The following is a 113502-nucleotide window of genomic DNA, read 5'->3' as shown; positions in this document are numbered from 1 at the left end:
CAATGGCGGGATGCTTTCCATGAACGCCGGATTGGCCAGCCAGGCTTCCGCTTCGGCCGTCGGCAATCCCATGCGCGACATACCGGTATCGACCTGGAAGATGGCCGGCAGCGGTCGTTGCAGGGTTTGCGCCAGCGCGTGCCAGGCGGCGATCTGCTGCAGGCTGTTGAGCACCGGCGTCAAGCCGTGTGCGATAAGCTCGCGCTCTGTACCCGGCGGCGGACCGTGCAAGACAAAGATGTCGGCGGTGGCCGGCAGATGCGGCCGCAGCGCGATGCCTTCATCCAGGTGGGCGACAAAAAAATGGCGGCAGCCTTCCGCCGCCAGCGCCGGTCCGATCTGGTCGGCGCCGAGGCCGTAGGCGTTGGCCTTGACGGCGGCGGCGCAAGTGGCGCTACCGGCCTGCTGCCGCAACAAGCGATAGTTGCTGCGGACGGCGTTGAGGTCGACGCTCAGAATGGCGCCGGCGTGTGCTGCTTGTGGATTCATCGTGTGCGGCTCAAAAAAACAGTGTGGTTCACAGGTGATGCGCGCCGGTCTGGATCACATCAGTGGGACTTGCGCAAAACTGCCCCAGCGGCGTTACCCTTGCAGGGCGCGCCCAGGCTTGCAAACCTGGGTCGTTTCGCAGGCAGACGACATGTCGTCTGAAACCCCTGCTGCACCCTCCTAGCCGTACGCCGGACTGTCTTGGTCGTCGTGCCTTGCTGGGACAATTTTGCGTAAGTCCTGATCAGGCGTATGCAGGCTCCTCGGTTTGCGAGAAATTCTTGCTGTAGCGCGCTACCGACAAATCGTCCGAAGCAATCGCCGGCCGCTTGCCGGAAATCAGATCCGACAACAGTTGCGCCGAGCCGCAAGACATGGTCCAGCCAAGCGTGCCGTGGCCGGTGTTGAGGAACAGGTTGCGGATATGGGTGGCGCCGACGATCGGCGTGCCGTCCGGCGTCATCGGCCGCAGGCCGGTCCAGAAGCTGGCGTCGGCAGTGTGGCCGGCGCCCGGGAACAGGTCGTTGACCACCATCTCCAGCGTGGCGCGGCGTTTCGGCTTGAGTGTCTTGTTGAAGCCGACAATCTCGGCCATGCCGCCGACCCGGATACGGTCGTCGAAGCGGGTGATGGCGATCTTGTAGGTTTCGTCGAGGATGGTGGAGACCGGCGCCGCTTCGGCATCAATGATCGGCACCGTGATCGAGTAACCCTTGAGCGGGTAGACCGGGATGTCCACCAGCGAACCGAGGAAGCCGGTCGAATAGGTGCCCAGCGCTACGACATAGCTATCGGCTTGCAGATGCTCGGGGCCGCACTGGACGCCGGCGATCTCGCCGTTGGCCAGGGTCAGCGCATCGATCTGCAGGTTGTAGCGAAAACGCACGCCGAGCTCTTCCGCCATCTTGGCGAGCCTGGTGGTGAACATCTGGCAATCGCCGGTTTCATCGTTAGGCAGGCGCAGGGCGCCGCTCAGCTTGTGCTTGACCGCTTCCAGCGCCGGTTCCGCCTGCGCCAGCTGGTCCGGCGTCAGCAGTTCGAACGGCACGCCGCTGTCCTTCAGCACCTGGATATCCTTGGCCGCATCGTCCAGCTGCTGCTGGCTGCGGAAGACTTGCATGGTGCCGAGCTGGCGGCCTTCGTAGGCGATGCCGGTGTCGGCGCGCAGCACCTTGAAACAGTCGCGGCTGTATTCCGCCAGGCGCACCATGCGTTCCTTGTTGACGGCGTAACGGGCCGAGCTGCAGTTGCGCAGCATCTGCCACATCCAGCGCAGCTGGAACAGGGTGCCGTCAGGCGTGATGGAGAGCGGCGCATGTTCTTGCAGCATCCATTTCAAAGCCTTTAGCGGGATGCCGGGTGCGGCCCATGGCGAGGCATAGCCGGGAGAAATCTGACCGGCGTTGGCGAAGCTGGTTTCCTGCGCGGGGCCGGGCAGGCGGTCGATTACCGTCACTTCATGGCCGGCGCGCGCCAGGTAGTAAGCACTGGTGACGCCGACGACGCCGCTGCCAAGGATAAGTACACGCATCTTGAATCTCCGTAACGTTTGTTGCTACGCCTGTTTGTATATTACCGCGCCATGAAAATCCGGCGAGTTGACGATACGGAATGCGTAGTAATGAATTGTTTTTGATTTGTAGTAATAAGCGCTATGCTATTAGCAATATCCCAGCATTTGTTACTGTATAAATCGATATATTTAGTAATTAACACTAAAAATCTGCCAAAAAACGCATCATGAGAATCTACAAGGAATCCAACCGCGCGCTGGACAAGCTGGACCGTCACATTTTGCGCCTGTTGCAACAGGATGGCCGCATGTCGATGAAGGATCTCGGCGAGCAGGTCGGGTTGTCGATCACGCCCTGCATCGAACGGGTCAAGCGGATGGAGCGCGACGGCGTCATCGACGGCTATTACGCGCGCATCAATCCGGCGGCGGTCGGCGCCAAACTGCTGGTATTCGTGGAGATTACGCTGAATCAGAAATCGGCGAACGCCTTCGAACAGTTCCGCCGCGAAGTGCTGCGGATTCCGGAAGTGCTGGAATGCCATCTGGTGTCGGGCGATTTCGACTATCTGATCAAGGCCCGTATCCGCGAAATGGCCGAATACCGCAAGCTGCTGGGCGACATGCTGCTGCAACTGCCCGGTGCGGCGCAGTCAAAGAGCTACGTGGTGATGGAGGAAATCAAGGAGACGCTGGCGTTGTCGATGGAAAGCAAATAGCCGGCTTTATTCGGCCAGGGAGATTTCGATGCGCTCCTTGCCCTTGCCGGTGTTCTTGCGTTTCAGCTTGAGTGCGCCGATTTCCGCAGTGGTGCGGGGATGCGTGCCGCCGCAAGCCATTTTGGCGAATCCCGCCACCTCCCAGTAGCGCCGTTGCGCAGCTTCATCGGTGAAGGCGGTGACGATCGGCAGGTCTGCGCTCGATAGAGCGGCCGCTTCCTTTTCGATCTCGGGAAACAGCACGGCAATACTGCCTTCATGGGCAAAGTCGACGCGCGCCTTGTCGACGGAGATATGGGCGCCGATGCGTTCGATGCCCGGCCGCAGCCGGTACACCAGTTGCAAGACCATTTCGGCGGCGAAGTGCAGCCGCATCAGGCGATAGCGGCGTTCCCAGTCGATGACGATTTCCACTTCGCTGCCGGCTTGCAAATCGTGTCCGGCGGGAAGTGTATAGACGATATCCAGGCCTTCTTTTTCCGCAGACAAGACGTTGTGGCCCGCAATGGCGCCGGCGTCGCTTTCCTGGCCGCCGGAGAAGGCGAAGAAAATGGTTTCCTGAAGGCGGATGCGATCATTGTCCACCGTCGCGACCGTGGTCTTAAGCGTGGTGCGATAGGGATCTTGCCAAAAAATCTTGTCTACCATGGCCGGTTGGAGTGATGGGAAGTACGATCAGGATAAATCTGTTCGCAAAATCAAGCATGGATATTTTTATCAAATCGGCCCTGGAGATATAAACAAAGGGCGAGCTCAACGCCCGCCCTTTGTTGCTATTCCGGTCTAGATCCGGCCATCCCGGAAATCCTGGATCGCCTGCTCCACCTGCTCGCGGGTGTTCATCACGAACGGTCCCCACTGCGCAATGGGCTCATTCAGCGGTTTGCCTGCGATCAGCAGGAAGCGGCTGTTGCCCTGCGCCTGCACGCTGACGCCATCGGCTTGCCCGTCATTGCTCAGGATCGCCATGCGGCCGGCCGGCGCGTTGCGGTGATCGGCACCGATATCCAGCGCGCCCTCGAAGACATACAGGAAGGCGTTATGCGTCGCCGGGATCGGCAAGTCCAGCTGCTGACCGGCTTCCAGCTGGACGTCGAGATAGAGCGGCTCGGTTTGCGGCCTTTGCACCGCCCCGGCGGTGCCGAAGGCTGAACCGGCGATCACCTTTACCTTGACTCCGGGCTGCGGAGAAATTTGCGGAATCTCGGCGGTTTGCAGGTCCCGATAGCTGGGCGCGACCATCTTGTCGCCCGAGGCCAGGTTGAGCCACAGCTGGAAGCCGCTCATCAGGCCGTCTTCCTGTTCCGGCAATTCGGAATGCACCAGGCCGCTGCCCGCTGTCATCCATTGCACGCCGCCGGCTTGCAGCAAGCCTTCGTTGCCGGCGTTGTCGCGATGGCGCATGCGGCCTGCCAGCATGTAGGTGACGGTTTCGAAACCACGGTGCGGATGGTCGGGAAAGCCGGCCATATAGTCTTCCGGCTTGTCCGAATGGAAGTTGTCCAGCATCAGGAACGGATCAAGCCGGCGCTGTAAATCATTGGTCAAGACCCGCACCAGGCTGACGCCGGCGCCATCCTGGGTGGCGACGCCGGTTACCAGGCGTTCGAGTTCGCGATTGAAGTTCATACTGTGCTCCGTTCCTTGATGAGTTTGTCCGGTGTTTATTTCAGGTGTTTACTTTTTTGCGCTGTTGTCGGTTGCCGCCAGCATCAACAGGGCGCCGATGATCGAGATGTTTTTCAGGAAATTATTCAACTGGTTTTGGAAATTGGCTGGATCGGCTTCCCAGAAGCGATGCGCAGTCAGCGTCGCGCCAACCGTGAACAACGCCACGATGATGGCGATCGGACGCACATTCCAGCCGCTCATGATGGCCAGGCCGCCGCCGACTTCGACCACGATGGTGGCGGCCACTGCGAACGTTGCGAACGGCACGCCGAGACTGGCCATGTAGCCCACGACGCCGGAAAAAGCGGTGATTTTCAGGATGCCGGAGATGAAGAACAGCGAAGCCAGCAGGACGCGGCCGATGCGGTATGGAGTAACCAAGAGGGTTGCCGAAGTTTGCATGATGAGTCCGATCTATAGATAAGTAGTGATAAAAACAGGCTTGTAAGGTCAATCAACGTTTGCTGTTCCACCGGATATCGGCTACTGATTGCAGCGAACAAGGCCATAGTAATCCTCTTGGGTTCGGCAAGATATTGATTATCTTGCGATAATCAATATCTAATTATTAGATAGTGTTGAGCCGCCATGAATATCGAACGACTGTCCTTGGATCAATTGCGGGTATTCGCCCAGGTCGCCACTAGCGGCAGTTTCCTTGCGGCGGCGCGCGCCCTGAGCCGGGCCCAGTCGGCAGTCAGCTATGCGATCAGTACCCTGGAAGGGCAGTTGGGCGTGCCCTTGTTCGACCGCAGCAGCTACCGGCCGCAACTGACCGCCGCCGGCATCGAATTGTTGCGCGATGCGCGCCAGGTGCTGGGGCAGGTCGACGCCATGCAAGCACGGGCGGCGGCCTATTCGCTTGGGCAGGAGCTGGAAATTACGCTGGCGTTCGACGTCTTCTTCCCGACCACGGCGCTGGTGGCCCTGCTGCGCGACTTTCGCGCGGAGTTTCCAGGCGTCACTGTGCGGCTGGAAATCGAAGCGCTGGGCGCTGTCGCCGAGCGGGTGATCGACGGCGAGGCGATGCTGGGCGTACTCGGCACCTTGCCGATCATCCCGCCCAACCTGCTGCACGTCAGTTTGCCGAGCGTGCTGTTGGTGGGAGTGGTGTCGCCGGCCCATGCGCTGGCGCAGATCAAGGGCCGCATTCCCAATCATGTGCTGGAGCGGCAGGTGCAGCTGGTGTTGAGCGACCGCAGCGCGCTGACCGCCAACCAGGATTTCTCGGTGCATTCCTCGCTGGCCTGGCGCATGAGCGATCTCGGCACCAAGCACGCTTTGCTGCGGGCCGCCATGGGTTGGGGCTATATGCCGCAGCACGTGGTGGCAGACGACCTGTCGAACGGCAAGCTGGTCACCATCGCCACCGCGGCTCATCCACCGGAAGGTGCCGCGCTGCCGATGCAATGCGTCTACCGGCCGGATCGCCAGGTCGGCCCGGCGCTGACCTGGTGGCTGGATGCATTGGCAAAACTGACGACTTTCGATCCGGCCTGAACACGGCTGTTGTCAGGCGGCGAATGCGGTTGCGCCAAAATGCGTCGTCCGGCACAATGGCGGTCAAGTAATGGGAGATGGCATGCCTCCCCGAACCGCTGCATAAGCAGACGATAAGCAGACGATGATGCCTACGAGTTCCCGGATGGGATTTGTAGGTGCGCGCGTTTCGATTTGCGATGCCTTGCCATCCGGGATTGAGTCCTTCAAATCTTTTGTCCCTGATGATGAAAAAAACAAACTATCCCGAACAGCTGTTGATGCTGGTGTATCTCGTGCGCTGGCTGATCCTGGCCTCGCTGGTTGGCGCCCTGGCCGGCCTGGCGTCAGCGTTGCTGCTGCTGTCGCTGGAGTGGGCCACCGATACCCGCAATGCCCACCGCTGGTTGCTGTGGCTGTTGCCGCTGGCCGGCTTGGCGGTAGGCCTGATCTATCATTTCCTCGGCAAATCGGTTGAGGGCGGCAACAACCTCTTGATTGATGAAATCCACGACCCCCAGCGCATCGTGCCGAAACGCATGGCGCCGCTGATTTTCCTGGGCACCGTGATTACCCATCTGTTCGGCGGCTCGGCCGGCCGCGAGGGAACTGCGGTACAAATGGGCGGCGCCCTGGCCGATGTCCTCACCCGCATCACGCGTCTGGGGCCGGAAGAGCGCCGCATCCTGCTGATGGCGGGGATCAGCGCCGGTTTCGCTTCGGTGTTCGGGACGCCGCTGGCGGGCGCAGTGTTCGGCCTGGAGGTGCTGGCCATCGGGCGTTTGCGCTACGACGCCATCTTGCCTTGCTTTATCGCCGCCATCATCAGTGATCAGATCCCGGCCCTGCTGGGCGTGCACCATACGCATTACGCGATTCCCTTCGTGCCGCATTTCGGTCTCGGGATTTTTGTCGCGACGCTGTTGGCCGGTATCGTCTTCGGCCTGGTCGGCCTGCTGTTCGCGCAGGCGACGCACGGCTTGTCGCGCCTGATCAAGCGCCTGATCAAATTTCCGCCGTTGCGGCCGTTCACCGGTGGTGTCGCCGTGCTGTTGCTGGCGATGCTGCCGGCGACCGATAAATATCTGGGTTTGGGGATTCCGACCATCGTCGAAGCATTCGAGAAGCCGCTGCCGGTGTATGACTTCGCCGGCAAGATCGTCTTCACGGTGGTGACGCTGGCGTCCGGTTTCAAGGGCGGCGAGGTGACGCCGCTGTTCTATATCGGCGCGACCCTGGGCAATGCGCTGGCGCAGGTTTTGTCCATGCCGATTCCGGTGCTCGCCGGCTTGGGTTTTGTTGCGGTATTTGCGGGAGCCGCCAATACGCCGATTGCTTCGACCATCATGGCGATAGAATTGTTCGGGCCGGAAATCGGCGTGCTGGCCGGGATTGCCTGCGTGGTCAGCTACCTGTTTTCCGGCCACACCGGGATTTATCACGCACAACGCATCGGCCAAGCCAAGCGCTTGAAGATTCCCGAGGAAGAGATCAAATAGCGGCCATCCGGCTGAAAATCAGCCGAACTTGCGCACCGCATCCAGCGCCAGGCCGGCGCCGATGCTGCCGAACAGATCGCCTTCCACCGCTTTGGCCGACGGCACCAAGGCAGCGATCTTGTGACGCAACAACTGCACGCCGCTGGAGCCACCGGTAAAGAACACCGTATCGACCTGGGCCGGCGTCACGCCGGCATCGCGCAACAGGTTGGTGACGGTATCTTCGACGCTGGTCACCAGATGGGTGATGCTGGCGTTGAATTGTTCACGGGTGAGGTGCAAGGTCTCGCCAGGCGCGATGCGGTCCAGGCTGAGCTGTACCGTCTCGGCGTCGGACAGGCCGATCTTGCCCTGTTCCACCTGCAAGGCCAGCCAATGGCCGGCGCGTTGCTCGACCAGGTCCAGCAAGCGGCCGAATTTCTCGCGTTCGACGGTTTCACGCTGCACATCCTTCAACTGTAGCCAGGCCTTGCGCGTATAAATCTGGTTGATGGTGTGCCACGTCGCCAGGTTGAAGTAATAGCTGGACGGCACTTCGCTATTGTTGTGCAGTCGCGTGCCCAACCCTAGCATCGGCATCACGCTCGACAAACTCAGGTACTTATCGAAATCGGTGCCGCCGATATGCACGCCGCCGGTGGCCAGGATATCGTCGCGGCGCTCGCTGTTGGCGGCCCGTTGCGGTGACAGACGCACCAGCGAAAAGTCCGAGGTGCCGCCGCCGATATCGGCGATCAGCACCAGTTCTTCGCGGTCTATGGTGGATTCGTAATCGAAGGCGGCGGCGATCGGCTCATACTGGAAATCGATATGCTCGAAGCCGACCGAACGGGCGATTTCTTCCAAGGTATCTTCCGCCCGCTGGTCCGCCGCCGGATTGTCGTCGACGAAAAACACCGGCCGGCCCAGCACCACGCTCTTGAATTCCCTGCCGGCCGCGCTTTCGGCACGCTGCTTGAGTTCAGCGATGAAATGGGTCAGCAAGGCGCGGAACGGCAACGCCCGGCCGCCGACTTCGGTCTGGGCGTCGATCAGGCTGGAGCCGAGCAGGCTCTTGAGCGAACGCATCAAGCGTCCTTCGTAGCCGGCCAGGTAGGCGCTCAATGCGGCGCGGCCGAAACTGAAGGCGTCGTCTTCCGCATTGAAGAACACTACCGACGGCAACGTGACCTTGCCGTCTTCCAGCGGCAGCAAAGCGTTATCTTGTCCGGGCCTGCTCCAGCCAACCGTGGAATTAGACGTGCCGAAATCCACGCCACAAGCATTTGACATCGCCATACCTCGCATACAAAATTGGTCGGCAATGGTATACCAAACGGTTTGGCTGCGCAGTGGAAATGCAGCAGGTGTTGGAAATTTGCAAATCGGCGAACGGGTAAGTTGGCTGATGGCAACGTTGCTAATAACATTACCAGCGTGAGAAGTGTTCCTCAGTCACGCCCACCAGATGCTCCACCGGCCGCGGCGCGGCATTGCGCTCCGGCTTGACCCAGCCGCTGAAGCTGCCGATCGGCTGGATATAGCGGGTGGCGGCGATCAGCAGATTCTTGTTCTCGCGGCGCGCGCCCTCCGGCATGAATTGCAGGTCGAGCAAGCCGTCGTCGGTATGGATATGCCAGGGCGCCAGCGGCGCCGCCGGGTCGTATTCGAAGAGCACATTGCCAAGTGCATGCAGCCGACCGTCCAGCCACAGCACGTTTTCCTGCTGGCCGAAATAACCGGCCTGCAGGTTGAAACCGATCTCAAGGCCGTGGGCCGAAGCCCAGCGCCATTCGGTATTGCGTGCCAGCAAGCCGTTCGAATAGTCGACACTGGCGACGCCATCTTGCAAATCGAAACGCTGTGCACCGACCCGTACCTCACCGCTGAGCGGCATGCCGGGCGACTTCTGGGTCGCATGCACCGAACCGTTGACAATCGGGCCAACCGCCAGCAGCGGCGGCGCGGCGTCGCTGTCATCGAATTCGGCTTCGATGCTGAACTGCCGGCTTTGCAGGCTGAGCAGATACCTGCCGCCTTGCGTGTTGCCCGGTGGCTGATAGACGATACGGTTGCCGCCACAGCTGAAACGGCTGGCGCCGCCGGGCTGATCGCTGACCTGCGCGCTTAGGCCCGGGATGCCGTCTTGCGAAAAACCGGCGATCTGCTTGCCTTGTAAACGGTCGAACACATAAGCGAAGGCGGTATTGGTCCAGCCGACGTCGACAATTGCAATCCCGCAAAACAGTTGTGGCGTCGACAGCGCGACATATTGCCAGCGCTTGTGATGGAAACGCCGCCACAGGCTGCCGCGCGCAAAGGGCGCGACCAGGGTAGCCCAGTCGATGGCGCCGGTCTGGCCGGCGTAGCGGCCCATGCGCGGCTGGCCGGCTTCGTCGATCACATTGACGGGGGCGGCAGGCAGGTTTTGCAGGATTGTCCGGGAAGATGTCATGGCAGTTGACGCCGCATGGCAATGCTGGGCTGATGAGTAGGGCAAAGCAATGGCATGACGTCTCCAGATAGTTATTTTTGGCAATCTTTGATTGCATTATGGAAATGGATGTTACGGATAGCCTCGTCTCCTGTCTACTGTCTAAGCTACCTGCCGAGAGCCTGAGCCTTTACAATGGCGAGTTAGGCCAAACCGGCGGGAACGCTGTTCGCGGTCAAGCGCGATATATTCTCTTTTTTGCAACTTTTGCAGGCATGCCGATTGTTTTTTGAACCAGACCGATTAAATTTCTTCAGGCCCTTGGCCGGCAAACACCGCGGCGTGGTGGTGGCATGCGTACGTGCGCTGTATGAGCGCTTGCACGGGCCCAGCGCCGATTACGGCCAGAACCTGACGCGCGACGGCTTGCGCGACCTGCTGCTACCGGTGGTGCAGGAGTCGCGCCAGATCATGCTGCAGCAAGAAGAGGCCGCAGCCGAGCTGGCCCTCGCCGACGACGATTTCATCCCGCCCGGCGCCGACGACCAGCAAAGCAGCGGCGCGTTGCTGCGCACTTTGCTGCGCGATGGCTGGCTGGAAACCTTTGGCGACCGTGCCGGCCTGGTGACCGCCTATCGTTTCTCCCGCGCCGGCAAATTATTCGCCGAGGCGTTCTGGGCCATCGACCGCCGCAGCGCCCGCACCCGCCAGCGCAATGTGCGCAGCTGCCGCAACGCGCTCAACGCCGCGCTACGCAATGTCGATGCCTACGACCTGATCGATGCCTACGATTACGCCGAAAAGGTGATCAGCGACTTGTCGGAAGGCGTTGACTACTTCCAGGAACTGGTGCGCCGTCTGATGCTGGAAGCTTCGCAAACGCCATGGGACGGTTTCATGGAATTCCTCGACCGGTTTGAAAAAGAATTCAAGAAGCAGCTCACCGCCGACAGCATCGAGCGTCATCGCCAGGCGATCCGCGATGTCATCGCCCGTTTGCACAGCCTGGAGGAAGACAAGGCGCGGGCGCTGGAAGACCAGCTCAACGATATCGCGCGCTGGGCCAGTCAGGAGCGGCAAGGTCCTTCGACTTTGGACTGGATGCTGGATCGCATCGAGGAAATGGTCGAGGCCGCTTGCACCACCAAGCACCCGGAGCTGATCAAGGCCATGAGCGTCTACATGCAGCGCGCCGCCAGCATCGTGCAGCAGGCGCTGATGCTGCGTGGCGGCCAGACCCGCCAGGCCTATAGTGTGGCCATCAGCAAGACTGCCAAGCTGAGCGGCGCGGCGCAAGACGCTTTGCTGGAACGGATCGGCGCAGCGATTGCACCGGCCGAAATCCGTTTGCTGGATCCGGCCAGCTTCAAATTGCGCAGCGCTTCACAGCGGCGCAAGGCGCTGACCGTCACCGCGCAACCCAAGGTGACGCGCGACTCGCGGCTGGCGGCCGCCATGTGTCGCGCCGAGGCCGATGCCTTCGCGCTGTCCAATGACGATATCGTGCATCGTATCCGCGCCGAGCTGCACTTGCGCGATCGGCCGATCCGCCTGTCGACCCTGCCGGTGGCCACCACCACCGACGTCCTCAACAATATGCAGATAGTAGAAGCCGTGCGCGGTGCCCGCGACGAGCGGCTGACCGTACAGAAATTGCCGAGCAAGCTCTGGAACGAGTTCTATGCCGGCGACGACTACCAGATCGAGATGAAAAATGACTCTGAATGAAACCCTGAATGAGCAATTGGCGCAGCACGCCTTGTCGCTGGAGCGCTTCCGCGAGATTGCCGGCCGCCTGTTCGCCGCCGGCATCGTGATCCGCGAAGAGGATGGCGTCGAGCAGCGCTTGTATGATGATGCACGGCGTATCGAAGCCACCTTGCAGGATTATTTCCAGCTCGCAGGTTTTCGTCTTGAACATAATCTGAAGGGCGAGTTTTTCCGCCTGTATGCGCCGGGGGCCGAAGTGCCGGGCATGCCGGAAGACGGCCTGGAACCGGTGCCGGGTTTGCGCGCCCGGCTGTCGCCGGATTTTGTCGCTGCCGCGCTGGCGCTGCGTTTCCAGTATCAGCAGGGTTTATCGGAGGGCGGCAACCGGCTCACCGATTCAGGCGAAGTGCTGACTCGTTTTGAAGAGTTGTCGGCCACCTTGCAGACGCAATTGAAACGGGCGCTGCCGCCGACCAGCGTCGAGCGCCAGCGTTTACTGAACGATCTCAAGCGGCACCGCCTGATCCGGCTGGCGGCCAATTTCTCGATGGACGACGAAGACGCCTTGCTGGCGATCCGGCCGACCATTCTCGGCATCATCAGCGACGACATGCTGGAAGCCGCGCTGGAATCCGAACCGTTGGCGGCCACCGAGTCAGCCAATGACGAGCAAGCCAGTCTGGAGATCTCGGCCGCGGTCGCGGAAGAAGAAAGCATTGAAGGAAACCTCGAATGAAGCTGGACAAACTGATCCTGGTGAACTGGGGCGCGCTGCGCTCGCAGGAATACCCGATGGGCAATATGACCTTGTTGACCGGCCCCACCGGCTCCGGCAAATCGACTATGCTGGATGCCTTGCAAACCGTGATGACCGCGGTCTACCAGAATATTTTCAGCTACAACCCGGGGCAGGATGAAACAACCCAAGGCGCGCGCAACGGCAAGACCAAGCGCACCTTGTGGTCCTACGTAGTTGGCGCCGAAGACAACCTGTTCGCTCGCCCTAACGGCGCGCATGGCTATATCGCCGCTGTATTCAAACCGAGCGAGGGCGAGGAAGGGCGCGAGTTCACTGCGCTGGTCGCCGCTTCGGCGCGGGTCGACGGCGCCGGAGAACGACGCCAGGCGGTATCGGAAAAGCTGGCGCTGCTGATTATCGACGGCGTCGCGCTGCAGCTGGGCGATCTGACTTCGACGGAAATCGACGGCGGCATGGCGGTGGTGGCGGTGGAAAAGATCGAACATCACTTGGCTGGAAAATACCGCGGCGTCACCAACTTCCGCGACAGCAAGCGAGAATATCTTTGTCAGCTTTATGGTCGTTTCCGCGGCCAGAAAACCGTGTCCTTCGCCGAAGCAGAAAGCGCCGCCCGCGCCTGGAGCCAGTCGATCGCGCACAAGCCGATCGGCAGCGTCGACGATCTGGTCAAGCATCAGATTCTGGAACTCGACACCACGCAGCTATCGCAACGCATCGGCCAGATCAGCAAGCTGATGCGCCAAGTGAACGAATTGCGCAAGGAAGGCGAGCGCCTCAGCGATAACGTCAAACGTCTGGAAAAGCTTGGCAATGCGGTTGGCGAGACCGCCCGCGCGCATCAGTCGGCCAGCCAGTCGCAGCTGTTGGCATCGTCGCTGGCCTTGCGCGAGGACCAGCGCCAATTGGAAGCCGCGACTGCGGCGATCGAGGGTTTGCAAGCGTTGATCGAGGAGGAAAGCGACAGCGCCGACAAGCTGGAGCAGGATCGCAACGCCAAGAATCGCAGCCTGACGCAGATCCACGCGCAGATGATGGGGATTCCCGCCGCCGAGCAAAAAACCCGGATTCAAAACCAGATCGAACAATGCGACGGCAAGATCAAGGCGGTCTTCAATTCCCTGCAACACAACGCGCAGACTGCCCAGCAACTGGATACGGCGGCGCGCAGCGTGGCCGGCATGCAGATTCCGCCGGAGCAAAAGGAAATCGCCGACGCTGCGCGCCAGGTGGTGCTGGCGCTGGCTGCCGTCGGTACGCTGGATATCGCCACGCACCTGCGCAGCGTCAATCAACTGGCCAAGGCCGAACAGGTCGACATCCTGAAATCGCTGATGCTGGTCAACGACTTTGAAGGCGTCGATGCGGCCCTGGTGAAATTGCATGGCGCGCTGGCCGGCACTGAAAAAAGCTTCGTATCGGCTCTGCACACCCAGATCGCGCAGCTGCGCGCCAGCGAACATGAAGCCTTGCGGCGCGAGAAAGACGCCGCTTCACGCAAAGCCAACCTGGCCGAAGGCGGCGCCGATTATCCACCGCATATCCGTCACGCCCTGAAGGAATTCCGTTCCGAACTGGGCGCGGCGCGGGCACAAGTATTGTGCGATCTGGTGGAACCGGTGTCGGCCGAATGGCAAGCCGCGATTGAGGGTTATCTGGGCGGCGCGCGTTTCAACCTGGTGGTGGACCAGGCTTGGGAAGGCAAGGCGATCGACTTCGTGCGCCAGAAAAAATTGCGCGCCAATGTGATCCAGGGCAGCTTCTGCCTGAAAAACCTGAAAGTCGAACGAACCGCCGACGATTCGATCATTCACGAACTCAGCACTGAACACCCGATCGCCCACGCCTACCTGCACGACCAGTTCGGCCAGGTGGTCAAGGTTGCCGATACCGAAGCGCTGCGCCACACGTCGCGCGGCCTGACCAAGGATGGCAAGGGCAGCGGTTCACGCACCATGTTTACCGCCGATACCGACATGCTGGTATTCGGCCAGGAAGCCAAGCGCCTGGCCAAGCAGCGCGCCGAACAGGAACATGCGCAAGCCGAGCAAGAGTTGACGCAGATACGTGCGCAGTTGCGCGAGTTGCAGGGAGCGCTGGCTTTGATGGGGCAGTTGCAATGTCCGTCGTTTGCCGCCATTGCCGATCTGGAAAGCCTGGCGCGTCAGCTCGATGCGGCGCGCCAGGATCTGGACCGGCTCGACCTGACTCAGGTCAGCAAGCTGGAAGACGAAGCGCAGGCGCTAGGCGTTGAAATCGCCGCGCTGGAAACGCGCAAGACCGCTTGCAGCAAAAATGTCGGCGGCCATGAGAAATCCATCCAGAGCCATCAGGCGGCGATCACCCGTCTGCATTTCGGCATGGGCGGCAAGCAAAGCCGCGTCGACGCCGATACCGAGCGTCTGCGCGACCTGTGCGTCGTCAATGGCAGCCTGTCTTTTACTGCCGTCACCGACGAAGTGGCGAACTGGGTCAACGATGGCAGTTATTCGCAATCCCAAGCATCGAACAATGTCGGCAAGCAGACCGCGCTCAGCTGGCAGCTATATGGCGACGCGCGCAACGCGCTGGGCGAATATCATGCCCACGCTCGCATCGACGAGCGTTTCGAAACGGCGCAAGGCGAAGATTTGCGCGACGGCGATTTCGCGCCGCTGTATGCCATGATGGTGATGCTGCAAGAACGCACCCGCGCACAACTGACGCGGCAGAAGGACATCGGTCTGATCAAGAACCTGGAGCAGTTGCGCACCGCCGAGTCGTCCTTCAATGACGTCTTCACCAAACAGTTCTGCTACGAAATCCGCAATGCCGTCGATACCGGTGTGCGCACCTTGAAGACGCTGAATACCGAACTCGACAAGCTCAAATTCGGTACCGATAAATTCCGCATCGACTGGTCGGAATGGGTCCCGGAATTCAAAGCCTATTACGACTTCTTCTGCGCCACCTCGGAAATGGCGGACGCGCAGGAAACCAGCAGCAGCCTGTTTGCCGACCCGGTCCTCAGCGCCGACAACTGCGTGGTGCGCGACCGCCTGGTGCAACTACTGTTGTCGGACGATGAAGACAAAGCTGTCAAGGAATTACAGCGCGTCGCCGACTACCGTAATTACCGCCGCTACGAAATCTACAAGGAATCCGACACCGGCTCGCACGTGCGCCTGTCCGAGTGGGGCACCGGTTCCGGCGGCCAGCTGGAAACGCCGGCCTACATCATCCACGCCGCCGTGGTGACCAACCGCCTCAAGCGCTTTGAGAAGGGCAACAGCCTGCATCTGCTGGTCAACGACGAATCGTTCGCCAAGATGGACGAAGGGCGCGCCCGCGATGTCTTGAAATTCTTGCGCGACAATCTCGGCATGCAACTGATTTGCGCGATGCCGACCAAGCACGCCGGTGCGATCAAGCCGGAATTCTCACGTGAATGGAGTTTCAGCCGTACCGTCGCCGACGGCAATGGCGAAGTCGGCTTTGTTTCTGAATCCGACGAACGCGAACTGCGCTCGGACAAATTGCGCGAGTTATGGGAATTGCGGCGCGCCCAGGTGCGCGAGCAGGCGCAGATGAATTTTGAGGCCGCGGAGCAGGCCGCGGCCTGAGCAAGTAGTGTTTTGCGGCTTGATGTACGATGAGTTTTTTCTGAGATCGGGCGAACATGGCGACGGAAATCCTGAAACTTGCAGCATTCTCAGACGGCGACCAGGGAGGCAATCCAGCCGGCGTCTGGATCGGCGATGCTTTGCCGGACGATGCGGCGATGCAAGCCATTGCTGCAGAAGTCGGGTTCTCGGAAACCGTGTTTGCCATGCCAACCGGCGACGGCTGGCGTGCGCGTTATTTTTCGCCTGAAACCGAAGTGCCGTTTTGCGGCCATGCGACCATTGCCTTGGGCGCTGCGTTGGCGGCGGCGCATGGCGATGGCTTGTTTCATCTTGCCTTGAACCAAGCACGGATTACCGTTGAGGGCCAGCGCCGAGGCGAATTGATCGCTGCGGCATTGCAATCACCGCCGACCTGTAGCGAACCCGTGGACCCGTCATTGTTGCAAGATGCGTTGGCCCTGTTCGGCTATACCCAGGACGACTTGAACCAGGAAATTTCCCCCGCCATCGCCAATGGCGGCGCCAGGCACCTGGTGCTGGCGTTGAATCACAGAGACAAGCTGCGTGCAATGCGCTATCAGCTTGGGCAGGGCAAGCGCTTGATGAATGCTGCCGGCCTGGTGACCATTGTCTTGGCGTTCGCAGAGACTCCCCGGTTATTTCATACCCGTAATCCGTTTGCATCCGGCGGCGTGTACGAAGACCCGGCCACCGGTGCGGCGACAGCGGCGCTGGCGGGTTATTTGCGCGATATCGCGTGGCCGCATGGCGGTGCGATTGAGTTGATCCAGGGAGAAGACATGGGCTGCCGTTCGCGCCTGCGTGCGGAAATATCGCCGGTTATCGGCAGTTCGATTCGCGTTTCAGGTACGGCCAGATTCATGGCGGTTTAATCGCGTATATGGAAGGACGTCCTGTGTCAGCTAGCCAGGAAAGGAGTTTTCCGGAGATCTGGCCGGAGCCTTGGCTTAGGTAGTGCAGGCATTATTAGCGTATTCTTCGGTGCTGGAAGTGGCTGGACATCTTCCAGATATTGAATTGATCCCGGTTCATCCGATTCACTGATTCTTCGGCATTTGGAGTTAGGCGCATGGCGATTCCCGCACATCCTTCCCTGGTGGTTTATCTCGGCATTGCCGCGCTGGTAGTCTGGCGCCTGTATTCGCGCGTGCGGCGCATGGTCGGACGCCAGAAAATGTCGCATACGCGAACCTGGATCCGCATCGCGTTTTTCAGTTTGCTGATCGTGGCGCTGCTGCTTGCTTCCGCTGTGCACCCCATGCATGCCGCGGCGCTGCTCGGTGGCGCAGTGGCCGGCGCGGCGCTGGGCTGGTATGGCATCAGGCTGACCAGGTTCGAGCAGACGCCGGAGGGTTTGTTTTATACCCCGAGCCTACACCTGGGTATAGCGCTGTCTGGGTTGTTCATCGGCCGCCTCATCTATCGCGGCGTGCTGCTTTATTCGGCATCGTCTGTGGCGCCGGATGCTTTTCCATCGGCGGAGTTTGCGGGTAGTCCTCTGACCTTGCTGATCTTCGGCATCCTGGCCGGCTACTACGTCGTCTACGCGATCGGTTTGCTGCTGTGGCGGCGTCGCGTCGGAACTGCCGGCCCGGAAATGCGTTAATAGCCTTTTCGGCAAGATGCTCCTTGGGTTATCCTGTGCGCTGCTGCGGTCCTGATGACCCGGCCGTCCACCAAGCGAAAGGAAATCCCTTGCCTGTCTCCAAGCCTCTATTCAATACTCTGCGCCGTAGCGCATCCGCCTTGCTGCTTGGCGCAGCGCTGAGCAGCGCCGCCGCCGCGCCGGCGGCGGACAAGCATTGCCTGAGCGATTGCAAGCCGCGCATCGGCATCGTCTCTGCGTTCGGCGCCGAAGCCGATATCCTGCTGGAACAGACGCAAAAAAAGCGCGACTGGAAAATCAACGGCAACCGCTTCACGACCGGTGAGCTGCGCGGTAATCCGGTGGTGATCGTGCTGAGCGGGGTCAGCGTGGTGAACGCGACCATGGTGACGCAGCTGATGATGGATCATTTCCATGTCGAGCGTCTGCTGATGAGCGGCATCGCCGGCGGCGTCAATCCCGCCAATCACGTCGGCGATGTGATCGTGCCGGAAAGCTGGGCGATGCCGATGGAAGTCTATTGGAATGGCGATGGCGGCTTGCCCGCGCCATGCGGCACCGCCGGCGATGTCGGTTGCCTGGGCATCAGGCTGGCGACGGACAACGGCAAGCAGCGTCCGGATTTCAAGATCGATACGCCGCAGGGGCCGGTCAGCAGCGGTCTCTTCATGCGAGAGAATTTCGTGATGAGTGCCGCTAATGCACCGCAAGGCGAGTTCCGCTTCGAGTTCCAGGCCGATGCCGAGATGCTGGCGCTGGCGCGTACCTTGAAACCGGCGCTGGCCAAGTGCGGACCCAGGAATCCGGCGCTGTGCGTTAGCGTCCAGCCGGAACTACGGGTCGGCGGTCGTGGGGTTTCTGGCACCGCATTCCTGGCCAATCCCGGCTATCGCACTTATCTCTACGATAATTTGCAAGCGCAGGTGGTGGATATGGAAACCGCCGCTTTCGCCCAGGTGGCGTATGCCAACCGCGTGCCGTTCATTGCCTTCCGCAGCTTGTCGGACCTAGCCGGCGGCAACGATTTCAAGGATGTCGGCGCTTTCTTTGGCAGCGGCTTGGCGGAGACCAACGAGGCGAATGTGACGCTGGCTTTCTTGGAAGCGTGGCGACGCCGCACTCGGCGCTAATCGGAGATTTTACCGGCGCGCCTCCACACTGCTCGGCGGCATTACTTCAGGGACGCCAGTTTCTGTTCCAGGGCCTTGGCGTCTAGTGCGCTGCCGGTTCGGCTACCATCGGAAAAGTACACCGTGGGTGTGCCGACGATGCGCAGCTTCTTGCCCAAGGCCAGTACTTTATCGTTTGGCGTAGGGCAAGCCGCTGTCGCCGCTGCCGCCGGTTTGCCGTTGACCATCCATTCGTTCCAGGCTTTGCTGCGATCCGCCGCGCACCAGATATCGCGCGACTTCACTGCAGAATCGTCGGACAGGATATTCAGCAGGAAGGTGTAGACCGTTACGTTGTCGATATCTTGCAGAGTCTTGTGCAGGTTCTTGCAGTAAGGGCAGTTCGGGTCTTCGAATATCGCCATGACGCGCTTGCCGTTACCCTTGACTGTCTTGATCGCGTCATCGAGCGGCAAATCGGTGAAATTGATCGCCGCCAGCTGATCCACTCTTTCCTTCGTCAAGTCCTTGTAGGTGCGGGTGTCGATGACTTTGCCTACTACGATGTAGTCGGCGTTTTCATCGGTATAGAAAATGTCGCCGTTGGTGCGGACTTCGTATAGTCCGGCATACGGGGTTTTGACCACGGAATCGACCTTGATGTTGGCGCCCATGCGTGGTTCTATCAGTTTCTTGACACGTGCTTCTTGCGCCGTTTCAGCCCAGGCTGCGGTGGTCGCCAGGCTGCATAGCAAGATCAGCGCGCTTTTGGTCCGGTTCATTACGACTCCATTTGAAAAGTGATAAATGTCAGGCTGAACAGCCTGGTTCTGCGCCGTGCATCAGATTCTCTTCTTTATTTTCGATTCGGACAGGTCGGCTCCCGGGACTGTCTGCTGTTTATCGGCCGGCGCGGCATAACGGACGGCCAGTTTCCAATCGCCTTCAACCTGCTTCCAGGTGTCGACCACAAATATCTGCCTGGCGATCGGACCGCTTGCCGGAACCTCGAGAGACCACAGGAAGCTGACCACCATCAGATTGCCATATTCATGCACCGCCATCTGCTGCACCTCGGATGCGAACGGCGTCTGCTTTTGCAATGCGGCGATCGATTCGGCGCGTGGGGTCGGGCGGCCGGGAGCGCCGGCGGTGCGCAATTCATAATCATCGGCCAGGCGTTTTTCTACGACGCCGCTGTTACGCTGTTGTATGGCGTCATTCAGTTCATTTTCCAGCGTGCTGAAAATCTGCACGGTGCGGGTTACAGTCGGGATGGTTCTGGTAGCTGCGGGAGCCGGCGTGGAAGCCGTCGCCGGGGTTTGCTGCGCGAGGCTGAACACAGGGACAGCCAGCAGTAGCGCGAGCAGAAGGAGATTTTTTTTCATGGCGATGGATCCGGACAATTAACGCACGAGGAAGATCACGGTGACATTCCGCCACTGAGCGCTCAGCGGCGGAACTTCATGTTACATCACGCGGTTCTTTTCATTAAGGATAGTGCTGGGCGCAAGCCTGTGCCGGCAGCAGGGTCCAGTTTTGCTGGATCAGGTACTTCATGGTGCCGATGGTCTGGTTGTAAGCCGCACCGTTGGAAGCCGTTGAAGTGGCGCCGAAATTCCAGGCACATTTGTCGCCGTTCTCCATGCCGTTGGATAGCGCATACCAAGCGTTGCCATCCGGGTCGGTGGTGGTTTCTTCCATTTCGTGCGACAGGATGCTGGCCATTGCGTCGGCGCCGGGCGTATTGTTCGGGCTCGGCGTGCTGGCTCCGCAAGACGAAGCACATTGCGTTTCAGGATTGCCGATGAAGGCGTACTTGATGTCCTGGCCGTTGATCGATGCATTGGTATGCCAGCCGCAATACTGGGTGCAGAAGCCCGAAGTCGCGGTGGTGTTCTTGTCGGTCAGCACGAAGTAGATGCCGTTTGCATCCAGCGGCAGGGCGCCGGCAGTGATCTGGTTGGAAACGATGCTCTGGATGTTGGCGTCGGACAGTCTTGTGCCAAGGGAGCCGCTGTCGGTGGCGCTGGCGGCGTAGTTGACGACGTTCTGCACATGCGTGCCGGCCTTGTTGGTATAGGTGGTATTGATGTTGAAATAAGGCGAACCGCCGATATGCGTACCGAGATTGGTCAACACGTTTTTCGAGGCGGCGTCCCAGCTGCCGTACCAGATGTAGTAGACGTTTTTCGGTCCGGTCATGACCGGACCGCCCTGGTCGGTCAGGTTGCCGCTGCGTTGCGCGCGCAGGGTGGCAGCTTTTTGCGCGTGGCTTTGCACGTCCAGGTCCAGTTCGCCCCAGCCCTTGCCGGTCGGTTTGTAAACCGAGTCGCTGCTTTCTTTGACTGCCCCCGCTAGCGCGACGCTTGCGTATGCACAGGACAACGCCAGCACAACTAATTTGCGATTCAATTTCATTGCATCTCTCCGTGGTTGATGTGAATTGATATAGCCGGAGTTCCGATCGGGAACCTCCGGTCACCGCATCTGCAGCGGAACTGCCGGCCGCTGCAGAATCGACGCACTGCAGATCGCCATGTGTGATGGCGAAACGGCAGATGCGTCTAAGACAACCCGGACGTTTGTGCACAACGCCAGGGTTGAAATTCGATAAAACGGGAAAATGAATGGATTGCCGGACAGGGTTCAGGCGGCGTTAGCGCGCCTTACCGCTTTGTCCTCTCAATTGATTAGCGGCGAAGCGGTGGAGCGAGCAGTCCTGATGCGGCTTGGAAGGCGAACGGCTGGAAGCGAATGAAGCTGAGCATCATATTATTCCTCCTGTTGTACTGCCATGTGCCGGCATTGCGTTGATGGCGCATGCCACATCATTTATTTGATGGCGGGGTTGACCATGGGAAACGAGTGTACTCTCCAGTTTTTGCAAGCCGCAACACATTTCAACTATTTCCATGTGGCAAGTTGTAACAAGATGTTACGTTCGGAACGTATTGCGCCGGCGTGTCACCGGAAACAGCATTGTGCAAAAAAAATGACAGCCGCAGCTGTCATTCCTTGGGTAAGCCCGGTCAGGGCTGCCGCATTTACTTGAACATCAGGCGGATCGAATCCCAGGCGCGGCCGAAGATGGTGGCCTGGCCCACATTCTCCAGCGCTACCACCGGGAACTCGGCAATCGTCTTGCCGTCGGCGTTGACCTTGACTGTGCCAACCTTGGCGTTTTGCTGGATCGGTGCGATCAGCGGGTCGGTGCGCTCCAGCACCGGCTTGATCTTGTCGGCGATACCCTTCGGTACGGTCACGTAGACGTCATGCGTGAAGCCGATCTTGACCAGGCTCTTGGCGCCTTTCCAGACTTGCGGCGTGTCGATAGGCTGGTCCTTGGCGTACAGCTTGACTGCGTCAAAGTTCTGGTAACCCCAGTTCAGCAGCTTTTGCGCTTCCTGGGTACGGGTGCCGTCGGAGTTGGTGCCGATCACGACTGCCAGCAAACGGCGGTCGCCACCTGCGTTCGGGCGCTTGGCGCTGGCGATGATGGAGTAGCCGGCGCTGCTGGTGTGGCCGGTCTTCATGCCGTCGACGGTCGGGTCGCTCCACAGCAGGCGGTTGCGGTTAGGCTGGGTGATCTTGTTGTAAGTGTATTTTTTGGTCGAGTCGATTTTGTAGAACTCGGGGAAGTCGACAATCACGTGTGCCGCCAAGATCGACAGGTCGCGCGCGGTGGAATAAGTGTCGGCGCTAGGCAAGCCATGCGGATTGCCGAAATGCGTGTTCTTCATGCCCATGCGCTCGGCTTCGTGGTTCATCAGCGCGACGAAGGAGTCTTCGGTGCCGGCCACCGCTTCGGCCAGCGCTACCGCAGCGTCGTTACCCGATACCACCATCAGGCCGTACAACAGGTCGTTGACCGAAACCGGCGTGGCTGGGTCGATAAACATTTTCGAGCTGCTCGGGTCGACCTTCCAGGCGCGCACCGAGACGGTGACCATCTGGTCGAGGGTAATCTTCTTGTCCTTGAGGGCGTCGAAAACCACATAAGCGGTCATGATCTTGGCCAGCGAAGCCGGCTCGATGCGCAAATCCGGATCTTGCGATGCAATCACCTGATTGCTGGTGGTGTCCAGCAGCAGCCATGATTTGGCAGCCACTGTCGGCGACGGCAGGGTCTGCGCAAAGGCAACGGATATGGAGAAGACAGTTGCAGCGAGCGCCGCGAATATTTTTTTCATGGAATATCTAGTAATGAAATCAGGGCCGACAAAACTGCATCGATGGTGATAAAGAGCAATTTTATTGGCGTGAATGGGTTGAAAAAATGCGTAAGCGGAGGCGGTGAGCAAACAGCCGCAAACAAACGTGCCGACAGAATTATAGCGCTACCGCCGGGCTGGTCGACTTAACAATAATTCAAGTTGCCTGAATTGCGTTGAAATCGCTCGCTTTCAGCGGTGCCACATTTCGACCATGAGATTCTTTATATGTTGCAGTCGCCGATGAAAAAAATGATCGGCGCCGGGAATCACGATCACCGGGATGTCTTGCGGGCGCGCCCATTCAAATACCGAAGTCAGCGGAATGGTCTCGTCCAGTTCGCCGTGGATCAGGATGCTGTTGGCCGGCACGGCCGGCAACGGCCACTTGCCGGCGGCGGTGCCGACCAGCACCAGCCGTTCGGCCGGCGTATTGGATGCGATCAGGCGTTGCTGCAATTGCGACTGCACGAAGGTGCCGAAGGAAAAACCGCCGAGCGCCAGCGGCAGCTCCGGATATTGCTGGCGCATATGGGCCAGCAGCAGCGCCATGTCGTCGGTCTCGCCGCGGCCTTCGTCATGCACCCCTTCGGATTTGCCGACGCCGCGGAAATTCATGCGCACCGTGACATAGCCGAGTGTCAGGAAACCGCGCGCCAGCGTATGCACCACCTTGTTGTCCATGGTGCCGCCGAACAGCGGATGGGGATGGGCCACCAGCGCCAGTCCGCGCGGTACAGGGAATGTTTCAGGGTCAGGCAGGTCTAGTGCACATTCAAGCCGGCCGGCGGCGCCGGCGATGAAGAAGGGTAGGGTCTGGGCGTTCATTGGATCAATTCAGGCTGGTGATGACGGCATGCATGTTCGGTATCGGGTATTGCGCAAGGCGTTAAATCTTGAGGCGTTCGACGATCTTGCCGCCGACGATATGGACGTCGATGATTTCGTCGATATCTTCATTGTCGACATAGGTATACCAGACGCCTTGCGGATAAATCACCAGCGCCGGTCCTTCTTCGCAGCGCTCGAGACAGCCGGCCTTGTTGATGCGGACTTTGCCGTCGCCGGCCAGGCCGAGCTGCTTGATGCGCTTTTTTGCATGTTCCTGGGCCACCTGGGCGCCGCTGTTGGCGCAACACACCCGCTCGCCCGGGGCGCGCTGGTTGAGGCAGAAGAAGACGTGATGCTCGTAGAAAGGTTTATCGCTCATGACTGAATGCTGGAATGGTTGGCTGCGTTGTTCAAGCAGGAATATAGGCAGGAATCATACACCTGCACCGGTTTTGTTTCAGTGCGGCCGGCGAGGTGCAGCCGGCCAGCTGTGGCCGCTATCTGGAATCCCGCAGCTGTTTGCCGGCGCGCCGTTTGTGCATCGGATGAAACAGGAACCACAGCGTGCAAAACGGCCATAGCAAGGCCAGGAATTGGGCGACCCCGTTAAAGTTCAGGAACTTGCCCTGGGTCCAGGTCTGCACGGTTTCCACATAATACGGATTGTCCGGCATCACATTCACCAGCAGCAGCGTGATGATCAAGGTCAGCGCCGCCAGCCGCCGTTGCGCCAGTTGCGGCGCATAGGCCAGCCCGCTCAGCATCAGGCCGCCAATCAGCAGGCCGCCGAACGAGCCGGGGGTGAGCCAGACCAGGGCGTTATCCGGTGCAAACAGCAGCGCCGTCGCCAGCGTCTTGACCATCAGCGTGACGAACAGCAGCAACAAACTCAGCGGCAGCTTCGGCGCCTGCTGGCGCAGCAGGATCAGGAAGGTGAGGGCGGCGCCTGTGAGGCCGCAAGAGGTGATGATGGTTTCGGTCAGCCAGTACTGGTCGGCGCTGAACTGGAAATCACTGGTGATCCAGCCTTGCAGGTCGACTGGCTGTTCCAGCAGGTCCGACAGCCAGCCGGACAGCATCGAGGTCACCTGGCCGAAGCCGAACAGATGGCTGAGCGGATAGATCTGCGCCAGCGGCCACAGGGCCACCACCACCATGCCCTGGCTGGCTTCGCGATTGAACCAGCGCTCGCGCAGCTGCAGCAGGCGGCTGTCCGGCCCGAAGCGCGGCCGCAGGATGGCGCCCAGCACTGCGCCGAGCAGGGCGCCGGCGCTGTTGGTCATCAAGTCCAGATTGGACGCGACCCGGGTCGGCAGGAAGGTTTGCACCGCTTCCATGCTGCCGGAAATCAGGATCCCGGCCAGTGTCGCCAGCAGCACCGCCCAGTAGGGCGACCAGCGGCGCGAGCGCGGCAAGGACAGCACCATCAGCATGCCTAGCGGCAGGTAGCCGGCGACATTGGTCCAGACATCGAACACGGTCCAGTAGTGCGGCAACGGCGCAGTCAGGTAGGCAAAGGCGGTCAGCCCCAGATCGCGCCAGCCGGCGAACGGATACCAGCTGGCATAGATGATCAGCAGCAGATAGATCAGAAGACTGACGCGTGCGAATGATGATGCCGCAGAGGAGCGGGGGGGCGCGGGCTCCTGTCCCGGTTTTTCCTGCATTATTTTTTCGGCGCCGCTGTCGCCAGCCAGTTCATCATGTCGCTGATCACGGCGTCGTTGGCGCTGACAAAAGCACGCGCGGCGCCGGCGGCGTCTGCGCTGGGGGTGGCTGCCTGGCTGCTGAAATTCTTTTGCGCCAGCAGCACGCGGCCGTTGAACAGCGAAGCCCGTACTTGCAGCGTCGCCACGCTGTGCGACGGCGTATCGAAGGTTTGCGTGTAGTCATCCAGGTCGATCCGCAGCACGGGAATGTTGAGCGCGGCATCCGACAACGCCAGCACCGTGCCGCCTGCCTGCGCCAGGCGCGATTTCAGGCGCTGCTGGAACAGCTGTGCCGGCGGCATGGTCCAGCGGCTGCTGGCGTACGGCCTTGGCTGCTGGTCGTTGGCGTAGGCCAGGCGGTAGAACATCATGTTGCTATCCAGCCAGGCCGGGGAATTGACGTCGGCCAGACTGACCGGCGGCAGGGCTGCGGTTGCTGTCGCTGCCTTCGCAGCGGAGCTCGGCAGCAAGCCGAGATCGTACTGGGTTGGCGCGTCAACCTTGCTGGCGCAACCGGCAACCAGGACAATCGCGGCGCAGGCTGACAGTATTCTTGGTATGGTCATGGCTTACCTTCAGGTGGTTATTTAGCCGGCGCGACAAAGCCTGCTTCTCCGGGGCCGGGCGGCAGCGGCTTGCTGCCAAACAGAATGCTTTGCGGCTGCTGGTTGAAATTATCCAGGGTCTGGTTCAGCGCCCGCATCGAGCCGCGGGCATCATTGGTCAGCGTGTTGAAGCGCGGCAGCGTATCGTACTCGACGCCATTGGCGACTGCACCGATGTTCTGCACCGCGCCGGTCAGGTTGGTCACGGCGCCGTCCGGTCCTTGCAGGCTGTTGGTCAGGCTGTTCAGGTTCTTGCTGAGCACGCTCATGTTGTTGGACAACGCCGTAATCGAGGTCAGCGCCTGGTTCAGTTCACCGGTCAGGGCCGGCAGCTGACGCAAGGTCGGTTCCAGTTTCTGAGGAATGTCGCGGTAGGCATTGGCGGTATCGCTGACGTCGCTGAAGGCCTTCACCATGGTCTTCTGGTTTTCCGGGTCCAGCAGGTTGTTCAGCTTGTTGATCATGTCTTCGGCGCGCGCCAGGATCACGGCGCCCTTGCTTTGCAGGTTGTCGAACAGGCTGGGGCGCAACTCGATACGCGCCAGCTCCTGCTTGCTGCTGGCCAGTTTGACCGGCTTGCTGCCATCGTCATCCAGCTGGATGTAGGCTATCCCCGTCACGCCTTGGTAACCGAGAGTGGCGAAGGTCGATTGCGTGACCGGCGTGTCGGGATTGATCTTGATCTTGATCAGGATCTGGCCGGGAAACTTGGGATCGAAGGTGATTGAGTCGACCTTGCCGGCGTCCAGGCCGCGATAGCGTACGTCGGCTTGCGGGTTGAGGCCCGGCACCGACAGCTTGGTGGCGATTTCATAGGGCACCCGTTCCACCCGGTCGCTGTTGAACCACATGACGCCGATGATCGCGGCGATCAGCAAGACCACCGTGAACAGGCCGGCGATCAGGGCATGTGCTTTGTTTTCCATAAGATTCCTATCTACGCAGCGAGGCGCTTAGCCGCAAGTCTCATGCTCGTAACGATTAGCCGTGAGAAAAAATGTTTCAATGAACGGATGGCGCACTTTCATCACGCGCTCCGGAGTGTCGTAAGCGATGACGTGCTTGTCCGCCAGCACCGCAATCTTGGTCGACAACGCCAGTAGCGGTTCCAGGTCGTGGGTGATCATCACCACCGTCAGATGCATGTCCTTGTGCAGCGAACGGATCAGCTCGATAAAGGCGGCCGAGGACGCGGGGTCGAGGCCGGCGGTCGGCTCGTCCAGGAACAGCAATTCCGGTTCCAGCGATAGCGCCCGCGCCAGCGCCACCCGTTTGATCATGCCGCCCGACAGGTCGGACGGCATCTTCAAAGCATGCTCGGGGCCGATGCCGGCCATTTGCAGCTTGAGCAAGGCGGCGTCGCGAATCAGTTTGTCCGGCAACGCGCGCAGCTCGCGCATCGGCAGGGCGACGTTATCCAGCACCGTCAGCGCCGAGAACAGCGCGCCTTGCTGGAACAGCATGCCCCAGCGGTTTTGCAAGGCATACATCTGATCGACATCGGCCTGGCTGATATCTGTGCCGAACACGCTCACACGGCCTTTGGTGGGCCGGTTCAGGCCGAGTATTTGCCGCACCAGCGTGGTCTTGCCGGAACCGGAGCCGCCCACCAGGCCGACGATTTCACCGGCGGCGATGCTGAGGTCCAGATCCTGGTGGATTACTACCGGACCGAACTGGGTCCATAGCTTGTCGATCTCGATGATCGGTTGCGGATTTTGCGGATTACTGGCCATCAGAACCCCACGCCGCTGAAAATGATCGCAAATATGGCATCGGCGACGATCACGATGGTGATGGCGCTGACCACCGAGGTGGTGGTGCCGTGGCCCAGGCTTTCGGTGTTGGGTTCGATGCGCAGGCCGAAATAGCAGGCCACCATCGCGATCAGGCCGCCGAATACCGCGCCTTTGCCAAGGCCGATCAGGTAATTCGGCAGCGGCACGGCGTTCGGCAATTGTTGCAGGAAATAGGCCGGCGATAAACCCAGTTGCAATTGCGCCGCCACCATCCCGCCCAGCAAGGCAATCGCATCGGTCCAGATGACCAGCAAGGGCATCGCCACCAGCAGCGCCAGCACGCGCGGCAGGATCAGCCGGAAACCGTGCGGCAGCCCCATCACCAGCATCGCATCCAGTTCTTCGGTGACGCGCATCACGCCCAGCTGGGCGGTAATCGCCGAGCCGGAGCGGCCGGCCACCAGGATCGCCGCCAGCAGCGGTCCCAGCTCGCGGATGATGCTCATGCCGAGGATGTTGACCAGGTAGATATCGCCGCCGAAAGTGTGCAATTGCTGCGCCGACAAGAACGACAGCACGACGCCGATCAGGAAGCCGACCAGCGCCGTGATGCCCAGGGCCTGATAGCCGACGTGATAAATATTCGCGGAAATCTCTTTCCAGGGCGCGCGATGCGGCTGTTGCAGCATGCGCATGAAATCCAGCATCAGCTGTCCCAGCAAAGTGACAAAGCCGGACATGTGGCCGAAAATCTCGCTGCCGATGTCGTAGATGGCGTTGAACAGACGCCGCCGCGGCGGCTTGGGCGGCAGTTCCAGGTCGCCGGCATCCGCCAGGCGTTGGAAGAAGTCGCGGTGCTGCGGCGCCACGGTCAGTTGCTGCGGCCGCTGCTTGCCCCAGGCATTCCACAATAACTGGGCGCCGATATGGTCCAGCGTGCCGATCGCCGACAAATCCCAGCGCAGCTTGTCCGACTGGCTGGCGAAATTTCTCAGCTTGGCCTGGATTGCCTGGATCACGCCCGGTTGCGTCAGGGCGTGCACCTGCCAGTTGCCGCGCGCGGCGACCAGGCTGCCATCGGAGATGTCGAGGACGGGCGTAGTGGAATCGGGATTCGGCATCGCACCAGTTTAAGGGAGAATTGCTGCCAGCACTATTGCAGTAGTGATAAAACTTGTAGGTAAAGTGTAATAGGATGCATGATTTGTCGATTATGAAATAGAAATCTACGCCGGTGACGGGCGATCCCGTGGTTTTCCATGGCTGTGCGCCGCATTTCGCTGCAACTCCCGCTACAATGCGCGGCATGACTGCACAAACTATTGCACCAACTCATATTCCGGGCCAATTGTCGAGCCATCTGTCGGCCGCGCGCATTGCTGCCCTTGCCGGCCATCACGCCGAGCATTGCCTGATTGAAGTGGTGGCCGAGACCGGTTCCACCAATGCCGACTTGCTGGCGCGGGCCGTGATCGCCGCTGGCCGGGGCGGCCTGACGGCGCCGACCTTGCTGGTGGCGGAAACCCAGACTGCAGGCCGTGGCCGCGCCGGCCGCGCGTGGCTGACTGCGCCATCGGCGGCGCTGACATTTTCGCTGGCCTGGCCGTTTGCCGCGCCCTTGCACGCTTTGGTCGGCTTGCCGCTGGCGGTGGGCGTGACCATCGCCGAAACCCTGGCCGATTTCGGCGTGGATGTGCAGTTGAAATGGCCGAACGATGTCTTGCAAAACGGCCGCAAGCTGGCCGGCATCCTGATCGAAACCGCGACCGCCGCCGACCAGCAGGTGTGGGCGGTGATCGGCATCGGCATCAACCTGAGCGTACCGGAACAGTTACAACAGCAAATCGGTCAGCGCGCCGCTAGTCTGCCGACGCCCGCCGCGCAGGATCGCGATCTGTTGCTGGGCTCGTTATTGAGCGCGCTGGCGCGAAACATGCGGCAATTCGAAAGCCAAGGTCTGTCTGTCTTCGTCGAGCGCTGGAACCGGCTGCACGCCTTCGCCGGCCAGCAGGTCTCAATCCTGGACCAAGGCAAAGTGCTGCACGAAGGCCGCGCGCTTGGCATCGACCAGATCGGCCGCTTGATGCTGCAGCTGGACGGCAGCGCCAGCCCGATCGCCATCATGGCCGGCGATATTTCCTTACGCCCGAAGGAAAGCTGAGCCATGGCGATACTATTGATCGATGTCGGCAATACACGCATCAAATGGGCGCTGGCGCCTTTGCCAATTACCGGCCAGCTGGCCGGTAATTGGCTGGACAGCGGCTCGGCGGCGCTGTCGGAATTGTCTGTGCTGAGCGAGCGCTGGCGCAAACTGAGAGTGTCGCGCATCCTGGTTTCCAATGTCGCCGGCGAACATACGCAGGAGCGCTTGCAGACCATGCTGGAGATCGTGTTCGGCGCCGGTTTGCGGCCCCAGTGGTTCGCCTCGTTGCCGCAGCTGGCGGGGTTGCGCAATGGCTATCGCGATCCGGCACAACTCGGCTGCGACCGTTTTGCCGCCGCGCTGGGTGCGCAACGGCTGTTTCCGCAAGAAGCCTTGCTGGTCGCCACCTGCGGTACGGCGACCACCTTAGATGTGGTCAGCGCCGATGGCGTGTTCAGCGGCGGCATGATCTTGCCGGGGCTGGGCCTGATGGCGACCTCGCTGGCGCGCAGCACCGCGCAATTGCCGCACATTACCGATCACGTACAGGTGGGCGAACTGTTTGCAGACAACACGGATGACGCTATCATCAGCGGCTGCATCAATGCGCAGGTGGGCGCTATCGAACGGGCGTTTGCGCTGCTGGGCCGGCAATTCGAAGGTGCGCGCATACGCTGCGTGGTGGCGGGCGGGTCGGCGACGCTGATTGCACCTTACCTGTCCATCCAGCATGAAACAGTTGATAATCTGGTATTAATTGGTCTACAAACCGCGGCGGCGACGATCTAAACTATGTTGAAACTCATCTTTTGGCTGCTGTTACTGGCGAATGCTGCTTTGTTTGCCATGGAAAAAGGCTATCTCGGCGCGCTCTATAGCGATGGTCGGGAGCCGACCCGCATCAGTAAGCAGTTGCAGGCGGATAAAATCAAACTGGCCGCGAGTGAAGCCGGCTCTGCCTCGACGACAGCTCCCGCTGCCGCAGAAGCGTCCGCTGCTACCGCTGCGAGCACGCCGTCGACGGCTGATTTGGCGCCGGTCGCCTGCACCGAAATCGGCAATTTCAGCGCCTCCGAAGCGCGCCGCTTCTCCAGCCAGCTGGCGGAACGTACGCCGGCGCTAAAATTTGTCCGCCGGGAAATCCAGGAAGTCGCCAGCCATATGGTGTATCTGCCTTCGCTCGGCAGCAAGGACGCGGCCGACAAGAAAGCGGATGAAGTGCGCCGCCTTGGCATCAATGATTTTTTCGTGATCCAGGATTCCAGCCCGCTGCGCTACGGCATTTCGCTCGGCATTTTCAAGACCGACGAGGCGGCGCAAAAGCAGGTCGCCAACCTGGCCAAGCGCGGCCTGAGCGGCGCCAAGGTCGGCACCCGCAGCATCAGCTCCAGCAAGGTGGCGTTCCAGCTGCGCGACATGGGTGGCGACGCCAAACTGGCGTTTGACAAGATCAAGACGGATTTTCCTACCCAGGAAGTACGCAGCTGCCCTTAAGCCGGCGCCCCGGGTTTGGACGCGGCGGCTGTCTGTTCCTGCTCCAGCAGGCGTTGCAGGCAGGTCGGGCAATAACATTGCGCCGACGCTGCCAGACTGGCGCTGGCCAGCGGCGGCAGCCGGCTGCACCAGCAAGGCTGAGCCGGATGCAGGGCTGCGCCGCAAAAAAACTGTTCCTGGCAAACGGGGCATTGCGCCATTCTGGCTATCCTGTGAGTGGTTGGCTAGCGGCCATGAAACAGCCAGCTTCGGACCTCATGATAACCATCATGCCGGCTGTGGTATATCCACGCAACAACCGCAACACATCACACGCTTGTCACACCTAAGCAAGCGCATTTCCATGTAAAATCTCGCTGATCCATCGCGCAGCGATTTTTAACTCCCCCGAGTTGCAGTCTTTGCACCCTTTTACTTTCTTCTGACAAGCTGTCTCAGGTCCCAGCCTCCGCCACGGATCGTTGGCCGCCGGTATCCGACCGGGCCGCGATTTCCCCTCAGGCAGCCGCTCAGAAATCTCTTGTAGGACTGTTCATGGCCGATTTGACCAACGATCTTGCCAACGTTGCCCCAGGAATCAAAGCTGAAATTCTGGCCGAGGCGTTACCTTACATCCGTCAATTCCACGGGAAAACCATTGTCGTCAAATACGGCGGCAATGCCATGACCGAAGAGCGCCTGAAGCACGGCTTCGCGCGCGACGTGATCTTGTTGAAACTGGTGGGCATGAACCCGGTGGTGGTGCATGGCGGCGGCCCGCAAATCGACAACGCGCTGAAGAAAATCGGCAAGCAGGGCACTTTCGTGCAAGGCATGCGGATCACCGACGAAGAAACCATGGAAGTGGTGGAGTGGGTGCTGGGCGGCGAAGTGCAGCAGGACATCGTGATGCTGATCAACCACTACGGCGGCCAGGCAGTCGGCCTGACCGGCAAGGACGGCGGCTTGATCCGCGCTCGCAAATACCGCATGCCGGACCGCGAAAATCCGGGCGAATTCCTCGATATCGGCTTTGTCGGCGAGATCGAAGCCATCAATCCGGCGGTGGTCAAGGCCCTGCAGGATGACGCTTTCATCCCGATCATTTCGCCGATCGGCTTTGGCGCCGATGGCCAGGCTTACAACATCAACGCCGACGTGGTGGCAGGCAAGATCGCTGAAATACTGCACGCGGAAAAGCTGATCATGATGACCAATATTGCTGGTGTGCAAGATAAGCAAGGCAATCTGGTGACCGATTTGTCAGCACGTGAAATCGACGAAATGTTCAAGGACGGCACCATCTCCGGTGGCATGCTGCCGAAGATTTCGTCGGCCCTGGATGCAGCCAAGTCGGGCGTGAATACCGTGCACATCATCGATGGCCGGATCGAGCACTCGTTGTTGCTGGAAGTGTTGACCGAACAGGCGTTCGGCACCATGATCCGCTCGCACTGACCAGCGGCAAGCTGGAAGCAGAAAAGCGCAAGGCTCAGGCCCTGCGCTTTTTTTACGCCTGGGCCGGGACCAGCAAGGCCAGGTGTTCCGGCTCCAGGTAGCACCACTCTCCCAGCTCCAGCTCCAGCGCGTCCAGCGTCAGGGCGCCGATAGCGGTGCGGCGCAAGGCGGTGCAATGATTGCCGGCGGCGACCAGCATGCGCTTGACCTGATGGTATTTGCCCTGCTCCAGTACTATTTCGATGTCATGCGGGCTCAGGATGCGGCAGCTGATGGCCGCCAGGGTTTGCGGCTCATCATGCAATTTCACGCCGGCCAGCAGGCTTTGCACCAGTTCTTCGGTCACCGCTTCATGCGTGGTGGCGACATACAGCTTAGGCACATGCCGTTTCGGCGACGACTGGGCGTGGATGAAAGCACCATCGTCCGACATCAACAGCAAGCCGGTGGTATCGTGATCGAGCCGTCCCACCGGCTGCACATCGCGCCAGCTGAACTGTTCCGGCAAGATGCTCAGCACCCCGGGATGATGGCTGGGTTTGCGCGAGCACTCGATATCGGCGGGTTTGTTGAGCACAATGTAGACGTGTTCGCGATAAGTCCATTCCTCTTCGAACAGGGTGAACACCAGGCCGTCGGTATCCGGCACGGATTTGTAATCGGTCACGACTGCGCCGTTGATGGCGACTTCGCCGTCTTCAATTAACTTACGGCAATATTTACGGCTGCCGAAGCCCTGCGATTGCAGGATCCGGTCTAAGGTCAGTTTAGGCATGGCGGGAATGTAGCAGAACGACAGGCGGACGGAAAGGGGGCATGGTCCATGCTGTCAGATCAAATAGATAACAAATACGATAAATGACCAGATTACTCTTTGTTTGCAGCCGTAACCAATGGCGCAGCCCCACGGGCGAGCAGGTATGGCGACGCCAGCCGGGGATCCAGGCCCGTTCGGCAGGCACCAGCCCGAACGCGCGCAAGAAAATCAGCGCCGCCGATATCGCCTGGGCCGATCTGATCTTTGTGATGGAAAACAAGCACAAAAGCCGCATCCTGGCCGAGTTCGGGCGGCTGCTTGAAAACAAAAAGATCCATGTACTGGATATTCCCGATGAATACCAGTACATGGATCCGGAGCTGGTCGAGCAGCTGACTGATGCTGTTGCTTATGTGCTTGCAAACAACGACCCCGGACAGGAGTAGTTGCCTGTTCGAAAATTACGCCAGCTTGGCAGCGTTCAACTTGGCATACGCTTCTAGCAAACGCTGGTGCATCTCACAGCCTTCCAGGTTCAGGCCCGGCGCATTCAAGCCGAAGAAACGCTGTTCGCGGTTCAGCAGGGCTTTTGCCTGTTGCAAGGTGGCGGCGCCATACAGGTGCTGCAGCGAATCGGCATAGGCAGCCGCATCGCCCAGGCCGACCAGGCTTTCGATGCAGCGGTACACCAGTTGGCGCTCGGCGCTGATCTGGTTGAAATGGCGGATCCAGTCGCAGCCTTCGCGCATCGCGTCGAGATCGCCGATGGCCAGCGCCAGCAGGGTTTTCAACTCGCCCACGCGTAGTTCTTTCCACAGCGAGCCGACGTCGGCGGCGAGGCCGATCAGGGCAGCTACCGGGCGCTGGTCTGCCAGGCCCAGTTCATTCAATGTTTCCAGCAAATCGGCGCATTCATCGTCGTCCAGGTCCGACAGGAACAGGATCGGTTCGCGGATATCGTTGCCGACGCTGCTGTTGTCCCATTCCAGGTCTTCCGCCGGATAGATCTCGGACATGCCCGGCACCAGAATGCGGCAGGCGTACACGCCCAGGTGGCTGAAATCGGCGATGTAGATGTCGTGGCCGGTGGCGTGGATGGCGGCGACCGACCAGGCATAGTCTTCGGCGGTGGTGTTGCTGAAGTTCCAGTCGCTGAATGCAAAGTCGGGCGCCGCGCGCAGGAAATTCCAGCTGACGATGCCGCTGGAATCGACGAAGTGGATTTCCAGGTTTTGCGAGTGGGCGATTTCTTCCAGGTCGAAGCCTGGCTCAGGGAAGCCGTCCAATGCATCCAGCGCGCGGCCTTGCAGCAGTTCGGTCAGCGCGCGTTCCAGGGCGATCTCGAAACGCGGATGGGCGCCGAAACTGGAGAAGCAGCCCTGGTCGCGCGGGTTGAGCAAGGTCACGTTCATGACCGGGTACTTGCCGTCCAGCGACGCATCCTTGACCAGGATGCCGAAACCGGCGGCGCGCAAGTCGCGGATGCCGGCGGCGATGCGCGGATAGCGGGCGATGACTTCTTCCGGCACATCCGGCAGGCACAGGCCTTCCTTGATGATGCGGAACTTGACGTCGCGCTCGAAGATTTCCGACAACGCCTGGGTGCGTGCTTCGGCGGCGGTGTTACCGGCCGACATGCCGTTGCTGACATACAGGTTGCCGATGATATTGACCGGGAACCAGACCGTGGCGCCGTCGCGTTCGCGCACGTAAGGAATCGCGCAGATGCCGCGCTCTTCATTGCCCGAGTTGTAATCGACCAGGGTAGTGGCGTCGACCGTGCCTTCCGGGTTGTAGAGTTTTTGCAGTTCCGGCGTCAGCAGGCCGTCCGGCCAGCTTTCATTGTCGTCGTTGAGCTTGAACCATTTTTCACGCGGGTAATGGACGAATTCGGCATTGGCGGTTTTTTCGCCGAGGTAATAATGGGTCCAGAAATAGTTGCAGGACAGCCGTTCGAAGTATTCGCCCAGGGCGCTGGCGCGCGAGGCTTGTTCCGTTGCGCCTTTGCCGTTGGTGAACAGCAGCGGGCAGTCGCGGTCGCGGATATGCACCGACCAGACGCCATCGATCGGGTTCAGCCAGGAGCGTTCTTCGATATGAAAACCGAGTTTTTCCAGCTTGGATTGCATCGAACTGATGGACGATTCGAGCGAGGCATCTTTGCCCGCGATAAAGTGTTCGGTTGCCATGTGGAGTCCTGGAGGGAGAGTGAGACAGACAGAGGCAGGATGGAAAAGTGGTTGTGGCGGCAATTACACCTGCTCAACAACCGACAACCATTAGCATTGCGGAATGGCGCGATGATACCTTGTGCCGTCGTTCACAACCACCTTGGCGAAGAATTACTCCTGAACGGCGAGGTGCCGGTAACACTCGACGCAATGGTCATTCACCATGCCGATCGCCTGCATGTAAGCGTAAATGATGGTGGAGCCGACGAATTTGAAGCCGCGCTTGGCCAGATCCTTGGAAATCCGGTCCGATAAGGGCGTCTTGGCAGGGTTGCCGCCAAGTAACGTCCATTGATTCTGGATCGGCTGGCCATCGACGAAGGCCCACAAATAAGCATCGAGACCACCCAGTTCGGCCTGCAGCTTCAGATAGGCTTGTGCATTGGTGATGGTGGCCGCGACTTTCAGGCGGTTGCGGACGATGCCGGCGTCGGCCAGCAGCGACGCCACCTTGTCCTGGTCGTAACGGGCGATCTTCTTGGCGTTCCAGCCATCGAAGGCGCGCCAGTAATTCTCGCGCTTGTTGAGGATGGTTTCCCAGCTGAGGCCGGCTTGCGCGCCTTCCAGGTTGAGCATCTCGAACAGGCGCACCTCGTCGTGGCAGGGCTGGCCCCATTCTTCGTCGTGATAGGCAAGATAACGCGGGTTGGCGGGATTGGCCCAGGTGCAACGGGTAATGGAGACGGAAGCGGAGTCGGTCATGGCGAGCAAGCGGGGGAAACGGCGGCGTTTCCCGGAAGTTGAGTTACGCACATGCTACCGCACAAAATCATCTGCTGCGGCAACGTCGCCAGGCGATTATGATTCCGCTTACGCTCAACAGCCAGCCGGCCATCCTGAAAACACGCGTCCGCAAGTCGCTCTGTAAAAGCCCCAGCAGGTGCTCCGCCTCGATGTTGAATTGCGCCGGTTGCAGCTCGCCGCTGGCCGTGCGCACGACATGTGACAGAACGTCGCAGTGAATGGGTTGCGACAGCCCACTGACCACTTGCCGCATACTTTTTTTGCATACCCTGCGCGGCGGCGCTGTGCCAGAATTGGGTTCTCAATCATTTCAGAAAGCCGATCGTGCAAGATTCTACGCAAGACCCGCTGGTCTATCTCAATGGCAGCATGACTCCGCTGTCTGAAGCGCGCATCCCGGTGCTCGACCGTGGTTTCATCTTCGGTGACGGCGTGTATGAAGTGGTGCCTATCTATGGCCGCAAACTGTTCCGTTCAGAACATCATCTGGCGCGCCTGTTCCGCAGCCTGGCGAAGATCAGTATTCCGAATCCGCATGACAAGCAACAATGGCTGGCGCTGATTCAGGGCGTGATCGACGCCCATCCGGCGGCTGACCAGATGGTCTACATCCACGTCACCCGCGGTGTCGCCAAGCGCGGCCATGCGTTCCCGAAGGAGCCGCTGACGCCGACGGTGTTCATCATGACCAATCCGTTGGTATTGCCGGGCGCCGCCTTGCGCGCCAGCGGCGTGCCATGCGTATCGATGGAAGACCAGCGCTGGCTGCATTGCGAAATCAAGTCGACTTCGTTGCTGGGCAATGTGCTGGCGGCGCAGAATGCGGCCGAGCACGGTGTGGTCGAGGCGATCCAGTTCCGCGACGGCTGGCTGACCGAAGCGTCGTCTTCCAATGTCTGGATCGTCAAGCATGGCAAGCTGATGGCGCCGCCCAAGAACAACCTGATCCTGGAAGGCATCCGCTACCAGTTGATCGAAGAGTTGTGCGCCGCCGGCGACATCCCGTTCGAGTCGCGCCGCATTGCGCGTGAAGAAGTGTTTGGCGCCGACGAAGTGCTGCTGTCGTCGGCCACCAAGGAAGTGTTGCCGGTAGTGACCATCGATGGCAAGACTATTGGAAACGGCGCCCCTGGTCCCATATACAAGCAGTTATACGAGGCTTATCAAGCGGCAAAGGCAGCTTGATCGGAAGAATTTGTTGCACTAAGCAGTAGCAAGATTGCAGGATGGAAAACTCAGCGTCTTTCCATCCTGTTTTCATTTGTGCAACGAATCCTTGCGGATTGTCTTACCTTTGATAAGCTTGGGGGAGTAAACTACCTGTCTGCACCACTATTGAAGAGCAACCACCATGACCAAGCCCATCGATCCCAGCAAACCCGTCGACCTGACCGCAGACATCGATCCAGCCGATAGCCTGATCGAATATCCCAGCGTTTTTCCGATCAAGATCATGGGGCCGACGCATGACGCTTTTGCGGAAACCATCGTCGGCGTGGTGATCCAGCATGACCCTACCTTCCATATAGACAAACTGGAAGTGCGGCCATCGTCCAAGGGTAATTACACCGGCCTGACGGCCAATGTGTACGCCACCCATCGCGAGCAGCTGGACAATCTGTACCGCGCCTTGTCTTCGCACCCGATGGTCAAGATGGTCTTGTAGCGCCATCCTCAAGGGGCAGTGGCGGCGGCCCGGGCCAGTCGCTCTGCGCCTTGAAAATCTTCACTTCCTCCATCAGCCAGCGATGAAACGCTTTTACCTGCGGTTTGTTCATGGCTTCCGGGGTACAGGCAAAATAGTAGGAAGTCGGGCAGCGCGCGACGACATCGAACAAGCGTATCAACTGTCCTGACGCGATTTCCTGCAGCGCAATCGCATGCCTGGTCAATGCAATCCCCAGTCCGTCCGAGGCCGAACGCAGCAGCATCGACGCATCCTCGATCTGCAAGCCGCCGGTCGGCTCCACCAGATCCACTTTGGCGGCATCGAACCACGGCAGCCACGACGCCTCGGTATCCATCCGCAGCAGGCTGCACTGTTCCAGTTCCTGTGGCGATTTCGGCAGGTTGCCGTTGCGGTAGGACGGGCTGGCCACCGGATAATAAAAGTCGTCCATCAGTTTTTCGACCACCATGCCAGGATAGTTGCCAAAGCCGAATCGCAACCCGACATCAATCGGTTCGCGCGCCAGGTCGTTGAGGTGGCTGCTCGATTGCAGCAGCACTTCGGTATCCGGATGCAAATCGATGAATTTCCACAGGCGCGGCGCCAGCCAGCGCGATGCAAACGACGGCAAGGCGGAAATCGTCAATCGTTTCTGCTTGGCGTCGAATTTCAAGGCTTCGGCGGCAAGCGCGATTTCATTTAGCGATTTACGGATGGTGGCGGCGAAGCGCTGCCCCTGTTCGGTGATGGTGATGCGCTTGCCGTTGCGAATAAACAACTGCACGCCCAGTTCCTGTTCCAGGGCTCGGATTTGATGACTGATCGCCCCCGGCGTCACATAGATTTCTTCCGCTGCGCGCGAAAAGCTGTCGGTGCGGGAAGCGGCTTCAAAGGCGCGCAGGGCAGATAGATTTGGCAGTTTTCTGAGGTCGGCCATGACGAACCTGGATTTATGTGAGAAAAATTAGCAAGAGAAGGGAAAATTACTCGTTTTGTTAACACTCTTGGATTGATTATTATGACTCTGTAGAAACAAGAAACGGCTATATCAAGGGCTCTAAAGATGTAGCGGTCAATATACCAGCAGTTTCAAGGAGTGACATCATGAGAAAATTATTAGCTAACGAATCGCTGACTATCGTCGCCGGACAAGCCATGTCGGTGACCGCGCCGGTGGCGCAAACCTTGCAAATCACGCAAGGCCGGGTGTGGGTGACGGTGTCGGGCCAGGGCGACGATTATTGGTTGTCCGCCGGTCAATTCCTGAATGTCGCCGCCGACAGCCATATCGTGATCGAAGCGCACAAGGGCAATAGCGTGGTGCAGGTCCAGCAGCAAGCGACCCGCCTGCCTGCGATCAGCGCACGTGCCGGCTTCAGCAAGCCAATGTCGGCAGGACGTACTCCGGCAACTTGCTAATCAGACACTGGAGATGCAAGACCAGATCACGTTTTACGGCAACGCCGGTTCCGGACATGCCTATAAAGTCGGCCTGATGCTGGCCGTCAGCGGCGTTGCGCACACTTATCAGTCCATCGATATCGACCAGCCGCGCCATTTGCGGCCGGAGCCGTTCCGCAGCCTCGCCAAATTTGGCGAGGTGCCGTTGCTGGTGCACGATGGCCAGCCCTACATCCAGTCCGACGCGATTCTCATGCATCTGGCGGAGCATACCGGCGGCTTCGGCGCCGAGTCGGCGCTGCGCATGGCACGCGTCCGTGAATGGCTGTTCTGGGAGGCCAACCGGCTGGGCATGTGTTTGCCGCAGTTGCGCCAGGCGCGCAGCTTTTCGCCGCAGGATTATCCCGCGGGCGCGCTGACCTGGCTGCAAAGCCGGTTTGACCTGGATATCGCCAAGCTGGAAGCAGAGCTGGTCGACGGTCGTCATTTCATCATCGACGAGCTGCCGACCATCGCCGATTTTTCCCTGTGCGGCTACCTGTTCTGGGCCGATGCCGCCGAAGTCACCCTGCCGCCGCGCGTCGTTGCGTGGCTACAACGTATTAGCGAATTGCCTAACTGGCAATCGCCAGAGAGTTTGCTGGCCCCCTGAGGACCTGACGGTGGGCCGGCGTGCCAGCCGTTTCTGCACGCCGGCCGCTTTTTTCGTTACACTTGCGTCTATGTCCAGTGCGCAGCAACTCCGTTCCCCAGATTATCCGCCCAGCCCCCAGATCATCCAGCGCGGCGTCGAATCCTACCAAGTCAGTTTTGACGCCATGCGCGCGTTTACTGCCGCGCGTACTGCCGATACGCCCGACCAGTTGTGGATCGTCGAGCATCCGCCGGTGTATACATTAGGCTTGGGCGCCGATCCCAGCCATGTCTTGGCGCCCCATGATATTCCTGTGATCCAGACCGACCGTGGCGGCGAAGTGACTTATCACGGCCCCGGGCAGGTGGTGATTTACCTGTTGCTGGACCTGCGCCGCCAGCGTCCTTCTGCGCGCCTGTTCGTGCGCGAATTCGTGCAAAGTATCGAGCAGGCGGTGATCGACACGCTGGCAGCGTATAATCTGGCCGGTGAACGCAAGCCCGGCGCGCCTGGAATATATGTTGCCGACGGCGCCTGGCAAGGTGCGAAAATCGCCGCTCTAGGCTTGAAAGTCAAGGCCAGCGGCTGCACTTACCACGGTGTATCGCTCAATGTCGCGATGGATCTGACGCCTTTTTCCTGGATCAATCCGTGCGGCTACGAAGGCCTGCAGACCATCGATATGAAAACGCTAGGCGTTGATATTGCTCTCTCTGAGGCGCAGTTAGCGCTTGCTCACAAACTGATAGAAAATTTAACTGCGCGTTTTAACTGAGCCCCTTTACGGGACTCCAGCAAGGATTTGCCTAGACCATGACTACAGAAACCACGCCGTCGCTGCCCACTGAAACCGCAGTCGCCACCGGTGCCTACAATCCGTCCGAAAAGCAGAAGGGCGCCAGCAAGACCGCGCGCATCCCGATCAAGATCATCCCGATCGAGCGCCTGAAAAAGCCGGACTGGATCCGGGTCAAGGCGGCGTCGCCTTCCTCGCGTTTCTATGAAATCAAGGACATCCTGCGCGCCAACAGCCTGGTCACTGTCTGCGAAGAAGCCAGCTGCCCGAACATCGGTGAATGCTTCGGCAAAGGCACGGCCACCTTCATGATCATGGGCGACAAGTGTACCCGCCGCTGCCCGTTCTGCGATGTCGGCCACGGCCGCCCGGATCCGCTCGATGTCAACGAGCCGGAAAATCTGGCCAAGACCATCGCCGCGCTGAAACTGAATTACGTGGTCATCACCAGCGTCGACCGCGATGATCTGCGCGACGGCGGCGCCGGCCATTTCGCCGAATGCATCCGTCACGTGCGCGCGCTGTCGCCGAACACCCGCATCGAAATCCTGGTGCCGGACTTCCGCGGCCGCATGGACCGTGCGCTGGAAATCCTCAACCTGGCGCCGCCCGACGTGATGAACCACAACCTGGAAACCGCACCGCGCCTGTACAAGGAAGCGCGTCCGGGTTCCGATTATGAATACTCGCTGAACCTGTTGAAACGCTTCAAGGCGCTGCATCCGAACACCCCGACCAAATCCGGCATCATGGTCGGCCTCGGCGAAACCGATGAAGAAGTCTTGCAAGTCATGCGCGACATGCGCGCCCACGATGTCGACATGCTGACCATCGGCCAGTACCTGATGCCAAGCGGGAACCACCTGCCGGTACGGCGTTACGTCCATCCTGATGTTTTCAAGATGTACGAAGAAGAAGCCTACAAGATGGGCTTCGCCCACGCCGCAGTTGGCGCGATGGTGCGCAGTTCTTATCATGCAGACCAGCAGGCGCATGATGCCGGGATGGTGGTGAACAAGTAATTTATTTATTGGCCCGGTCTTGGCGTTGACTGCCGGGCAGCTTGCATTGTGTGCCGTAACAAACTTTGAAAAAGCCATATCGCTCTACGAGCGGTATGGCTTTTTAGTTTATGACGCCGGATATCCTCTGTCAGGGCGCGTTCGCACTTCCAATTCGAATGTGAACAGACCCTAAGTCGTGCAACCTTCATTCTGAGTTCATGGTGGTCAGAAATGCGAAACGATTGTCCGTTTCGAACAATTTCCCAGACGTAATTGTCGATTAAGATTTAAGCGCTAGGAAACCACATGTCCGCTGCAAGCGGCCGGTTGCGCGATCCGTAGCAAGCTCCGCGGCCAGCAGCAGCGTCAATGAATAACATCTGGAGACAGTGATGAAAAAAACATTTATACGTTGTGGAATGATGGCGTGCTTACTTGCCACGGGCAGCATTGGTGTCGCCCATGCCGGATTGTTTGATAATCCGTTCGGCAAGGTATCCAACCCGGTGGCGGCAAGCAGCCAGGTTGCCGCTCCGGCATCGGGCGTTGCCGCCGCAAGCGCAGCCGACCCGTTTTATACTTACACCGGCAGCACCCCGTTGTCATCGCTGCCGTTGGGCACAGTGCTCAAGCAAAGGACGGTGAATTATCACGTGGCCGGAATTTTACTCCCGGTGAAGGTTACCCAGCTACTGTACCGCACCAACAATGCGCAGAAGCAGGCGGTCGTCAATGTGACCTCGGTCATCAAGAGCACGAGCCTGTTCCCTAACGGTCATGCGATCTCTTACCAGTCGGCTTACGACTCGCTGAACCCACAGGATGAGCCATCGCGCGTGATTGCAGGAGACCGCTCGCTAGGCGGCCTTCTCTATAGCGGTGAATCGGTTGCGCTCGCGCCGATACTGGCGGCGGGTTATAACGTTATCGTCCCGGACACGGAAGGACAGACTGCAGACTTCCCGGTCGGCCCGGAAGAGGGTATGACGACCCTTGATTCGATCCGCGCGGTGTTCAATAGCCCGTCGATTGGCATGACGCCTTCCAGCAAGATTGCGTTGATCGGTTACTCTGGCGGCGCAATCGCCACCGATTGGGCCGCGCAACTTGCTCCGACCTACGCGCCCGATGTCAACAAGCGGTTGGTCGGCGCTGCCTTCGGCGGACTGTTGATCGATCCCATGCACAACTTGAGTTATGTTGACGGCAGCATTGTCTGGGGCGGCGTTGCGCCAGCGGCGATGGTCGGGTTGGCGCGCGCCTACAATATCGATTTGACGCCTTATCTCAACAGCGATGGCGTGGCCTTATTCAACACGATTCAGAACCAGTCGCTAATCCAGATCTTGCCGCCTAATCTCGGCTTGCATTGGACCACCTTGTTCAAGCCGCAATATGCCAGCGATCTGAATAGCATTCCGGACGTCGTGCGCATGGTCAATAACGTGAACGCCGGACTCATCGGAGAGCCGACGATCCCGATCTATTTCACCCAAGGTAGCGTAGGCATTCTCAACGGCACTTTCAATCCCTTGCCTGGCGATGGCGTCATGCTTGCCGGCGACGCGCGTACTTTGGCACAGCAGTTCTGCGCGAGCGGTACATCTGTCCAATATACAGAACCCCCGTTCGAACACGCCGCTACCGCCGTAGTGTGGGCAGCCGGGATGTTGCCTTGGATTTATGAGCGTTTCCTGGGCATACCTGCGTCAGATAATTGCGCCTTGATCCAATCTCTGCCGGGCAGCTCGCTGGCAGCCGAGACGGTTCACTAGTACCAGCGCAAAGCGGGCCGGCATCGGCCGCCCGCTCCCCCGGATCAGCGATTGATCAGCTCCAGCTCCGGTTTGCCGTAGCGCTGACCGACGATCTGCTCCTCATCCAGCACCGCGCGGATGGTGGCCAGTTCGTCGGAGCGCAATACGATATCAGCGGCGGCCGCATTCTCTTCCAGATGCCTGATTTGCCGCGCGCCAGGAATCGGCACGATGAAATCGCCCTGCGCCAGCAGCCATGCCAACGCCAGTTGCGCCGGCGTGCAGCCGCGTTCGCTGGCCAGCGGCGCCAGCGCTTCCAGCAGGATGCGGTTGCTTTGCAGCGCGCCATCCTGAAAACGCGGCAAGCTGCGGCGAAAATCGTCGGCCGCCAGTTGCTCGGCGCTATTGATTTTGCCGGTCAGGAAACCGCGGCCCAGCGGGCTGTACGGCACAAATCCTATGCCTAGCTCAGCGCACAGCGGCAAAATCTCTTGTTCCTGGTCGCGGCTCCATAAGGAGTATTCCGACTGTACTGCGGCGATCGGATGCACCGCATGGGCGCGGCGCAAGGTGGCCGCGGACATTTCCGACAATCCAAGATGCCGCACTTTACCGGCGTGCACCAGATCAGCCATGGTACCCACGACCTCCTCGATCGGCACCTGCGGATCGACCCGATGCTGGTACAGCAGATCGATGGTTTCCACTCCCAGCCGCTTGAGCGATGCTTCGACCACGTCGCGCACATGCTGCGGGCGGCTGTCGACGCCGACTAAACGCGCCATGCCTTGCACTTCTTTGCTTTCCGGCAGGATCTTGAATCCGAACTTGGTGGCGATGGTGATCTTGCTACGCACCGCCTTGAGGGCCCGTCCGACCAGTTCTTCGTTGATGTAGGGGCCGTAAAGTTCGGCGGTGTCGAAATGGGTGACGCCGAGATCGACTGCATGCTGCAGGGTCTTGATGGACGTGGCGTCATCGCTGGCGCCGTAGCCGAAGCTCATGCCCATGCAGCCCAGGCCGATGGCGGAAACTTGCAGGCCATTGCGGCCAAGTGTGCGGGTTTTCATTGGAAATGTTCTTTCGGTTGTGATGATGGGTTGAGTATCCTCTGTGCAATTACTGGTGATAAGCCATGTTATATTTGATGTAATACTGAAAATAATTCATCAATGAACAAACCTGACCTGACCGAACTGGACGCCTTTGCCAGCGTCGCCCGCCATCGCAGCTTTACCAAGGCGGCGTTGGAATGCGGAGTTTCCGCCTCGGCGCTGAGCCACGCCATGCGCACGCTGGAAAGCCGTCTCGGCGTGCGCCTGCTGAACCGCACCACACGCAGCGTGACGCCGACCGAGGCGGGCGAACAGTTGCTGTTGCGGCTGGGGCCGGCCTTGCGCGAGATCGGCGAGGCGCTGGACCAGGTCAACCGGTTCCGCGACACGCCGCGCGGGAGTTTGCGGCTGAACGTGCCGCGCATGGCCGCGCGCTGGCTGCTGGCGCCGGTTTTTGCGCGTTTCCTGGCGGCGTATCCGGACATCCGGCTGGAAGTGGTGACCGACGATGGCCTGGTCGACATCGTTGCGCAGGGTTTCGACGCCGGCATCCGTTTCGGCGAAACCCTGGCGCGCGACATGATCGCGCTGCCGATGGGACCGCCGCTACGCCTGATCGTGGTCTGTTCGCCGATGTATGCGGCGCGCCGTGGCCTGCCGCGCCATCCGCAGGATCTGAAACAGCACGCTTGCATCGGCCGCCGTTTTCCCAGTGGCGCGCTGTATGCGTGGGAGTTTGCCAAGGACGGCGAGACGCTGGCGGTGACGGTCGACGGCCCTCTGCTGCTGGATGACGACGAGCTGATGCTGGGCGCCGCGCTGGACGGCATCGGCCTGAGTTACCTGTATGAGGGGCAGGCACAGAAATGGCTGGCGCAAGGTCGGCTGGTGCGGGCGCTGGACGACTGGTGTCCGCCGATTCCGGGTTTCTTTCTTTACTATCCCGGCCGGCGCCAGTTGCCGACCGGTTTGCGCTTGTTTATCGAAATGCTACGCGCCAGCCTGGAACGATCAGAGTAGGATCAAGCTAAAGATGTCTATTTTATTGTCTTGTTGCAAGTTTTTAAGGGTATCCTTGAAAGCGCCTAAGCAGGACGCCGCATCGATTGCTTCACCGATAGGAGCTCGCCCATGATTCGCATCCGACTGATCCCCTTGCTTGCCGCCTGCCTGATCTTTCCTGTGGCCGCCATGGCCCAGCAGGCATTTACCAGCAAGCCCGTCAATTTGCGCGCCGGTCCGGCGCGCGATTATCCGCTGGTGGCCCAGCTTGCGCCAGGCACGCCGGTATCGGTGGCCGGTTGCATCAACGGTTATAGCTGGTGCGATGTCACTTTGCAGGATGGCAATCGGGGCTGGGTCTATGCGCAGAATCTGAGTTATCCGTATCAGGGTAACCAAGTGCCGCTGATTACCTACGGCGGCGCCATCGGATTACCGATCATCGCTTTCTCGCTGGGGACTTATTGGGGCCAGTATTATCGCGGCCGGCCGTGGTATGGCCAGCAGTCGCACTGGGCGCACCGGCCGCGGCCGCCGACAGTACGGCCGCCGCCAAGACCGCATCCGCGGCCGCCGGCAATTTTGCCGGGAAAGCCGCATCCTCCGGGATTAGGCGGTGGCCAGCGTCCCCCGCCAAGCGGCATCAGGCCGCCAGGCGGCAGACCTCCGGGCGGCGGGCGGCCACCGAATGGCGGCAACCGGCCTCAGCCACGCTGATTGACGAGGAGGTCTCCGGGACAAGCCCGGCGCCTCGCCAACTTATTTGCCGCGTCGCATCTGCGCCAATGTCGCCAGTTGTGCGGTGGCTTGCGCCAGTTCGGCTTGCGCCAGCGCATAGTCGATATCCGAATGCAGGTTTTGCAAGCGTTCCTCGGCTTGCTGCCGCGCCAGGGTGGCCTTGGCTTCATCCAGGTCCTTGCCGCGGATGGCTGTGTCGGCCAGGATGGTGACGGTATGCGGCTGGACTTCGGCATAGCCGCCGGCGACATAAATGAAATCATCTTCGCCCGTGGGGCGTTTGATATGGACTGCGCCCGGCTTCAGGCGCGTCAGCAGCGGCGTATGGCCGGGCAGGATGCCGAGCGAGCCATCGATGCCGGGTAGAGTGACCAGTCCGGCGCTGCCAGCGTACAGCTCGCCTTCCGGACTAACGACGACGACTTGAGTTTCCGACATACGGGTTCCTGTAGCTATAGTCATCAGGGTGCAGCTCGCACCCTGTCGAGTCTATGATACAAGATCGGCCGCGCCGGAATCAGGAAATTCGCTGAACCGGTCCGGACAATATTCAGTGCAGCTGGCCGCCGCCTTCGGCTACATCCTGCTGCAAGGTCATGGCGCTCTGGATTGCCGCCCGCAAGCCGTCGATCACGGTGTCCAGCGCCAGGCTCGGCTGGCCGGGATGGCGCGCCGCCTGCGACGGGATGTAAGGGATGTGGATGAAGCCGCCGCGTACTGCCGGCGTGTGCTGCGCCAGCTGATGCATCAGGCCGTAGAACACATGGTTGCAGACGAAAGTGCCGGCGGTTTGCGATACTTCTGCCGGGATGCCGCCTGCGCGCATTGCCTTGACCATGCCTTTGATCGGCAAGGTCGAAAAATAAGCCGCGGGGCCGTCGCCATAGATAGCCTGGTCGATCGGTTGGCGGCCGGCATTGTCGGTGATCCGCGCATCATCCACATTGATTGCGACTCTTTCCAGCGACAGCTGGCTGCGGCCGCCAGCCTGGCCGACGCAGATCACCAGCACCGGCTTGCATTCCGCGAGCAGCTGATCCAATAGGTCCAATGCCTTGCCGAACACGCAAGGCAGTTGGCGCGCCACGACCTGAGCGTCTTCGCATTGCCAGCCATCGAGCGCGCGCACCGCTTCCCAGGAAGGATTGAGCGGTTCCTGCTCGAACGGTTCGAAACCGGTGAGCAAAATATTGTGGGTAGTCATATGGCTGCCTCAGTTGACCGGTTCCAGCGCCAGCATGGCGAAGGTCGCCAGCCAGTGCTCGCCGGCATATTCGCCGCTGACCACATTCGGCAGGCCGGCTTCGATATGACGCCGTGCCGCGGCGTTCAGGATGGCGCCAGCCGGATCGGTTTCCGGCAGGCGCCGCGCGATCCGCTTCATGCACCAGGCGCGGCTCAGGTTCAAGCCGTTCAGGTGGGCGATCTTGGGGTCGCTATGGTCGCTGACATCGGCCGGATTCATCAGGCGATCGATATCGCCCAGCGCCGGCAGATACTGGGCGAACCAGTCGGGGAAGACATCCGGCTCCAGCACATCCGACATCAGCAACGCTTCGGTCAGCGCCGCTGACAGGAATTCATCGCCACCGGGCTCGTAGTGCGCCGGATAATTGCTGTCGCCCATGTAGTAACGGCAGGAGGCGGTGACCACGGCGCTTTCCAGTTCCGCATCGTTGCGATGGCGGGCGAAATCTAGGATCAACTTCAAGGCGAAGGCGCTGTTGTAATGGGTGCCGACCCGGATCGCGTAGCTCAGTTTGGCGAAATAGCTGAACACGCGGCTGCGGATTTCCGCCACCAGCGGTTCCATGGCAGCGAGCCAGGATTTGGCTTTCGGCTGCTTCCAGGTTTGCAGTTCCTGCGCCAGCGCGACGATCCAGGCCCAGCCGTAAGGACGTTCAAACGATACCCGTCCCGGCGTCTGGAAGTAAGCCAGTTCCTGCTGCATGTTGGCGGCGGTGAAATGTTCGTCGAACAGCGCCGTGATCTGATCCTGCTGCGGCAGCGTCGGATACAGGCGCGCGCAGCGCGCCAGCAGCCAGTAGCCATGCACCGCCGAATGCCAGTCGTAGCAGCCGTAGAACACCGGATGCAGCGCGCGCGGCGAGAGCACATCGTCCGGTCCGTTGAGGACATGCATGATGTGGTTCGGATATTCGTGGCGCAGCGAACGTAACGGCAGGCCCGCGAACGCCGAAACCTGATCGAGAGTGAGGTGCATGGTTGCTCCTTAGCGGAATACGATGAAGTACATCAGGAGGATATTCGCGGCAAGCAACGTCAGCGCCGTTGGAATCTGCGTCTTGATGACCAGGTATTTATCTTTCAGCTCCAGCAGCGCCGCCGGCACGATGTTGTAGTTGGCCGCCATCGGCGTCATCAGCGTACCGCAATAACCTGCCAGCATGCCGATGGTAACCAGCGGCGCCGGATCGGCGTGCTGGCCGTTGATCAGGAACGGCAGGGCAATCCCGGCCGTCATCACCGGGAAAGCCGCAAAGGCGTTACCCATGATCATGGTGAACAGCGCCATGCCGACACAGTAGATCACCACCAGTAGCAGACGGCTGTCGGGATTGACGAACAGGGCGACGACTTCCTGCACCGATTTGCCGGTTTGGGCGACGACGAACACACCACCCAGCATGGCCAGCATCTGCGGCAGGATTGCAGCCCAGCCGATGGCATCGACCAGCCGGCGCGATTCGCGCACCGCTTGCAACGGCGTGCCGCCGGTCAATTTCCAGCCGGCCAGGATGGCGCAAACGCTGGCGATGCACAAGGCGGCAAGGGTCAGCTGTTTCTGATCGAGCAGATAGACGCCGCCGATCGCGACATTTTTCAGCAACACCGTACACAACACGGTGATCAGCGGGATCAGCAGCGCCGGCAGGAAGATCCAGTTGCCGAGGCGATTCGCCGACGCTTGGCGCTCTTCGGCGCTGCGTTGCAGATAGCTGCCGGCAGATAGCAGGCCGCAACCGGCGATCAGCGAAATCACCACCACCACCACGCCGATGATGCGATAGGCCATCGGTTTGCCGAGCCCGGCCACCAGCATGTCGCCGAACAGGAATACCGAGCCGAACAGGAACCAGAACAATGCCGTTGTCAGGCGTTTCGGATTGCCCTTGTCGCGCAAGGTCATGCCGACCAGCAACATGACGATGATGCCGACCAGGTAATAGATTTCATTGATGGTGAGCAGGGTTTTCATGCGGCCACCTCTTTGCCTTCAGTTTTTTTCCAGGCTTCGACATCGCGCCGGATACTGGCGTCGAGCCGCGTCAGGCGCGCCATGTGGATGACCAGGGCGGCAAGAGCGGTGGGGATGGCCCACAGGCCGAGATGCAGCGGTTCGATATTGGTGATGCCGTTTTCCTTGAGGAAGGCATCGATCAGGAGCACCGCACCGAAGGCGATGAAAATGTCTTCGCCGAAAAACACCGCGATGTTGTCGCAGGCAGCGGCATGGGCGCGGATCTTGTCACGGATCGGCAACGGCAGCTCGCCGTACCTGGCGACTGCAGCGCCTTCCACCATCGGCGCCAGCAGAGGCCGCACGGTTTGCGCCTGGCCACCGATATAGGTCAGACCGAGTGCGCCGAGGCCTTGGCGCAGCACGAAATACAGCATCAGGATGCGCGCCGAAGTGGCGTTCGCCAGGCTGGCGATCCAGTCTTGCGCGCGTTCCTTCAGGCCGTAGCTTTCCAGCAGGCCGATCACTGGCAAGATCAGCAGGAAGGTCGCCAGTGAACGGCTGTTGACGAATTTCTCGCCAAAGGTTTCCAGCAGCGTCCCGAGATCCATGCCGACCGACAGTCCGGTCGCCAGGCCGGCCACGGTAACCACCAGCAAGGGATTGAATTTAAAGGCAAAGCCAGCCACCACGATGGGTATGCCTATCAGCGGCAGTAATTCCGTTACGGTCATTGCTATCTCCTCAAGTTGATGGCGGTCGTTGTCGCGCGCCGATTTTATTAACTACGTGGTGTGGTGATTGGTGGTGATTGGTGCGTCGGTAAAAATCAACCCAGCAAAGGAAACAAGCTATCGCCGCCGCCCGTCTGAGGTGCGCGAATGGCGATGCCTTGCTGCTTCAGCTCGCCATGGATGCGCCGTGCAAATGCCAGCGCATGCGCACCATCGCCGTGCAGGCAGACGGTGTCGGCCTTGACCGCCGCCCAGCTGCCGTCAATCGCGTGGACCTTGCCCTCGCGGATCATATGCATGGTTTGTGCCAGGGCCTGTTCTTCATCGTCGATCAGCGCGCCTTCGGTGCCGCGCTTGACCAGGCTGCCGTCGGCCATGTAGCCGCGGTCGGCAAACACTTCTTCCACCGCATGCAGGCCGGCGCGGTGGGCGGCGGCGATCAGTTCGCTGCCGGCCAGGCCGAACAGGGCTAGCGACGGATCGACATCACGGATCGCGGCGACGATGGTGTCCGCCAGATCCGCATCGCGCGCCGCCATGTTGTACAGCGCGCCATGCGGCTTGACGTGCGCCAGCTGCGCGCCATGGGCGCCGGCAATCGCCGCCAGCGCGCCGATCTGGTACTGCACGCCGCTATAGATTTCATTGGCCGGCAACTGCATTTCAGTGCGGCCGAAATTATCGCGGTCGGGAAAGCTCGGATGGGCGCCGATGGCGACGCCCTGCGCTACCGCCCAGCTGACGCATTGTTGCATCATCAGGGCGCTGCCGGCGTGCCAGCCGCAAGCGATATTGGCCGAGCTGACCAGCGCCAGCAATGCTTCGTCGCTGCCGTTGTCTTGTTCGCCGAGATCGGCGTTGAGATCTACCTGCTGCTGTGATTTGTCTTTCCTGGGCATGGTCTGCTCCTTATCGCTATCTGGCCGGACGCAGCCAGTGCATCGCGGTTTCAATCTGTTGTAGGTACAAGGCCTCTTCACGCAATGCCGCGCGGGCCTCGGTGGCGTCGGACTCGACGAATTGCAAGGTACGGTTGAAGCGCAACTGCGCCAGCTTTGCCAGATCGGCGCCGATCACCACGCCGATCTTGGGATAGCCGCCGGTGGTCTGCGCATCCGCCATCAGCACGATCGGCTGGCCCGCCGGCGGTACCTGGATCACTCCTGGCAATACGCCGTGGGATAGCAGGTCGACGCCTTTCTTGATTTTCAATTCAGGGCCGCTCAAGCGAAAACCCATGCGGTTGCTTTGCGGCGTCAGGGTCCAGCTGCTGCTCCAGAACGTCTTTTGCGCGGCAACGCTGAACAAGTCATATTCGGGGCCGGGGATGACGCGGATCGCTATTGATTCGGCATCGTCGGGCTCATACCACGATGGCGCGCGCACACCGAATGAAGGCGTGGTGTGGATAGCCGCCGCCGGATTGTCCGGCGCCCCGGCGGAGAGCGCATCGCCTTCCGTCAGCGCGCGGCCGCCGTGGCCGCCAAAGCCGGCTTGCAAATCGGTGGCGCGCGAGCCTAGCTGGGCAGAGGCATTGACGCCGCCGGCGACTGCCAGGTAGGCGCGCATGCCGTGCCGTGCCGCATTCAGTTTGAGGATCTGGCCGGGGCGCGCGCGTACGCTCCACCAGGGCAGCAGCGGGCGGCCGTCCAGGGTCGCGCCGAAATCGGCGCCGCCGAGGGCGATGCGGGTGTCGAAAGTGAATTCCAGTTCGCAAGGGCCGAGCGTGAATTCGATGGCGGCGCTGTCGCGCGGATTGCCTACCAGCAGATTGGCGATGGCCAGCGCGGTGCGGTCCAGCGCGCCGGACTGGCAAATGCCGAGATGGCGAAAGCCGCTGCGTCCCATGTCCTGGACCGAGTTGATGCGGCCGGCGCGGATGATCTTGATCATGCCAGCACCTCGCTGGCGACAAAGCGCACGCGGTCGCCCGGCTGCAGGAGGGTGGGCGGATTGGCGGCGGGATCGAACAGCTGCAGTTCACTGCGGCCGATCAGTTGCCAGCCTCCCGGCGAGGCCGCCGGATAGATGCCGGTCTGGCTGCCGCCGATGCCGACCGAGCCGGCCGGCACGAGCAGGCGCGGCTCGCTGCGGCGTGGCGTCGCCAACTGTGGATCGAGTCCGCCGAGATAGGGAAAGCCAGGCTGGAAGCCGATGAAGTAGACGATGTATTCAGCCGCCGTGTGGCGCTTGACGATGTCGGCCGGCGACAGGCCGGTGTGAATTGCCACCTGTTCCAGATCGGGGCCGCTGTCGCCGCCATACACCACGGGAATCTCGATTTTCCGTCCGGCCTTCTGGCTGATCGAATCGGCATCCCATGCAGCCTGGAGTTTTTCGGCCAGTTGTGAGCCGTCGCTAGCCAGCGGGTCGAACAGGATGGTCAGGTTATTCATGCCGGGCACTACATCGCGTACATGCGGCCAATGCGCCGCCTTGGCCGCGATCGCCCACAAGCGTTGCTGGCATTCGAGAGTGGCGCTGGCTCCGGTGTTCAGTATCAGAGCGTTTTCGCCAAGAGCATGTATGACGGATTGAGTCATTGCGGCCGGATTCCTTCTGTACGGTATCAGCTAGGCAGGACAAGGTAAAAATGTCGCGCGGTAAATCCTGCGACGGCTATCCTTGCCCCTGACTGATCAGTTCAACATGCAAATTACCAGGAAAATAATTGTGAACAGCTGTCGTCGTACTGCGCCGTATCGTCTGCCCCAACCAGCTCGCTCTTTTTAAAAATCAGAGTTTAAGCAAAGAGCAATATCGTTCATCAAAAATAAAATGTCAATAAATCGTATGTAAATAGTTTATATTGTTGTTGAAATGCAGATGACAATCCATGTCAATGCGTCTCAAATTCAATCTGGTTTTTGTGCAACTGGTTGTATGATTTGGTTTTCTTGGCGTTTAGTGGGATACCTATGAACGTTGCCGCACCTAAAATCCTGTCCTCTGCCCATCTGGCTTCGGAAAGCAGCGTCGAATTGTCTGAGCTGGAATATGCCTTGATTATTGCGGGCAATGCCTTCAACCGCTGGATGGCGCGCTGCATGTCTGCCGCCGGGGTCAAGGATATGACACCGGTGGAAGTTTCTTTGTTGCACCATGTGTGCCACCGCGAACGTAAAAAAAGCCTGGCTGACATCTGCTTCGTATTGAATATCGAGGATACACACATTGCCAGTTATGCACTGAAAAAACTGGTGAAAGCGGGTTACATAAAGAGTGAGAAAGTCGGCAAGGAAGCGTATTTCTCCGCCACTGAAGAAGGTTATGCGCTTTGCCTCAAATATCGTGAAATGCGCGAGGAGTGCCTGATCACCGTGTTGTCCGATACCGGCCTCTCGAATCAGTCGCTGGGCGATGCGGCAAAACTGCTGCGTACCGCATCCGGTTTGTACGACACCGCTTCGCGCGGCGCGACTTCGAGGTAGCTTAGGACTTGCATAAAAAAAGGCGCTCCGGGCGCCTTTTTGTTTATGTTGCCAGTGCTTTGTCGAGCAGGGCGTGCAACTCGGCGAACTTGGGCTCGCCCACGTAACGCTTGATGATATTGCCTTGCTTGTCGATCACAAAGGTGGTCGGCGTCAGCTTGACGTCGCCGAAGGCATCCGCCAGTTTGCCTTGCGTATCCAGCGTGACCTGGAATGGCAGGCTGCGGGTCTGGACGAAGTTGACGACGTAATTGGGCTGGTCGTAGCTCATCGCCACGGCGACGTAATCCAGGCCCTTGTCCTTGTAGGCATTATAGGTCTGCACCATTTTCGGCATTTCCGCGACGCAGGTGGTGCAGCTGGTGGCCCAGAAATTCACCATCACCACTTTACCGCGCAAGCTCTTCAGCGATACCTGTTCGCCCTTGAGATTGGTGAAGCTGACATCCGGCGCTGCATGTGTATTTGACATCGACATGTACCCGCCCACCGCCAGCACCGCTACCGCGGCTACGGCTGACAGCTTGATCCAGAGCCGCTTGCCGGTCGTGTTTTCAATTTGAGCTTGCATGACAGGAATCCAATACGAGCTAGGCCCGGGAACATTCATTATAGCCATCTGCCGCCTGATTTGCCTGAAAGCCTGGATTTGCGCTTGGCTAATCGTCGAACTGCCAGGGATAGGCTTGGTAGGTGGCGGCGACGGCGGGCGGGATCGGCGCTTCTATGCCGGCGCAAATGGCGCGCAGGATATCGGCGCTGGTAAGCTGCAAGGCGTTGCCGTCATCGGCCGCCGCCAGCAGCGCCTTGATCAGTTGCGGCTTGGCGAGCGGCGCCAGTTGATTGGCGTTATCCAGCGCCTGGCGGACACGCGGGAAACTGAGACTCGCGCCGTCGCAATAGTCATGGCTGGCGAGCTTGAGTTCAGAGCAGGCGGTGGCGCCGCGCAGGAACGCGGTCAGCCGCGCCGCCGTCATGTCGGTGCGATCGGCCGGCACCGATACGTGCGCTACCAGCGACAGCAACAGCGCAACGTCAGGACCCAGGTCCGACAGGCGATTGAATCTGATTGGCACCAGACGTCCTGCGCGTGGCGCCAGGCGGCGCGTGAGGATGGTTTGCAGCACGAACTCGGCCAGCGTGATGCGGCTGTCGGCGGCGATCAACTGATCGACTATGGCAAGCAGATTGTCGCGCTCCGGTTGCGTCAGCTGCCACAGTGCAGGCGCGGCCAAGTCCACCAGAGGCAGCCGCGCACTGAGCGGCAACCGGGCAATCGACTCTGCCAGGAAAGTGGTCATGGCGGCCTGTTGCGGCGCGTCCGCCTTCAGGATCGCCAGTTGCGCATCGCGTTCCGCGCCGTCGCCTAGCAACATCGCATAGATGACCGCACGGGCCGCTACCGGATTGCGTACCGCGCCATCGAGTTGCGCCGGCAGCGGCGATTTGTTGCCGCTGCTATTGCCGAATTCGAGAGAGGGCGTGGCCAGTCCCGCCGCACCGAAAGACGGTGCCGATGGCTGCATTGCGGGGCCGTCCCCGGCGCCTGCAAAGCCGGCCGCGGCAAAAGGCAAGTCCGGCATGCGCTCAGCGTGTTCAGCATACGGCGTCTGCAATTCGGGCGCTTCCAGCGGCGACATGCTTCTGCCGTAAATCCGTTTCAAACGCTCCATCAGCGGCGGATGCGTGGCGAACCAGCCATCCAGCAGATTGGGGCGCGCGCTGCCGAGAAACAGATGCGACAGTTGTTCTGCGTTGGGATGATTGATTTGCGAACCGATCTTTTTGCCGTCGGTAAGGCCGCCGATCTTGCGCAAGGCGCCGCCGATGCCTTCCGGATTGCGCGTGAACTGCACCGCGCTGGCATCGGCCAGGAACTCGCGCTGGCGCGACACCGCGGACTTGATCACGCGGCCGAAGAAGATGCCGATATAACCCACCACGAACAGCGCCAGGCCGGCGAACAGCATGACCAGCTGCCACGGTGGCCCTTTGTCGTCGCGGTTACTGGTAGAAAATCGGCCGAAATTCATCAGCTGCTGGCCGAAGCCGGCAATCATCTGGATCCCGAACAAGACCCCGATCAGATGCACGTTCAAGCGCATGTCGCCGTTCAGGATATGGCTGAATTCATGGCCGACCACACCTTGCAGCTCATCGCGCGTGAGCCGGTTGAGGGTGCCGCGCGTGACCGCGACCACCGCTTCATTCTGGTTGTAGCCGGCGGCAAAGGCATTGATCGAATCTTCCTGCTCCAGCAGGTAGACTTTGGGGCAGGCGATGCCGGAAGCCAGCGCCATTTCTTCCACCACGTTCAGCAAGCGCCTTTCTTGCAGGTCGCCGGTGGCGGGCGAGATCATCCGGCCGCCGGCCATCAGCGCCACGGCATCGCCGCCGTCGCGCAAATTGAAGGTCTGGATCAGGGTGCCGCCGCCGATCAGCGCCAGCGTGATCAGGGTATTGATGGCGAAGAAGCCTTTGGGATAGCTGTGCAACAGCTCATGGTGGCTGCCGAACTTGAAATTCCACAGCAACGCCATGGCCAGATTGACCGCGATGACGATGGCGATGACCGCCAGCGCGAACAGGAACACCAGTTTCCTGGTCTCCTGCCGCGCCTGGTGCTGCTGTTCAAAGAAAGTCATGTAGGCGGTTCAGTCAGGATCAGGACGGATCTTAAAAGGTGACCTTGACTGCCTTGCGCTCTTCCGGTGCTTCCGTAGCCTGCAGCAACTCGGCCTGCTTGAACGCAAACATGTTAGCCAGGATCGAGCCCGGGAACTGTTCGATCGCCGTGTTGTATTCCATCACGCTGTCGTTGTAGGCCTGGCGCGAGAAGCCGATCTTGTTTTCGGTGCCGGTCAACTCTTCCGTGAGTTGCATCATGTTTTCGTTAGCCTTCAAATCCGGATAGGCTTCCGACAAGGCAAACAGCTTGCCCAGGCTGGCGCTCAATGCGCCTTCGCTGGCGGCCATCTGCTGCACCGCCGCAGCGTCCGTGGCGTTGCCGCCGACCTTGGCGTTCGCAGTCACCGCCTGGTTGCGCGCCGAGATCACGGCTTCCAGGGTTTCGCGCTCGTGTTTCATGTAGCCCTTGGCGGTTTCCACCAGGTTCGGGATCAGGTCGTAGCGCCGTTTCAGCTGGACGTCGATCTGCGCAAAGGCATTCTTGAAGCGGTTGCGAAAGCTCACCAGACGGTTATAAATGCCGACAACCCAAAAGACGATGACAAGCACGATTGCCAGAAAGATGATGAAGCCGATCATGTTTTTCCCCAAAAAAAAGCCGCCGGACATTTGTCCAGCGGCAACGGTACTCGAGTCGTCAAGGAAATGCAAGCCGCTTCCGGCCAACGTCCTGTTTTTAAGGCTGTGCGGTTGGCTTGGCCGTATCTCTGGGTGCAGATGACATTTGTGTCAGCTCGTCTTCGGTAATGTATTCAAACACCTTGACGACTTTCTGCACGCCGCTCACGCCGGCAGCGATTTCACCTGCACGTTTGCCTTCGCGTTCGGTTACCCGGCCCATCAGGTAGACATTGCCGCGTTCGGTCACGACCTTGATCGAATTACCGAATACATCCTTGGCGTCGACCAGGGAGGCAATGACTTTGCTGGTGATGAAGGTATCGTTGGAGCGCGAGGAGAAGGAAGACGGTGCGCCGATCGCCAGTTCGTTCGCTACCGAATGCACGTTTTCAATCGATTGCGCCTCGCGTTCCGCGGCAGCCTTGGCGGCATCGTCGCGTACTTCACCGGTCAGCAGCACCTTGCGGTTATAGCTGGTGGCATTGACATGCCCATCCTGGCCGACGACGCCCGGAATCCGGGTTTCGGCCTTGACCATGATGGCTTTGTCTTCGGTCTGGGCGCCCAGCGTGCGACGGTCGGTTGCGGCGAAGCCGCCGGCCACCGCGCCGCCCAGCGCCAGCGCCACGCAACCTTGCAAGCCCATCACCACAGCGCCGCACAATGCTACCGCAGCCAATGGCCGTTGCAATTTGCTCCAGCGCGTTTGCAGTTCACTTTGCCCATCAATCATTCGCATCTCCTCCAAATAAAGCGACATCGATGCCGTCGCATAAGCAGTGAATCGTTAGCAGATGCACTTCCTGGATGCGCGCGGTGCGGTCGTGCGGCACACAGATATGGACATCTGCTTCAGTCAGTTTCTTGCCGATGGCGCCGCCGCCTTTGCCGGTCATGGCCACCACCCGCATGTCACGCTCCAGCGCGACTTCAATCGCTGCCAGGACGTTGGCGGAATTACCCGAGGTCGAGAACGCCAACAGTACATCGCCGGCTTGTCCAAACGCTTGTACCTGCTTGGAAAAGATTTCGTTGTAGCTGTAGTCGTTGCCAACCGCGGTGATGATCGAGGTATCGGTCGTCAGCGCCAGGGCCGGCAGCGGCAAGCGCTCCCGTTCAAAGCGTCCCACCAGTTCAGCGGCAAAATGCTGGCAATCGGCAGCCGAGCCGCCGTTACCGCAGGCAAGAATCTTGTTGCCATTGGACAGCGCTGAGAACATAAGTTCAACTGCGCTCGCAATCGGCCCCACCAGGACTTCTGCTGCGCGGGCCTTGAGTTCGGCACTTTCGTTGAAGTGCGCCAATATACGTTGATTTATCATGATGTCGGTATGGAGAGTGGAATGCCGTGGCTGGTTTCTGGTTAATCTGGTCGCCGCGGCCCTGATTATAGCGGTCTAGGCCTCGAATGCCTGCTTGATCCAGTCAATGGCCTCGTCTTCCATGGCCAGCACGTCAAAGCGGCAGGCCGGCGGATGCGGATAGCGCTGCAAAAAAACCTGGGCGGCGAGTATCAGCTTGGCTTGTTTGCCAGCCGTTACGCTGGCTGCGGCGCCGCCATAGCGCTTGCTGCTGCGTTGCCGGACTTCGACAAACACCAGTAATTCCTGCGCGCTTTTATGCGATGCCGGTTCGGACAGGATCAAATCGATCTCGCCGCCCTTGCAGCGAAAATTTCTTTCGATCAGCTTGAGCCCGTGGCGCTGCAAATAGCTGAGCGCCTTGTCTTCCGCCAGTTTGCCGCTGGCCTGACTGCTGAACATGGCTCTTAATCTAGTCATCAAGCGATTTTCATCAAGCGGCCTGGTCGATTTTCACGGGGCTTCGAGCGGCATCACGATGCCGTTCTGATATATCGCAGTCGGCTCGGTGCGCTCAAAACTCGGCATGCCTACGCCGAAGCTGACATTCAGTTTGCCGGTGACGCCGTCGATCTGGAATACCGTATTGCGCGCCGCAACTTCGTGGGCAATGCGGAAAGCATCGATACCCAGCGCATACAGGCGCTCCAGATCGGCATTGCGGCGCTGGTCGGCGGCCACTTCCTGGCGCGGGTAAATCATCACCGCCGGATGATCCGGCTGCACCTGCCATGGAATGTCCACCAGCCGCACGCCGTTCAGCTCCGGGATCTGGTGCTCGGGATTGCTATCGTTGAGAGTCAGCGGGTTTAACTGGGAAATGCCGAAGATCGGCGTCTGGTCGCCAATCGCGATGCGGATCTGCTTGGTCTGGTCGGCGTTCAGCGCGGCAAACAGCAAGCGCGGCATTTCGCCCTGTACCCGTTGTTGCAGCTGCGTCAGGGCATCGACATTGAAGGCCCCGTTTTCCAGATTGAGCATGACCACTTCGGCATGCAGTCCGCTGCCTTGGATCTGTTGCGCAAAGGCGCTGGCAACCCGTTTTTGCCAGGCAGCGCTAGTGCTCAGCACCAGTACCTTGCCGGGCGCGTAATCGGCGCCGGCCCAGCTGGCGACCTGGCGTGCTTCGGCTTCAATCGACAGGCCGATAGGCAACAGCTGTGGCGGCAAAGCGGTATCCTTGCCGCCCGAGAAGTCCGGCTGGGTCAGGGCGATCGTCGGTTTTTCCACCTTGCCGTTCTGGAGGATGGCGGTCAGGCCGGTGCGTGACAACGGTCCCACCAGGATATCGTATTTTTTGCTGGCGGCAGTGTAGGCGGCGAGCATGTCGCTGGCTGTGTCGGCCGCTTCGATCACGTCTACCGCCAGGCCGCTCTTGTCACGCGCATAAGCATTCAGGAAACCGCTGCGTACCGCATCGGCGGCCGCTCCCAAGGGGCCGGAGCGCAATGGCAGCAACAAGGCGATGCTGGCCAGCGGGATGGTATTGCCGTCGGCATCCGCGCCCCCGGCATCGCCGGTGGTTGTGTTTGCCAGCGCAGGCGGGCACAATCCGTTCAACAGGATACCCGCCGCTAGCGCCAGCTTGGCCCATTTATATAACATTCATAGCTCCCCATGACTCATCAATCTGCCAGCGCCTTCATCAACCCAGTGATTTTGGATGAGGTGGCGCAGCAAGCGTATCCCGCTTCCACATTATATGTGCTGGCCACACCGATCGGTAATGTCTGCGACATCAGCTTGCGCGCGCTGCACGTATTGTCGCTGGTCGACGCCGTGGCCTGCGAGGACACCCGCAATACCGCCCATTTGCTGGGGCGCTACGGTTTGTCCAAGACCTTGCTGGCCGCGCACGAGCATAACGAACGAGAAGTGGCGGAAAAAATCGTGGCCCGCTTGCAGGCTGGCGAGCGGATTGCACTGGTATCCGATGCCGGCACGCCGGCGGTATCCGATCCCGGCGCCCGCATCGTCGATGCAGTGCTGCGCGCCGGCCTGCGCGCCTTGCCGCTGCCGGGACCGTCGGCAGCCGTAACCGCGTTGTCTGTCAGCGGGCTGGTCAACGACCAGTTCCAATTCATTGGATTTCTGCCAAGCAAGGCGCGCCAGCGCGAGATCGCCCTGGCCGGCCTGGTTGGCGCCAGCGCCACGCTGGTGCTGTATGAAGCGCCGCACCGCATCATCGAAACCGTCGATGCTCTGTTGCAGGCGTTCGGCCCGGAGCGCCAGGTGGTGCTGGCGCGCGAGCTGACCAAACTGTTCGAGAGCGTCCATCGTTGCGCATTGGGTGAAGCGCCGGCATGGCTGGCGACTGACGCCAACCGGCAAAAGGGGGAGTTCGTGTTGCTGATCGAAGCGGCGCCGGTGGCGCTAGACGATAGCGCCGAAGGGGAGCGGGTGTTGCAGATCTTGCTGGCGGAATTGTCGATCAAGCAAGCTTCCGCGTTGGCAGCGCAAATCACCGGCCAAAAGAAGAATGCCTTGTATGAGCGAGCACTGGCTTTAAAAGATGCTTAAGGCAGGATAAGATGTCTCCAATGTTTTTTTGTCATTAATAATGATCGCTCCTATTTTGGAGCGGACAAGGTTTGAATAAGACAGGTGCAGAAATATAGGCACAAAAATGCCTGGATGAGGATGTATTTTAGCAACGGCGGCGGCGCGGCAAATTGGTTCCCGCGCAAGGTTCGATAGTAAAATCCGCCTCCTTGCGCAACGCGTCAAACAGTTTCAAGAAAGAAATCAAATTGAAGTAAGCGGGCCGTGCATTTAGCCAGACTTGCCCTTACTAATAAGATGAGAGAAAACATGAGTACAACGCAAACCAGCACCAGCCCCGGATTCAAGTCACCCCGTCTACACATCATCACGCTGGCTGCTTTGGGAATCGTGTTCGGCGACATCGGCACCAGTCCGTTGTACGCGCTGAAAGAGTGTTTCAGCACAGATCACGGCATTCCATTCACACCTGACGCGGTATTGGGAATCATCTCGATGCTGTTCTGGGCAATCACCATCGTGGTCTCGCTCAAGTACGTATTTTTCGTGATGCGCGCCGATAATAACGGCGAGGGTGGCGTGCTGGCCTTGATGGCCTTGTCGCTGCGCACTGCTACGCATGGTTCGAAACGCGCCAAGACGCTAATGATGCTGGGCGTCTTCGGCGCCTGCATGTTTTATGGCGACGTCGTGATTACGCCGGCGATCTCGGTGCTGTCGGCGGTGGAAGGGCTGGAAATAGCCACGCCGGGACTGACGCGTTACGTCGTGCCGCTTTCGCTCATCATCCTGATTGCCTTGTTCCTGATCCAGAAGCACGGGACCACGGTGGTCGGCAAATTATTCGGACCGGTGATGTTTGTGTGGTTTATCGCGCTGGGTTTGCTGGGTGTGTATAACGTCATCAAGGCCCCGGAAATCCTGGTCGCGATCAATCCTTACTACGCTTTTGCCTTCATGAAGACTCACGCGCTGCAAGCGTTCGTGGTGCTCGGTTCGGTGGTGCTGGTGCTGACCGGCGCCGAGGCCCTGTACGCCGACATGGGGCACTTCGGCATCCGGCCGATCCGTTTTGCCTGGCTGTTTACCGTCATGCCTTGCCTGATGCTGAATTACTTTGGCCAGGGCGCAAACCTGCTGGTCAATCCAGCCGCGATCCAGAATCCGTTTTACCTGATGGTGCCGGACGCCTTGCTGCTGCCGATGGTGATCCTGGCGACCGCCGCCACCGTGATCGCCTCGCAAGCCGTCATCTCCGGCGCGTTCTCGCTGACCAGCCAGGCCATCCTGCTGGGTTTTGTGCCGCGCATGCGTATCTTGCATACATCGGAAGACGAACGCGGCCAGATCTATGTGCCGGTGATCAACTGGATGCTGCTGCTGTTGGTGGTGGGCGTGGTGCTGGCCTTCAAGAAATCCGATAACCTGGCGGCAGCCTACGGCGTGGCGGTGACCACCACCATGCTGATCACCACGGTGCTGGCGGCGGTCGTCATGCGTACGGTCTGGAAGTGGAATCCATTCCTGGTGGCGCTGGTCATCGGCGCTTTCTTCATCGTCGATTTCGCTTTCTTCGCCGCCAATCTTCTGAAGATCGTCGACGGCGGCTGGTTCCCGTTGCTGCTCGGCGGCATCGCGTTCTTCCTGCTGATGACCTGGTACTCGGGCCGCATGCTGTTGCGTGAACGCAGCAAGGACGAGGGAATTCCACTGGAACCGTTCATCGAAGGTTTGCTGGCGCATCCGCCGCATCGGGTCGATGGTACTGCGGTCTTCATGACCGGCAACAAGACCACCGTGCCGGTCGCCCTGTTGCACAACCTGAAGCACAACCGCATTTTGCACAAACGCGTGTTCTTCCTGAAAATCAGTATCTGGGACGTGCCTTTCGTTGAAGACAGCAAGCGTCTGACCTTGAAAGAACTGGGCAGCGACGTGTATGTCTTGCGCGCCGCCTTCGGGTTCAAGGAAGCGCCGGATGTGCAGACCGTGATGGCCTTGACCACGGCCCAGTTCGGTCTGGAGTTCGACGTGATGGATACCTCGTTCTTCCTGGCGCGCGATACCGTTATCCCGAGCAAGATTCCCGGCATGCAGTTGTGGCGCGAAAAATTGTTCGCCTGGATGTATCAGAACGCGGCCAAACCGTCCGACTTCTTCCATATCCCGATCAACCGGGTGGTGGAACTGGGAACCAAGGTCGAGATTTAAGATACTGGAAAAAAGCCCCGCAAACCGGTCAGGTTTGCGGGGCTTTTTCTTCTCAGGCGGCAGGCGCCGATCCGAGATCGACCTGACAGCGCCACAACTGATGACCTGATGCCAGGTATTTGCTTTCGAACGGCGTGATCGGCTGTTCAGTTTTATATATCGCGTAGTCGACCGTCAGGCCGCTCAGTTGGCCCAGGGCGCTGGCGCATTCCTCGATATAAATCGGCCAGTTGCTGCGGCATTCCAGGATACCTCCCAGCGCGACGATGGTTGGAAACACCGGGTGACCATGCCAGCGCCTGCTCAGCTGACCGATTTTCGGCCATGGATTCGGATACAGCAGATAGTGGCGCACCGGGAAAATCTGCGCCGTCAGCAGCAACCGCCAGTAATCGACCAGGTCGGCGCGAATCCGGATGAAGTTATACGGCTGTGCGGCCGGCCCCGGCCACAGCGTGTTGCGGCCCACCCGGTCGGCGGACTGGTCGACCCCGATTACGAAATGGTCCGGATACTGCGCCGCCAGATGCATGGTCGACAGACCGACGCCGCAACCTGCATCGAGGATCAGCGGCAAGCTGCCAGCGGCGCGCCAGGCAGCAATGCTGTCGTCGAAGGCGCTTTGGTTATAGGAACTGACCGGTTTTTGAAATGTGTGCGAGGCGTGCTTGGCGACGGTAGCCGCAAGCTGGTCGTGAATGCCGTTCTGGGCGCTGTGAATCGGACTGGAATTGGCGTACATGTGGACGTACCGGATGCGATGTAAAAGGTACGGCAATATACATCAAACTACATCAAGCTTCCCTCCAGCCCCGCATTGCCAAGGTTTTTGGCAATGCGGGGCTGGAGGGATGAGTCGGAAACAAGGATTATTGCAGGGTGACGGGCTGGCTCATCATCGAGTCATAATTGCCCAGGAAAGCATCGATATCCTCGATGCTCGGTTCGGTTGCAATCAGGTCTTCGACCCCTTTACGGAAAAATTCAGCCAAGGCACCAGCAATAAAAATCTCGCGCTTGAACGATTTGTCGACGATTTCATAGCCGCCGAAGCGTAAAGCTTCACGTTGTTCATCGGCACCAAATTCGACGACGCTGTATTGGTCACTGTTATAAATCAGGTTCATATGCGCTCCCGGTAGTTAGGACAGAAGGTAATGATCGAGTAAGCAGTTTTCAAGCCAGCTGGTGAAAATATTATTTTTCAACTCCTTTTCTGATCGATATGTTTCTTTTCAGACAGACATATTTCAGTGGTAAAAGAAATTTTGCGCTTGTTTCACTTACATAGTACGCCACAGGCTGTTTTTGTCACGTGCTAAATACTTATCAAGGCAATGCATTTCTTCTAAGAGCGTGTTCAATATTTATATATCACCTGGCGCTGGCTGATAGCGTCACACAGTGTTGCCGGTCAGCGCTGTGTCTTATTTCCGCCATTTATTCCCGCCACTCGAACATGATGTGCTGATGCGATCCCGGTGTGATGGCGATCTTGCGGTCCTTCACCTGGCCGTTCTTGGCGGCTTCCAGGTGATAGTTGCCGGCAGGTAGCTTGGCCAGGAAAAATGGTCCTTTGGAAACGGCGTCCAGCACCACGTTATTGCTCGCATCGCTGATTTTCACGTGAATGTCGGCCGCATATTCATCTTTCGGCGAGGCTTTGATGAGAAATTCCAGCTCCAGCGGATAGTTTTTCGCTTCTTGCTGTATCAGGGTCGACTCATCCAGGCCGATGCCGCCGGAGAGGTAGGTTGCCACGCCTTTGGTAACCGGGGTAGGAGCGGCGCTGGCGTTGAAGCTTACCGCCGCGGCAATCAATGCGGTGAGTGCGAGCAGAGTGCGCTTATTCATGATGAATCCTCCTGTAGTGCGTTGCGCTGCGATTACGTGCCCATGAAATCGAGCATACGGGCTGAAAATTAAAGTTGACTTAAATCCTCGTTCCTTTGGATAAAAATCTGAAATTCACATGAATGCAAGGAACAAGCACCTTCTTCATCTTAGTTGACCGGCTTGGCCGGCGTCGGCTTACCGTCGCGCCAATGTTACTTGCGTCGCTGTCGTTTGTATAACACGCTACTGAATTGCTTCGGCGATAAACGGCGCTTCAATCCTTTCCACCCCGGCAATTTGGCGCCATGCATGCGCCGCGCGCATGCCGCGCATACCCCTGAGTCAATATATGCCGGGCACGCATGCAAACCATGTCAAAGAGTCGTTTGTAAGAAAAGCGGCGACTGGTCACACTCTCCTTACTCCCCAAGCAAACGGGGCCACACTAAGGAGATCCGTATGGATAGCAGCCGATTTATCAGAATCCCTTTGAAGAAGGGAGAAGTCTTTAAACTGGCTCGCCCCAAGGGATGCGTCATCCGGACAGTCAGCGGAGGTCTGTGGATCACCCAGGCCAACCAGACCGAGGACACTTTTATCAACCAGGGCGGTGTTTTTGTCGCCAAGGAAGAAGGCGTATTGCTGGCCGAGGCCATGGAATCGACGCTGATGTCGATCACGTATCAGCCAGCCCCCTCCGTTCGTCCGCAAAGCATTCTGGCCGCAGTGGCCGCAACTCTCCAAGGGGCTTGAGCGATGCGAGTTACTAGCTACCTGTCCAGCCCATCGGTGCGTTTGAGCATAGGCGTGGGCCTGTTGATGTATATCAGCTATGCCGCGACGCATCAGGCATTCGGAAATGTTGGTTTGATCGCACTCTGCGCCTTCGTCGGAGCATTTATTCCTTACTACTCGAAACTCAGCAACAAGCTGGAAGAAATCATCAACCTGCGCACGGCCATCGTCAGCCTGGGCCGGTTGGGGCGGTTTCTGCCGCAATTGGCATTCAACATCGGCATCTTTGTATTGCTGACGTGGGCCGGCGTGTTCCCGGCCGATAGCCTGGCGTCCTTGGGCGGGATCCTGGGCATCGCACTGGTGACCACCTGTGCCTCGCAGGGCATGCAGTATGTGGCGCTGGCCCTGGCCAATCGAGAAAAGGGCGACAAGAACCGGAATGTGATGCTGGCGCTTTCGATCAACATCGCGGTTACCGCACTGGCCACCGTGGGTTGGCCCTGGGCCAAGACTGCCTTCTTGTTGCTGGGCGTGGGCTTTGGTGTCCTCTTCTTTGCGGTAGGGCTGTTGTCCGACCTCCGCGCGCACATTTTCCGGCGTGGCGGGGTTGGCGTGTTTTTTGGCACCTTCAATCCTATCCATCGCACGCATCTTTCCTTGATCCGCGATGCTATCGCCGCTCGCGGCCTGGAAAAAGTCTATCTGCACTGCACCACGATTCCTAAATTGCATGCACAAGCGCTACAACGCGGTGAGATTCGGATTGCGCATCACGAACGTGGAATGCGGGTGTACGAAACCGCCGAGCGCGCTGATGTGCATGTCAATTATTTCCCTACCGGACGCAAGTTTTACGAATACGAAACCCGTCTGGCCATGATGCGTGCCTCAGTCATCGAGGCCGGTCTGGACGGACAGGTGGAAGTCTTGTCGATGCCCGATGCCTATGACCAAGGCGGCTTCTACTCGGTACTTGCGCACGTCAAGCGATTGGCAAAGGGAAAGCCGATTCACGGAATTCACGGCAGCGACCTTGGCGGCATGTGGGTGCGGGGTATTTTTGACGAATCGGGCTGGGTCTATCCGGTGCCGGTGGTACGCCGCGACAAGGTATCGGCGACGGCGATTCGAAACGGCGCCACCGGGCTGACCACAAGAACGGTTCAACACATGATGGAAAACTTGCAAACGGCTCAGAAATCGATGAGCTCCGGCTCTACCACCTAGATCTCCTACCAAGGACCTGACATGACCATTCATCAACTGAACACCCTGCGTAAAACGAAGCCGTCTGACGTGACCCCGGACTTGACGATCAAGATCGTGGAAAGCGAAGACGAGCGGCTCAAGGCCATGCTGGTGCGGGCAATCGTCTACATGCATGAGCAGCAATGCCCCTACCACGAAGAGTTCGATCTCAATGACCATACGTCCACGCAAATTATCGGGATGACCCCTGACGATGAGCCAGTGTTGACCGCGCGCATCCGGTACTTCAACGGCTTTGCCAAGATCGAGCGGTTGGCGATCCGCAGCGAATACCGCGGCAATGGATATGGACACCGTTTATTGAGCTTCATCCTCCATCTTTGCCGGCAAAAGGGTTTCTCGCGGTTCTACCTGCATGCACAAGCCCGCCTGCAGCCCTTTTACTCAGGTTATGGCTTCCGGGCGGAAGGCGGCGATTTCGCGTTCTCCGACCACGAGTATGTGGAGATGGTCCTGAACGACCGTGAACTTCCTGCGCAGCCGTCGCTGCACATTGGCGGCCGGCCCATGGCGCTCAATCGGCCCGAAAACAACTTGCATCAGAGCGGCCCGCTGGAGCATCGGACTGCCGTGATGGCCGCTCCCACATCTTTGTGAAATGGACAAGATGATGAAACGCAAGCTATCTGTGATGGCCTTGAGCATCGCCCTGATCGGTACGGCAGGTTCGACCAGGGCAGAAGCCATCACGCCGCCGTATCGCGAGTTGTTGCAAAAACTCGTGGATATCAACACGGAGACGCAAAACCTGGCCGGGCTATCGCAAGTGCGGCAACTGCTCATTCCGCGCTTTGAGGCGTTGGGACTGATGGCCACGCGCCACCGTCTGGCGCAAGACGGCAGGGAGGTGCTGAGCTTCGAAAAGCCTGGCGCAAAGCCGAAGGTGTTGTTGGTCGGCCACCTGGATACCGTGTTTGCGGCCAACGGCGCGTTTCAGCTGCTGCAGCAGCAGGACGATCACTTGCTTGGTCCTGGCGTGATCGACATGAAAGGCGGTGTGGTGCTGATGCTGAACGTGCTGGCGCAACTCCAGGCCCATGACCCGGACAGCCTGGAGCAGGTGAGAGTGGTGCTCAACGACGACGAGGAGGTTGGCTCTCCCTATTCGAAAGCCATGCTGCGCACTCTTGCACAAGGCGTTCCCTACGGTCTGGTGTTTGAACCTGGCCTGGAAGACGGCGCGGTGGTAAGCAGCCAGTCTGGTGTGCGCTGGATCAAGCTGACCACTTTTGGCAAAGCCACGCATGCCGGCCTGGAGCCTGAAAACGGCATCGATGCCTGTCTGGATTTGGCCATCAAGATCCGCAAAGTGACCGAACTGGCGCAACCGGACCGAGGCCTGACTCTGAACCCGGGCGTCATCGAAGGCGGCAGCAAACCCAACGTCGTCTGCGAGAAAGCCAGCGTCACTTTCGATATCCGCTTTCGTTCGCTGGCTGATTGGCAGACTGTATCCGCGGCTATCGAACGCATAGGCGGTCAAAGCGACGTCGTCAATCCTCGGTTGCAAAGAGGCACTCGCACAGAGGTCACGCAAATCGCCGAGATGCCTCTGTTGCCAGCCTCCAGCACCGCAGTGCTGTTGCGGCAGATGCAAGCAGCTAGCGTAGTCGTCGGGCAAACATTCCGCGCCCGCGCCGTCGGCTATGGCAGTGATGGCAACAACCTGGCCGACAGCAACATCGAACTGCTGGTTGGCGTTGGTCCTTATGGCGGCGGCATGCATTCGGAGCATGAATTCATGCGTCTGAATGCGTATCCGGAACGCTTGGCACTTGTTACCCAATTGATTTCCCAACTTCTTCAAACTCACTAAGGAACCTTATGAAAGCCCTCGTCGTTATTGATATCCAACGCGAATACATCGCCCCCGGCCGCCTGTTTCAAATTCATGGCATCGGCCCGTCGCTGAATAACGCCTACACCATGCTGCGCTTTGCGCGCAGCCAAGGCTGGCCTATCGTCCATGTCAAGCATCTGCAGGACGGTGACATCTTTAATCGCTCGTCGGACAAGTCCGACTTTATCGACGGCTTTGTGCCCGAGGCGAACGAAGTGCTGGCCATAAAAGGCAATTATTCGTCGTATTCCTCCGAGGCTTTTACAAAATTTGTCGCTGACCATCCGGACCATGAGCTGGTGGTGATCGGTTACGGCACCACGATGTGCTGCCTGTCCACCATCGTCGACGGCTATCACCGTGGCCAGCGTTTCGCCTTGGTGGAAGACGCTTGTGCCGCACTCGCGGTCAAAGATTATTCCGAGGAAGCGATGCATGAGCACGCTGTCGCCATTCTCGGACGCTTTGCCCGGATCACGCGAACCGCCGATGCGACCAACGTCCAAATCTAACCAGGCCTGCGGCTTTGCCGTCTGCCATCACACCATTGAAAGAGGATTTCATGCAAAACCAACCTGTCCAAAATCGCGCAGTTCCTAATGCAGCGCTCGACAACGCGCTGACGCTGTCGCACGTCGCCGGCCCCGTCGACGGCACACCGGTACTCATCGCTACCATGCACGGCAAAGAGGCTGTGTTGGGACCTTTGCTGGCAGACCTTGGATTCAAAGTGCTGCTGCCGCTGGGATACGACACTGACGCCTTGGGTACCTTCTCCGGTGATGTGCGTCGCCCCGGCACTGCATTCGAGGCCGCGCTGGAAAAAGCCCGTCGCGCCTGCGTGGCTACGGGCGTCATGCGGGCGGTATCCAGTGAGGGTTCGTACCGGCCATGCCAGACGCTATTTCCCGGTGCACGCAGCGCGGAGTTGCTAGCTTTCGTCGATCTTGAGAACAATTTTTCCTGCGTTGAATATCTGACCGACCTGCCAACCCGTTTTGTCAAAGGCCGCGTGCCGCCGGACTTGGGCGCCCCGGAAACGCAAGCCCTGCTGTCGGCCATGGATTGGCCTTCGGTGAAGGCGATGGTAGTACCTTTCGATCCAGGTTTTGGCGTGCTGCCGACGCAGGTTTTCAAAGGACTGGGTGACGAAGCCGCCTTGGCGCAAGCCATGCTGGAGTGCGCCGCCCAATCCAGCGACGGACTGGTGCATCTGGAGACCGATTTGCGGGCGCACATGAATCCCACGCGCATGGCATCCGTGGCAAAGGTGGGGAAACATTTATCTGAGCGGTTGCGCAGAGAAGGCTATGGCTTGCCGGCGCGCTTGGCGGCTTGACGGCAGGTTTTTGTTTTACCGGCGAGCCGATCAATCAGTATTGTTCTCTTGGTTGGCCCGCTAATTATCCTTTTACGGTTTTAATCAAACCAACTCGGTTTCCAGCTTCTGCTCGGCGCGTTCCAAGGAAGTACGTAGCCAATCGACGAAGACCTGTACCGACGCGTCGCGTTTGGCGCCGTGACACGCGAAGAATGAACGCGGACTGACCAGGCGCTCTTTCAGCGGCGCCACCAGCGTCCCTTCTTCCAGGAAAAAATTCACCAGGGGCGAACTTCCCAACGCCACGCCATGGCCCATGACGGCGGCCTGGATGATCTGGTCGAAGTGGCTGAAGCGGAAACCAAGGTCGCCCATGGGCACGCCTGCCTCCACGTTCTCAAGCCAATGTTGCCACTGTAGCCACGGCCAGGAGTTTTGCGGATCGTTCAGATGCAGCAAGGTGTGATGGCGCAGATCATCTACGCATGTCAGCTTGCGTCCGCCTCGACGTAGCAACGCTGGGCTGCACACCGGAAAAATCTCTTCGCCAGACAAGAAAACGGATGACTCTGCCGAGACGGCGTCTGGCATGCAGTAGCGGATAGACATGTCCACCACACCTTGTTTCAAATCGACTACGCGATTGTCAGCTTCGATGTGCAAGGATACTTCAGGGCAGTGTGCCTGAAATTGCGCCAGCCTCGGCACTAGCCAGAGCGAAGCAAACGAGGTTGTCGTGGATACCTTGAGCCTGCGGTAGGTTGTTTCCTTGCGCAGGATTTCCACGATATCGGACAAGCGCGCCAGGGAGTCGCCTACAACTTCATACAATACCCTGCCTTGTTCGGTCAGCTCCAGGGAGCGGTGGCGACGCTCGAAAAGCGCCAGGCCCAGGAATTCTTCCAGTTTCTTGACTTGCCTGCTGACGGCAGATTGCGTAACGAAAATCTCTTCTCCTGCCTTGGAGAAACTGCACTGCCGCGCGGCTGATTCAAAGCCGACCAGCAGGTCTAGTGGTGGGAGAGGCCGTGCCATATGATCAAATCCTTATTGGGGTTGTGCGCCCGAAGCCCAAAAAATTTCTAACGGATGGGGGGCGTTTGAGTCATTTTCCTGCTTAAATTACAACAAATCATCTGCCTCTTTATACCAAGCATTCAGTTGCTCGTGTGCAAATATTTGTTTCGAAATGAAATAAGCGTGGCCATGGCCAATTTTCATGACGAGCGTCTTCAAATCGAATTAATGTATCTTTTGATACTGGAATGGAAGTTAGCGAGCGATTGCTTGGACAACCCTCAAGATTCGCCCAATGCCCTACGATATTGAATCGCTTCAGCGACATGGCTTGTGGCAATATTTACCGCTCCGCCCAGATCGGCAATCGTGCGCGCAACTTTGAGCGCGCGATGGTAGCCGCGCGCAGACCAGTTCAGACGAGTCATGGCGCTACGCAGCAGTTTTTCACCCGCGCTGTCGGGTTTGCAATATTCATCGATCTCATCCGCGGACAAGGCGTTGTTTTGCTTGCCTTGGCGCGTCAGCTGCAGCGCGCAGACCTGTTCGACGCGCGTTGCGATCATGGCGGATGGTTCGCCTTTGGCAGCATTCAGCAGTTGTTCATGCGGCAATGCCGGCACCTGGATCTGCATGTCGATGCGGTCGAGCAGGGGGCCTGAGATCTTGTTTTGATAACGCAGGATATTGTCGGGCGTGCAGCGGCATTGTTTTACGGGATGTCCCAGGTAACCGCAAGGGCAGGGGTTCATGGCCGCGATCAGCTGGAATTGCGCCGGAAAATCGGCTTGTCGCGCTGCGCGTGAGATAGTGATACGGCCGGATTCCAGCGGTTCACGCAATACTTCCAGTACACGACGGTCGAATTGAGGTAGTTCATCCAAGAACAATACCCCGCGATGCGCCAGCGAAATTTCGCCGGGACGCGGCGGACTGCCACCACCAACCAATGCAACGGCGGATGCGGTGTGATGCGGCGAACGGTAGGGCCGCACTTTCCATGCCGCACTGGAAAAGCCGCTGGTCAGGGACTGCACCGCCGCCGACTCCAAGGCGTCGCGATCGCTCATGGGCGGCAAAATCCCGGGGAAACGCGCCGCCAGCATGGATTTTCCTGTGCCTGGCGGGCCCATCAGCAGGACACTATGATTGCCGGCTGCAGCTACTTCCAGTGCGCGCTTGGCTTGCAACTGGCCTTTGACGTCGCTGAAATCCAGGTAGCGCGGGGACCTCGGCTGCGGTTCTGCATTGTGGCGTGACAGCCTTGTTTCTGGTTGTCTGGAGGAGAAGTGGGCGCATACTTGTAATAAGCTGTCGGCTGGCAAGATGCGGGCATCCGTGACCAGCGCGGCTTCGTCGGCATTAGCGCGCGGCAGGATGAAGGCGCGGCTTTTGACTGCAGCCGGATTGCCGCCTTGGGCAGTCATGGCGAAGGTCATCGCCAGCGCGCCGCGTATCGGTCTCAGCTCGCCGGACAGCGACAGTTCGCCGGCAAATTCATAGTCATCGAGTTCGTCGGCCGGCATTTGTCCGGAGGCGGCCAGGATGCCGAGCGCTATCGGCAAATCGAAGCGGCCCGACTCTTTGGGCAAGTCTGCCGGAGCGAGATTGACGGTGATGCGACGCGAGGGAAATTCAAAACGGGCATTTTGCAGCGCTGCGCGGACCCGGTCCTTGGATTCCTTGACCTCGGTTTCGGGCAGGCCGACGATGGTGAAACTTGGCAGGCCGTTGGCCAGGTGGACTTCAACCGTGACCTCGGGCGCTTGCATGCCTGCCAGCGCCCGGCTTTTCAATACTGCCAGCGTCACTGGCGCGGCATCATGGCTGTTTCAGATGTGCTTCAAGCTCGGCCACACGTGCTTCGAGTGCTTCGAGTTTGGCGCGGGTGCCGGCCAGCACCTGGGCTTGCACGTCGAATTCTTCACGTGTGACCAGATCCAGTTTGGCAAAACCCTGGCTCATCATGGCCTTGACGTTCTTCTCGATATCCTTGGCAGGTGAATTTTCGATGGCCTGGTTGATCTTGGCTTGGATGTCGTCGAAAAAATTGGGTTTGTTCATGGCGGCCCTCTATCTCTGTAAATAAGAAAAATGATAACCGATACGCGCAAACCCCACATCGAAATTGTGGCCGGGCGCTGCAGTTTAAGCCTTTACTGTCATAACGGAAGCGCCGGGCATTTCAAGAAAGCGCAGTACGAATTTCATGCAGCGATTTCTTTTGACGTCCATCCGCATCGAAATTATCTGCTTGCAGCCAAGCCTCGAAAATCGCCCGTTGCAATGGCCACTCGCTATCCAGCATCGAGAACCAGGCGGTATCGCGGTTTTTTCCTTTGAATACACGGTGCTGCCGGAACAGGCCTTCAGCTGTAAAACCGAAGCGCAGTGCCGCCAGTTGCGAACGCTGGTTGAGCGAATTGCATTTCCATTCAAGGCGGCGATAGCCAAGCACTTCAAAGGCGTGCCGCGCCAGCAGGTAAATCGCTTCGGTTGCCTGGCGGCTGCGCTGCATGCGGCCGCTGAACCAGATATGGCCGATTTCGATGGAGCCGTGCTCGGGGGTGATGGCGAGGTAGCTGAGGACGCCGGTGGCCAGTCCGCTTTGCTGGTCGACCACGGTATAGAAGAAAGGATCGCTGCTGACAGCGCAGTTCTTCAGCCACGCGCTGAAGTCGCGCTGATCCTGGAACGGGCCGACCGCGAGAAAGTCCCATTGGCTGGCATCAGCGTCGGCCGCGTGTTCGACCTGGTACAGGGCCGCGGCATCGCGCTCGGCATCCAGCGGCAACAGCCGGATGCTGCCGCCTTGCAAAGGAGTGCGCCGGGGCAGCGCGGCTGGTTGCCAGTCTGGCAGGGGCTTACCGGTTTCAGTGGATTGCTGTGACATGGCTGAACTTTATCTGAAGAGGTGGAGTGATTGGAACGGGCGACGACATTTTTAGGCAAGTTGCTTGCGGTATTGGACGAAACCGGCACGTTGAGCGATGCGGTCATACAGTTGTATTGCGGTGCTGTTGGTCTCACGCGTGAGCCAATGGACGCGCGTGCTGCCGGCGGCTTTGGCTTCGGCGTAGACATGCTCGATCAGTTGCCGGCCGAGGCCTGTGCCGCGCTGCTCTGGAGCGACATACAAGTCTTGCAGATAGCAGGAATGCTCCACTGTCCAGCACGAGCGATGGAAAATCCAATGCACCACACCGACTGCCTTGCCGTCCGCCATGGCCAATGCGCCGAACATCGGTTCCTTGGGATCCAGCAGGCGCTGCCAGGTGATCAGACGCGTGGTTTGCGGCACTTCTGCCTCGTAGTATCCAAGATAACCCAGCCATTGCGGTTGCCAGAGAGCGAAGTCCTGTTCGTTGAGCGGCTTGATGTAAGTATGCGGGCGCCGTGCCGGTTCTGAAGCCAAGATAATCTCCTATGTGGAAGTACAGCCAGGTAACGATTTGTAGCCGTCGTGGATACAAAACAGCACTTATCGTAGCGCCATAAGTTGGTATCATCAAAGATCCAATATTGCCTATATTTATAGGTCCAATCGGATCTGGGTACGCAAGTTGGCAAAGATAATGATAGTATTAAAAAAAAGACAACTATCGAGAGACGACATGACCTATAGGAAATTATTGATTTTGTGTGCAGCGTTCTGTTTTTCCGGGGCGGCACTGGCGGACGCGCCGCAAGCGGCCGAGCATGATGCGGTTTTCAAGGATTTCCATTTCGCCTCCGGCGAGACTTTGCCGGAACTGCGCATCCACTACCGCACCTTCGGCACGCCGCAGCGCGACGCCAACGGCAAAGTCAATAACGCCGTGTTGATCCTGCATGGCACCGGCGGCTCCGGCGCGCAATTCATCCGGCCTGAATTTTCCGGCGAACTGTTTGGTGCGGGCCAACTGCTCGATGCCTCGCACTATTTCCTGATACTGCCGGATGGCATCGGCCACGGCAATTCCAGCAAGCCCAGCGATGGCTTGCGCACCAAATTTCCGCATTATGGCTACCGCGACATGGTCGAGGCGCAGTACAAGCTGCTGACGGAAACCCTGGGAGTGAACCACTTGCGCCTGGTGATGGGCACGTCGATGGGTGGCATGCAGACCTGGATGTGGGGCGAGCAGCATCCGGAGTTCATGGATGCCTTGATGCCGCTGGCCAGCGTGCCGACCCAGATTTCCGGCCGCAACCGCGTCTGGCGCCGCATCATGATCGACGCCATCCGCAACGATCCGCAGTGGCAGGGCGGTAACTACACCGTGCAGCCGCCGAGTTTGCGCACCGCCGAACAGATGCTGTTTTTCATGTCCAGCAATGCCTTGCTGCGGCAACAGCAGATGCCGGATCTGGCGCAAGCCGATGCGGCGCTGGACGCCGCCGTGGCTATCTCGATGAAAACCGCCGACGCCAACGACACTTTGTATTTCATGGATGCTTCGCGCGATTACGATCCCGGACCGTTGCTGGACAAGATCCGGGCCCCGCTGATCGCCGTCAATTCCGCTGACGATCTGATCAATCCCCCGGAAATCGGCATTCTGGAACGCGATGTCAAACGCGTGCCGGGCGCGCGCATGGTGATGGTCAAGCAAAGCGAAGCCACGCGCGGCCACGGCACCCATACGGTGGCGGCAGTCTGGAAGCCCTGGCTGCGGCAATTGCTGACATCGACGCAGCGCGATTAAGCGTGATGCCGGTGCCGCCTGCGCTGTCGATGCATCTGGATCCCGCCGGGATTGTGCTGGAGGGCGGCAAGGGCCTGGCCAAGCAGCTTTGCCTGGCCTTGCGCCAGCGCATCCTGGCGACGCCGGATACCTATCGCATCAAGCTGCCCACCTCGCGCAACTTGGCGCTGGCGCTGAACCTATCGCGCAATACCGTAGTGCGCGCTTACGAGCAACTGTATGCAGAAGGCTATATCAGCAGCAGGGTCGGCGACGGCACTTATGCCGGCGGCCTGGCGACCGCAGCCACTCCTGATCTTGCCGCAACAGCCGCAGCCGAGCCGGCAACGCAGCAGTCATCCATGCAGCAACGTCTTAGCGGATATGGCGTGCGCCAGCGTCGCTTTGACGGTCCGGCGCGCGCGTTCCGCCTTGGCGTTCCGGCCTACGATCTGTTCCCCAGCGCCATCTGGGCGCGCCTGCAAGGTAATTTCTGGCGTCACGCGCCGTTGGCGCAAATGGGCTATGGCGAGGCTGCCGGCAATCTCCGCCTGCGAGAGTTGATCGCAGCCTATTTGCGCCAGGCGCGGGGACTGGTCTGCGAGCCGTCGCAAATCATGATTACCGCTGGCGCCCAGCATGGCATCGCCATGTGCGCACAGCTATTGCTCGATGTCGGCGACAAGGTGGCGATAGAAAATCCCTGTTATCCATCGGCTGCTGCGGCATTGACGGTGGCCGGCGCCCAGCTAGTGGGCATCGCGTTGGACCATGATGGCATGGATACCGGGCAACTGGCGCAACACACTGACTGCCGCATGGCGTATGTCACGCCATCGCACCAGTATCCGGTCGGGGTCACGCTGTCGCTGGCGCGCCGGCTCGAATTGCTGGCCTGGGCCGAGCGCCACGACAGCTGGATTATCGAAGACGACTATGACGGCGAATACCGCTATGACGGCACGCCGCTGGCGCCGTTGGCGGCGCTTGATCACAGCGCCCGCGTGCTTTACGTCGGCACCTTTTCAAAGATCGCCTTTCCCGGCCTGCGCCTCGGTTACCTGGTCTTACCGCCCAAGCTGGTGCCGGCGCTCAGCGCGCTGCGCGCCATGGGCGATCGCCATCCACCAGCCGCAGATCAGGCGGTGATGGCCGAATTCATCGCCGCCGGCCATTTCCAGCGTCATATCCGCCGCATGCGGCGCGCCAGCCGTTCACGGCGCGATGCCTTGATGGCGACCTGGATGCCGCTGTTCGGCGCGCGGCTGCCGCTGCCCAAGGTGGCGGCCGGCTTGCATCTGAGCCTGCCATTGGCCAGCCCGCAGCAAGAGACGGAGCTGGTGGCCAAGGCCATCGCCGCCGGCGTTGAAATCAATCCGTTGAGCCGGTTTTGCCTCCCTGGCCAACCGGTAAGCCCGCAACACCGCGCCGGTCTGGCGCTGGGTTTTGCCGGCGTAGATGAGGTCGCAATTCGCAAGGCATTGCTATTGCTGCAACAAGCCTGGGCGTGATTTGTAGCGAACTACAAGCTGTCATGTAGTCGATGGAAATTAAATTCGCACCAAAATAATGCATTGTCAGATATCTGTTTCGTTTTGGTGCGTTGCACTGCGCAATATTTCTATGCAAGAACGTCTCGAAATTAACAGTCACTAAAAAACGGCAATTAAATCGCCCCATAAGTGGTATCGGCCGGGGAAAAGGAAGCGCCGCACCAGTTGGCATGGGTTCTGCTATGGAAAGCCTGAAGAGTAATGATTTATCGGTTTTTCATTCAACATACCAACAGGGACTTTCATGAAAAAGCTGATTTTAGCCGCAGCAATAGCAGCAAGCGTCACAGCAAGTCTTACCGCAGGTCTCGCGCATGCCGAGGATGCCAAGCCGGACAATGAAGTCAGTTACAACATTGGCGCAGTCAACGACTACCGCTTCCGCGGCATTTCGCAAACGCGTTTCGATCCGGCAGTACAGGGCGGCGCCGACTACACCAATAATCCGACCGGGCTGTATGCCGGCACCTGGCTCTCCAACATCAAATGGATCAAAGATGCGGTCGACAGCGCGAATACCGGCACTGGCGGCAAGGGACCTGTCGAATGGGATATCTACGGCGGCAAGCGAGGCGATCTGCCCGGCGGCTTTACCTATGACGTCGGCGGCCTTTATTACTACTACCCGACGAACAACTACAGCCAGATCGGCCGCAACGCCAATACTTTCGAACTGTACGGTCAGCTCGGCTACGGCCCGGCTTACTTCAAATATTCGCATGCGATGACCAACCTGTTCGGCACCATCGACAGCAAGAACAGCGCTTATTACGATGCCGGCGCCAATTTTGATGTCGGCGCCGGCATCACGCTGGGGCTGCATCTTGGCCATCAGACAGTGGAACACACCAGCTTTGCCAGCTACACCGACTGGAAGGTCGGCGTCACCAAGACCTTCGACCAGCTCGCCGGCATCACGCTGGGCCTGGCTTATGTCGGCACGGATGCCAAGGACGGTGCTTATGTCAGCCCGAGCGGCAAGAACCTGGGACGCAACGGCGTGGTGTTTTCTGTAGCGAAGACTTTCTAACGACATCAAACAGCAATGGCGGCAGGCGTTTCGCCTGTCCGTCCAACAAAACAACGAGGCCGACATGAAACTGATTACAGCGATCATCAAACCATTTAAGCTCGACGAGGTGCGCGAAGCGCTTTCGGCGATTGGCGTGCAAGGTATCACCGTGACTGAAGTCAAAGGCTTTGGTCGCCAAAAGGGTCACACCGAACTGTACCGCGGTGCGGAATACGTGGTCGACTTTTTGCCGAAGACAAAAATCGAAGCTGCAGTGGACGACAGCATTCTGGAACAAGCGGTAGAAGCGATTGAAACCGCCGCCCGTACCGGTAAGATCGGCGACGGCAAGATTTTTGTATTTGATCTGCAGGAAGTTATTCGTATTCGTACCGGTGAAACCGGCAAAGACGCAATCTAAGGGGATAAAAATATGAACAGAATATTTGCAACGATTTTGGCGTCTTGTGCGCTGATCGCGGCGACTTCCATGCTGCCGGCATCGGCGGCGGACGAGGCCTCCGCTACGGCGGTGCCGGCTGCGGCAAGTGTGACGTCGGCCAGCGTAGCGGCTCCTGCCGCACCGGCGGCAGTTGTCGCAGCGCCCGCTCCGGCCACGACCGCTGCAGCGGCGCCTGCCGCAGCGGCACCGGCAGCACCTGTGCCCAACAAGGGCGACACCGCCTGGTTGCTGGTTTGTACCGCGTTCGTGATCCTGATGACGTTGCCTGGCCTGGGTTTGTTCTACGGCGGCCTTGTGCGCAGCAAAAACATGCTGTCGGTGCTGATGCAATGTTTCACCGTGTTCTCGCTGATCATCGTGCTGTGGATACTCTACGGTTACAGCCTCGCGTTCACAGAGGGTAATTCGTTCTTCGGGGGCTTCAGCCGCCTGTTCTTGCACGGCATGACGCCTGATTCAGTGGCCGCCACCTTCAGCAAGGGTGTGGTTGTGCCTGAGTTTGCGTATGTGGTGTTCCAGGGCGCGTTTGCTGCGATTACCTGTGCCCTGATCATCGGCGCGTTTGCCGAACGCGCCAAGTTCTCGGCGATCCTGGTATTCACCGTGCTGTGGTTCACTTTCGCTTACCTGCCGATGGCGCATATGGTCTGGTACTGGCCTGGTCCGGATGGATTTATCGATGCAGCTTCGTCAGAAAAACTGACCGCGACCGGTGGCTGGCTTTTCCAAAAAGGCGCGCTGGATTTCGCCGGCGGCACCGTGGTGCATATCAACGCCGCTATCGCCGGCCTGGTTGGTTCCTATGTCATCGGCAAGCGTGTCGGTTTCGGCAAGGAAGCATTCAAGCCGCATAGCCTGACATTGACTATGGTTGGCGCCTCGCTGCTGTGGTTCGGCTGGTTTGGTTTCAATGCCGGTTCCGCTCTGGAAGCCAACGGCAGCGCTGCGCTGGCCTTTATCAACACACTGCTGGCTACCGCCGCTGCGGTGCTGAGCTGGAGTGCCGGTGAATGGATCGGCAAGGGCAAACCTTCCATGCTGGGCGGTGCTTCCGGTGCTGTCGCAGGCCTGGTGGCGATCACCCCTGCAGCTGGTTTTGTCGGCCCGATGGGCGCCTTGGTCATGGGTCTGCTGGCCGGCTTTGTCTGCCTTTGGGGTGTCACCGGCCTGAAGCGTTTGCTGGGTGCGGACGATGCGCTGGACGTGTTCGGCGTGCATGGCGTCGGCGGTATCATGGGAGCGTTGCTGACGGGCGTGTTTGCAGCGCCTAGCCTCGGCGGCACAGGTATTTATGACTATGTAACCAATGCGGTTTTGCCAGACTATTCGATTCCAGGTCAGCTGTGGATTCAGTTCGAAGGCGTGATGACCACCTTGGTCTGGTCCGGCGTGGTATCGCTGATTGCATTCAAGCTGGTCGACATCGTCATGGGCTTGCGCGTGACCGAAGAAGAAGAGCGCGAAGGCCTGGATATCTCCAGCCATGGCGAATCTGCATATCACGACTAAGCCCGATTAAACCTGGCTTGAGCCCGCCGGATAGCAGGAAGCACGGCTATCCGGCGGCTTGATCGACGTTTTACGTAATCCCGGGTCGATAGCCATCACCTGGGATTTTTTGTTTTCGGTTTTCCCCATTTTCATGCAGCCGTTTCTGGAGATTTATCGTGGATCCGACCATCACCCCGCAACGCTTGACTACCTGTACGGTGGAAGACGTCAGGGCCGACCAGTTCGAGCAGGTGGTGGGCCCGCTCACCGAGATCCTGATGGCCTGTGTGGCGCAGGGCGCCAGCATCGGCTTCCTGGAAACGCCGGCTGCGGAAGATGCATTTTCCTTCTGGTACGGCGTCAGCGGTTCATTGGTAAGCGGCGGCCGACGCCTGTTGGTCGCGCGTTTTGCCGGGCAAGTCGTCGGTACAGTCCAGATCGTGCTGGCGACGCCGGCCAATGGCCATCATCGTGCCGAGATCTCCAAGCTGCTGGTGCACCCTGATGTCAGGCGCAAAGGCGTGGCGCGCATACTGATGCAACGCGCCGAGGCGATCGCCCGCGCCGATGGACGCTCGCTGCTGATTCTTGATACCCGCACCGGCGACGCTGCCGAGTCTTTGTATCATTCCATCGGCTTTGAACGGGCAGGGATCATTCCTGATTACGCGCGCTCGACGACGGGCAAGCTGAGCGACACCAGTTTCATGTACAAGCAAATTTAGGAGTCTGTCGGACTTAGGATGACCGGCCTATGCGCGCCGTTGATTTAGCGTCGAGCCGGCGGCCACAATTGGGCCGTATGCACCAAGGCTAGGATCCATACGCTTTCAGCCGCAATCTCATACAACAAACGATAGCTCTCGTGCGGGATCAATTCGCGGGTCCCTGGAATGCTCCCGGCCTTTCCCGAAAACGGAAATTGCGCCAAGTTAAGGGCAGTCGCACTGAACAGTTCGTCCATTCTTATCTTCGCCTGGATATCCTGTTCCGCGATGTAGTCCAGAATATCGCTGCGGTCTTGCTCTGCTTCAGAAGCCCAGTGGACAATCACACTTTGGTCTCACCCGGCTTACCCAGCAGCTTGGCCCGGCGTTGGGCAAATTTTGCTTCGACCTTGTCATTGGACTGACTGTGCCCGGTCTGCACATCGTTTCGGGCAGCCTCGACCTTCCGCAGCAAGAAGGCGTCGTAGTCCCTGGCTTCGGTCTGGCGCTGCACGAACTCGCGCATCAACTCACGCACGATCTGTGACGCCGGCCGGTGCGCTGCTTCTGCTTCGGCCATGAATTTGTCACGTAGCTCGGATTCCATTTTCATGGTGAAAACCGCCTCTTTAGTCATATAAAATCCATACAAAGTACTGAGAAGGTGTATACCTTATCATTACTTTGGCTACAGGCACGCCCGGAAAAATACTGTTTCCTTGCACAAGGCGCGGTGCAGATAAAATGACATACAAATATAAAATTGCATATAAGGCAATTCTCGTTATATAAAAGCACAGCGTAATGAGAAGGTATTTCATAGCGCTTTTTGTTATGTCCGGGGCTTTAAAAATCCGCCAACGACCCGATGTAAAGTGGGCTGATTGGTCTTGCCTGTCAGCCATGGCGCCGTTTACGCAACATCGCGGCGAGTGACCGGCGAAATAATGCATTTCCCGTTAGAATCGGCGTCTCTCGCTTGTCGCGGAAGTCCTGAAATACGCTTCTTTGGCTGGCAGCAACGCATCTCACGCTACATAGTTCCCAAAAGAAAGTTTTATATGGTTCCGCACCTTGTCACGGCCCTGAATGGCCCATTGCTCGATCTAGAAAAGAAAATTCTCGCAGCTACCCCGGCTATCGAGCGCTGGTTCCGGATGGAATGGCAAGAGCACACGCCGCCGTTCTATTGCTCGGTTGACCTGCGCAATTCGGGTTTCAAGCTGGCTCCCGTGGACACCAACCTGTTTCCCGGCGGCTTCAGCAATCTGTCCCCTGAAATGTTGCCGCTGGCGATACAGGCAGCGATGGCGGCCATCGAAAAATACTGTCCGGACGCAAAGAATTTGCTGCTGCTGCCGGAGCTGAACACGCGCAACACCTTCTATCTGCAAAATGTGGCGCGGCTGATGCAGGTTTTCCGCCAGACGGGTTTGCATGTACGGCTCGGTTCGCTTGACGAAAGCATGAAGGAGCCGCAAACGATTGAACTGCCGGACGGCAGCACCATCACGCTGGAGCCGCTCGAGCGTTCCGCCAATGGCCGCCGCCTCGGGCTGAAGAATTTCGATCCTTGCACGATTTTATTGAACAACGATTTGTCGTCCGGCACGCCGTCCATCCTGGAAAACCTCAATGAACAGAATGTCTTACCGCCGCTGCATGCCGGCTGGACCGTGCGCCGCAAGAGCCATCATTTCACCGCCTACGATGAAGTCGTCAAGAAATTCGCCAAGCTGGTCGATGTCGACCCGTGGATGCTGAATCCGTTTTTCGCCAAGGTCGACCAGGTTGATTTCCAGGCCACCGACGGCGACGACAAACTGGCGGCGAGCGTCAGTTCGCTGCTGGCGAAAATCCGCAAGAAATACAAGGAATACGGGATCACCGAAAAGCCGTTCGTGATCGTCAAGGCCGATGCCGGTACCGACGGCATGGGCGTGATGAGCGTGACCGACGTCAACCAGATCAAGGAACTGAGCCGCAAGCAACGCGAAAAACTGTCTCTCGGCAAGGACGGCGGCGAGATTCACGACCTGATCATCCAGGAAGGCGTGCATACTTTCGAGCATATCAACGATGCGGTAGCGGAGCCGGTGGTGTACATGATCGACCGCTACGTGGTCGGCGGTTTCTACCGGGTACACGCCGAGCGCGGCATCAATGAAAACCTGAATGCGCCGGGCGCCCATTTCGTGCCTCTGGCATTTGCGCAGCAGCACGCGTTGCCGGATATGTTGGCCAAGCCTGGTACGACCGCGCCGAACCGTTTCTATATGTATGGCGTGGTGGCGCGTCTCGGCTTGCTGGCGGCGTCGCTGGAAATGGAAAAGACCGATCCGAATCCGGAAGAATATTAATTTTGCTACTACGGGATAAAAAATGAAAATCGCTTTCCTTGCCGATCCGCTTAACACTTTCAAGACGTATAAGGATTCGACTTACGCCATGATGGTCGAAGCCGTCAAACGCGGCCATACGCTGTATGCGTTCGAGCAAAAAGACATGGCGCTGGAAAGCGGAATCGTGACCGCCAATGTCGTCAAGGTGACTTTGACCGGCGACGACAAGGACTGGTACCGCGCCAGTGCGCCGGCGGCCATGTTCTTGTCCGAGTTCGATGCGATCCTGTTGCGCAAGGATCCGCCTTTCGACATGGAGTACATCTACACCACGTATTTGCTGGAACTGGCGGAAACCCAAGGCGCGCGCGTATTCAACAAGCCGCAGGCGATCCGCGATCACAACGAGAAACTGGCGATAGCGCAATTCGCAAAATACACCTCGCCGACCTTGGTGACGCGTGATGCCGCACGCCTGCGCGCCTTCCATGAAGAACATCAGGACGTGATTCTGAAGCCGCTAGACGGCATGGGCGGCGCCGGGATTTTCCGGGTGCGCCAGGATGGCTTGAACCTCGGTTCCATCATTGAAACCCTGACCGATAACGGCAACCGCACCATCATGATCCAGCGCTTCATCCCTGAGATCGTGGCCGGCGACAAACGGGTGCTGGTGATTGGCGGTAAAGTGGTGCCGTTTTCTCTGGCGCGGATTCCGCAGGGCAGCGAAGTGCGCGGCAATCTGGCGGCCGGCGGCATCGGCGTGGCCCAGCCGCTGACAGCGCGCGACCGCGAAATCGGCGAAGCACTTGGTCCGGTGTTGTCACAGCGTGGCTTGTTACTGGTAGGATTAGATGTGATCGGCGATTATTTGACCGAGGTGAATGTCACCAGCCCAACTTGCTTTCAGGAAATTAAGCAGCAAGCGGGTTTTGACGTTGCGGCAATGTTCATTGATGCGTTGGAAGCAGCGTTGTCTTAAGGAAATTTTTCTATCGTGACCGGCTTCTGGCCGGACACGATGCGTATTGTTGTAAAACCGTTGTAAACCGGGAACCATCCGCTCTGCGGATTTGAGTGAAACTATGATTGGCATTCTTCTTTTAACCCACGCCCCCTTGGGCCAGGCATTCATCGCAGCCGCCTCTCACGTGTTTCGCCATACGCCGGAACGGCTTGAAGCGATTGACGTTATCGCTGACCAGAATCCAGCGGAAGTGCAAAAACTGGCCAAGCAGGCTGCGGCGCGTCTTGACGACGGCTCCGGCGTGCTGGTAATTACCGACGTCATGGGCGGCACGCCATCCAATTGCACGCTGCCATTCTGCAGCGGCGCCCAGACCCAGGTAATTGCCGGCATCAGCTTGCCGATGTTGCTGCGCGCGCTGACTTATCGCAACGATACGCTGGACGTGGTGACCGAAATGGCGCTGGCCGGCGGCCAGGGTGGCGCAGTCAGGGTCGATAACCGGGTTCGCGTATCGCATTGACAACAAATAACAAACATCAGGCAGATCAAATTCAAGCGCAGTTATAGCTGATGGTTAAGATAGTTAACATTATTAAAAGACAAAATGATTCAACAAGAAATCGAAATTATCAACAAGCTTGGACTGCATGCCCGTGCATCAGCCAAATTCACTCAACTGGCCAGCAAGTTCAAATGTGAAGTCTGGATGACCCGTAACAAACGCCGCGTCAACGCCAAGTCGATCATGGGCGTGATGATGCTGGCGGCCGGCAAGGGAAGCACGATCTTGCTGGAAGCTGACGGCGAGGATGAAAAAGCCTGCTTCGATGCCTTAAACCAGTTAATTCAGGATAAGTTTGGCGAAGGGGAGTAACACTTCCCTGCAAGCTGACCCGGTTCCGCATTTACAGTTAAATATCTTTTTTCAGCGGTGACCAGATGGCATCCTTTACCCTACATGGCATTCCGGTTTCGCGTGGCATCGCGATCGGCCGCGCGCACTTGCTGGCGCCGGCCGCCATGGACGTCAAACATTATCTGATCGGCGAAACCGAAATCGAAGCCGAGGTGCAGCGCCTGCAGAATGCGGTCACCACCGTGCGCAGCGAACTGCAAACCATCCGCAACGATCTGCCGAAAGAGTCACCGCCCGAACTGGGTGCTTTTGTCGATGTCCACTTGCTGATCCTGTCCGATCCGATGCTGGCCGAGATGTCGCTCGATATCGTCCGCAACCGCCAGTACAATGCCGAATGGGCGCTGGTGACCCAGATCGACGAGCTGTCGACCCAGTTCGATGAAATCGAAGATCCCTATCTGCGCGAACGCAAAATGGACGTGCTGCAGGTCGGCGAGCGTTTGCTGAAAATCTTGACCGGCACCTCCACCCGCTTGCCGGAAGTCGATAGCGACGGCGCTTCATTCGCCAACATCGTGGTGGTCGCCTACGACATCTCGCCGGCCGACATGCTGCAGTTCCGCGACCGCGCCTTCGCCGGCTTCGTCACCGATCTCGGCGGTCAGAACTCGCATACCGCGATCGTCGCCCGCAGCCTCGATATTCCAGCCGCAGTCGGCATGAACAATGCCTCGCGCCTGATCAAGCAGGACGACTGGATCATCATCGACGGCGACGCCGGCGTGGTGATCGTCGATCCGGCCACCGTCATACTCAAGCAATACCGTGAGCGCCAGGCGCATCTGCTGCGCTCACGCCGGAAACTCGGCAAGATCAAGAAAACCCGCGCAGTGACGCTGGATGGCACGGAAATCACCTTGCTAGCGAATATCGAGTTGCCCAGCGACTGTGCGGCTGCGATGGAATCCGGCGCCAACGGCGTAGGACTGTTCCGCTCGGAATTCCTGTTCATGGGCCGTATCGGCAGCCAGCATGAACTGCCGACCGAGGACGAGCAGTTTGAATCCTATCGGCAAGCAGTGGTGGCGATGAAAGGCCGGCCGGTGACGATTCGCACGCTGGATGTCGGCGCCGACAAGCCGCTCAACAACGACGAACAGACTGCGCTCAATCCGGCGCTGGGTTTGCGGGCGATTCGCTACTGCCTGGCTGAACCGCAACTGTTCCTGACCCAATTGCGGGCGATTTTGCGCGCTTCCGCCTTTGGCCAGGTCAAATTGCTGATTCCGATGCTGGCGCACGCCTTTGAAATCGACCAGACCCTGGCCATGATCGAACAGGCCAAGCAGCAACTGCGCGACGCCGGCGTCAAGTTTGACGAAGCGATCAAGATCGGCGCCATGATCGAGATCCCGGCCGCGGCCTTGGCCTTGCCGATGTTCATCAAACGCATGGATTTTTTGTCAATCGGCACCAACGACCTGATCCAGTACACGCTGGCGATCGATCGCGTCGATCACGAAGTGGCGCATCTGTACAATCCGCTGCATCCGGCCGTCCTGTTTTTGTTGTCAACCGTGATAGCGCTTGGCCGCAAGGCCGGGATTCCAGTCTCGGTCTGCGGCGAAATGGCCGGCGACGTCAAATTCACGCGCCTGTTGCTAGGCATGGGTTTGCTGGAGTTTTCCATGCATCCGGCGCAATTACTGGCGGTGAAGCAGGAAGTCTTGAATAGCGACCTTGATGGCCTGATGCCGCAAACCAAGAAAATCCTGCGCAACACGGAACCGAGTGCAATTGCCACGGCAGTCAGCCAGATGCGCATGATGGCTTGATGGTTTAAGGGAGTGACAACAACATCATCATAGTTTGACGCCAGGCCCCGCTTTGGTTATTCTTGTCCTATCGCGCCGATTTGAATGGTTTCACACCTCAGCTTGCGGGCGCGCGGCATCACCTGGTTTCCGGACCGGGCGATGCTAAATAAATACGGCTAAAGCGAGCTTGAAGTACAAGCCCAGAATTTAGCCCGATTAGCGAAAGCTCTCGGGCTTTTTTTATTTCTACAGAAAACCAGACGAGCCATGTCCCAAGGAATAGTTGCCCCGCAGTCCATGCATTTCGCGACGCCGCTGCAGTTGCAAAGCGGCGCGCTGCTGGCGGATTACACGCTGGTATATGAAACGTATGGCGCTCTCAATGCCGATAAATCGAACGCGGTGCTGGTCTGTCACGCGCTGAACGCTTCGCACCATGTCGCCGGCGTGTATCAGGATGATGAAAAGAATGTCGGCTGGTGGGACAACATGGTGGGCCCCGGCAAGGCGCTCGATACCAATAAATTCTTCGTCATCGGCGTGAATAACCTGGGCTCCTGTTTCGGTTCCACCGGCCCGATGCATATCAACGCCGTCACCGGCAAGCCTTACGGCGCTGAATTTCCGGTAGTGACGGTGGAAGACTGGGTGCAAGCCCAGGCGCGCTTGGCCGATGCGCTGGGCATCGTGCAGTTTGCTGCTGTGATGGGTGGTTCGCTGGGCGGCATGCAGGCGCTGGCCTGGAGCTTGTTGTACCCCTCCCGCCTGCGCCATTGCGTGGTGATCGCCTCGACACCCAAGCTGTCGGCGCAAAATATCGCCTTCAACGATGTGGCGCGGCAGGCGATCCTGACCGATCCGGGCTTCCATGGCGGCGATTATTACGCGCATGGCGTGGTGCCGAAGAACGGTTTGCGGGTGGCGCGCATGGTCGGTCACATCACTTATCTGTCGGATGACGACATGGCCGAGAAATTCGGCCGCGACCTGCGTTCGGGCACTTACCAGTTCGGCTTCGGGATCGATTTTGAAATCGAATCGTATCTGCGTTACCAGGGCGATAAATTCTCTGAATATTTCGACGCCAACACCTATCTGCTGATCACCAAGGCGCTCGATTATTTTGATCCGGCCAAGGAATTCGGCGGCGACCTGACCCGCGCGCTGAGCAAGACCCAGGCGCAATTCCTGCTGGTGTCGTTCATGACCGACTGGCGGTTTTCGCCGGAACGCAGCCGCGAAATCGTCCAGGCGCTGGTCAACAACAAGCGCCGTGTCAGCTACGCCGAGATCGACGCACCGCACGGCCACGACGCCTTTTTGCTGGACGATCCGCGCTACATGAGCGTGGTGGGCGAATATTACAACCGCATCTGGCAGGAAATCAGCCAGCTGAAGACCGCCATATCGCATGCAGCGACAGAAGTGGCAGGAGCCGTCCATGAACTTTGATCAATTAAGCAGTTTGCGCCCCGACCTGGCCTTTATCGCGCATTGGGTGCGTGGCGAGTCGCAAGTGCTCGACCTTGGTTGCGGCGACGGCGTCATGCTGGACTATCTGCAATCCGACAAGCAATGCGCCGGTTACGGCGTCGAGATCGACGACGCCAAGATCCCGGTCTGCGTGGCGCGCGGCGTTTCGGTGATCCAGCAGGATATGGAAGCCGGCTTGAACCTGTTTGCCGACAACGCCTTCGATACCGTGCTGTGCCTGTCGGCGCTGCAAATGATGAAGAATGTCGAGGGCGTGTTGCGCGATATTGCCCGCGTTGGCCGCGAAGCGATCGTCTCTTTTCCTAATTTTGCCTACTGGCCGCACCGGGTAGCGTTGCTGCGCGGCCGCATGCCGGTCTCTAAATCGCTGCCGTATGAATGGTATGACACGCCCAATCTGCGCTGCGCCACCATCAAGGATTTTGAAAAACTGGCGAACGAAGTCGGCCTGGAAGTGCTCGAATGCGTAGCCTTGCACGACGGCCAGCCGATATCGGTGTTGCCCAACTGGCGTGGTAGTCTTGCGGTATTCCGTTTCCGCAAGAAGTAAAACCGTAAAATCAAGGAAGATCTCCTAAACAAACGCCGTCATCCCCGCGCACGCGGGGATCCAAATTGCGGCACAACGCGGCAACTAAAATGGATTCCAGCGTGCGCGGGAATGACGTTGAGACTCATTCGAGATTGTTCCCATATCAAAATTTCCTGTCGCATCTATGACCTCAGCTTCAAATCCCTGGCATCATTATCTCAATCGGCGCATGCTGATTTGCGCTTTCCTTGGCTTCAGTTCCGGCTTACCGCTGTTCATCCTGCTCAGTTTGTTGCAAGCCTGGCTGAGCAAATCCGGTCTCAATGTGAAATCGCTGGGTTTGTTCGCGCTGGTGATGTTTCCCTACACCTGGAAATTCCTGTGGTCGCCCTTGATGGACCGCTTCCACTTTGGCAAGCTGGGTCGCAGGCGCAGCTGGATGCTGCTGACCCAGGCCAGTTTGTTCGTCGCCATCGGCGGCATGGGCATGCTCGACCCGCACACGCAGGTGGCGACGATCGCCTTGATGGCGTCGCTGGTGGCGTTTTTATCGGCTAGCCAGGATATCGTGATCGATGCCTACCGGCGCGAAATCCTGCCGGACAGCGAGCAGGGGTTGGGCGCGGCGATCAATGTCAATGCTTACAAAGTCGCCGGCATGGTGCCAGGCGCTTTGTCGCTGTTTCTGGCCGATCACATGAGCTGGCAGGCGGTGTTCTGGATCACCGCCGGCTTCATGCTACCGGGGCTGATCTGTACCTTGCTGATCAAGGAGCCGGCAGTGTACGGTGGGCCGCCGAAGAATCTGCGCGAAGCGGTATTGCTGCCGTTTCAAGAATTCATCGCCCGGGATGGCTGGCGCAGCGCGTTGTGGATCCTTGGCTTCATTTTCCTGTACAAGCTGGGCGACAGCATGGCGACCGCTTTGGCGACCCGTTTTTATATCGATCTGGGGTTTACGTTGACCCAGATCGGCGTGATTTCCAAAACCACCAGCTTGTGGGCCAGCCTGGTCGGCGGCCTGATCGGCGGCATCTGGATGGTCCAGATCGGCATCAATCGCGCCTTGTGGATTTTTGGCGTGGTGCAGGCGGTGACCATCCTCGGCTTCGCCTGGCTGGCGCAGGCCGGTCCGGATCCGTTTGTGCTGGCGATCGTCATTGGCGGCGAGGCATTTGGCGTCGGCCTCGGCACGGCCGCTTTTGTGGCCTATATTGCGCGCACCACCGACCCACGCTACACCGCAACGCAATATGCCTTGTTCACCAGTCTTGCTGCGGTGCCGCGCACCTTTGTCAACTCTTCGGTGGGGTACATCGTTGATGTAACAGGCTGGTTCAATTTTTTCATTTTATGTTTCGCACTGGCTTTGCCAGGCATGCTGATTCTGTTTAAAGTAGCGCCGTGGAATCAAAAATAGCACTTGGTTAGAAATATATAATTTCCTGTTGCATCTTAGAAAAAGGTTTAGAATCAAATCGTGTAATCCTCTTCTGGACTGTGTCGAAAACGACAGTGGCCATATCAAGGAACTGCGAGTAGCTGAAGAGGTCCAATCCGGTAGAAGTAATCTTCAATTTGTTTTCGCAACATCGTTGATGCGGGGGTGATATGGATATCTACAGCAGCTTTGCGAGTCGGTTCGACAAAACCAGAGAAGAAGAGTTTTCCCTAGAAGAATATCTTGCGCTTTGTAAGACTGATCCCAGCTGTTATGCAACAGCTGGTGAACGCATGCTGATGGCGATAGGCGAAGCGCAACAGGTCGATACGCGTCACGATCCGACTTTATCGCGCATCTTCGCCAACAAGGTGCTCAAGGTTTATCCGGCGTTCAAGGAATTCTACGGCGCGGAGGAGGTGATCGAGCAAGTGGTCGCTTATTTCCGGCACGCTGCGCAAGGACTCGAGGAACGCAAGCAGATTCTGTATCTGCTGGGTCCGGTCGGCGGCGGCAAGTCGTCCATCGCCGAGCGCCTCAAGCAACTGATGGAACACATCCCGTTTTACTCTCTCAAGGGATCGCCGGTCAACGAGTCGCCACTCGGCTTGTTCGATTACGACGAAGACGGCGGCATTCTGGAAGAACAGCACGGCATTCCACGCCGTTACCTGAAATCCATTTTGAGTCCGTGGGCTGTCAAGCGGCTGCATGAGTTCAACGGCGATATCCGTAAATTCCGCGTCGTGAAGCGCTATCCCTCGATCTTGCGGCAAATCGCCATTTCCAAGACCGAGCCGGGTGATGAAAACAATCAAGACATTTCTACGCTGGTCGGCAAGGTCGATATCCGCAAGCTGGAGCAATATTCCCAGGACGACGCCGACGCCTACAGCTATTCCGGCGGCCTGTGCCTCTCCAACCAGGGCCTGCTGGAATTCGTCGAAATGTTCAAGGCGCCGATCAAGGTGCTGCATCCTTTGCTGACGGCGACCCAGGAAGGCAATTTCAAAGGCACCGAGGGTTTCGGCGCGATTCCGTTCGACGGCATCATCCTGGCCCACTCCAACGAGTCGGAATGGAAGGCTTTCCGCAACAATAAGAACAACGAAGCTTTGCTCGATCGTATCTACATCGTCAAGGTGCCGTATTGCCTGCGGGTTTCCGAAGAAATCAAGATCTACGAAAAACTGATCCGCACTTCTTCGCTGGGGAAAGCGATCTGCGCCCCGGGTACGCTGAAAATGATGGCGCAATTCTCGATACTGACGCGCTTGGGCGAACCTGAAAATTCCAGCATTTTCTCGAAAATGCAGGTCTATGACGGCGATAACCTGAAAGATAGCGATCCAAAAGCCAAGTCGTTCCAGGAATATCGCGACTATGCCGGCGTCGACGAGGGCATGAGCGGTGTCTCGACCCGTTTTGCGTTCAAGATACTGTCGCGCGTGTTCAACTTCGATTCGACTGAAGTGGCGGCCAATCCGGTGCATCTGATGTATGTGCTGGAACAGCAGATCGAGCGCGAGCAGTTCCCGCAAGAGGTTGAGCAAAAATACCTGTCCTACGTCAAGGATACGCTGGCGACGCGCTACGCCGAATTCATCGGCAAGGAAATCCAGACCGCCTATCTCGAATCGTATTCGGAATACGGCCAGAACGTCTTCGATCGCTATGTCACCTATGCCGACTTCTGGATCCAGGACCAGGAATTCCGCGACCACGACACCGGCGAGAGCTTCGACCGGGCGGCCTTGAACGGCGAATTGGAAAAAATTGAAAAGCCGGCCGGCATCAGCAACCCGAAGGATTTCCGTAACGAAATCGTGAATTTCGTGTTGCGGGCGCGGGTTTCGAACGCCGGCAAGAATCCGCTCTGGACCAGCTACGAGAAACTGCGGGTGGTGATCGAGAAGAAAATGTTCTCCAACACCGAGGATCTGCTGCCGGTCATTTCATTCAATGCCAAGGGTTCTAACGAAGAGTTGCGCAAGCACGAAGATTTCGTCAATCGCATGGTCAGCAAAGGTTACACGCCGAAACAGGTGCGCTTGCTGTGTGAATGGTATCTGCGCGTACGCAAGTCATCGTAAGGTGAGCCCTTGATGGCAACGACTCACCGGATGCCGTCCGACTAGGAGAGCCGACCGTGTTGCATCAGATAATCGACCGTAGACTGTCTGGCAAGAACAAGAGCATTGCCAACCGGGAGCGCTTTCTACGGCGCTTTCGGGCGGCCATCCATCGTTCGGTAACTGAAGCCGTGCGCGACCGCGGCATCAAGGAAATCGAAAACGCCAAGAGCATCAGCATTCCGCGCAAGGGCATCAGCGAGCCGATATTCGGCCACGGCCCCGGCGGTAAACGCGAAATGGTCCATCCCGGCAACCAGGATTATCTGCAAGGCGACCGTATCGCCCGTCCGCAAGGCGGCGCCGGCGGTGGCGGCGGTAGTTCCGCCAGCGATTCAGGCGAGGGCGAAGATGAATTCGTCTTTCAGCTGTCGCGTGAAGAGTTCATGCAGTACTTCTTCGAAGACCTGGAATTGCCGCGCCTGATCAAGACTAATCTGCTGGCGGTGCCAAGCTGGAAAAACATGCGCGCCGGTTACTCCACCGACGGCAGCCCCAACAATATCGACATCGTCCGTTCCTTGCGCAGTTCACTCGGCCGCCGCATCGCGCTTGGTTCGCCGCTGGTGGTCAGACTGCGCGAACTGGAATCGTTGATGGAAACGCTCAAGGCCGATCCTGACGACCGGCGCGATGAAATTCAGCGCCTGGAAGACGATATCCATCATCTGAAAGGACGCATCTGGCGGATTCCGTTTATTGATCCTTTCGACCTGCGCTATGTCAATCGGGTCAAGGTGCCGCAACCGTCCAGCCGTGCCGTGATGTTTTGCGTGATGGACGTATCGGGTTCGATGGACGAGCAGCGCAAGGATCTGTCGAAGCGTTTCTTTATCCTGCTTTACCTGTTCCTGACGCGTAATTACGAGCACATCGAAGTGGTATTCATTCGCCATCACACACGCGCCGATGAAGTCGACGAAGATACCTTTTTCCACTCGCAGGAAAGCGGCGGCACCGTGGTGTCCAGCGCGCTGGAATTGATGAAAGAGATTATCGACGCCCGCTATCCGCCCGGCGACTGGAACATCTACGGCGCCCAGGCTTCCGACGGCGACAACTGGAATGACGATTCACCCAAGTGCCGGCAATTGCTGGAACTTGAAATCCTGCCGCGCTCTCGCTATTTCGCCTATATCCAGGTGACGGTGGAGGAACAAAACCTGTGGACCGAGTACCAGCAGATTGCAGCGGTCAATCCGCAGTTTGCGATGAAAAAGGTACAGGCCGCCAGCGAAATTTATCCGGTATTCCGGGAACTGTTTGAAAAGCAGGTCCACACATGAACGACCGCTTAGCCACCGACGCCAAGGGCGTTCCTGAAGCCCGCCAACCGCTGCCCTGTCCGTCCGACTGGAGTTTCGGCCTGATCGAACAGTACAACGACGAGATCGCCAGGGTCGCCGCCAACTTCAGGCTGGATATCTATCCGATCCAGCTGGAGATCATCACCGCTGAACAAATGATGGATGCCTACGCCTCCTCCGGCATGCCGGTGAATTACCGGCACTGGTCGTTCGGCAAGCATTTCCTCACGACTGAACGCGACTACAAGCGTGGGCAGATGGGGCTGGCCTACGAAATCGTCATCAATTCCAATCCCTGCATCGCCTATCTGATGGAAGAAAACACCATGACGATGCAGGCGCTGGTGGTGGCGCATGCGGCGTATGGGCATAATTCTTTTTTCAAGGGCAATTACCTGTTCCAGCTATGGACCGATGCCCATGCCATCATCGATTACCTGGTCTACGCCAAGGCTTACATCGCCGAATGCGAGGAGCGTTATGGATTTTCCAAGGTTGAAGAGCTGCTGGATTCCTGCCATGCGCTGATGCATTACGGCGTCGACCGCTACAAGCGGCCGCAGAAGCTGTCGCTGGAAAAAGAACAGGCGCAACGCCGTGAACGCGCCGAATACATGCAGTCGCAAGTCAATGAATTGTGGCGCACCTTGCCGGAGAAAAAGGCGGAGACGGCGGAACAGGTCGAGGGCCGTTTCCCGCCGGAGCCGCAAGAAAACCTGTTGTACTTTGCCGAGAAAAATTCGCCACTGCTTGAATCCTGGGAACGCGAAGTCATCCGCATCGTGCGCAAGGTCGCCCAGTATTTCTACCCGCAGCGCCAGACCCAGGTCATGAACGAAGGCTGGGCCACCTTCTGGCACTACACGATTCTCAACACGCTATACGACGAAGGCAAGCTGACCGACGGCTTCATGATGGAGTTCCTGCATTCGCACAGCAATGTCGTGTATCAGCCGCCGGTGACCAGGTCCTACTACAGCGGCATGAATCCCTATGCGCTCGGTTTCGGCATGATGAGCGATATCCGCCGCATCTGCGAAAAGCCGACCGAGGAAGACCGCCGCTGGTTCCCCGAGCTGGCCGGCACGCCTTGGCTAGATACGCTGCATTATGCGATGCGCAACTTCAAGGATGAAAGCTTCGTCGCCCAATACCTGTCGCCGAAACTGATACGCGACATGCGCCTGTTTGCCGTGCTGGACGATGAGAACCGCAGTGAACTGGAAGTCTCGGCGATCCATAACGACGCCGGCTACCAATACGTCAGGCAAGCATTGTCGCGGCAATACGATATCAACCACCGCGAACCCAACATCCAGGTCTGGTCAGTCAACACTCGCGGCGACCGTAGCCTGACTTTGCGCCACTTCCGCAGCGACGGCCGGCCGCTGGCCGAGGGCACCGATGAAATGCTGCGGCACATGGCGCGCTTGTGGCAGTTCGATGTGTACCTGGAAAGCGTGGATGACAGCGGCAATGTTTTGCAGCGCTATGAATGCGTCAGCGAAAACAAGTATGTGCTGCGACCGTGAAAAATCTTGTTCGCAACAGAAAATGCGCAGGTTGGGTTAGCGCAGCGTAACCCAACCTGCTGCCTTATATTGACCTCGAAGAACGCCGTCATCGTCGCGAACGCGGGGATCCATCCTGGAGCGCAAATTGGATTTCCGCGTTCGCGGGAATGACTCGGTCGGAAATGACGTGGTGGGATTATTCGAAGTTCCCTTATGCGATCACAGTATCCCGGCTATGTACCAATTTCCCTGCAGCATATGTCGCCGCGATTGTCCGGTCATCCCCCAGCAACGCCAGCGCAAATAACAATTCTTCCAGGTTTTCGGTACGTTCGCTACGGCGCGCCAGCAATGGCGTCGCCTGCGGGTCGAGCACGATGAAATCGGCTTCGGCGCCAGGCACGAAATTACCAATCGTACCTTCCAGTTGCATGCTCCGTGCGCCGCCCAATGTCGCCAGGTAAAACATCCGCATCGCTGGCAGATAGGTGGTCGCCATGCGCGCGACCTTGTAGGCTTCGTTCATGGTTTGCAGCATCGAGAAACTGGTGCCGCCGCCGACGTCTGTGGCCAGCGACAGCGGTACCCCGGCGGCATCGGCGCCTTTGAAATCGAACAAGCCGCTGCCGAGGAACAGATTCGACGTCGGGCAAATCGCGATCGCCGATTGCGTTTCCGCCATACGCTGGCGATCATGGTTGTCGAGCCAGACGCAATGGCCGTACATGGAGCGTGGCCGCAGCATGCCGAACCTGTCGTAGACATCCATATAGCTGCGCGATTCCGGGAACAGCGACTTGACCCACGCTACTTCGTCGATATTTTCCGCCGCGTGCGTTTGCAGGTAGGCGTCGGGATAAGCCTGCGCCAGCTCACCGGCCAGCTGCAATTGCGCATTGGTGGAGGTTGGCGCAAAACGCGGCGTGATCGCATACAGCTGGCGGCCACGCTTGTGCCACTTCTTTAGCAGTTCTTCGCTGTCGCGGATGCCGCCCTCGGCGGTATCCTGCAGGAATTCAGGGCAGTTGCGGTCCATCAGCACCTTGCCGGTTACCATCCGCAAATTGCGGGCTTCGCTGGCGCTGAAGAAGGCATCGACAGAAACCGGATTGACGGTGCAATACACCATCGCGGTGGTAGTGCCGCAGCGCAGCAGTTCGTCGATGAAAAACTTGGCGACTTCCCCGGCGTGGGCCGGATCGCTGAATTTGCGCTCGGTCGGGAACGTGTACTTCTCCAGCCATGGCAGCAAGCCTGGCGCAGGCGAGGCGATCATGTCGGTTTGCGGATAATGAAGATGGGTGTCGATAAAACCCGGCATGATGATCTTGCCGCGGTAGTCCTGGATTTTCAGTTCACCTTTCAGTTCGGCCTTCAATTGCAGCGACAGTTGCTGGTAGTCGCCAGCCGCCACTACCTTGCCGTCAGCAATCAGCAGCAAGCCATCTTCATGCCAATGATGGGCATCAGCTTGATCGGCCGGGTCTGCGCTGAAATGCAGCACGCTGGCGCGGTAGGCCTGCAAAGAGGACTGGTCTAAATGGCTGAAACTGAGGGCTGACATGGGTACTATCCTTGAATAAAACGCGAAAAAACGCCGCTATGAATAATAAAAATCGATAAAGTTCGAATGCGTTCCGGACCCGTTGCACGTCGGATTCGAGCCGGATTTGAATCAGGTTGCGCTGACCAGCTGCAGTTGCAGCCGCAATTGCGGGGCGGTGGCCGCCGCTTGCTGTTGCCGGGCAATCTGCTCCCAGACTTGCAGCAATTGCGCCGTGACCGAGGCCGCGATGACCGCCGGTTCCTTGCCGGCGATGCCGGCGATCCCGATCGGACATACCATATCGGCCAGGCGTTCCAGCGCAATGCCGCGCTCGTGCAGGCGGTGTTCGAACTGCATGCGCTTGCTCTTGGAGCCGATCAGGCCGAACCAGGCAACGCCGTTGCGCTGCAGTATCTGCGCCGACAAGCGCTGGTCGAGCGCGTGGTTGTGCGTCATCACGAGGAAGCTGGAGCCATCCGGCGCATTCTCCACAATCGATTCCGGGGTATCGGTAGCTTCGATGCGGACATTGGCCGGCAAGGCGTCCGGGAACATCTCTTCGCGTTCATCGATCCACACCACGCGGCAAGGCAGATCGCCGAGTGCCTTGACGATCGCCGCGCCGACGTGGCCGGCGCCGAACAGGAACAATTGCGGCCGCGTCGCCAGGCAGGCATCCAGCAGCCAGCGCTTGCCGCCGTCATCGCGCAAGATGGTGCAAGCGCCGAGCGCCTTGGTTGATGGCGTCAATAACGATGGCAAAGTCGGCAGGCGGCCCGGTCCGTGCAAGCGTTCGCCATCGGCGTCGCACATGGCCGGCGGCGCTGCATCGTCCAGCGCCACCAGGCGCCAGCTGTCCTCGGCGTCGCGCAGGCGGCGCTGCAGGAAACTGAAATAATCCGCAGAAGCCGACGTCACTCGTTCAAACGCAAGATGGACCACGCCACCGCAGCACTGGCCCAGCGACGGGCCAAGAGAAAAGCGTTGCAAACGCCGTTCACGGCTCAACGACAGGCTTTCTTCCAGCATTTCGCGGGCGATCCTGATCGCCTGCAACTCGAGATGTCCGCCGCCGATGGTGTCGAACTGGCCTACTGCAGTGACCACCATTTTTGCGCCTGGCTCACGCGGCCCGGAACCCTCGACCTGCGCCACGGTGATCAGGATCGCAGTGGTGTTTTGCGAGGTTTGCGTGATCAGCGTGGTGAGCGCATCTAGCCAGTTGCTCATGGTTTGGCTCCCGATATGGTCCGACTTAGGCCGCACGCGCCAGCGCGCGCACGGCATCGACCGATTTAAGGATCGCCTCGCTGGTGGCCGGCGCATTCAAAGGCGGATTGAAGCGGTTGCCGCCAACACTGGCGATGGCATCGCGGATGGCAAAGAAGACCGAGAACGGCAACAGCAGCGGCGGCTCTCCGACCGCCTTGGAGCGGTGGATGCTGTCTTCCACATTGCGATTCTTGAACAGCTTGACGCGGAAATCCTGCGGACAATCGGAGATGCCCGGGATCTTGTAAGTCGACGGCGCGTGCGTCATCAGCTTGCCATCCTTGTTCCACCATAGCTCTTCGGTGGTGAGCCAGCCCATGCCCTGAATGAAGGCGCCTTCGACCTGGCCGATATCCAGCGCCGGATTGAGCGACTGGCCGGCATCGTACAGCGCGTCGGCGCGCAGCAATTTCCATTCGCCGGTGAAAGTGTCGATCACCACTTCCGATACCGATGCGCCGTAAGCGAAGTACGAGAACGGCCGGCCGGTCATGGTCTTCGGATCCCAATGCAAGCCTGGGGTAGCGTAGAAGCCGTCGGACCACAATTGCACCCGCGACAGGTAAGCTTTTTGCGTCAACTCGCCGAACGCCAAGCTGTGCTCGCCGAGATGGACTGTGCCGGCAGAGAAAGTCACTGCCTTGGCGTCGCCGTTATGCAATTTGGCGAAAAATTCCGCCAGTCGTTGACGAATGGTATGTGCAGCGTCCTGCGCGGCCTTGCCGTTCAGGTCGGCGCCGGTTGACGCCGCGGTTGCCGACGTATTGGCGACCTTGCTGGTATCGGTCGCGGTGACGCGCACCAGTTCCAGTGGAATGCCGAGCTCATGCGCGACAACCTGCGCTACCTTGGTATTGATGCCTTGGCCCATTTCCGTGCCGCCGTGATTTACCAATACCGAGCCATCGGTGTACACATGCACCAGTGCGCCGGCCTGGTTAAAGTGGGTCACGTTGAAGGCAATGCCGAACTTGACCGGCGTCAGCGCCAGGCCCTTTTTCAGCACCGGACTGGTAGCGTTGAACGCTTCGACAGCAGCGCGGCGTTGCCGGTATTCGCTGGTGGCTTCCAGTTCGGCCACCAGATCATGGATGACGTTATCTACGACTTTCTGGTTGTACTGGGTGACATTGCGGCCCTCTTCATCGTTGCGGCCGTAGAAATTCAGCTTGCGGATATCGAGCGCATCGCGTCCCAGGTTGCGCGCGATTTCATCGACAATATATTCAATGGCAATCGCCCCTTGAGGACCGCCAAAGCCGCGGAATGCGGTATTCGACTGCGTATTTGTCTTGCCGCAACTTGCCTTGATATCGACATCCGACAGATAGTAGGTATTGTCGAAGTGGCAGACGGCGCGGGTTGCCACCGGCGCCGATAAATCGGCCGAATAGCCGGCGCGGCTGACCATATCTACTTTTGCAGCGACAATCAGGCCGGAATCGTCGTAACCCACTTCATAGTCATAGTGGAAGCAATGGCGCTTGCCGGTTACCATCATGTCGTCGTCGCGGTCGGCGCGCAGCTTGACCGGACGTTTCAGTTTTGCGGCAGCAATCGATGCCACCGCTGCCCACAATGCCGATTGTGATTCCTTGCCGCCGAAGCCGCCGCCCATGCGGCGGCATTCGACCACGATATTGTGCGAATGGACGCCCAAGGCATGTGCAACCACGTGCTGCATTTCGGTTGGATGCTGGGTGGAGCACAACACCAGCATGCCGTTGCCTTCTTTCGGAATGGCATAGGAAATCTGGCCTTCCAGATAAAACTGCTCTTGGCCGCCGACATATAACTGGCCGCTGACGCGATGCGGCGCCGTCTCGAAAGCTTGTTCCGCATTGCCGCGCTGCAGGCGCATTGGCGGCAATACATACGACTTTGCCGCGTGTGCCGCTTGCGGCGTCAGGATGGCTGGCAGCTCTTCATAGTCGATGACGACCTTACGGACGGCGCGACGTGCATTGTCGTGGGTGTCGGCGATTACCGCAAAAATAGGCTGTCCTACGTATTCAACCAGGCCTTCCGCCAGGATCGGATCATCATGGATGATCGGACCGCAATCGTTGGTGCCGGGAATATCGGCCGCGGTAAAGACACTGACCACGCCAGGTGCGCTACGCACCGCATCGAGGTTGATCGAGCGGATGCGCGCGTGGGCTTTTGCCGACATGCCAAGCGCGGCGTGCAAGGTGCCCTGCGCTTCCGGGATGTCATCGGTGTAGGTGGCTTCACCCAGTACATGCAATACCGCCGATTCGTGCGGACGGGATTGGCCGACTTCCGTCCAGGCAGTCGTACTGTCTTGCGGCTTGGCTTGCATAAAAACTTCAGTTTGCTTGTTCATGACGTCTACTCTTTATCTTCGTCGGCGATGTGCTGGTTCAAGCACACACGAAAGGATTCACCTGGTCGGTGCGCAACGGCGCTTCGATGCGGGTCTCCATCCAGAACCGGCGCAGCAGGTTTTGCGCCGTCTTCATGCGGTATCCGGCGGAAGCACGCATGTCTGACATCGGCTTGTAGTCGTCTGTCATCAGCGCCACCGCGGTTTCCAGCACGGCTTCGTTCCAGAGCTGGCCGCGCAAGGCCGTTTCGGTCAGCGCCGCCCGTTTCGGGGTCGCCGCCATGCCGCCGAAAGCGATGCGGATATCGCTGATGTGCTGGCCGTCTAGCGTCACCGAGAATGCCGCGCAGACCGCGGAAATATCCTGGTCAAAACGTTTCGCCAGCTTGTAGGTGCGGAAGCGTTGGCCGGCATGCGGCAAAGGAATCCGCACGCCTTCGACGAATTCATCGGCCTGCATGTCTTTCTTCATGTAGTCCAGGTACAGCGCTTCCAGCGGCATCACCCGTTGTCCGGCCGGTCCGCGCAGCATGACTTGTGCGCCCAGCGCAATCAGCCATGGCGGCGAATCGCCGATCGGCGAGCCGTTGGCGACGTTGCCGCCAAGGGTGCCGGCGTTGCGGATCGGCAGCGAAGCAAAGCGTTGCCACATCTCGGACAGTTCCGGATAGTGCTTGCAGATTTCTGCGTAGGCGTCATTCAACGTCACGCCTGCGCCGATCTCGATCTGTTGATGATTGACAGTCAAGGTGTTCAGTTCAGCTACCTGGCCCAGATAAATGATGTCACCCAGGTCACGCATCTGCTTGGTGACCCACAAACCGATGTCGGTCGAACCGGCCAGTATCCGTGCGCCCGGATTGGCTGCGCGGACTTCAACCAGTTGCGCCAGCGTGCGCGGTGCGTAGAAAGTCTGGCTAGTTTGATTATTCTGGTGGCGATAGACGAACATCTCGTCGCGTTGCAGCGGTTGCAACGCTTGTTCCAGCGCCTGGCGATCGAAACCGACTGCAGGCAATTCGCCCATGCGGTGGGCGGCGTCGATGATCGGCCGATAGCCTGTGCAGCGGCACAGGTTGCCGGACAAGGCGATGTCGATATCCTTGCGCAGCAAAGGCTGCGCGGTTGGCGCTTGCGATTTTGTCTGGCATGCGCCCTTGGCCGAACCACAAGAAGGGGCCTGGCTACCATCATTCTTCAGATACAGATCCCACAACGACATCACGAAGCCCGGTGTGCAGAAGCCGCATTGCGAGCCGTGGCATTCCACCATCGCCTGCTGTACCGGATGTAAAGTGCCGTCGTTCTGTTTCAGGTCCTCGACTGTATACAGTGCTTTGCCATCCAGTGTCGGCAGGAACTGGATACAGGAATTGACCGATTTGAGCGTGACGCCGTCGGCAGTCTGTTCGCCGATGACGACCGTGCAGGCGCCGCAGTCGCCCTCGGCGCAGCCTTCTTTGCTGCCGGTGCAATGCAGGTCTTCGCGCAGGTGTTGCAAGATGGTGCGGGTAGGCGCAGCCTGATCTACAGTATGGACTTCGCCACGATAGTAGAAGCGGATGACGCTATCGGCCGTGGAATTAGGTGCGGACGTAGACAAGACGATCTCCATTCTGGTTTGGCGACTGTTGCAAAAAACTGCCTGCCCGAGCGTGTCGCGCGGCTGCAATGCAGGGCGGTATCTGGGGTCGGGCGGCCTTTGCAACGGCCTATTAATTATGAGCTCAGATTAGCATTTGCGCCGCCGCTCCATATAGCGAAACGGCTAATGTCAATTATCTGCAATATGGAATAGAGATCGCGTAACTAATTCCAAATTGCAAATAATGAGGCGATTTGTCAGGTGATGCCCGATTTTGTAATCAATTTGATAATTGATGTGGTTTGCAGGATGGCTGTCATTCCTGAATCCGGCATCCAATCTCCTGTCGAAGAGATTTATTTAGCAATCCGGCAGGGTTCTAACGGGCGCTGAGAGCGGTTATCATCACGCTGGAATAATCAATATTTACCATGGAGCATATTTGTGACCCCATTCAGTACCACATCAGTTTGCCAGATTTCGGCGCATGACAGAGCAAACAAAGCAGTCTGGCAGCAACAACGGCAACGACAATTACAGGCACGGGCCGGCCAGGCCGCTGCTGTCTCTACACAATAATCCAGGAGACAAGACAATGCAGTTTCTCGAGAAATTCTTCAAGCTGAAAGAAAACGGCACCGACGTTCGCACCGAACTGATCGCCGGCCTCACCACCTTCCTGACGATGGCGTACATCATCTTCGTCAATCCGGCGATCCTGGGCGATGCCGGTATGCCGAAAGGCGCGGTCTTTGTGGCCACCTGCGTGGCGGCTGCGATCGGTACGCTGATCATGGCCCTGTACGCCAACTACCCGATCGCCCTGGCGCCGGGCATGGGCCTCAACGCCTACTTTGCCTATGCCGTCGTCAAGGGCATGGGCGTGTCCTGGGAAGTGGCGCTGGGCGCGGTCTTCATTTCCGGCTGCCTGTTCATCATCGTCAGCCTGGTCGGTATCCGCGGCATGATCGTGAACGGCATCCCGCCCACCATACGGACTGCGATCACGGCCGGCATCGGCATGTTCCTCGGCTTTATTGCGCTCAAGAGTTCTGGCCTGGTGGTGGCCAATCCAGCAACCTTCGTGCAGATCGGCGATCTGCACCAGATCCCGGTGATCCTGTCGGTTTTCGGCTTCCTGCTGATCGTGGTGCTGGACCATCTCAAGGTCAAGGGCGCGATCCTGATCGGCATCCTGACTGTCACCGTGCTGAGCTTTGTGGTGGGCGGCAATACCTTTACCGGCGTGGTAGCCATGCCGCCGTCGATAGAGCCGACCTTGTTCAAGCTCGACATCATGGGTGCGCTGTCGATGGGCGTCCTGAACATCGTGCTGGTTTTTTTCCTGGTCGAGATGTTCGACGCCACCGGCACCATGATGGGCGTGGCCAGCCGCGCCGGCCTGCTGGTCAACGGCAAGATGGCCCGCCTTAACAAGGCGTTGCTGGCGGACAGCACGGCGATTGTGGCCGGCACCATCCTGGGCACTTCCAGCACCACAGCCTATGTCGAGAGCGCCGCAGGTGTGCAGGCAGGCGGCCGTACCGGCTTGACTTCGCTGGCGGTCGGCGTGCTGTTCCTGGCCGCCTTGTTCATTTCACCGCTGGCGGGCGCGGTGCCGGCCTACGCGACCGCGCCGGCCTTGTTCTACGTCGCCGGACTGATGCTGCGCGAGCTGGTGCACCTGAACTGGGAAGACTCCACCGAAAGCGTGCCGGCCGTGATCACCGTGCTGATGATTCCGTTTACTTACTCCATCGCCAACGGGATTGCTTTCGGCTTCATCTCTTATGCAGCTTTGAAACTGTTCACTGGCCGCGCCAAGCAGGTGCCGGTCATGGTCTGGGTCATTGCAGCGATTTTCCTGTACAAGTTCATTCACCTGGGCAGCGATTGAGATGTCGGTAAAAGCAAGAATGAGCGCATTGCTGCTTATTTTTTCCTTACTCGAAGGATGTGCATGGATAACCCCGTGTTTTACCAAGGGCGAACAATGTCCTCAGGTTAACGCACATAACTGACAAGCGATGCATGCCGTTCGCAACGGCTCGCGCACTAAAAAGCCCGTCTGAGGCGTAATGTCTCAGACGGGCTTTTTACGTCCCTGACGGGAAGGTGGCGCCAGCGCTTTCCGCCCGTTGCGGCCGGTCAGTTAGCTACGTTCGCCAGATCAGCCTGTAGCTGGGCAAAATCGAAACCGGGCGCAAAGTCGGCGTTACTGGCTTCCGCCGGCAGGATGGCATAAGCCTCGTCGACACAGGCATCCCACCAGCCCCAGGTGGCCTTCTGCGTACTACCCCAGGTCAGCACCGTGACACCGGTTGCGTCATACGCCACTGCATAGACCGCATGGCCATCGTTGGTCAGCTTGCCCGGTGTCCAGGGCTGGTGCGCATTGAATTCCTGCTGGCAGTTTTCCTGCACCTGGAAGCCCAGGTAGACGCCGCCGAACAGTTGAATCGCCTGCTGGATGTGGGTATGGTTCTTTACGTCGATATTGGTGTAGGCGAAAATCTTTTCGCCGGAAACGGCAGTCTTGCGCCAGTAATTCAGCACATCCAGCTCGCTTAGCCCGGAGTCCACACCGCCGGTCAGATGCATATACAGCTTCACCACCGCTTGCTTGGTGGGGATCTTCTGCGTCCCGATCAGTCCGTTATAAGTCGTTATCGCATGGGCCAGCGCGGCAATCGTGCAGTCGCCCAACGTATCGTTGCCGTCCATGGGGAACAGCTGAGCCGGGTCCGATGTGCCCAATTTCTGATAGACGTTGGCCAACACGTCATAGGCGGCGGGTGGCGCCGCCAGCGCGGTGCCCAGGTAATTCTTCAGGCGCAGCGTGCGGTAGTCATGTTTCGGCGGGTGTTTACCAAAGCGAAGTGAAGACATGGAAAGCGTATTCCTAAAGAAGGTGAGCGGCTTGTCAGGGATGCCATCGCTAGCCGACGGTCGCGATGGATAGCTACGTTAAATATGTCCGGGAAACCTTTGTCCCAGCGCACTTATAAACCTGGCGGCGATTTTCTTGAAGCCGGCCGGGTAAGGGTGAAGCTCATTGGCCCAGTCTTCCATGCTCAGCGTGCCCTGGGTCTCGACCAGGATAAAATTGTTGGCAGGGACCGCCGCCAGCGCGCGCAAGGTCGCCGCGAAGGCCGCCAGCGCCTGGTGCACTATCGCAGTGCCCTGGCTGGTAGTCCAGCCGCTGTAAGTCAGCGACGGCAGTAGCCACGGACCGGCGCACACCGGATGGATGCCGCTGGGGATGGCAAAATCATAGCAATGGCCGAAAACCGGAACACCCGGCGCGTATTTGTCGCGGAATGCAAACAGATCCAGATAAGAGGCTTCGACCATTTCAAGCAGCTTGGGAAAGCGCAGCGGATCGAGGCCGTTGCTGATGCCGGCGCTGGCGTCGTCCAGGAAAATGCAGAATTTATCGCCGGCGATATCGTTGCCGCCGCCCGAAAACAGAATCGCGTCGGGCTTGCCGTTGACCCAGTTGGTCGCATCTTGCAGATAACTGATCAGGCGCTGCTGCTTGGGCAGTGCCATTTCATCCGAACTGGAATCGCCGTAATGCGACAGGTTCAAGATCACTGGATGGACCGCGCCCATATTCTCCAGCTGGGCGATGATATCCGTACTGTGCAGAGCCAGCGTATTGCCGTTTAGCGGATAGTCGAACCACGAATCGCCATGCGCCAGCAGCAGCAGCGGCTTCGGCGGAACCGCGCCGCCATTGGCTTTGAGGTGGATGTCGCGATTGCGCAGGATGCCCATTTTGGCGCGATGCTGCTGCGCGCGCTGGTCGATTTCAGACTGGATAGCGTCTTGCAATTGCTGCTTCAACACCAGGCTTTGACGCATGCCGAGCTCCTCATTTGCGATAGGAATAGTGAACTGTTGGACCGCGTTTGGCGCGTTGAGTTCTTCAATTTCTACGCAACTTCAGCTTAGCAGATAAAAAAAAGGAGCGTCGTCTGACGCCCCTTTTCAGTTCGTTCTTGCCTTCTTGTTTACAGATTCGGCGCCAGCCAGCGCTCGACATCTTCCTTGCTCACATCGCGCCGCGCCGCCATATCATTGACCTGATCGTCGCCGATCTTGCCGACCACAAAATATTTTGACTCGGGATGGGCCAAGTAGAAACCGGATACCGCGGCGCCCGGGAACATGGCGAACGACTCGGTCACCTGCATGCCGATTTCATCACATTGCAGCAGCTTGAACATGTCGGCCTTGACCGTATGTTCCGGGCAGGCCGGATAGCCGGGAGCAGGGCGGATGCCGCTATAGTTTTCCTTGATCAAAGCCTCGTTGGATAACTCTTCTTCCGGCACATAGCCCCACAAATCCTTGCGAACCCGTTCATGCATGTATTCGGCAAAGGCTTCCGCCAGGCGGTCCGCCAGCGACTTCAGCATGATCGAGGAGTAGTCATCATGGGCATCTTCAAAGCGTTTCTCGTACTTCTCGATGCCGATGCCGCTGGTGACCGCGAACAAGCCGATATAGTCGGCGATGCCGGAGGATTTCGGTGCGATGAAGTCCGACAGGCACTGGTTGGGCCGGGCTACGCCGTCGATCACCGGCTTCACGGTTTGCTGGCGCATACCGTAGTAGGTGAACGCCACTTTGCTGCGCGTCTCGTCGGTATAGATTTCGATATCGTCATCGTTGACCGTGTTGGCCGGCATCAGGGCGATGACGCCGTTGGCGGTCAGCCAGCGGCCGGCGATCAGTTTCTGCAACAGCGCCTGGCCTTCTTCGAATACCTTGCTGGCGGCTTCGCCCACGACTTCATCCTTGAGGATTGCCGGATAAGGACCGGCCAGGTCCCAGGTCTGGAAAAACGGGCCCCAGTCGATGTAGCGCGCCAAGGTGCCGAGATCGACATTCTTGAACACACGGCGGCCGATGAACTTCGGCTTGACCGGCGCAAACTGCAAGCGCGCACGGTTCTCGCGCGCAGCCGCCAGCGGCAGCAGGGGCACCGCCTTTTTGTTGGCGTGCTGCTCGCGGATGCGTTCGTAGTCGACCGCGATATTTTCGATGTACTGGTCGCGCTGTTCCGGCGTCAGCAAGGATTGCGCCACCGATACCGAACGCGATGCATCCGGCACATAGACCACCGGGCCTTCGTAGTTCGGCGCGATCTTGACGGCGGTGTGGGCGCGGCTGGTGGTGGCGCCGCCGATCAGCAGCGGCATCTTGACGCTGCGGAAATACGGATCGCGCTGCATTTCCTTGGCGACGTGCGCCATCTCTTCCAGCGACGGCGTGATCAGGCCGCTGAGACCGATGATGTCGGCATTCTCGGCCTTGGCCATGGCCAGGATTTCCGAGCACGGCACCATCACGCCCATGTTCACCACTTCAAAGTTGTTACATTGCAGGACCACCGAGACGATGTTCTTGCCGATGTCATGAACGTCGCCCTTGACCGTGGCGATCACGATCTTGCCCTTCGGTTTGGCGGCGATGCCGGTGAGCTCCTCGTGCAAGCGCTTTTCTTCTTCGATGTACGGAATCAGATGCGCCACCGCTTGCTTCATTACGCGGGCTGACTTGACCACCTGCGGCAAGAACATCTTGCCCTGGCCAAACAGGTCGCCCACGATGTTCATGCCGGCCATGAGTGGGCCTTCGATCACGTGCAGCGGCCGTCCACCCTTGGCCAAAATGGCCTGGTAGGCCTCTTCGGTGTCGGGCACGATGAAGTCGGTAATGCCGTGCACCATGGCGTGGCTCAGGCGCTGCTCCACGCTGACCAGTTCGCCACCCACGCCGCGCCAGTCCAGGCGCTTGCTTTCGTCTTTGGCCCCGCTCTTGGCGGTTTCGGCGATTTCGACCAGGCGCTCCCCGGCATCGGGGCGGCGGTTCAGCACCACGTCTTCCACGCGCTCGCGCAGCACCGGCTCCAGGTCGTCGTACACCCCCACCATGCCCGCGTTGACGATGCCCATGTCCATGCCCGCCTGGATGGCGTGGTACAGAAACACGGTGTGGATGGCTTCGCGCACCGGGTCGTTACCGCGGAAGCTAAAAGATACGTTGCTCACGCCGCCAGAAATTTTGGCGCCCGGCAGATTCGCCTTGATCCAGCGCACCGCCTCGATGAAATCGACCGCGTAGTTGTTGTGCTCTTCAATGCCGGTGGCGATGGCGAAGATATTCGGGTCGAAGATGATGTCTTCAGCAGGAAAACCCACCTCGTCCACCAGGATGCGGTAGGCGCGTTCGCAAATCTCGATCTTGCGGGCATAGGTATCGGCCTGGCCCTGCTCATCAAACGCCATCACCACCGCCGCTGCGCCGTAGCGCCGCACCAATTGGGCCTGCTGCTTGAAGGCGGCTACGCCCTCTTTCATGCTGATGGAGTTGACGATGCCCTTTCCCTGGATGCAGCGCAGCCCGGCCTCGATCACCTCCCACTTCGACGAGTCCACCATGATCGGCACGCGGGCGATATCGGGTTCGCTGGCGATCAGGTTCAAAAACCGCACCATGGCGGCCTTGCTGTCCAGCATGGCTTCGTCCATGTTGATGTCGATCACCTGCGCGCCGTTTTCTACCTGCTGGCGGGCGACGGACAAAGCCTGGTCAAACTCGCCGTTCAAGATCATGCGGGCGAAGGCCTTGGAGCCAGTGACATTGGTGCGCTCGCCAATGTTGACGAACAAACTGCCTTGGCCGATGGATACGGGCTCCAGGCCAGACAACAGCATGGGGGGAACGGAATGTGCTACGGCTTCAAGCATGCGACTCACCTGTGGAGGGAAAGGGTTCAGGTGAGCGTCGTTGGCAACAACCCAAGCCTGACGGGAACCAGCCCGCTGCAACGCTCCTTGGGAGGCCGCCATTTTAAGGGCGGGCGATAATTTATAAAAAATAGGGCTCCAGCGCAGATTTCACCTGCACAAGAAGCTATTTATTTAATAGCAACCATCTTCCACCCGACACACTGGCTTCAACCTGCTGTGGTACACCGCTGCCTCGCATCCCACACCCGACCATGTTCAAAAATCTGATTGACGGCATCAAAACGCAGCTATCGCGGGCGCCAGAGTTACTGGAGCACGATGAGCGCATGCGGTCGGTCCGGCACTCGGGGTCCGCCAGCCGCGCCGCCGAGCTGCTGATCGCGCCCACCGCATTCATGCAGCTCAGCCCCGCCGAGGCGCTGGCCATCGTCAGCTACATGACACCGCGCCGCATCCCCATGGACACCACCTTCATCCACGAGGGTGACAAAACCGAAACCGGCTACATGCTGTTGCTGCTGGAGGGCGAGGTGACGGTGGAAAACATCGTTGTCAGCCGCGTCGACCCGGTGACGGTCAACGTGCTTGGCCCCGGCAGCCTGATTGGCGAGCTGGGTCTGATCGACGGCCAGGCCCGGTTGGCATCGTGCACCGCCAGCACCGACGTGACCTGCGCCATCTTGTCGCGCGCCGCGCTGGAAAAGCTCAGCCAGGACGACCCGCAAACTGCCGCCAAATTGCTGCTGGCCATGTCCATGCGCATCGCCGATCGGCTGCGCGACACCACCGAAAAAGTCAAACGCTACAGCCAGCTGGTGCAGGCGATGCAGCAGGAAATCGACCACATGATGCCAAGCTGAAATTTACGCTCACCCCCAGACTACAGTGCTACGCATCTTTCGCCAACCCCCTTGCAGGGGGCAACACCTGCAGCCTGGCGGAGCCAGTTCTGCGGTGTTCTGGAAGGGAGGCTGCGGTGGTCAAAGTTTGCTTACACCGCCACAGCCCCACCCATTGCCGCCGCAGGCAGGCCAAACACCCGGTCAAACACCCAGTTAAAGACAAAGGTATAGACCACAAAAAACACCACCAAGCCAAGGTCCATCAGGAGGGCCTGCCACAGCGTGGTGTCAAACCACCAGGCCATCAGCGGCACCAGGAACAGCACCAGCCCGCCTTCAAAAACCACCGCGTGGACCACCCGGCGCGCCAGGCCGCGGCCACGCACGGTTTGGCGGGCCTCCCAGCGCTCAAACAGGGTGTTAAACACCAGATTCCACACCACGGCCACCACCGAAGCCGCTACCGCCAACGCGCCCGCAGTCTGCATGCCCTGGCCCGACATGCCGGCCAGCCCCAATGTGGCGGCCACGATGGCAAAGCCTTCGTACAGGCTGACGTAGACGATTTTTCTCTTCATTCCTTGCATGGCGATGGTCCTGGCCCTCGGGCCTTGTGGTGGCAATGGACGCACTGTATGTCTTAAACTCTGATACTTAAAGTCAGCTTATTTCAGATTTATTGATAGACCCGCCATGGCATTTAGCTCCGAGAGCGTGCAGGTGTTTCTGGCCGTGCTGGACCGGGGGTCGTTCTCGGCCGCCGCCCGGGCGCTGGGCCGCGTGCCTTCGGCCGTCAGCATGGCCATCGCCCACCTGGAGGCCGAGCTGAACTTGCCGCTGTTTGACCGCAGTGGCCGCGAACCCCAGCCCACCGCCGCCGCCCGCTCGCTGGAGCCGCAGGCCCGGCTGCTGGCCGCCCAGTTGCGGCAGCTGCAGGCCCAGGCGCTGGCCTTGACCCAGGGCCTGGAAAGCCGCCTGACGCTGGCCATCGCGCCCGAGCTGCTGGCGGCAGAGTGGCGCAGCCCGCTGGCCACGCTGGCGCAGGAATACCCGCTGCTGGAAGTGGAGGTGCTGGCCGCGCCCCAGGCCGATGCGCTGGCCATGCTGCACGCGGGCCGGGCCAATCTGGCGCTGGTGTTCGAGCGGCCCAGCCTGGATGGCCGCGAGGGCTTCCAGGAAGTGAGCAGCGAAATCCTGGTCGCCGTGATGGCCCCCGGCCTGCTGGCCCAAACTCTGCAGCTGGATACGGGCCTGCGCGAAGAGCAGCTCACCAACACCCGGCAGATCGTGGTGGCCAGCCGCGACCTGGCCACCATCGACACCCGCTTCGCCTACGCCCGCCATTGCTGGCGCACCGACAACCACATCGCCGCGCTGGGCCTGATCGAGGCCGGTCTGGGCTGGGGCTGGCTGCCACAGTCCTTTGTGCGCAGCCAGATTGCCGTCGGCACGCTGGTCGAGATGCCGTTCGACAACCTCACCAACCGCATGGAGCTGTGGGTGGACGTGGTGTGGTCCAAGGAAAGGCCGCTGGGCCTGGGCGCGCGGCGCTTTATCGCATTGGTCAGCGCCGGACGGTCTACCAGCAAGCAGCCCAAGTCTTATTAAAAATTTATAAGAAATAGGCCTCTAGCGCATGGTGCACCTGCGCGGGCAGCTATCTATTTTGATAACGACTTAAACCGCTTCCCAGCGACCACTGCGCTGCGAGGCAAACAACGCGTCGATGATCTTCATGTTTTGGATCGCATCTTCCACGCCGTACTGCAAGGGCGCTTCGCCACGGATTGCCAGCGACATGGCATCGCCTTCCAGGCTGTACTGGTCACAGGGCGCGAAGGTTTCGACCGTGGCGCTGGCACCACCCAGGGCCTTGCCGCTGTCGATAAAGATGCGGGTCGCCTCGCCTTGCGGCGCATTGAACGGGATTTCGATCTCCACCCGCTGCTGCGTGCCCACCACCTGCACGCGCTGGTAGGGCGTGGACTGGGTGGACACAGTGAAGTTCAGCTGCCTGCCGCCGCCAAAGTCCAGCAGCGCGCTGAACATGCGGTCCACGGCGAACTCCGGGTCCATGTCGGCCAGCGCCATCACGCGCAGCGGCTCGGCACCGAACAGAAAGCGCCCGGCCACGATGGGGTAGCAGCCGATGTCGAACAGCGCGCCGCCGCCTTTGCTGGCATCGTTGCGGATGTTGTCCGGATTGCGGTTGAAATACGAGAACCAGGCTTGCACCGAACAACGCTCGCCCAAAGCGCCGCTCTGCACCAGCTCGCGGGTGCGCAGCCACTGCGGGTGAAATCGCACCATGAAGGCTTCCATGATGTGGACGTTGCCCGCCACTTCGCGCAGCTGCGCTGCCTCGTTAGCGTTCAGCGCAATCGGTTTCTCGCACAGCACATGCTTGCCCGCGCGTGCGGCGGCCAGCGTCATGGGCACATGCAGGTCGTTGGGCAGCGGGTTGTAGATGGCCTCGATGCGCGGGTCGGCCAGCAGCTCTTCGTAGGAGCCGTAGGCGGTGGGAATGCCCAGCTTGTCGGCCGCCGCGCGGGCCGACGGCAGGGAGCGCGAGGCAATCGCCTGCACGTCGCACCACTGGCTGCGCATCAGCGCCGGGGTGACCTTTTCCATACCGATCTTGGCGGTGCTCAGCACGCCCCAGCTGACTTTTTTCATATCAAGCGGTCTCTTCATCTTTGTGGAAATACGGCCGCAGCACCCGGCCCGGCAGCGGTGTGACCGCGCTGTGGATAGCGGCGATGTGTTCCGGCGTGGTGCCGCAGCAGCCACCGACGATATTCACCAGGCCCTCGGCGGCGAACTCGCGCACCAGGGCCGAGGTCACATCGGGGGTTTCGTCGAAACCGGTGTCGCTCATCGGGTTGGGCAGGCCAGCGTTGGGGTAGCAGCTGATGAAGGTGTCCGGCGCCACCTTGTGCAGCTCCTGGATGTAGGGGCGCATCAGGGCAGCACCCAGGGCGCAATTCAGGCCCACGGCCAGCGGCTGGGCATGGCGCACGCTGTGCCAGAAGGCGGTGACGGTCTGGCCGCTGAGGATGCGGCCCGAGGCGTCGGTCACCGTGCCGCTGATGATCAGTGGCAGGCGCTGGCCGGAGTCGGCAAAGTACTCGTCCACCGCAAACAGCGCTGCCTTGGCGTTCAGGGTGTCAAAAATCGTTTCCACCAGAATCACGTCGCTGCCACCCTCGACCAGCGCCTTGGTCTGGTCGTAGTAGGCGGCGCGCAGCTCTTCAAAGCTCACATTGCGCGCGCCGGGGTCGTTCACATCGGGGCTGATACTGGCGGTTTTGGGGGTTGGGCCCAGCGCGCCGCACACAAAGCGGGGTTTGTCGGGTGTACTGTATTTGTCGCAGGCAGCGCGGGCGATGCGGGCGGACTGCAGGTTCATCTCGATGGCCAGGTCGGCCATGTCGTAGTCGGCCTGCGCCACCGTGGTCGCGCCAAAGGTGTTGGTCTCGATCAGGTCGGCCCCGGCGGCCAGGTAGCCCTCGTGGATGTC

110 protein-coding genes, 1 pseudogene and 2 riboswitches (1 of these 113 only partly in view) are annotated in these 113502 nt (G+C 59.1%); of the genes and pseudogenes, 52 read left to right on the top strand and 59 right to left on the bottom strand.

The window, feature by feature from the left end:
• Positions 1-489, bottom strand: partial view of an alanine racemase gene (alr, locus tag ABI171_RS04315; RefSeq protein WP_348091371.1) — the beginning only. Its footprint begins 615 nt before the window's first position; only the first 489 of its 1104 coding nucleotides appear in the window; it begins with the start codon at positions 487-489; its stop codon lies off the left edge, out of view.
• Positions 490-733: 244 nt separating this feature from the next.
• A complete protein-coding gene (locus tag ABI171_RS04310; protein WP_348091370.1) occupies positions 734-2020 on the bottom strand; it encodes a D-amino acid dehydrogenase in 1287 nt (428 codons plus the stop codon).
• 209 nt (positions 2021-2229) lie between these two features.
• Between ABI171_RS04310 and ABI171_RS04305 the strand changes: the two genes are divergently transcribed.
• Positions 2230-2721: an Lrp/AsnC ligand binding domain-containing protein gene (locus ABI171_RS04305; RefSeq protein WP_348091369.1), complete on the top strand. Its 492-nt coding sequence runs from the start codon at positions 2230-2232 to the stop codon at positions 2719-2721.
• A gap of 6 nt (positions 2722-2727) precedes the next feature.
• On the opposite strand, the gene ABI171_RS04300 is transcribed toward ABI171_RS04305, so the two are convergent.
• The 3 genes from ABI171_RS04300 to ABI171_RS04290 all read right to left on the bottom strand — a co-directional run bounded on the left by ABI171_RS04300 (position 2728) and on the right by ABI171_RS04290 (position 4794).
• The gene (locus ABI171_RS04300) at positions 2728-3369 is read right to left on the bottom strand and encodes an alanyl-tRNA editing protein (RefSeq protein WP_348091368.1); all 642 of its coding nucleotides are present in this window, start codon (positions 3367-3369) and stop codon (positions 2728-2730) included.
• Positions 3370-3504: 135 nt separating this feature from the next.
• A complete protein-coding gene (locus tag ABI171_RS04295; RefSeq protein ID WP_348091367.1) occupies positions 3505-4350 on the bottom strand; it encodes a pirin family protein in 846 nt (281 codons plus the stop codon).
• A 48-nt stretch (positions 4351-4398) separates the two neighbouring features.
• Complete coding sequence (locus tag ABI171_RS04290) at positions 4399-4794, bottom strand: DoxX family protein (protein ID WP_348091366.1); 396 nt, start codon at positions 4792-4794, stop codon at positions 4399-4401.
• Between the two features lie 186 nt (positions 4795-4980).
• Between ABI171_RS04290 and ABI171_RS04285 the strand changes: the two genes are divergently transcribed.
• A complete protein-coding gene (locus tag ABI171_RS04285) occupies positions 4981-5892 on the top strand; it encodes a LysR family transcriptional regulator (RefSeq protein WP_348091365.1) in 912 nt (303 codons plus the stop codon).
• 64 nt (positions 5893-5956) lie between these two features.
• A riboswitch (Fluoride riboswitch) is annotated at positions 5957-6033 on the top strand.
• 86 nt (positions 6034-6119) lie between these two features.
• Positions 6120-7370: a voltage-gated chloride channel family protein gene (locus tag ABI171_RS04280; protein WP_348091489.1), complete on the top strand. Its 1251-nt coding sequence runs from the start codon at positions 6120-6122 to the stop codon at positions 7368-7370.
• A gap of 18 nt (positions 7371-7388) precedes the next feature.
• Here the strand turns inward: ABI171_RS04280 and ABI171_RS04275 are convergent, their stop codons facing one another.
• Both ABI171_RS04275 and ABI171_RS04270 read right to left on the bottom strand, forming a co-directional pair.
• A complete protein-coding gene (locus ABI171_RS04275; RefSeq protein ID WP_348091364.1) occupies positions 7389-8642 on the bottom strand; it encodes an Hsp70 family protein in 1254 nt (417 codons plus the stop codon).
• Positions 8643-8778: 136 nt separating this feature from the next.
• Positions 8779-9804, bottom strand: coding sequence for a DUF2804 domain-containing protein (locus ABI171_RS04270; RefSeq protein WP_348091363.1), 1026 nt, complete (start codon positions 9802-9804; stop codon positions 8779-8781).
• A gap of 300 nt (positions 9805-10104) precedes the next feature.
• Here ABI171_RS04270 and ABI171_RS04265 point away from each other — a divergent pair, with 300 nt between their 5' ends.
• The 6 genes from ABI171_RS04265 (at position 10105) to ABI171_RS04240 (ending at position 18612) form a co-directional block, all read left to right on the top strand.
• A complete protein-coding gene (locus ABI171_RS04265; RefSeq protein WP_348091362.1) occupies positions 10105-11511 on the top strand; it encodes a Wadjet anti-phage system protein JetA family protein in 1407 nt (468 codons plus the stop codon).
• Positions 11498-12229 (top strand): DUF4194 domain-containing protein, encoded by a 732-nt coding sequence (locus tag ABI171_RS04260; protein WP_348091361.1) that lies wholly within the window; start codon positions 11498-11500, stop codon positions 12227-12229. The genes ABI171_RS04265 and ABI171_RS04260 overlap by 14 nt, the downstream gene beginning before the upstream one ends.
• Entirely contained in the window at positions 12226-15852 is a 3627-nt protein-coding gene (locus tag ABI171_RS04255) for an SbcC/MukB-like Walker B domain-containing protein (RefSeq protein ID WP_348091360.1), read from the top strand. Before ABI171_RS04260 ends, ABI171_RS04255 begins: the two co-directional genes overlap by 4 nt.
• Before the next feature lie 56 nt (positions 15853-15908).
• A complete protein-coding gene (locus tag ABI171_RS04250; protein ID WP_348091359.1) occupies positions 15909-16748 on the top strand; it encodes a PhzF family phenazine biosynthesis protein in 840 nt (279 codons plus the stop codon).
• 197 nt (positions 16749-16945) lie between these two features.
• Entirely contained in the window at positions 16946-17482 is a 537-nt protein-coding gene (locus tag ABI171_RS04245) for a hypothetical protein (RefSeq protein WP_348091358.1), read from the top strand.
• A gap of 89 nt (positions 17483-17571) precedes the next feature.
• Positions 17572-18612: a 5'-methylthioadenosine/S-adenosylhomocysteine nucleosidase gene (locus ABI171_RS04240; RefSeq protein ID WP_348091357.1), complete on the top strand. Its 1041-nt coding sequence runs from the start codon at positions 17572-17574 to the stop codon at positions 18610-18612.
• A gap of 41 nt (positions 18613-18653) precedes the next feature.
• On the opposite strand, the gene ABI171_RS04235 is transcribed toward ABI171_RS04240, so the two are convergent.
• From ABI171_RS04235 to ABI171_RS04185, 11 genes are all read right to left on the bottom strand, one after another.
• Positions 18654-19373: a DsbC family protein gene (locus ABI171_RS04235; protein WP_348091356.1), complete on the bottom strand. Its 720-nt coding sequence runs from the start codon at positions 19371-19373 to the stop codon at positions 18654-18656.
• Positions 19374-19433: 60 nt separating this feature from the next.
• Positions 19434-19979: a nuclear transport factor 2 family protein gene (locus tag ABI171_RS04230; protein ID WP_348091355.1), complete on the bottom strand. Its 546-nt coding sequence runs from the start codon at positions 19977-19979 to the stop codon at positions 19434-19436.
• Positions 19980-20082: 103 nt separating this feature from the next.
• Complete coding sequence (locus ABI171_RS04225; RefSeq protein ID WP_348091354.1) at positions 20083-21012, bottom strand: hypothetical protein; 930 nt, start codon at positions 21010-21012, stop codon at positions 20083-20085.
• Between the two features lie 626 nt (positions 21013-21638).
• A complete protein-coding gene (locus tag ABI171_RS04220) occupies positions 21639-22784 on the bottom strand; it encodes a D-alanyl-D-alanine carboxypeptidase family protein (RefSeq protein ID WP_348091353.1) in 1146 nt (381 codons plus the stop codon).
• Between the two features lie 213 nt (positions 22785-22997).
• Entirely contained in the window at positions 22998-23633 is a 636-nt protein-coding gene (locus tag ABI171_RS04215) for an alpha/beta hydrolase (RefSeq protein ID WP_348091352.1), read from the bottom strand.
• 61 nt (positions 23634-23694) lie between these two features.
• On the bottom strand, positions 23695-24015 hold the full coding sequence (locus ABI171_RS04210) for an NAD(P)H-dependent oxidoreductase subunit E (protein WP_348091351.1): 321 nt from the start codon (positions 24013-24015) through the stop codon (positions 23695-23697).
• A gap of 118 nt (positions 24016-24133) precedes the next feature.
• On the bottom strand, positions 24134-25303 hold the full coding sequence (locus ABI171_RS04205) for a VanZ family protein (RefSeq protein WP_348091350.1): 1170 nt from the start codon (positions 25301-25303) through the stop codon (positions 24134-24136).
• On the bottom strand, positions 25303-25911 hold the full coding sequence (locus ABI171_RS04200; protein WP_348091349.1) for an ABC-type transport auxiliary lipoprotein family protein: 609 nt from the start codon (positions 25909-25911) through the stop codon (positions 25303-25305). Before ABI171_RS04200 ends, ABI171_RS04205 begins: the two co-directional genes overlap by 1 nt.
• 17 nt (positions 25912-25928) lie before the next feature.
• The gene (locus ABI171_RS04195; RefSeq protein ID WP_348091348.1) at positions 25929-26876 is read right to left on the bottom strand and encodes an MlaD family protein; all 948 of its coding nucleotides are present in this window, start codon (positions 26874-26876) and stop codon (positions 25929-25931) included.
• Positions 26877-26903: 27 nt separating this feature from the next.
• Entirely contained in the window at positions 26904-27686 is a 783-nt protein-coding gene (locus ABI171_RS04190; protein ID WP_348091347.1) for an ATP-binding cassette domain-containing protein, read from the bottom strand.
• A complete protein-coding gene (locus ABI171_RS04185; protein ID WP_348091346.1) occupies positions 27686-28810 on the bottom strand; it encodes an ABC transporter permease in 1125 nt (374 codons plus the stop codon). The genes ABI171_RS04190 and ABI171_RS04185 overlap by 1 nt, the downstream gene beginning before the upstream one ends.
• 185 nt (positions 28811-28995) lie before the next feature.
• Here ABI171_RS04185 and ABI171_RS04180 point away from each other — a divergent pair, with 185 nt between their 5' ends.
• The 3 genes from ABI171_RS04180 to ABI171_RS04170 are packed head-to-tail and all read left to right on the top strand — an operon-like array spanning position 28996 to position 31329.
• Positions 28996-29850 (top strand): biotin--[acetyl-CoA-carboxylase] ligase, encoded by an 855-nt coding sequence (locus ABI171_RS04180; protein WP_348091345.1) that lies wholly within the window; start codon positions 28996-28998, stop codon positions 29848-29850.
• A 3-nt stretch (positions 29851-29853) separates the two neighbouring features.
• The gene (locus ABI171_RS04175; RefSeq protein ID WP_348091344.1) at positions 29854-30624 is read left to right on the top strand and encodes a type III pantothenate kinase; all 771 of its coding nucleotides are present in this window, start codon (positions 29854-29856) and stop codon (positions 30622-30624) included.
• Positions 30625-30627: 3 nt separating this feature from the next.
• On the top strand, positions 30628-31329 hold the full coding sequence (locus tag ABI171_RS04170) for an SPOR domain-containing protein (protein WP_348091343.1): 702 nt from the start codon (positions 30628-30630) through the stop codon (positions 31327-31329).
• Here the strand turns inward: ABI171_RS04170 and ABI171_RS04165 are convergent.
• Positions 31326-31529 carry a cysteine-rich CWC family protein gene (locus tag ABI171_RS04165; RefSeq protein WP_348091342.1) on the bottom strand — a complete coding sequence of 68 codons (204 nt, stop codon included), beginning with the start codon at positions 31527-31529 and terminating at the stop codon, positions 31326-31328. The genes ABI171_RS04170 and ABI171_RS04165 overlap by 4 nt on opposite strands.
• Before the next feature lie 334 nt (positions 31530-31863).
• Here ABI171_RS04165 and argB point away from each other — a divergent pair, with 334 nt between their 5' ends.
• On the top strand, positions 31864-32766 hold the full coding sequence (argB, locus tag ABI171_RS04160; RefSeq protein WP_098494503.1) for an acetylglutamate kinase: 903 nt from the start codon (positions 31864-31866) through the stop codon (positions 32764-32766).
• 52 nt (positions 32767-32818) lie between these two features.
• On the opposite strand, the gene ABI171_RS04155 is transcribed toward argB, so the two are convergent.
• Positions 32819-33541 (bottom strand): pseudouridine synthase, encoded by a 723-nt coding sequence (locus tag ABI171_RS04155; protein ID WP_348091341.1) that lies wholly within the window; start codon positions 33539-33541, stop codon positions 32819-32821.
• 83 nt (positions 33542-33624) lie between these two features.
• Between ABI171_RS04155 and ABI171_RS04150 the strand changes: the two genes are divergently transcribed.
• The gene (locus ABI171_RS04150) at positions 33625-33969 is read left to right on the top strand and encodes a phosphotyrosine protein phosphatase (protein WP_348091340.1); all 345 of its coding nucleotides are present in this window, start codon (positions 33625-33627) and stop codon (positions 33967-33969) included.
• A gap of 15 nt (positions 33970-33984) precedes the next feature.
• On the opposite strand, the gene ycaO is transcribed toward ABI171_RS04150, so the two are convergent.
• Both ycaO and ABI171_RS04140 read right to left on the bottom strand, forming a co-directional pair.
• Positions 33985-35712 carry a 30S ribosomal protein S12 methylthiotransferase accessory factor YcaO gene (gene ycaO, locus ABI171_RS04145; RefSeq protein ID WP_348091339.1) on the bottom strand — a complete coding sequence of 576 codons (1728 nt, stop codon included), beginning with the start codon at positions 35710-35712 and terminating at the stop codon, positions 33985-33987.
• A gap of 153 nt (positions 35713-35865) precedes the next feature.
• The gene (locus ABI171_RS04140; RefSeq protein ID WP_348091338.1) at positions 35866-36456 is read right to left on the bottom strand and encodes a DNA-3-methyladenine glycosylase I; all 591 of its coding nucleotides are present in this window, start codon (positions 36454-36456) and stop codon (positions 35866-35868) included.
• A 411-nt stretch (positions 36457-36867) separates the two neighbouring features.
• Here ABI171_RS04140 and ABI171_RS04135 point away from each other — a divergent pair, with 411 nt between their 5' ends.
• Positions 36868-37683: a D-amino acid aminotransferase gene (locus ABI171_RS04135; protein WP_348091488.1), complete on the top strand. Its 816-nt coding sequence runs from the start codon at positions 36868-36870 to the stop codon at positions 37681-37683.
• A 166-nt stretch (positions 37684-37849) separates the two neighbouring features.
• Positions 37850-38164, top strand: a complete 315-nt coding sequence (locus ABI171_RS04130) for a DUF493 family protein (RefSeq protein WP_348091337.1) — start codon at positions 37850-37852, stop codon at positions 38162-38164.
• On the opposite strand, the gene gcvA is transcribed toward ABI171_RS04130, so the two are convergent.
• Positions 38148-39104: a transcriptional regulator GcvA gene (gene gcvA, locus ABI171_RS04125; protein ID WP_348091336.1), complete on the bottom strand. Its 957-nt coding sequence runs from the start codon at positions 39102-39104 to the stop codon at positions 38148-38150. The two genes, ABI171_RS04130 and gcvA, sit on opposite strands and share 17 nt — an antisense overlap.
• A 167-nt stretch (positions 39105-39271) precedes the next feature.
• Here gcvA and ABI171_RS04120 point away from each other — a divergent pair, with 167 nt between their 5' ends.
• The 5 genes from ABI171_RS04120 (at position 39272) to ABI171_RS04100 (ending at position 43777) form a co-directional block, all read left to right on the top strand.
• Entirely contained in the window at positions 39272-39586 is a 315-nt protein-coding gene (locus ABI171_RS04120; RefSeq protein WP_348091335.1) for a DUF2917 domain-containing protein, read from the top strand.
• Between the two features lie 13 nt (positions 39587-39599).
• On the top strand, positions 39600-40220 hold the full coding sequence (locus ABI171_RS04115) for a glutathione S-transferase family protein (protein WP_348091334.1): 621 nt from the start codon (positions 39600-39602) through the stop codon (positions 40218-40220).
• A gap of 70 nt (positions 40221-40290) precedes the next feature.
• Positions 40291-40977, top strand: a complete 687-nt coding sequence (gene lipB / locus ABI171_RS04110) for a lipoyl(octanoyl) transferase LipB (RefSeq protein WP_348091333.1) — start codon at positions 40291-40293, stop codon at positions 40975-40977.
• 38 nt (positions 40978-41015) lie between these two features.
• Entirely contained in the window at positions 41016-42020 is a 1005-nt protein-coding gene (gene lipA / locus ABI171_RS04105) for a lipoyl synthase (protein ID WP_348091332.1), read from the top strand.
• A gap of 374 nt (positions 42021-42394) precedes the next feature.
• A complete protein-coding gene (locus ABI171_RS04100; RefSeq protein WP_348091331.1) occupies positions 42395-43777 on the top strand; it encodes a lipase family protein in 1383 nt (460 codons plus the stop codon).
• A 44-nt stretch (positions 43778-43821) separates the two neighbouring features.
• Here ABI171_RS04100 and ABI171_RS04095 read toward each other — a convergent pair whose 3' ends face one another.
• Positions 43822-44829, bottom strand: coding sequence for an aldo/keto reductase (locus ABI171_RS04095; RefSeq protein WP_348091330.1), 1008 nt, complete (start codon positions 44827-44829; stop codon positions 43822-43824).
• A 102-nt stretch (positions 44830-44931) separates the two neighbouring features.
• On the opposite strand from ABI171_RS04095, the gene ABI171_RS04090 reads away from it, so the two are divergent.
• Positions 44932-45834, top strand: a complete 903-nt coding sequence (locus ABI171_RS04090; RefSeq protein ID WP_348091329.1) for a LysR family transcriptional regulator — start codon at positions 44932-44934, stop codon at positions 45832-45834.
• A gap of 111 nt (positions 45835-45945) precedes the next feature.
• Entirely contained in the window at positions 45946-46533 is a 588-nt protein-coding gene (locus ABI171_RS04085) for an SH3 domain-containing protein (protein ID WP_348091328.1), read from the top strand.
• A gap of 42 nt (positions 46534-46575) precedes the next feature.
• Here ABI171_RS04085 and ABI171_RS04080 read toward each other — a convergent pair whose 3' ends face one another.
• From ABI171_RS04080 to pxpB, 8 genes are all read right to left on the bottom strand, one after another.
• Positions 46576-46992 carry a F0F1 ATP synthase subunit epsilon gene (locus ABI171_RS04080; protein WP_348091327.1) on the bottom strand — a complete coding sequence of 139 codons (417 nt, stop codon included), beginning with the start codon at positions 46990-46992 and terminating at the stop codon, positions 46576-46578.
• 112 nt (positions 46993-47104) lie between these two features.
• Positions 47105-47758: a pyroglutamyl-peptidase I gene (gene pcp, locus ABI171_RS04075; protein WP_348091326.1), complete on the bottom strand. Its 654-nt coding sequence runs from the start codon at positions 47756-47758 to the stop codon at positions 47105-47107.
• Between the two features lie 9 nt (positions 47759-47767).
• Positions 47768-48778, bottom strand: coding sequence for a DUF2891 domain-containing protein (locus tag ABI171_RS04070; RefSeq protein WP_348091325.1), 1011 nt, complete (start codon positions 48776-48778; stop codon positions 47768-47770).
• 9 nt (positions 48779-48787) lie between these two features.
• On the bottom strand, positions 48788-49774 hold the full coding sequence (locus ABI171_RS04065; protein ID WP_348091324.1) for a DUF979 domain-containing protein: 987 nt from the start codon (positions 49772-49774) through the stop codon (positions 48788-48790).
• The gene (locus tag ABI171_RS04060; protein WP_348091323.1) at positions 49771-50490 is read right to left on the bottom strand and encodes a DUF969 domain-containing protein; all 720 of its coding nucleotides are present in this window, start codon (positions 50488-50490) and stop codon (positions 49771-49773) included. Before ABI171_RS04060 ends, ABI171_RS04065 begins: the two co-directional genes overlap by 4 nt.
• Before the next feature lie 95 nt (positions 50491-50585).
• Entirely contained in the window at positions 50586-51389 is an 804-nt protein-coding gene (gene pxpA, locus ABI171_RS04055; protein WP_348091322.1) for a 5-oxoprolinase subunit PxpA, read from the bottom strand.
• 16 nt (positions 51390-51405) lie between these two features.
• Entirely contained in the window at positions 51406-52383 is a 978-nt protein-coding gene (locus ABI171_RS04050) for a biotin-dependent carboxyltransferase family protein (RefSeq protein ID WP_348091321.1), read from the bottom strand.
• On the bottom strand, positions 52380-53033 hold the full coding sequence (pxpB, locus tag ABI171_RS04045) for a 5-oxoprolinase subunit PxpB (protein ID WP_348091320.1): 654 nt from the start codon (positions 53031-53033) through the stop codon (positions 52380-52382). The genes ABI171_RS04050 and pxpB overlap by 4 nt, the downstream gene beginning before the upstream one ends.
• Positions 53034-53408: 375 nt before the next feature.
• On the opposite strand from pxpB, the gene ABI171_RS04040 reads away from it, so the two are divergent.
• Positions 53409-53921 carry a winged helix DNA-binding protein gene (locus ABI171_RS04040; RefSeq protein ID WP_348091319.1) on the top strand — a complete coding sequence of 171 codons (513 nt, stop codon included), beginning with the start codon at positions 53409-53411 and terminating at the stop codon, positions 53919-53921.
• Between the two features lie 43 nt (positions 53922-53964).
• On the opposite strand, the gene ABI171_RS04035 is transcribed toward ABI171_RS04040, so the two are convergent.
• The 7 genes from ABI171_RS04035 to ABI171_RS04005 all read right to left on the bottom strand — a co-directional run bounded on the left by ABI171_RS04035 (position 53965) and on the right by ABI171_RS04005 (position 60196).
• Positions 53965-54492, bottom strand: a complete 528-nt coding sequence (locus ABI171_RS04035) for a TlpA disulfide reductase family protein (RefSeq protein ID WP_348091318.1) — start codon at positions 54490-54492, stop codon at positions 53965-53967.
• Positions 54493-54580: 88 nt separating this feature from the next.
• The gene (locus ABI171_RS04030; protein ID WP_348091317.1) at positions 54581-56566 is read right to left on the bottom strand and encodes a M48 family metallopeptidase; all 1986 of its coding nucleotides are present in this window, start codon (positions 56564-56566) and stop codon (positions 54581-54583) included.
• A 31-nt stretch (positions 56567-56597) separates the two neighbouring features.
• Positions 56598-57188 carry a LemA family protein gene (locus tag ABI171_RS04025; protein ID WP_348091316.1) on the bottom strand — a complete coding sequence of 197 codons (591 nt, stop codon included), beginning with the start codon at positions 57186-57188 and terminating at the stop codon, positions 56598-56600.
• Between the two features lie 97 nt (positions 57189-57285).
• Positions 57286-57963: a BON domain-containing protein gene (locus tag ABI171_RS04020; protein ID WP_348091315.1), complete on the bottom strand. Its 678-nt coding sequence runs from the start codon at positions 57961-57963 to the stop codon at positions 57286-57288.
• Positions 57956-58552: a phosphoheptose isomerase gene (locus ABI171_RS04015; RefSeq protein ID WP_348091314.1), complete on the bottom strand. Its 597-nt coding sequence runs from the start codon at positions 58550-58552 to the stop codon at positions 57956-57958. Before ABI171_RS04015 ends, ABI171_RS04020 begins: the two co-directional genes overlap by 8 nt.
• A 75-nt stretch (positions 58553-58627) precedes the next feature.
• A complete protein-coding gene (locus tag ABI171_RS04010) occupies positions 58628-59011 on the bottom strand; it encodes a YraN family protein (protein WP_348091313.1) in 384 nt (127 codons plus the stop codon).
• Between the two features lie 33 nt (positions 59012-59044).
• Positions 59045-60196: a penicillin-binding protein activator gene (locus ABI171_RS04005; RefSeq protein ID WP_348091312.1), complete on the bottom strand. Its 1152-nt coding sequence runs from the start codon at positions 60194-60196 to the stop codon at positions 59045-59047.
• A 12-nt stretch (positions 60197-60208) separates the two neighbouring features.
• Here ABI171_RS04005 and rsmI point away from each other — a divergent pair, with 12 nt between their 5' ends.
• A complete protein-coding gene (gene rsmI, locus ABI171_RS04000) occupies positions 60209-61111 on the top strand; it encodes a 16S rRNA (cytidine(1402)-2'-O)-methyltransferase (protein ID WP_348091311.1) in 903 nt (300 codons plus the stop codon).
• Between the two features lie 291 nt (positions 61112-61402).
• Entirely contained in the window at positions 61403-63304 is a 1902-nt protein-coding gene (locus ABI171_RS03995; protein WP_348091310.1) for a potassium transporter Kup, read from the top strand.
• Between the two features lie 52 nt (positions 63305-63356).
• Here the strand turns inward: ABI171_RS03995 and ABI171_RS03990 are convergent, their stop codons facing one another.
• The 3 genes from ABI171_RS03990 to ABI171_RS03980 form a co-directional block, all read right to left on the bottom strand.
• Entirely contained in the window at positions 63357-64046 is a 690-nt protein-coding gene (locus tag ABI171_RS03990) for an SAM-dependent methyltransferase (protein ID WP_348091309.1), read from the bottom strand.
• A 127-nt stretch (positions 64047-64173) separates the two neighbouring features.
• Positions 64174-64431 carry a DUF3567 domain-containing protein gene (locus ABI171_RS03985; protein WP_014008142.1) on the bottom strand — a complete coding sequence of 86 codons (258 nt, stop codon included), beginning with the start codon at positions 64429-64431 and terminating at the stop codon, positions 64174-64176.
• A gap of 313 nt (positions 64432-64744) precedes the next feature.
• Complete coding sequence (locus ABI171_RS03980) at positions 64745-65158, bottom strand: carboxypeptidase regulatory-like domain-containing protein (protein ID WP_348091308.1); 414 nt, start codon at positions 65156-65158, stop codon at positions 64745-64747.
• 441 nt (positions 65159-65599) lie between these two features.
• Here ABI171_RS03980 and ABI171_RS03975 point away from each other — a divergent pair, with 441 nt between their 5' ends.
• The 6 genes from ABI171_RS03975 to ABI171_RS03950 are packed head-to-tail and all read left to right on the top strand — an operon-like array spanning position 65600 to position 70326.
• On the top strand, positions 65600-65893 hold the full coding sequence (locus ABI171_RS03975) for a DUF2917 domain-containing protein (RefSeq protein WP_348091307.1): 294 nt from the start codon (positions 65600-65602) through the stop codon (positions 65891-65893).
• 3 nt (positions 65894-65896) lie between these two features.
• Entirely contained in the window at positions 65897-67105 is a 1209-nt protein-coding gene (locus ABI171_RS03970; RefSeq protein ID WP_348091306.1) for a hypothetical protein, read from the top strand.
• 21 nt (positions 67106-67126) lie between these two features.
• Positions 67127-67744, top strand: coding sequence for a GNAT family N-acetyltransferase (locus tag ABI171_RS03965; RefSeq protein ID WP_348091305.1), 618 nt, complete (start codon positions 67127-67129; stop codon positions 67742-67744).
• A gap of 13 nt (positions 67745-67757) precedes the next feature.
• Complete coding sequence (locus ABI171_RS03960) at positions 67758-68963, top strand: M20/M25/M40 family metallo-hydrolase (RefSeq protein ID WP_348091304.1); 1206 nt, start codon at positions 67758-67760, stop codon at positions 68961-68963.
• 8 nt (positions 68964-68971) lie between these two features.
• Positions 68972-69499 (top strand): isochorismatase family protein, encoded by a 528-nt coding sequence (locus tag ABI171_RS03955; protein ID WP_348091303.1) that lies wholly within the window; start codon positions 68972-68974, stop codon positions 69497-69499.
• 50 nt (positions 69500-69549) lie between these two features.
• Positions 69550-70326, top strand: a complete 777-nt coding sequence (locus tag ABI171_RS03950) for a DUF6671 family protein (protein WP_348091302.1) — start codon at positions 69550-69552, stop codon at positions 70324-70326.
• 84 nt (positions 70327-70410) lie between these two features.
• Here ABI171_RS03950 and ABI171_RS03945 read toward each other — a convergent pair whose 3' ends face one another.
• The 5 genes from ABI171_RS03945 to ABI171_RS03925 form a co-directional block, all read right to left on the bottom strand.
• The gene (locus tag ABI171_RS03945; RefSeq protein WP_348091301.1) at positions 70411-71343 is read right to left on the bottom strand and encodes a LysR substrate-binding domain-containing protein; all 933 of its coding nucleotides are present in this window, start codon (positions 71341-71343) and stop codon (positions 70411-70413) included.
• A gap of 263 nt (positions 71344-71606) precedes the next feature.
• Entirely contained in the window at positions 71607-73136 is a 1530-nt protein-coding gene (locus tag ABI171_RS03940) for a YifB family Mg chelatase-like AAA ATPase (protein WP_348091300.1), read from the bottom strand.
• 10 nt (positions 73137-73146) lie between these two features.
• Positions 73147-73389 carry an accessory factor UbiK family protein gene (locus ABI171_RS03935; RefSeq protein WP_348091299.1) on the bottom strand — a complete coding sequence of 81 codons (243 nt, stop codon included), beginning with the start codon at positions 73387-73389 and terminating at the stop codon, positions 73147-73149.
• A 121-nt stretch (positions 73390-73510) separates the two neighbouring features.
• Positions 73511-74218, bottom strand: coding sequence for a GNAT family protein (locus ABI171_RS03930; RefSeq protein ID WP_348091298.1), 708 nt, complete (start codon positions 74216-74218; stop codon positions 73511-73513).
• 51 nt (positions 74219-74269) lie between these two features.
• On the bottom strand, positions 74270-74740 hold the full coding sequence (locus ABI171_RS03925) for a GNAT family N-acetyltransferase (RefSeq protein WP_348091297.1): 471 nt from the start codon (positions 74738-74740) through the stop codon (positions 74270-74272).
• A gap of 199 nt (positions 74741-74939) precedes the next feature.
• On the opposite strand from ABI171_RS03925, the gene ABI171_RS03920 reads away from it, so the two are divergent.
• The 6 genes from ABI171_RS03920 (at position 74940) to ABI171_RS03895 (ending at position 81236) form a co-directional block, all read left to right on the top strand.
• Positions 74940-76013, top strand: coding sequence for an alpha/beta fold hydrolase (locus ABI171_RS03920; RefSeq protein ID WP_348091296.1), 1074 nt, complete (start codon positions 74940-74942; stop codon positions 76011-76013).
• A gap of 29 nt (positions 76014-76042) precedes the next feature.
• On the top strand, positions 76043-77503 hold the full coding sequence (locus ABI171_RS03915) for a PLP-dependent aminotransferase family protein (protein ID WP_348091295.1): 1461 nt from the start codon (positions 76043-76045) through the stop codon (positions 77501-77503).
• A gap of 286 nt (positions 77504-77789) precedes the next feature.
• Complete coding sequence (locus ABI171_RS03910) at positions 77790-78575, top strand: TorF family putative porin (protein ID WP_348091294.1); 786 nt, start codon at positions 77790-77792, stop codon at positions 78573-78575.
• Between the two features lie 64 nt (positions 78576-78639).
• Entirely contained in the window at positions 78640-78978 is a 339-nt protein-coding gene (locus tag ABI171_RS03905; RefSeq protein ID WP_038493850.1) for a P-II family nitrogen regulator, read from the top strand.
• A 69-nt stretch (positions 78979-79047) separates the two neighbouring features.
• A complete protein-coding gene (gene amt, locus ABI171_RS03900) occupies positions 79048-80529 on the top strand; it encodes an ammonium transporter (protein WP_348091487.1) in 1482 nt (493 codons plus the stop codon).
• Between the two features lie 158 nt (positions 80530-80687).
• Positions 80688-81236 carry a GNAT family N-acetyltransferase gene (locus ABI171_RS03895; RefSeq protein ID WP_348091293.1) on the top strand — a complete coding sequence of 183 codons (549 nt, stop codon included), beginning with the start codon at positions 80688-80690 and terminating at the stop codon, positions 81234-81236.
• A gap of 44 nt (positions 81237-81280) precedes the next feature.
• Here ABI171_RS03895 and ABI171_RS03890 read toward each other — a convergent pair whose 3' ends face one another.
• Together ABI171_RS03890 and ABI171_RS03885 are read right to left on the bottom strand one after the other, a co-directional pair.
• The gene (locus ABI171_RS03890; protein ID WP_348091292.1) at positions 81281-81565 is read right to left on the bottom strand and encodes a type II toxin-antitoxin system RelE/ParE family toxin; all 285 of its coding nucleotides are present in this window, start codon (positions 81563-81565) and stop codon (positions 81281-81283) included.
• Positions 81562-81855 (bottom strand): antitoxin of toxin-antitoxin stability system, encoded by a 294-nt coding sequence (locus tag ABI171_RS03885; RefSeq protein ID WP_348091291.1) that lies wholly within the window; start codon positions 81853-81855, stop codon positions 81562-81564. The genes ABI171_RS03890 and ABI171_RS03885 overlap by 4 nt, the downstream gene beginning before the upstream one ends.
• A 424-nt stretch (positions 81856-82279) precedes the next feature.
• Here ABI171_RS03885 and gshA point away from each other — a divergent pair, with 424 nt between their 5' ends.
• The 11 genes from gshA to ABI171_RS03830 all read left to right on the top strand — a co-directional run bounded on the left by gshA (position 82280) and on the right by ABI171_RS03830 (position 95644).
• Positions 82280-83578: a glutamate--cysteine ligase gene (gshA, locus tag ABI171_RS03880; protein ID WP_348091290.1), complete on the top strand. Its 1299-nt coding sequence runs from the start codon at positions 82280-82282 to the stop codon at positions 83576-83578.
• A gap of 22 nt (positions 83579-83600) precedes the next feature.
• Positions 83601-84542 (top strand): glutathione synthase, encoded by a 942-nt coding sequence (gene gshB / locus ABI171_RS03875; protein ID WP_348091289.1) that lies wholly within the window; start codon positions 83601-83603, stop codon positions 84540-84542.
• Between the two features lie 103 nt (positions 84543-84645).
• On the top strand, positions 84646-85050 hold the full coding sequence (locus tag ABI171_RS03870; RefSeq protein WP_038493840.1) for a PTS fructose transporter subunit IIA: 405 nt from the start codon (positions 84646-84648) through the stop codon (positions 85048-85050).
• A gap of 84 nt (positions 85051-85134) precedes the next feature.
• Positions 85135-85404 (top strand): HPr family phosphocarrier protein, encoded by a 270-nt coding sequence (locus ABI171_RS03865; protein ID WP_061945059.1) that lies wholly within the window; start codon positions 85135-85137, stop codon positions 85402-85404.
• Between the two features lie 65 nt (positions 85405-85469).
• The gene (gene ptsP / locus ABI171_RS03860) at positions 85470-87224 is read left to right on the top strand and encodes a phosphoenolpyruvate--protein phosphotransferase (RefSeq protein ID WP_348091288.1); all 1755 of its coding nucleotides are present in this window, start codon (positions 85470-85472) and stop codon (positions 87222-87224) included.
• Positions 87225-87473: 249 nt separating this feature from the next.
• Positions 87474-88658, top strand: a complete 1185-nt coding sequence (locus tag ABI171_RS03855; protein WP_348091287.1) for a homoserine O-acetyltransferase — start codon at positions 87474-87476, stop codon at positions 88656-88658.
• Entirely contained in the window at positions 88648-89250 is a 603-nt protein-coding gene (gene metW / locus ABI171_RS03850) for a methionine biosynthesis protein MetW (protein ID WP_348091286.1), read from the top strand. The genes ABI171_RS03855 and metW overlap by 11 nt, the downstream gene beginning before the upstream one ends.
• A 166-nt stretch (positions 89251-89416) precedes the next feature.
• Complete coding sequence (locus tag ABI171_RS03845) at positions 89417-90652, top strand: AmpG family muropeptide MFS transporter (RefSeq protein ID WP_348091285.1); 1236 nt, start codon at positions 89417-89419, stop codon at positions 90650-90652.
• A gap of 191 nt (positions 90653-90843) precedes the next feature.
• A complete protein-coding gene (locus tag ABI171_RS03840; protein ID WP_348091284.1) occupies positions 90844-92766 on the top strand; it encodes a PrkA family serine protein kinase in 1923 nt (640 codons plus the stop codon).
• Between the two features lie 56 nt (positions 92767-92822).
• Complete coding sequence (locus ABI171_RS03835) at positions 92823-94091, top strand: YeaH/YhbH family protein (RefSeq protein WP_348091283.1); 1269 nt, start codon at positions 92823-92825, stop codon at positions 94089-94091.
• Positions 94088-95644 (top strand): SpoVR family protein, encoded by a 1557-nt coding sequence (locus ABI171_RS03830; RefSeq protein ID WP_348091282.1) that lies wholly within the window; start codon positions 94088-94090, stop codon positions 95642-95644. Before ABI171_RS03835 ends, ABI171_RS03830 begins: the two co-directional genes overlap by 4 nt.
• A gap of 193 nt (positions 95645-95837) precedes the next feature.
• Here the strand turns inward: ABI171_RS03830 and guaD are convergent, their stop codons facing one another.
• The 4 genes from guaD to xdhA form a co-directional block, all read right to left on the bottom strand.
• Positions 95838-97190: a guanine deaminase gene (gene guaD, locus ABI171_RS03825; protein ID WP_348091281.1), complete on the bottom strand. Its 1353-nt coding sequence runs from the start codon at positions 97188-97190 to the stop codon at positions 95838-95840.
• A gap of 111 nt (positions 97191-97301) precedes the next feature.
• A complete protein-coding gene (gene xdhC, locus ABI171_RS03820) occupies positions 97302-98402 on the bottom strand; it encodes a xanthine dehydrogenase accessory protein XdhC (RefSeq protein ID WP_348091280.1) in 1101 nt (366 codons plus the stop codon).
• 25 nt (positions 98403-98427) lie between these two features.
• Positions 98428-100791, bottom strand: coding sequence for a xanthine dehydrogenase molybdopterin binding subunit (gene xdhB, locus ABI171_RS03815; protein WP_348091279.1), 2364 nt, complete (start codon positions 100789-100791; stop codon positions 98428-98430).
• Between the two features lie 37 nt (positions 100792-100828).
• Entirely contained in the window at positions 100829-102406 is a 1578-nt protein-coding gene (gene xdhA / locus ABI171_RS03810) for a xanthine dehydrogenase small subunit (protein ID WP_348091278.1), read from the bottom strand.
• A gap of 565 nt (positions 102407-102971) precedes the next feature.
• Here xdhA and ABI171_RS03805 point away from each other — a divergent pair.
• A complete protein-coding gene (locus ABI171_RS03805) occupies positions 102972-104273 on the top strand; it encodes an NCS2 family permease (RefSeq protein WP_348091486.1) in 1302 nt (433 codons plus the stop codon).
• Between the two features lie 251 nt (positions 104274-104524).
• On the opposite strand, the gene ABI171_RS03800 is transcribed toward ABI171_RS03805, so the two are convergent.
• The 3 genes and pseudogenes from ABI171_RS03800 to metH all read right to left on the bottom strand — a co-directional run.
• The gene (locus ABI171_RS03800) at positions 104525-105265 is read right to left on the bottom strand and encodes a hypothetical protein (RefSeq protein ID WP_348091277.1); all 741 of its coding nucleotides are present in this window, start codon (positions 105263-105265) and stop codon (positions 104525-104527) included.
• A gap of 78 nt (positions 105266-105343) precedes the next feature.
• Positions 105344-106243, bottom strand: coding sequence for an SGNH/GDSL hydrolase family protein (locus tag ABI171_RS03795; protein ID WP_348091276.1), 900 nt, complete (start codon positions 106241-106243; stop codon positions 105344-105346).
• A gap of 149 nt (positions 106244-106392) precedes the next feature.
• Positions 106393-109113 (bottom strand): annotated as a pseudogene (gene metH / locus ABI171_RS03790) (methionine synthase); the annotation flags it as partial.
• Positions 109114-109162: 49 nt separating this feature from the next.
• A riboswitch (S-adenosyl-L-homocysteine riboswitch) is annotated at positions 109163-109232 on the bottom strand.
• A 159-nt stretch (positions 109233-109391) separates the two neighbouring features.
• Here metH and ABI171_RS03785 point away from each other — a divergent pair.
• Positions 109392-110000 carry a cyclic nucleotide-binding domain-containing protein gene (locus ABI171_RS03785; RefSeq protein WP_348008723.1) on the top strand — a complete coding sequence of 203 codons (609 nt, stop codon included), beginning with the start codon at positions 109392-109394 and terminating at the stop codon, positions 109998-110000.
• Positions 110001-110131: 131 nt separating this feature from the next.
• Here ABI171_RS03785 and ABI171_RS03780 read toward each other — a convergent pair whose 3' ends face one another.
• On the bottom strand, positions 110132-110569 hold the full coding sequence (locus ABI171_RS03780) for a PACE efflux transporter (RefSeq protein WP_348008722.1): 438 nt from the start codon (positions 110567-110569) through the stop codon (positions 110132-110134).
• A gap of 106 nt (positions 110570-110675) precedes the next feature.
• On the opposite strand from ABI171_RS03780, the gene ABI171_RS03775 reads away from it, so the two are divergent.
• The gene (locus ABI171_RS03775; RefSeq protein WP_348008721.1) at positions 110676-111590 is read left to right on the top strand and encodes a LysR family transcriptional regulator; all 915 of its coding nucleotides are present in this window, start codon (positions 110676-110678) and stop codon (positions 111588-111590) included.
• A 69-nt stretch (positions 111591-111659) separates the two neighbouring features.
• Here ABI171_RS03775 and ABI171_RS03770 read toward each other — a convergent pair whose 3' ends face one another.
• Together ABI171_RS03770 and ABI171_RS03765 are read right to left on the bottom strand one after the other, a co-directional pair.
• Positions 111660-112658, bottom strand: coding sequence for a Gfo/Idh/MocA family oxidoreductase (locus tag ABI171_RS03770; protein WP_348091275.1), 999 nt, complete (start codon positions 112656-112658; stop codon positions 111660-111662).
• A 1-nt stretch (position 112659) separates the two neighbouring features.
• Positions 112660-113502 (bottom strand): homocysteine S-methyltransferase family protein (locus tag ABI171_RS03765; RefSeq protein ID WP_348091274.1); only part of this gene is annotated, 843 nt, incomplete at its 5' end.

The organism is Collimonas sp. (genome assembly GCF_039923675.1).
Lineage (GTDB): Bacteria > Pseudomonadota > Gammaproteobacteria > Burkholderiales > Burkholderiaceae_D > Collimonas.
The sequence above is the reverse complement of the archived record's forward strand: the minus strand, read 5'-3'. Positions and strand labels throughout refer to the sequence as shown.

Bases quoted from the DNA above. Each gene is read 5' to 3' on its own strand.
- ABI171_RS03910 (WP_348091294.1), top strand. From the start codon at position 77,790: ATGAAAAAGCTGATTTTAGCCGCAGCAATAGCAGCAAGCGTCACAGCA.
- ABI171_RS04270 (WP_348091363.1), bottom strand. From the start codon at position 9,804: ATGACATCTTCCCGGACAATCCTGCAAAACCTGCCTGCCGCCCCCGTC.
- gshA (WP_348091290.1), top strand. From the start codon at position 82,280: ATGGTTCCGCACCTTGTCACGGCCCTGAATGGCCCATTGCTCGATCTA.
- ABI171_RS03975 (WP_348091307.1), top strand. From the start codon at position 65,600: ATGGATAGCAGCCGATTTATCAGAATCCCTTTGAAGAAGGGAGAAGTC.
- ABI171_RS04020 (WP_348091315.1), bottom strand. From the start codon at position 57,963: ATGATTGATGGGCAAAGTGAACTGCAAACGCGCTGGAGCAAATTGCAA.
- ABI171_RS04255 (WP_348091360.1), top strand. From the start codon at position 12,226: ATGAAGCTGGACAAACTGATCCTGGTGAACTGGGGCGCGCTGCGCTCG.
- ABI171_RS04195 (WP_348091348.1), bottom strand. From the start codon at position 26,876: ATGGAAAACAAAGCACATGCCCTGATCGCCGGCCTGTTCACGGTGGTC.
- ABI171_RS04065 (WP_348091324.1), bottom strand. From the start codon at position 49,774: ATGAAAACCCTGCTCACCATCAATGAAATCTATTACCTGGTCGGCATC.
- ABI171_RS03830 (WP_348091282.1), top strand. From the start codon at position 94,088: ATGAACGACCGCTTAGCCACCGACGCCAAGGGCGTTCCTGAAGCCCGC.
- ABI171_RS04310 (WP_348091370.1), bottom strand. From the start codon at position 2,020: ATGCGTGTACTTATCCTTGGCAGCGGCGTCGTCGGCGTCACCAGTGCT.
- ptsP (WP_348091288.1), top strand. From the start codon at position 85,470: ATGGCATCCTTTACCCTACATGGCATTCCGGTTTCGCGTGGCATCGCG.
- ABI171_RS04300 (WP_348091368.1), bottom strand. From the start codon at position 3,369: ATGGTAGACAAGATTTTTTGGCAAGATCCCTATCGCACCACGCTTAAG.
- ABI171_RS03840 (WP_348091284.1), top strand. From the start codon at position 90,844: ATGGATATCTACAGCAGCTTTGCGAGTCGGTTCGACAAAACCAGAGAA.
- pxpA (WP_348091322.1), bottom strand. From the start codon at position 51,389: ATGCCCAGGAAAGACAAATCACAGCAGCAGGTAGATCTCAACGCCGAT.
- ABI171_RS04025 (WP_348091316.1), bottom strand. From the start codon at position 57,188: ATGATCGGCTTCATCATCTTTCTGGCAATCGTGCTTGTCATCGTCTTT.
- xdhC (WP_348091280.1), bottom strand. From the start codon at position 98,402: ATGAGCAACTGGCTAGATGCGCTCACCACGCTGATCACGCAAACCTCG.
- ABI171_RS04185 (WP_348091346.1), bottom strand. From the start codon at position 28,810: ATGCCGAATCCCGATTCCACTACGCCCGTCCTCGACATCTCCGATGGC.
- gshB (WP_348091289.1), top strand. From the start codon at position 83,601: ATGAAAATCGCTTTCCTTGCCGATCCGCTTAACACTTTCAAGACGTAT.
- ABI171_RS03980 (WP_348091308.1), bottom strand. From the start codon at position 65,158: ATGAATAAGCGCACTCTGCTCGCACTCACCGCATTGATTGCCGCGGCG.
- ABI171_RS04165 (WP_348091342.1), bottom strand. From the start codon at position 31,529: ATGGCGCAATGCCCCGTTTGCCAGGAACAGTTTTTTTGCGGCGCAGCC.
- ABI171_RS04005 (WP_348091312.1), bottom strand. From the start codon at position 60,196: ATGTTATATAAATGGGCCAAGCTGGCGCTAGCGGCGGGTATCCTGTTG.
- ABI171_RS04040 (WP_348091319.1), top strand. From the start codon at position 53,409: ATGAACGTTGCCGCACCTAAAATCCTGTCCTCTGCCCATCTGGCTTCG.
- ABI171_RS04225 (WP_348091354.1), bottom strand. From the start codon at position 21,012: ATGAAATTGAATCGCAAATTAGTTGTGCTGGCGTTGTCCTGTGCATAC.
- ABI171_RS04305 (WP_348091369.1), top strand. From the start codon at position 2,230: ATGAGAATCTACAAGGAATCCAACCGCGCGCTGGACAAGCTGGACCGT.
- lipA (WP_348091332.1), top strand. From the start codon at position 41,016: ATGACTACAGAAACCACGCCGTCGCTGCCCACTGAAACCGCAGTCGCC.
- ABI171_RS03915 (WP_348091295.1), top strand. From the start codon at position 76,043: ATGCATCTGGATCCCGCCGGGATTGTGCTGGAGGGCGGCAAGGGCCTG.
- ABI171_RS04100 (WP_348091331.1), top strand. From the start codon at position 42,395: ATGAAAAAAACATTTATACGTTGTGGAATGATGGCGTGCTTACTTGCC.
- ABI171_RS04090 (WP_348091329.1), top strand. From the start codon at position 44,932: ATGAACAAACCTGACCTGACCGAACTGGACGCCTTTGCCAGCGTCGCC.
- ABI171_RS03795 (WP_348091276.1), bottom strand. From the start codon at position 106,243: ATGCGTCAAAGCCTGGTGTTGAAGCAGCAATTGCAAGACGCTATCCAG.
- ABI171_RS04150 (WP_348091340.1), top strand. From the start codon at position 33,625: ATGACCAGATTACTCTTTGTTTGCAGCCGTAACCAATGGCGCAGCCCC.
- ABI171_RS04180 (WP_348091345.1), top strand. From the start codon at position 28,996: ATGACTGCACAAACTATTGCACCAACTCATATTCCGGGCCAATTGTCG.
- rsmI (WP_348091311.1), top strand. From the start codon at position 60,209: ATGACTCATCAATCTGCCAGCGCCTTCATCAACCCAGTGATTTTGGAT.
- ABI171_RS03990 (WP_348091309.1), bottom strand. From the start codon at position 64,046: ATGTACGCCAATTCCAGTCCGATTCACAGCGCCCAGAACGGCATTCAC.
- guaD (WP_348091281.1), bottom strand. From the start codon at position 97,190: ATGTCAGCCCTCAGTTTCAGCCATTTAGACCAGTCCTCTTTGCAGGCC.
- ABI171_RS04175 (WP_348091344.1), top strand. From the start codon at position 29,854: ATGGCGATACTATTGATCGATGTCGGCAATACACGCATCAAATGGGCG.
- ABI171_RS04190 (WP_348091347.1), bottom strand. From the start codon at position 27,686: ATGGCCAGTAATCCGCAAAATCCGCAACCGATCATCGAGATCGACAAG.
- ABI171_RS03800 (WP_348091277.1), bottom strand. From the start codon at position 105,265: ATGTCTTCACTTCGCTTTGGTAAACACCCGCCGAAACATGACTACCGC.
- pxpB (WP_348091320.1), bottom strand. From the start codon at position 53,033: ATGACTCAATCCGTCATACATGCTCTTGGCGAAAACGCTCTGATACTG.
- ABI171_RS04275 (WP_348091364.1), bottom strand. From the start codon at position 8,642: ATGTCAAATGCTTGTGGCGTGGATTTCGGCACGTCTAATTCCACGGTT.
- ABI171_RS04290 (WP_348091366.1), bottom strand. From the start codon at position 4,794: ATGCAAACTTCGGCAACCCTCTTGGTTACTCCATACCGCATCGGCCGC.
- ABI171_RS04095 (WP_348091330.1), bottom strand. From the start codon at position 44,829: ATGAAAACCCGCACACTTGGCCGCAATGGCCTGCAAGTTTCCGCCATC.
- ABI171_RS04245 (WP_348091358.1), top strand. From the start codon at position 16,946: ATGGCGATTCCCGCACATCCTTCCCTGGTGGTTTATCTCGGCATTGCC.
- ABI171_RS03870 (WP_038493840.1), top strand. From the start codon at position 84,646: ATGATTGGCATTCTTCTTTTAACCCACGCCCCCTTGGGCCAGGCATTC.
- xdhB (WP_348091279.1), bottom strand. From the start codon at position 100,791: ATGAACAAGCAAACTGAAGTTTTTATGCAAGCCAAGCCGCAAGACAGT.
- ABI171_RS03985 (WP_014008142.1), bottom strand. From the start codon at position 64,431: ATGAACCTGATTTATAACAGTGACCAATACAGCGTCGTCGAATTTGGT.
- ABI171_RS03770 (WP_348091275.1), bottom strand. From the start codon at position 112,658: ATGAAAAAAGTCAGCTGGGGCGTGCTGAGCACCGCCAAGATCGGTATG.
- pcp (WP_348091326.1), bottom strand. From the start codon at position 47,758: ATGACTACCCACAATATTTTGCTCACCGGTTTCGAACCGTTCGAGCAG.
- ABI171_RS04030 (WP_348091317.1), bottom strand. From the start codon at position 56,566: ATGACTTTCTTTGAACAGCAGCACCAGGCGCGGCAGGAGACCAGGAAA.
- ABI171_RS03780 (WP_348008722.1), bottom strand. From the start codon at position 110,569: ATGCAAGGAATGAAGAGAAAAATCGTCTACGTCAGCCTGTACGAAGGC.
- ABI171_RS04205 (WP_348091350.1), bottom strand. From the start codon at position 25,303: ATGCAGGAAAAACCGGGACAGGAGCCCGCGCCCCCCCGCTCCTCTGCG.
- ABI171_RS04260 (WP_348091361.1), top strand. From the start codon at position 11,498: ATGACTCTGAATGAAACCCTGAATGAGCAATTGGCGCAGCACGCCTTG.
- ABI171_RS03805 (WP_348091486.1), top strand. From the start codon at position 102,972: ATGCAGTTTCTCGAGAAATTCTTCAAGCTGAAAGAAAACGGCACCGAC.
- ABI171_RS03995 (WP_348091310.1), top strand. From the start codon at position 61,403: ATGAGTACAACGCAAACCAGCACCAGCCCCGGATTCAAGTCACCCCGT.
- ABI171_RS03775 (WP_348008721.1), top strand. From the start codon at position 110,676: ATGGCATTTAGCTCCGAGAGCGTGCAGGTGTTTCTGGCCGTGCTGGAC.
- ABI171_RS03845 (WP_348091285.1), top strand. From the start codon at position 89,417: ATGACCTCAGCTTCAAATCCCTGGCATCATTATCTCAATCGGCGCATG.
- ABI171_RS04050 (WP_348091321.1), bottom strand. From the start codon at position 52,383: ATGATCAAGATCATCCGCGCCGGCCGCATCAACTCGGTCCAGGACATG.
- ABI171_RS04170 (WP_348091343.1), top strand. From the start codon at position 30,628: ATGTTGAAACTCATCTTTTGGCTGCTGTTACTGGCGAATGCTGCTTTG.
- ABI171_RS03965 (WP_348091305.1), top strand. From the start codon at position 67,127: ATGACCATTCATCAACTGAACACCCTGCGTAAAACGAAGCCGTCTGAC.
- xdhA (WP_348091278.1), bottom strand. From the start codon at position 102,406: ATGGAGATCGTCTTGTCTACGTCCGCACCTAATTCCACGGCCGATAGC.
- ABI171_RS04215 (WP_348091352.1), bottom strand. From the start codon at position 23,633: ATGAACGCCCAGACCCTACCCTTCTTCATCGCCGGCGCCGCCGGCCGG.
- ycaO (WP_348091339.1), bottom strand. From the start codon at position 35,712: ATGGCAACCGAACACTTTATCGCGGGCAAAGATGCCTCGCTCGAATCG.
- ABI171_RS04115 (WP_348091334.1), top strand. From the start codon at position 39,600: ATGCAAGACCAGATCACGTTTTACGGCAACGCCGGTTCCGGACATGCC.
- ABI171_RS04250 (WP_348091359.1), top strand. From the start codon at position 15,909: ATGGCGACGGAAATCCTGAAACTTGCAGCATTCTCAGACGGCGACCAG.
- ABI171_RS03950 (WP_348091302.1), top strand. From the start codon at position 69,550: ATGCAAAACCAACCTGTCCAAAATCGCGCAGTTCCTAATGCAGCGCTC.
- ABI171_RS04130 (WP_348091337.1), top strand. From the start codon at position 37,850: ATGACCAAGCCCATCGATCCCAGCAAACCCGTCGACCTGACCGCAGAC.
- ABI171_RS03945 (WP_348091301.1), bottom strand. From the start codon at position 71,343: ATGGCACGGCCTCTCCCACCACTAGACCTGCTGGTCGGCTTTGAATCA.
- ABI171_RS03970 (WP_348091306.1), top strand. From the start codon at position 65,897: ATGCGAGTTACTAGCTACCTGTCCAGCCCATCGGTGCGTTTGAGCATA.
- ABI171_RS04060 (WP_348091323.1), bottom strand. From the start codon at position 50,490: ATGACCGTAACGGAATTACTGCCGCTGATAGGCATACCCATCGTGGTG.
- ABI171_RS04200 (WP_348091349.1), bottom strand. From the start codon at position 25,911: ATGACCATACCAAGAATACTGTCAGCCTGCGCCGCGATTGTCCTGGTT.
- ABI171_RS03955 (WP_348091303.1), top strand. From the start codon at position 68,972: ATGAAAGCCCTCGTCGTTATTGATATCCAACGCGAATACATCGCCCCC.
- ABI171_RS03865 (WP_061945059.1), top strand. From the start codon at position 85,135: ATGATTCAACAAGAAATCGAAATTATCAACAAGCTTGGACTGCATGCC.
- ABI171_RS04070 (WP_348091325.1), bottom strand. From the start codon at position 48,778: ATGCACCTCACTCTCGATCAGGTTTCGGCGTTCGCGGGCCTGCCGTTA.
- argB (WP_098494503.1), top strand. From the start codon at position 31,864: ATGGCCGATTTGACCAACGATCTTGCCAACGTTGCCCCAGGAATCAAA.
- ABI171_RS04280 (WP_348091489.1), top strand. From the start codon at position 6,120: ATGAAAAAAACAAACTATCCCGAACAGCTGTTGATGCTGGTGTATCTC.
- ABI171_RS04010 (WP_348091313.1), bottom strand. From the start codon at position 59,011: ATGACTAGATTAAGAGCCATGTTCAGCAGTCAGGCCAGCGGCAAACTG.
- ABI171_RS03885 (WP_348091291.1), bottom strand. From the start codon at position 81,855: ATGACTAAAGAGGCGGTTTTCACCATGAAAATGGAATCCGAGCTACGT.
- ABI171_RS03785 (WP_348008723.1), top strand. From the start codon at position 109,392: ATGTTCAAAAATCTGATTGACGGCATCAAAACGCAGCTATCGCGGGCG.
- ABI171_RS03935 (WP_348091299.1), bottom strand. From the start codon at position 73,389: ATGAACAAACCCAATTTTTTCGACGACATCCAAGCCAAGATCAACCAG.
- lipB (WP_348091333.1), top strand. From the start codon at position 40,291: ATGTCCAGTGCGCAGCAACTCCGTTCCCCAGATTATCCGCCCAGCCCC.
- ABI171_RS03905 (WP_038493850.1), top strand. From the start codon at position 78,640: ATGAAACTGATTACAGCGATCATCAAACCATTTAAGCTCGACGAGGTG.
- ABI171_RS04220 (WP_348091353.1), bottom strand. From the start codon at position 22,784: ATGAAAAAAATATTCGCGGCGCTCGCTGCAACTGTCTTCTCCATATCC.
- ABI171_RS04210 (WP_348091351.1), bottom strand. From the start codon at position 24,015: ATGAGCGATAAACCTTTCTACGAGCATCACGTCTTCTTCTGCCTCAAC.
- ABI171_RS04295 (WP_348091367.1), bottom strand. From the start codon at position 4,350: ATGAACTTCAATCGCGAACTCGAACGCCTGGTAACCGGCGTCGCCACC.
- ABI171_RS03960 (WP_348091304.1), top strand. From the start codon at position 67,758: ATGAAACGCAAGCTATCTGTGATGGCCTTGAGCATCGCCCTGATCGGT.
- amt (WP_348091487.1), top strand. From the start codon at position 79,048: ATGCTGCCGGCATCGGCGGCGGACGAGGCCTCCGCTACGGCGGTGCCG.
- ABI171_RS04135 (WP_348091488.1), top strand. From the start codon at position 36,868: ATGACTCCGCTGTCTGAAGCGCGCATCCCGGTGCTCGACCGTGGTTTC.
- ABI171_RS03855 (WP_348091287.1), top strand. From the start codon at position 87,474: ATGTCCCAAGGAATAGTTGCCCCGCAGTCCATGCATTTCGCGACGCCG.
- ABI171_RS04085 (WP_348091328.1), top strand. From the start codon at position 45,946: ATGATTCGCATCCGACTGATCCCCTTGCTTGCCGCCTGCCTGATCTTT.
- ABI171_RS04080 (WP_348091327.1), bottom strand. From the start codon at position 46,992: ATGTCGGAAACTCAAGTCGTCGTCGTTAGTCCGGAAGGCGAGCTGTAC.
- gcvA (WP_348091336.1), bottom strand. From the start codon at position 39,104: ATGGCCGACCTCAGAAAACTGCCAAATCTATCTGCCCTGCGCGCCTTT.
- metW (WP_348091286.1), top strand. From the start codon at position 88,648: ATGAACTTTGATCAATTAAGCAGTTTGCGCCCCGACCTGGCCTTTATC.
- ABI171_RS04235 (WP_348091356.1), bottom strand. From the start codon at position 19,373: ATGAACCGGACCAAAAGCGCGCTGATCTTGCTATGCAGCCTGGCGACC.
- ABI171_RS04140 (WP_348091338.1), bottom strand. From the start codon at position 36,456: ATGACCGACTCCGCTTCCGTCTCCATTACCCGTTGCACCTGGGCCAAT.
- ABI171_RS03920 (WP_348091296.1), top strand. From the start codon at position 74,940: ATGACCTATAGGAAATTATTGATTTTGTGTGCAGCGTTCTGTTTTTCC.
- ABI171_RS04015 (WP_348091314.1), bottom strand. From the start codon at position 58,552: ATGATAAATCAACGTATATTGGCGCACTTCAACGAAAGTGCCGAACTC.
- ABI171_RS04230 (WP_348091355.1), bottom strand. From the start codon at position 19,979: ATGAAAAAAAATCTCCTTCTGCTCGCGCTACTGCTGGCTGTCCCTGTG.
- ABI171_RS04285 (WP_348091365.1), top strand. From the start codon at position 4,981: ATGAATATCGAACGACTGTCCTTGGATCAATTGCGGGTATTCGCCCAG.
- ABI171_RS04035 (WP_348091318.1), bottom strand. From the start codon at position 54,492: ATGCAAGCTCAAATTGAAAACACGACCGGCAAGCGGCTCTGGATCAAG.
- ABI171_RS03930 (WP_348091298.1), bottom strand. From the start codon at position 74,218: ATGTCACAGCAATCCACTGAAACCGGTAAGCCCCTGCCAGACTGGCAA.
- ABI171_RS04155 (WP_348091341.1), bottom strand. From the start codon at position 33,541: ATGCCTAAACTGACCTTAGACCGGATCCTGCAATCGCAGGGCTTCGGC.
- ABI171_RS04120 (WP_348091335.1), top strand. From the start codon at position 39,272: ATGAGAAAATTATTAGCTAACGAATCGCTGACTATCGTCGCCGGACAA.